General features: G+C 51.8%; 86 protein-coding genes, 1 tRNA gene and 3 rRNA genes (2 of these 90 running past the window's edge). 44 read left to right on the top strand and 46 right to left on the bottom strand.

All coding sequences use genetic code 11. The annotated features are described in order from the left end of the window. A protein-coding gene (locus TREPR_RS11500) for an ATP-binding protein (protein WP_245534726.1) crosses the window boundary here: on the bottom strand, positions 1-448 show its start. Its footprint begins 1,520 nt before the window's first position; the window shows 448 of its 1,968 coding nt (coding positions 1-448); it begins with the start codon at positions 446-448; its stop codon lies beyond the left edge, outside the window. A gap of 75 nt (positions 449-523) precedes the next feature. Between TREPR_RS11500 and TREPR_RS11505 the strand changes: the two genes are divergently transcribed. After that, positions 524-955 (top strand): acyl-CoA thioesterase, encoded by a 432-nt coding sequence (locus TREPR_RS11505; protein ID WP_015708490.1) that lies wholly within the window; start codon positions 524-526, stop codon positions 953-955. Here the strand turns inward: TREPR_RS11505 and TREPR_RS11510 are convergent. Continuing rightward, positions 927-2,102, bottom strand: coding sequence for a PP2C family protein-serine/threonine phosphatase (locus tag TREPR_RS11510; protein WP_015708491.1), 1,176 nt, complete (start codon positions 2,100-2,102; stop codon positions 927-929). The two genes, TREPR_RS11505 and TREPR_RS11510, sit on opposite strands and share 29 nt — an antisense overlap. Positions 2,103-2,114: 12 nt before the next feature. Beyond that, the gene (locus tag TREPR_RS11515; RefSeq protein WP_015708492.1) at positions 2,115-3,287 is read right to left on the bottom strand and encodes a PP2C family protein-serine/threonine phosphatase; all 1,173 of its coding nucleotides are present in this window, start codon (positions 3,285-3,287) and stop codon (positions 2,115-2,117) included. Positions 3,288-3,356: 69 nt separating this feature from the next. On the opposite strand from TREPR_RS11515, the gene TREPR_RS11520 reads away from it, so the two are divergent. The 9 genes from TREPR_RS11520 to TREPR_RS11560 all read left to right on the top strand — a co-directional run bounded on the left by TREPR_RS11520 (position 3,357) and on the right by TREPR_RS11560 (position 12,886). Continuing rightward, positions 3,357-4,646, top strand: coding sequence for a zinc-binding metallopeptidase family protein (locus tag TREPR_RS11520; RefSeq protein ID WP_148257297.1), 1,290 nt, complete (start codon positions 3,357-3,359; stop codon positions 4,644-4,646). Next, positions 4,639-5,622 (top strand): glucosyl-3-phosphoglycerate synthase, encoded by a 984-nt coding sequence (locus TREPR_RS11525; protein WP_015708494.1) that lies wholly within the window; start codon positions 4,639-4,641, stop codon positions 5,620-5,622. The genes TREPR_RS11520 and TREPR_RS11525 overlap by 8 nt, the downstream gene beginning before the upstream one ends. Before the next feature lie 54 nt (positions 5,623-5,676). Continuing rightward, positions 5,677-7,110, top strand: coding sequence for a cysteine--tRNA ligase (gene cysS / locus TREPR_RS11530; RefSeq protein ID WP_015708495.1), 1,434 nt, complete (start codon positions 5,677-5,679; stop codon positions 7,108-7,110). Positions 7,111-7,147: 37 nt separating this feature from the next. Then, complete coding sequence (locus TREPR_RS11535) at positions 7,148-7,702, top strand: RNA polymerase sigma factor (protein ID WP_015708496.1); 555 nt, start codon at positions 7,148-7,150, stop codon at positions 7,700-7,702. After that, positions 7,692-8,270, top strand: coding sequence for an anti-sigma factor family protein (locus tag TREPR_RS11540; RefSeq protein WP_015708497.1), 579 nt, complete (start codon positions 7,692-7,694; stop codon positions 8,268-8,270). The genes TREPR_RS11535 and TREPR_RS11540 overlap by 11 nt, the downstream gene beginning before the upstream one ends. Continuing rightward, a complete protein-coding gene (locus TREPR_RS11545) occupies positions 8,267-8,815 on the top strand; it encodes a hypothetical protein (protein WP_015708498.1) in 549 nt (182 codons plus the stop codon). The genes TREPR_RS11540 and TREPR_RS11545 overlap by 4 nt, the downstream gene beginning before the upstream one ends. After that, entirely contained in the window at positions 8,812-10,446 is a 1,635-nt protein-coding gene (locus TREPR_RS11550; protein WP_245534727.1) for a transglutaminase domain-containing protein, read from the top strand. The genes TREPR_RS11545 and TREPR_RS11550 overlap by 4 nt, the downstream gene beginning before the upstream one ends. 23 nt (positions 10,447-10,469) lie before the next feature. Then, positions 10,470-11,153: a UMP kinase gene (gene pyrH / locus TREPR_RS11555; protein ID WP_015708500.1), complete on the top strand. Its 684-nt coding sequence runs from the start codon at positions 10,470-10,472 to the stop codon at positions 11,151-11,153. Positions 11,154-11,230: 77 nt separating this feature from the next. Continuing rightward, positions 11,231-12,886 (top strand): diphosphate--fructose-6-phosphate 1-phosphotransferase, encoded by a 1,656-nt coding sequence (locus tag TREPR_RS11560; RefSeq protein WP_015708501.1) that lies wholly within the window; start codon positions 11,231-11,233, stop codon positions 12,884-12,886. Positions 12,887-12,970: 84 nt separating this feature from the next. On the opposite strand, the gene recQ is transcribed toward TREPR_RS11560, so the two are convergent. Next, positions 12,971-14,923, bottom strand: coding sequence for a DNA helicase RecQ (gene recQ / locus TREPR_RS11565; protein ID WP_015708502.1), 1,953 nt, complete (start codon positions 14,921-14,923; stop codon positions 12,971-12,973). A 14-nt stretch (positions 14,924-14,937) separates the two neighbouring features. On the opposite strand from recQ, the gene rdgB reads away from it, so the two are divergent. From rdgB to TREPR_RS11580, 3 genes are all read left to right on the top strand, one after another. After that, on the top strand, positions 14,938-15,531 hold the full coding sequence (rdgB, locus tag TREPR_RS11570) for an RdgB/HAM1 family non-canonical purine NTP pyrophosphatase (RefSeq protein WP_015708503.1): 594 nt from the start codon (positions 14,938-14,940) through the stop codon (positions 15,529-15,531). 70 nt (positions 15,532-15,601) lie between these two features. After that, positions 15,602-16,084 carry a COG2426 family protein gene (locus TREPR_RS11575; RefSeq protein ID WP_015708504.1) on the top strand — a complete coding sequence of 161 codons (483 nt, stop codon included), beginning with the start codon at positions 15,602-15,604 and terminating at the stop codon, positions 16,082-16,084. Between the two features lie 5 nt (positions 16,085-16,089). Then, a complete protein-coding gene (locus tag TREPR_RS11580) occupies positions 16,090-18,138 on the top strand; it encodes an ATP-dependent helicase (RefSeq protein ID WP_015708505.1) in 2,049 nt (682 codons plus the stop codon). Positions 18,139-18,244: 106 nt separating this feature from the next. Here the strand turns inward: TREPR_RS11580 and TREPR_RS11585 are convergent, their stop codons facing one another. Together TREPR_RS11585 and TREPR_RS11590 are read right to left on the bottom strand one after the other, a co-directional pair. Beyond that, positions 18,245-19,363, bottom strand: a complete 1,119-nt coding sequence (locus TREPR_RS11585) for a metallophosphoesterase family protein (RefSeq protein WP_015708506.1) — start codon at positions 19,361-19,363, stop codon at positions 18,245-18,247. Continuing rightward, entirely contained in the window at positions 19,363-20,679 is a 1,317-nt protein-coding gene (locus TREPR_RS11590) for a CBS domain-containing protein (protein ID WP_015708507.1), read from the bottom strand. Before TREPR_RS11590 ends, TREPR_RS11585 begins: the two co-directional genes overlap by 1 nt. A 176-nt stretch (positions 20,680-20,855) precedes the next feature. Between TREPR_RS11590 and TREPR_RS11595 the strand changes: the two genes are divergently transcribed. From TREPR_RS11595 to ilvD, 8 genes are all read left to right on the top strand, one after another. Beyond that, on the top strand, positions 20,856-21,551 hold the full coding sequence (locus TREPR_RS11595) for a FadR/GntR family transcriptional regulator (protein WP_015708508.1): 696 nt from the start codon (positions 20,856-20,858) through the stop codon (positions 21,549-21,551). Between the two features lie 204 nt (positions 21,552-21,755). After that, the gene (locus tag TREPR_RS11600; protein ID WP_015708509.1) at positions 21,756-22,757 is read left to right on the top strand and encodes a glycoside hydrolase family 130 protein; all 1,002 of its coding nucleotides are present in this window, start codon (positions 21,756-21,758) and stop codon (positions 22,755-22,757) included. A gap of 36 nt (positions 22,758-22,793) precedes the next feature. Continuing rightward, positions 22,794-24,176, top strand: a complete 1,383-nt coding sequence (locus tag TREPR_RS11605; RefSeq protein ID WP_015708510.1) for a GH1 family beta-glucosidase — start codon at positions 22,794-22,796, stop codon at positions 24,174-24,176. 22 nt (positions 24,177-24,198) lie between these two features. Then, positions 24,199-25,497 (top strand): ABC transporter substrate-binding protein, encoded by a 1,299-nt coding sequence (locus TREPR_RS11610; protein ID WP_015708511.1) that lies wholly within the window; start codon positions 24,199-24,201, stop codon positions 25,495-25,497. Positions 25,498-25,570: 73 nt separating this feature from the next. Beyond that, the gene (locus TREPR_RS11615; protein ID WP_015708512.1) at positions 25,571-26,455 is read left to right on the top strand and encodes a carbohydrate ABC transporter permease; all 885 of its coding nucleotides are present in this window, start codon (positions 25,571-25,573) and stop codon (positions 26,453-26,455) included. Positions 26,456-26,457: 2 nt separating this feature from the next. Then, positions 26,458-27,306, top strand: a complete 849-nt coding sequence (locus TREPR_RS11620) for a carbohydrate ABC transporter permease (RefSeq protein WP_015708513.1) — start codon at positions 26,458-26,460, stop codon at positions 27,304-27,306. A 3-nt stretch (positions 27,307-27,309) separates the two neighbouring features. Further along, entirely contained in the window at positions 27,310-28,227 is a 918-nt protein-coding gene (locus TREPR_RS11625; protein WP_015708514.1) for an aldo/keto reductase, read from the top strand. Continuing rightward, on the top strand, positions 28,190-29,965 hold the full coding sequence (gene ilvD / locus TREPR_RS11630) for a dihydroxy-acid dehydratase (protein ID WP_245534728.1): 1,776 nt from the start codon (positions 28,190-28,192) through the stop codon (positions 29,963-29,965). Before TREPR_RS11625 ends, ilvD begins: the two co-directional genes overlap by 38 nt. A gap of 72 nt (positions 29,966-30,037) precedes the next feature. On the opposite strand, the gene TREPR_RS11635 is transcribed toward ilvD, so the two are convergent. From TREPR_RS11635 to TREPR_RS11655, 5 genes are all read right to left on the bottom strand, one after another. Further along, complete coding sequence (locus TREPR_RS11635; protein ID WP_015708516.1) at positions 30,038-31,387, bottom strand: GH1 family beta-glucosidase; 1,350 nt, start codon at positions 31,385-31,387, stop codon at positions 30,038-30,040. Between the two features lie 17 nt (positions 31,388-31,404). Further along, the gene (locus TREPR_RS11640) at positions 31,405-33,909 is read right to left on the bottom strand and encodes a beta-mannosidase (protein ID WP_015708517.1); all 2,505 of its coding nucleotides are present in this window, start codon (positions 33,907-33,909) and stop codon (positions 31,405-31,407) included. A gap of 3 nt (positions 33,910-33,912) precedes the next feature. Beyond that, positions 33,913-34,752 carry a carbohydrate ABC transporter permease gene (locus TREPR_RS11645; RefSeq protein ID WP_015708518.1) on the bottom strand — a complete coding sequence of 280 codons (840 nt, stop codon included), beginning with the start codon at positions 34,750-34,752 and terminating at the stop codon, positions 33,913-33,915. Between the two features lie 3 nt (positions 34,753-34,755). Continuing rightward, positions 34,756-35,655 (bottom strand): carbohydrate ABC transporter permease, encoded by a 900-nt coding sequence (locus TREPR_RS11650; RefSeq protein ID WP_015708519.1) that lies wholly within the window; start codon positions 35,653-35,655, stop codon positions 34,756-34,758. A 96-nt stretch (positions 35,656-35,751) separates the two neighbouring features. Next, on the bottom strand, positions 35,752-37,101 hold the full coding sequence (locus tag TREPR_RS11655) for an extracellular solute-binding protein (protein ID WP_015708520.1): 1,350 nt from the start codon (positions 37,099-37,101) through the stop codon (positions 35,752-35,754). A gap of 134 nt (positions 37,102-37,235) precedes the next feature. Here TREPR_RS11655 and TREPR_RS11660 point away from each other — a divergent pair, with 134 nt between their 5' ends. Then, on the top strand, positions 37,236-39,800 hold the full coding sequence (locus TREPR_RS11660) for a glycoside hydrolase family 94 protein (RefSeq protein ID WP_015708521.1): 2,565 nt from the start codon (positions 37,236-37,238) through the stop codon (positions 39,798-39,800). Positions 39,801-39,971: 171 nt separating this feature from the next. On the opposite strand, the gene TREPR_RS11665 is transcribed toward TREPR_RS11660, so the two are convergent. From TREPR_RS11665 to TREPR_RS11690, 6 genes are all read right to left on the bottom strand, one after another. Next, on the bottom strand, positions 39,972-41,687 hold the full coding sequence (locus tag TREPR_RS11665) for a carboxylesterase/lipase family protein (protein WP_015708522.1): 1,716 nt from the start codon (positions 41,685-41,687) through the stop codon (positions 39,972-39,974). 388 nt (positions 41,688-42,075) lie between these two features. Next, positions 42,076-42,191, bottom strand: a 5S ribosomal RNA gene (gene rrf, locus TREPR_RS11670). 131 nt (positions 42,192-42,322) lie between these two features. Next, a 23S ribosomal RNA gene (locus tag TREPR_RS11675) occupies positions 42,323-45,284 on the bottom strand. A gap of 198 nt (positions 45,285-45,482) precedes the next feature. Further along, positions 45,483-45,556 (bottom strand) — tRNA-Ala (locus TREPR_RS11680). 198 nt (positions 45,557-45,754) lie between these two features. After that, a 16S ribosomal RNA gene (locus TREPR_RS11685) occupies positions 45,755-47,295 on the bottom strand. Together the 16S, 23S and 5S rRNA genes with 1 tRNA gene alongside form the textbook arrangement of a ribosomal RNA operon. Positions 47,296-47,909: 614 nt before the next feature. Continuing rightward, the gene (locus tag TREPR_RS11690) at positions 47,910-48,293 is read right to left on the bottom strand and encodes a hypothetical protein (protein ID WP_015708525.1); all 384 of its coding nucleotides are present in this window, start codon (positions 48,291-48,293) and stop codon (positions 47,910-47,912) included. 136 nt (positions 48,294-48,429) lie between these two features. On the opposite strand from TREPR_RS11690, the gene TREPR_RS11695 reads away from it, so the two are divergent. Together TREPR_RS11695 and fusA are read left to right on the top strand one after the other, a co-directional pair. Continuing rightward, the gene (locus tag TREPR_RS11695) at positions 48,430-50,511 is read left to right on the top strand and encodes a [Fe-Fe] hydrogenase large subunit C-terminal domain-containing protein (RefSeq protein WP_041611166.1); all 2,082 of its coding nucleotides are present in this window, start codon (positions 48,430-48,432) and stop codon (positions 50,509-50,511) included. Between the two features lie 140 nt (positions 50,512-50,651). Continuing rightward, entirely contained in the window at positions 50,652-52,694 is a 2,043-nt protein-coding gene (gene fusA, locus TREPR_RS11700) for an elongation factor G (protein WP_015708528.1), read from the top strand. A 66-nt stretch (positions 52,695-52,760) separates the two neighbouring features. On the opposite strand, the gene TREPR_RS17920 is transcribed toward fusA, so the two are convergent. The 11 genes from TREPR_RS17920 to TREPR_RS11750 form a co-directional block, all read right to left on the bottom strand. After that, positions 52,761-57,533 (bottom strand): carboxylesterase family protein, encoded by a 4,773-nt coding sequence (locus TREPR_RS17920; RefSeq protein ID WP_015708529.1) that lies wholly within the window; start codon positions 57,531-57,533, stop codon positions 52,761-52,763. 156 nt (positions 57,534-57,689) lie between these two features. Beyond that, complete coding sequence (locus TREPR_RS11710; RefSeq protein ID WP_015708531.1) at positions 57,690-61,448, bottom strand: ATP-binding protein; 3,759 nt, start codon at positions 61,446-61,448, stop codon at positions 57,690-57,692. Between the two features lie 13 nt (positions 61,449-61,461). After that, positions 61,462-61,854, bottom strand: coding sequence for a ParB N-terminal domain-containing protein (locus TREPR_RS11715; protein WP_015708532.1), 393 nt, complete (start codon positions 61,852-61,854; stop codon positions 61,462-61,464). A gap of 94 nt (positions 61,855-61,948) precedes the next feature. Next, positions 61,949-64,669: a PBP1A family penicillin-binding protein gene (locus TREPR_RS11720; protein WP_015708533.1), complete on the bottom strand. Its 2,721-nt coding sequence runs from the start codon at positions 64,667-64,669 to the stop codon at positions 61,949-61,951. 11 nt (positions 64,670-64,680) lie between these two features. After that, a complete protein-coding gene (locus tag TREPR_RS11725; protein WP_015708534.1) occupies positions 64,681-65,304 on the bottom strand; it encodes a flavodoxin family protein in 624 nt (207 codons plus the stop codon). Positions 65,305-66,158: 854 nt separating this feature from the next. Then, the gene (locus tag TREPR_RS11730; RefSeq protein WP_015708535.1) at positions 66,159-67,160 is read right to left on the bottom strand and encodes a hypothetical protein; all 1,002 of its coding nucleotides are present in this window, start codon (positions 67,158-67,160) and stop codon (positions 66,159-66,161) included. Further along, positions 67,157-68,086, bottom strand: coding sequence for a M23 family metallopeptidase (locus tag TREPR_RS11735; protein WP_041611660.1), 930 nt, complete (start codon positions 68,084-68,086; stop codon positions 67,157-67,159). Before TREPR_RS11735 ends, TREPR_RS11730 begins: the two co-directional genes overlap by 4 nt. 87 nt (positions 68,087-68,173) lie before the next feature. Further along, on the bottom strand, positions 68,174-68,344 hold the full coding sequence (locus TREPR_RS18220) for a 4Fe-4S binding protein (protein WP_015708537.1): 171 nt from the start codon (positions 68,342-68,344) through the stop codon (positions 68,174-68,176). Between the two features lie 112 nt (positions 68,345-68,456). Then, positions 68,457-70,037: a 1,4-alpha-glucan branching protein domain-containing protein gene (locus TREPR_RS11740; RefSeq protein WP_015708538.1), complete on the bottom strand. Its 1,581-nt coding sequence runs from the start codon at positions 70,035-70,037 to the stop codon at positions 68,457-68,459. After that, positions 70,038-70,730, bottom strand: a complete 693-nt coding sequence (locus tag TREPR_RS11745; protein WP_015708539.1) for a DUF4912 domain-containing protein — start codon at positions 70,728-70,730, stop codon at positions 70,038-70,040. It lies immediately after the preceding gene. Positions 70,731-70,828: 98 nt separating this feature from the next. After that, on the bottom strand, positions 70,829-71,446 hold the full coding sequence (locus TREPR_RS11750) for a flavodoxin family protein (RefSeq protein ID WP_015708540.1): 618 nt from the start codon (positions 71,444-71,446) through the stop codon (positions 70,829-70,831). 160 nt (positions 71,447-71,606) lie between these two features. Between TREPR_RS11750 and TREPR_RS11755 the strand changes: the two genes are divergently transcribed. Beyond that, entirely contained in the window at positions 71,607-74,147 is a 2,541-nt protein-coding gene (locus TREPR_RS11755; RefSeq protein ID WP_245534729.1) for a SpoIIE family protein phosphatase, read from the top strand. 85 nt (positions 74,148-74,232) lie between these two features. Further along, entirely contained in the window at positions 74,233-75,390 is a 1,158-nt protein-coding gene (locus TREPR_RS11760; RefSeq protein ID WP_015708542.1) for an MFS transporter, read from the top strand. A gap of 49 nt (positions 75,391-75,439) precedes the next feature. Here the strand turns inward: TREPR_RS11760 and TREPR_RS11765 are convergent, their stop codons facing one another. From TREPR_RS11765 to TREPR_RS18985, 5 genes are all read right to left on the bottom strand, one after another. Next, on the bottom strand, positions 75,440-76,285 hold the full coding sequence (locus TREPR_RS11765) for a M15 family metallopeptidase (RefSeq protein WP_015708543.1): 846 nt from the start codon (positions 76,283-76,285) through the stop codon (positions 75,440-75,442). A gap of 26 nt (positions 76,286-76,311) precedes the next feature. After that, the gene (locus TREPR_RS11770) at positions 76,312-76,881 is read right to left on the bottom strand and encodes a hypothetical protein (protein WP_015708544.1); all 570 of its coding nucleotides are present in this window, start codon (positions 76,879-76,881) and stop codon (positions 76,312-76,314) included. Between the two features lie 9 nt (positions 76,882-76,890). Beyond that, entirely contained in the window at positions 76,891-79,581 is a 2,691-nt protein-coding gene (locus TREPR_RS11775) for a valine--tRNA ligase (protein WP_015708545.1), read from the bottom strand. Positions 79,582-79,669: 88 nt separating this feature from the next. After that, positions 79,670-81,043 carry an MATE family efflux transporter gene (locus TREPR_RS11780; protein ID WP_015708546.1) on the bottom strand — a complete coding sequence of 458 codons (1,374 nt, stop codon included), beginning with the start codon at positions 81,041-81,043 and terminating at the stop codon, positions 79,670-79,672. 15 nt (positions 81,044-81,058) lie between these two features. Beyond that, on the bottom strand, positions 81,059-81,286 hold the full coding sequence (locus tag TREPR_RS18985) for a hypothetical protein (RefSeq protein WP_245534730.1): 228 nt from the start codon (positions 81,284-81,286) through the stop codon (positions 81,059-81,061). Between the two features lie 788 nt (positions 81,287-82,074). Between TREPR_RS18985 and TREPR_RS11790 the strand changes: the two genes are divergently transcribed. The 11 genes from TREPR_RS11790 (at position 82,075) to TREPR_RS11840 (ending at position 93,284) form a co-directional block, all read left to right on the top strand. After that, positions 82,075-83,448: an APC family permease gene (locus TREPR_RS11790; protein ID WP_015708548.1), complete on the top strand. Its 1,374-nt coding sequence runs from the start codon at positions 82,075-82,077 to the stop codon at positions 83,446-83,448. Positions 83,449-83,466: 18 nt separating this feature from the next. Continuing rightward, positions 83,467-84,063, top strand: coding sequence for a GTP-binding protein (locus TREPR_RS11795; protein ID WP_041611169.1), 597 nt, complete (start codon positions 83,467-83,469; stop codon positions 84,061-84,063). 11 nt (positions 84,064-84,074) lie between these two features. After that, entirely contained in the window at positions 84,075-84,506 is a 432-nt protein-coding gene (locus tag TREPR_RS18750) for a hypothetical protein (protein WP_041611170.1), read from the top strand. Positions 84,507-84,648: 142 nt separating this feature from the next. After that, entirely contained in the window at positions 84,649-85,557 is a 909-nt protein-coding gene (locus TREPR_RS11805) for a LysR family transcriptional regulator (RefSeq protein WP_015708550.1), read from the top strand. A gap of 128 nt (positions 85,558-85,685) precedes the next feature. Next, the gene (locus TREPR_RS11810) at positions 85,686-86,729 is read left to right on the top strand and encodes a veratrol--corrinoid protein metyltransferase (RefSeq protein WP_015708551.1); all 1,044 of its coding nucleotides are present in this window, start codon (positions 85,686-85,688) and stop codon (positions 86,727-86,729) included. A 69-nt stretch (positions 86,730-86,798) separates the two neighbouring features. Next, entirely contained in the window at positions 86,799-87,980 is a 1,182-nt protein-coding gene (locus TREPR_RS11815; protein WP_015708552.1) for an MFS transporter, read from the top strand. Positions 87,981-88,096: 116 nt separating this feature from the next. Beyond that, entirely contained in the window at positions 88,097-89,107 is a 1,011-nt protein-coding gene (locus TREPR_RS11820) for a veratrol--corrinoid protein metyltransferase (protein WP_015708553.1), read from the top strand. 249 nt (positions 89,108-89,356) lie between these two features. Then, the gene (locus TREPR_RS11825; RefSeq protein WP_015708554.1) at positions 89,357-90,157 is read left to right on the top strand and encodes a methyltetrahydrofolate cobalamin methyltransferase; all 801 of its coding nucleotides are present in this window, start codon (positions 89,357-89,359) and stop codon (positions 90,155-90,157) included. 61 nt (positions 90,158-90,218) lie between these two features. Beyond that, positions 90,219-90,848: a corrinoid protein gene (locus tag TREPR_RS11830; RefSeq protein WP_015708555.1), complete on the top strand. Its 630-nt coding sequence runs from the start codon at positions 90,219-90,221 to the stop codon at positions 90,846-90,848. Positions 90,849-90,923: 75 nt separating this feature from the next. After that, positions 90,924-91,466: a DUF2284 domain-containing protein gene (locus TREPR_RS11835; RefSeq protein ID WP_015708556.1), complete on the top strand. Its 543-nt coding sequence runs from the start codon at positions 90,924-90,926 to the stop codon at positions 91,464-91,466. Positions 91,467-91,469: 3 nt separating this feature from the next. Continuing rightward, a complete protein-coding gene (locus TREPR_RS11840) occupies positions 91,470-93,284 on the top strand; it encodes an ASKHA domain-containing protein (RefSeq protein ID WP_015708557.1) in 1,815 nt (604 codons plus the stop codon). Between the two features lie 105 nt (positions 93,285-93,389). Here the strand turns inward: TREPR_RS11840 and TREPR_RS11845 are convergent, their stop codons facing one another. Next, a complete protein-coding gene (locus TREPR_RS11845) occupies positions 93,390-94,394 on the bottom strand; it encodes a uroporphyrinogen decarboxylase family protein (RefSeq protein WP_015708558.1) in 1,005 nt (334 codons plus the stop codon). A 196-nt stretch (positions 94,395-94,590) separates the two neighbouring features. Here TREPR_RS11845 and TREPR_RS11850 point away from each other — a divergent pair, with 196 nt between their 5' ends. Continuing rightward, positions 94,591-96,108, top strand: coding sequence for a PucR family transcriptional regulator (locus tag TREPR_RS11850; RefSeq protein WP_015708559.1), 1,518 nt, complete (start codon positions 94,591-94,593; stop codon positions 96,106-96,108). 21 nt (positions 96,109-96,129) lie between these two features. Here the strand turns inward: TREPR_RS11850 and TREPR_RS11855 are convergent, their stop codons facing one another. From TREPR_RS11855 to TREPR_RS11910, 12 genes are all read right to left on the bottom strand, one after another. Next, positions 96,130-97,701, bottom strand: coding sequence for a PucR family transcriptional regulator (locus TREPR_RS11855; protein WP_015708560.1), 1,572 nt, complete (start codon positions 97,699-97,701; stop codon positions 96,130-96,132). After that, the gene (gene ispH / locus TREPR_RS11860; RefSeq protein WP_015708561.1) at positions 97,698-98,573 is read right to left on the bottom strand and encodes a 4-hydroxy-3-methylbut-2-enyl diphosphate reductase; all 876 of its coding nucleotides are present in this window, start codon (positions 98,571-98,573) and stop codon (positions 97,698-97,700) included. The genes TREPR_RS11855 and ispH overlap by 4 nt, the downstream gene beginning before the upstream one ends. A 30-nt stretch (positions 98,574-98,603) precedes the next feature. Next, a complete protein-coding gene (gene secF / locus TREPR_RS11865) occupies positions 98,604-99,824 on the bottom strand; it encodes a protein translocase subunit SecF (RefSeq protein WP_015708562.1) in 1,221 nt (406 codons plus the stop codon). Further along, on the bottom strand, positions 99,824-101,566 hold the full coding sequence (gene secD / locus TREPR_RS11870) for a protein translocase subunit SecD (protein ID WP_052299722.1): 1,743 nt from the start codon (positions 101,564-101,566) through the stop codon (positions 99,824-99,826). Before secD ends, secF begins: the two co-directional genes overlap by 1 nt. An 81-nt stretch (positions 101,567-101,647) precedes the next feature. Then, a complete protein-coding gene (gene yajC / locus TREPR_RS11875; protein WP_015708564.1) occupies positions 101,648-102,073 on the bottom strand; it encodes a preprotein translocase subunit YajC in 426 nt (141 codons plus the stop codon). Between the two features lie 97 nt (positions 102,074-102,170). Next, positions 102,171-102,461, bottom strand: a complete 291-nt coding sequence (locus TREPR_RS11880; RefSeq protein ID WP_015708565.1) for a hypothetical protein — start codon at positions 102,459-102,461, stop codon at positions 102,171-102,173. A gap of 95 nt (positions 102,462-102,556) precedes the next feature. Beyond that, positions 102,557-102,718 (bottom strand): rubredoxin, encoded by a 162-nt coding sequence (gene rd / locus TREPR_RS11885; RefSeq protein WP_015708566.1) that lies wholly within the window; start codon positions 102,716-102,718, stop codon positions 102,557-102,559. A 9-nt stretch (positions 102,719-102,727) separates the two neighbouring features. After that, positions 102,728-103,303, bottom strand: a complete 576-nt coding sequence (rbr, locus tag TREPR_RS11890; RefSeq protein ID WP_015708567.1) for a rubrerythrin — start codon at positions 103,301-103,303, stop codon at positions 102,728-102,730. A gap of 291 nt (positions 103,304-103,594) precedes the next feature. Then, positions 103,595-103,807 carry a hypothetical protein gene (locus tag TREPR_RS11895; RefSeq protein ID WP_148257299.1) on the bottom strand — a complete coding sequence of 71 codons (213 nt, stop codon included), beginning with the start codon at positions 103,805-103,807 and terminating at the stop codon, positions 103,595-103,597. Positions 103,808-103,840: 33 nt separating this feature from the next. Beyond that, entirely contained in the window at positions 103,841-105,631 is a 1,791-nt protein-coding gene (locus TREPR_RS11900) for an InlB B-repeat-containing protein (protein WP_015708568.1), read from the bottom strand. A 398-nt stretch (positions 105,632-106,029) separates the two neighbouring features. Continuing rightward, complete coding sequence (locus TREPR_RS11905) at positions 106,030-107,802, bottom strand: tetratricopeptide repeat protein (RefSeq protein WP_015708569.1); 1,773 nt, start codon at positions 107,800-107,802, stop codon at positions 106,030-106,032. Then, positions 107,799-108,437, bottom strand: coding sequence for a LiaI-LiaF-like domain-containing protein (locus TREPR_RS11910; RefSeq protein WP_015708570.1), 639 nt, complete (start codon positions 108,435-108,437; stop codon positions 107,799-107,801). Before TREPR_RS11910 ends, TREPR_RS11905 begins: the two co-directional genes overlap by 4 nt. Before the next feature lie 64 nt (positions 108,438-108,501). Between TREPR_RS11910 and TREPR_RS11915 the strand changes: the two genes are divergently transcribed. The 6 genes in view from TREPR_RS11915 to TREPR_RS11940 are tightly spaced (at most 48 nt apart) and all read left to right on the top strand, a layout consistent with a single transcriptional unit that may run on beyond the window. After that, a complete protein-coding gene (locus TREPR_RS11915) occupies positions 108,502-109,602 on the top strand; it encodes a tetratricopeptide repeat protein (RefSeq protein WP_015708571.1) in 1,101 nt (366 codons plus the stop codon). Further along, positions 109,602-111,065 (top strand): lytic transglycosylase domain-containing protein, encoded by a 1,464-nt coding sequence (locus tag TREPR_RS11920; RefSeq protein WP_245534731.1) that lies wholly within the window; start codon positions 109,602-109,604, stop codon positions 111,063-111,065. Before TREPR_RS11915 ends, TREPR_RS11920 begins: the two co-directional genes overlap by 1 nt. 14 nt (positions 111,066-111,079) lie before the next feature. After that, entirely contained in the window at positions 111,080-111,967 is an 888-nt protein-coding gene (locus TREPR_RS11925; protein WP_015708574.1) for a hypothetical protein, read from the top strand. 48 nt (positions 111,968-112,015) lie between these two features. Next, positions 112,016-113,833, top strand: coding sequence for an ABC transporter substrate-binding protein (locus tag TREPR_RS11930; protein WP_041611173.1), 1,818 nt, complete (start codon positions 112,016-112,018; stop codon positions 113,831-113,833). Positions 113,834-113,840: 7 nt separating this feature from the next. Next, a complete protein-coding gene (locus TREPR_RS11935) occupies positions 113,841-114,941 on the top strand; it encodes an ABC transporter permease (RefSeq protein ID WP_015708576.1) in 1,101 nt (366 codons plus the stop codon). Positions 114,942-114,948: 7 nt separating this feature from the next. After that, positions 114,949-115,343 carry the start of a dipeptide/oligopeptide/nickel ABC transporter permease/ATP-binding protein gene (locus TREPR_RS11940; protein ID WP_015708577.1) on the top strand. It continues 1,921 nt past the right edge of the window, so the window shows 395 of its 2,316 coding nt (coding positions 1-395); the start codon lies at positions 114,949-114,951; its stop codon lies beyond the right edge, outside the window.

The raw sequence follows: 115,343 nt of genomic DNA on the forward strand, positions 1-115,343 counted from the left end.
CCACCTCCGCCCGATTGGAAGCCATCACCCGCCTGCCCGGATGCTCCGGGGGTATGGGACCTCCCACCGACCGGCCGTAGGAGGCCGAGGGCCCGTAGGTCAGGATGGCGTCCAGGTCCCGGGAATAATAGCCCACCCCAAGCCCCGGGTAAGCGGAAGCCATCTCGTCGGTACTATCCCGCAGTTCCCGGTTCAGGACCGCAATTTTTGCCTCCCGGGAAGCCGCAGAGGCCCCGTTTCGCTCTAAAATAGCATCATAGGAATCAGCGCCCAGGCGGCTGTTAAGGATTTCCGTGAGCCCCAGCAACTTACTGCCCTTTTCGTTCAGCACTAAGGTCTGAGTAACATACCGGACCATGTACCAGGTGGTAAGAAAGGTAATGGTCATGATAAAGAGGAGGATAAAGATAATCTTTCCCTGTATTGAATAAAAGAAAGATCTTTTCATTGATATATAGTAAAGGGTAATCGCGGTATTGTCCATCGGCATTCTTTGCTTTATACTGTAAAAGGAGTTTTTAGTATGTTTACAATAACCATAACACCCCGGTTCGGGGAAGCGGACGGGCTGGGCCACATCAACAACACTCATTTTTCGGAATGGTTTGAGCTGGCCAGAAATCCCCTGTTTAAGATATTCTCCCCGGAAATGAGCACCGCCGGGGGGGAGTTTCCCCTCATTCTGGCCTATGCGGATTATAATTTTTTGAAGGAAGTCCATTTCCCCAAGGAGGTAGAGATCCGCAGCTTTATCAGCCGTATAGGAACCAAGTCATTTACGTCTTACCATGAGGCCTGGCAGGACGGAAATCTCTGCGTCTCAGGCAGCGCCGTGGCGGTTTATTTTGACTTTATCAAGCATATCAGTATGCCCATCCCTGATGATATAAAAAAGATCCTGACCCAGCACCTGAAACCGGAAGGGTCTACACAAAGCGCATATCCATCAAGGTAATATCATCGGTCAGGGGCGCCTCGCCCAGCCATTCATTGATCTCTTTGTCCATAAGCGCAGGAATACTGTTCTGATCCAGAGTATGGATCGTTTTGAGCAGATTAAAAGCCTGCTTTTCCCCGTACTTTTCCCCGGAAAAGCCGGTCATGTTGGGCAGGCCGTTGGTGTGGGTGGCTATACGCAGACCCTTCTTGATAGAGACAATCTGCCCCTTATCTACATCCAGTTCCTCATGCTGGCCCAGGGGGGGCATATTCGGTTCCAGGGATTTGTAGGAAAGCTGTTTGTTGTCGGCGCTAACAAAAATGTGGATCCGGGAAAAGCCGCAGCTGTGGATCTTTACGGTCATGGTAGAAAAGTCGATATAAAAAAGCACCGCCCCCACATGGAGCCCCTTGGGGTTCACGTCCCGGACCAGGGTATTGATAAACTCGGTCATACGTTCCGCATACCCGTCAAAGTCCGAGAGCACCAGGGTTTCAAAACAGGCACCCAGGGCCATGGCGGTGATGGAACCTGAAATGTTCTGGGCAGCCACGTCGAAGCAGCCCACCATGTACTGACCCTTCCAGCTCTGGAAGACCTGGTAAAAATCTCCGCCTATTTCATTGGCCATCTTGTTGTAGAACAGGAGCTTGATCCGTTTGTCGTCGATCACCGCCTTTTCCAGAAGGTTTTTCTGAATTTCCCGGGCCTGGGCTAGATCCTGGGCCCGAAGGCTGTTGGTGTGCTTGAGCATATTCCGCAGACTTACTATCCCCAGGTATTGGTGTTTGTATTCCAGGATGAACCAGGCCGCGTTCTTGCCACCCTCCCCTTCAAAGAACCCATCCATCAGGGTGCTGATAAAGGTGGTAGCCGCCACGGTGGCCCGGGCGGGGATGACAAAGAGGTGGAGTTCCCGCTGCCAGGCCCGCATCCGGGCGGAAACCCCGTCAAAGGTTGCCAGCATATCCCGGGCGGGGATAACCCCGATGATCTTCCCCTCTTTTATAACCGGCATAGCCTCCAGGTTCGGGTCTGCCCGGAATATCGTTAGGGCGGCCTCATTGGTTTCCCCTATATCTATCGGGGCAGGGCAGTTAACCAGATACCCTATCTGCAGAGGCGTAAAGCTGATTTCAGGTTTTTCTAAAGTCTCTGCCACAGCCTTTTCTCCCTATATAAACCGTATATCCACCAGGGTAACATCGTCAGCTAAGGACGCTTCCCCTATCCAGGAACCGATTTCCCTGTCTATCAGTTTCCGCAGATTATTTTGAGGCACTATATGAAATTTTTTCAAGAGGGTAAAGGTCTTATCCTCCCCATACCGTTCCCCGTGTATATCCGTCATGTCCGTAAGGCCGTCAGAATAGGCGGTGATCCGCAGCCCCGGACCTAAGGGAACGATCTGGCCGGTGTCAACGTCCAGTTCCTCCTGAATGCCCAGAGGGGGCAGGCTGGGCTGTATGGCCTTAAAGGTGATCCGGTTGTCCGCCTGGGGCACAAAGATCAGCACCGGGGAAAAGCCGCAGTTGTGGATCTTCACGGTCATGGTGGTAAAGTCAACGTAAAACAGCACCGCAGTGACAAAAATTCCCGGAGGATTCACGTCCCGGACCAGGGAATTGATAAACTGGGTGGTTTTTTCGGCGCCGCCTTCGAATTTGAACAGTTCCAGGGCGGAAAAACAGGCCCCCAGGGCCATGGTTGCCAGGGCGCCTGAAATATTCTTCCCCGCCACATCAAAGCAGCCGATGAGGTAACGGTCCTTGCCGCCCCTGAACACCCGGTAAAAATCTCCCCCCAGTTCGTGGGCCATCTTATTGTACAAAAGAACTTCCAGCCGCTTATCAGCCACCTGGGACTTGTCCAGGAGGTTTTGCTGTATCTCCCCCGCCCGGATCAGGTCCCGGACCTGGATGGCATTGGTATACTCGATGATTTTTCGCAGCCCCACCACCCCAAGGTAGCGATCCCGGTGGCGTACCACGAACCAGGAAGCGTCATCCCCCTGGCTGCTCTTGAGAAACTGCTCCATTACCGCATCAATATAGGCGGATGCCTCCACCGTACCCAGGACGGGAATCAAAAGACCTTCCAGATTAAGGTCCGGCGAAGGATTTTCCCCGGGATGAACCAGCTTTTCCAGGGTTTGGCGGAAAACTACCCCTAAAACAGCACCGTCCTTCTCAACAGGAACAACTATTTTATCCGGTTTGCCCTCTAAGGCAGAGATAACTTCTGCTACACCGGTCCCTATATCTACAGGATCAATAGCCTCCGCTATGGATCCTATCTGAAGGGGCGAAAAAGAATGTTCCGCTTTTCCGGTGTTCTTATCTTCCATATATTACAACTCCATAGTAAAAAGTTGGACAAGCCCGGCAAAATATTGTATCATGTGAAAGGGCTCTTAGTGAATATACTAGTACAGATTACCAATAAATTCATCCGTAAGATAAATATCCTTTCCGGGAAAGCATCTGAGGCCATACACCGCTTCCGCTGGTCACCTTCCCCCATGGCAGATAGGCTGCTGGCGGACGCCCTCAGGCTGGCGGAGATACCCTCCCCCACCCATCAGGAGGAACAGCGTACCGCCTTTGTGCTGGAACGGCTTGGCAGCTTGGGCATACAGCCCCAGATGGATGAATACGGCAATATCCTGGTCAAAATCCCCACCCAGTCGCCTCAGGACGGCGCGCCGCTGCTCCTCTTTTCAGACATTGGCTCCACCCGCTGGCACCCCCTGGAAAGCCTCTCCCGGCTGGACTCTGTCTACGCCCGGGGGGCCGGCCTGGCGGATATCCTGGGCTGCGCGGCCCTGCTTTCAGCTGCGGAAAGCTTAACCGGGGGGCAGCTCAAATGCGACCGGGATGTACTCCTCCTCTTTACCGCCCATGCCCTGGATGATCCTGAAGGCAAGGCTTTTTTCCCCATTACCGAAAATCACCGCTACTACCCCTGCGCCGCCATAGGACTCCGGGGCCTGAGCCTGGGCACGGTGATAGCCCACACCCAGGGCATTTACCGCATCCGGATAAACGTTTCCCGGGAGCGGCCGGAAAAAGATCCCGGCAAAGAAGAGGCCGACAGCCCCGCCGAAGCTTCCGCCGGAAGCACCGCCGAGACTGCCAACCAGGTAGTAAACTCCCTCATCGCCACGGCCCGCAAACTTTCGTCAATAACCTGGGATTCCCAGGGGATCACCCGCTTTTATATACGCCGCATTGAAGCAGGCAGCGGATTTGACCGAACCCCTGGGGAGGGGGTTCTGGAGATAGAGCTGGAATCCTCTGACGGCGCCCAACTGGACATGGCCATGAACACCCTCAAGGCCACTGCGGAGCACACCCCGGCAGCCCAGGGATCGCTGCCTGGAACGAAGTCTCCTTTACAAAAGGGCAATCCCGGGGAAATAAAGACCGAAGTGACCATCACCTCCTTCATCCCCGTGGGGGAGCAGAATGTCAATGGAGAACTGCTCAAAACCCTGCGGAGCATCATGAAGGATCTCCGCATCCGGTGCCGGGAAGAAAACGGCGCCGACCCTTCGGCCATACTTTCAAACCGGGGCATCCCCTCCTTTTCCTTAGGTATTGCCCAGGGCTGGGAAGGGCTCAATTCTGACACCATTGATATTGCTTCTATAGAGAGGGGCCGCCAGCTCATCGAAGCGATAATCACAAGGATACACAATGAATGAAGATGCGCTGCTTGAAAAAACCTGGCACCATTCCCGCTTTTCCGACATAGGCCGCTTAGTTTCTCTGAAAGAACAGAAGGGCCTCAAAATTTCCCTGGCCTTCCCCACTCTGAACGAAGAAGCCACCATCGGCAAGGAAATCCTGGTAATGCGCACCGAGCTCATGGACCGCTACCCCCTGCTGGACGAAATCGCGGTGATCGATTCCTCCTCCACGGACAACACCCGCAAGGTTGCGGAGCGTTTCGGGGCCAAGGTCTTCGAGTCCAAGGGCATACTCCCCAACTACGGGACCTTCCGGGGCAAGGGTGAAAACCTCTGGAAAAGCCTCTACGTGCTGGAAGGGGACATCATCGTCTGGGTGGACGCGGACATTTCCAACATCGCCCCGAAATTTGTCTACGGCCTCATCGGCCCCCTGCTGGAGGACGACGAAACCGGTTACGTCAAAGCCTTCTACGAACGGCCCATCCGCTCCTCCGGGGGCATCTCCTCCACCGGCGGCGGCAGGGTCACAGAAATACTGGTGCGCCCCCTCTTTTCCCTCTTCTACCCCGAACTGGCCCGGCTCATCCAGCCCCTGTCCGGTGAATACTCAGGCCGCCGCAGCCTCCTGGAACAGCTTTCCTTCTCCGTAGGCTACGGGGTAGAGCTGGGCCACCTGATCGACATCCTGGAAATTGCCGGCATCAACGCCCTGGCCCAGGTAGACCTGGACCTCCGGATCCACCGTAATCAAACTACCGCCGCCCTGGGCAAAATGGCCTACGGCATCATCAACACCTTCCTGGCCCGGACAAAAAAATACGGCGCCGCAGAAATTATGCAAAAACTGGGAGACCGGCATATTGCCCTGGAGATGGACGATGCCGGGGGCCCCTCAGGGCACCGGGTTTTAAAGAGCGAAATCCCCTCGGTGGAACGACCGCCGATTATCGAGATACCCGAGTACCGGGAGAAGTTTAAGAAGGTGTAGGAGCCTTGCATTCCAAACCCTTGCCTTTTTCCCGGTTTTTCCCTACAGTAAGTCATGGCGCTAACCCTCTACAATACCCTGGGACGGAAACTACAGGTTTTCGAGCCTATTAAAGAGAACGAAGTCGGCTTTTACGGCTGCGGCCCTACGGTTTATAACTATGCCCATATCGGGAACCTGCGGGCTTATTTGACCCACGATGTACTGGCCCGGACCCTGCGGCGCCGGGGCTATAAGGTAACCCATGTGATGAATATCACCGATGTAGGGCACCTCACCGGGGATGACGACAGCGGGGACGACAAGATGGTAAAGAGCGCCGAAGAACGGGGAAAATCGGTGCTGGAAGTCGCGGATTTCTATACCAAGGCGTTTTTTAACGACACTGAACGGATGAATATCCTGCGCCCCACGGTGGTCTGCAAGGCCACTGAGCATGTGGGAGAAATGATAGAGCTGATCAAGCGCATTGAGGCCAGGGGGTTCACCTACCAGGCCGGGGGGAACCTTTACTTTGACATCACCAAATTTCCTAGCTATGGGGATTTGGCCCTGATCAAAGCAGAAGAACTCAAGGCCGGGGCCCGGGTCGAGGTAGACGAAAACAAGCGGAACCCCCATGATTTTGTGCTCTGGTTTACCCGGAGCAAATTTGAAAACCAGGCCCTGGTCTGGGACAGCCCCTGGGGCCGGGGCTATCCGGGCTGGCACATCGAGTGTTCCGCCATGAGCATCAAGTACCTGGGGGAGCAGTTCGATATCCACGCCGGGGGCATCGACCACATCACCATCCACCATACCAATGAAATTGCCCAGAGCGAGGCAGCCACGGCAAAACACCCTTGGGTGAATTACTGGGTCCACAATGAATTTCTCATCCTGGATAAGGGCAAAATGTCCAAGTCCGCCGGGACCTTTCTCACCCTCCCAACCCTGGTTGATGAGGGCTATGATCCCCTGGATTACCGGTACTTCCTCCTGGGGGGGCACTACCGCAGCCAGATCCAGTTTTCCTATCCCGCAATGGACGGGGCCCGGAATGCCCGGAAATCCCTGCGGGACCGGGTACGGCTTTTGGCTGAGAAAGCCGGCGCCTTGCCGGAAACAGGCGGGGCCACGACACTTGGGGACAGGGCCGCCGCCTATCTTGGAGCCTTTGACAAGGCCCTGGACGACGATCTGAACACCCCCCGTGCCCTGGCGGAGCTTTGGGGGCTGCTCCGGGATACTGCTCTGGAACCGGCCGAGGCCTTGGCGGCGGCCCTTGAGATGGACCAAATCCTGGGACTGAAAATAGCAGAGGCAGCCTCTGATGCCGGCGGGGGAAACCCGGAAGAGGACGCAGAAATTGAAGCGCTCATAGCAGAACGGGCTGCAGCAAAAAAAGCCAAGGACTTTGCCGCCGCAGACCGGATACGGAACACCCTGAAGGAACGGGGAATAGCCCTGGAAGACGGCCCGGCAGGGGTCAAGTGGCGTCATATCTAAATAGATAGTGTAATTATGTAACGATTGAGGGGAAAAATTGTTTTCAGGATTAGATGGCACTGGGTCCATGGCGGAATTTCGCCGGCTCTACGATACAATATTCCCGGTTATATACCGGGTTGCGTATCGTATAACCACCAACGAAGAAGCTGCGGAGGATCTGTGCCAGGAGGCTTTTTTTCGTTTATACGAAAAAAAAATGGTTTTCCCCAGCCCCGATGAGGCCAAATATTGGCTTATCAGGGTGGTAAAAAATGCTTCCCTGAATTACGCTAAACGTAAGGACCGGGAGCGGAAGGCGTATCAGCGGGCATTCCGGGAGGATACCAGGAGTCCTGAAACAGGGGAAAGCGCCCTCCTAAAAAAGGAATCAAAGTCAGAAGTTCAGGAAGCATTGCAAAAATTACCGGAAAATTTAAGAATAGTGTTAATACTAAAAGAATATGGCGAATTGAATTATAAGGAAATTGGTCGGGCCCTCGGTATAAGCGAAGGCAATGTCAAAGTCCGTGTATTCCGGGCCCGGGAACATCTGACCGGGCTTTTAAAAGCGGAAGATTCCTTCCGCAAGGATGGTTTATATGTGCCCTGATCCTCAGATGCTTTCTCTTTACTTTGATGGAGAACTTCCCTCTCCCTGGAAGGAAAAAATGGAAGCCCATCTTGGGGAATGTCCGGTCTGTGAAAAAAGCCTAACCCGGTACCGAGATATGTCCAAGGTTCTCAGAGACGGGCCCCTCCAAAGTGAGGAGACTGAAACAGGCGCCTCGCTTGCCGAAGTTTCCCACATTAAGGAACGGGTCTGGCTGCGCCTGAATACGCCGGGCCTTACAGAACGGATTCCTTTGCATACCTGGAACCGTTCGGTTTCGGTGCCCCTGCCCCTGATTATCACCGCTGCCGCAGCCCTCATCATGGCCTTCGGCTTTTTCTTTGTCAGCAGCGCTCCCCGGGGAACGCCCCCGGATCAGGCGGTGGCGGCAGTGGATATGACAACCATTGTACCCATATCGGATCTGAGCGGGGTCTTAAAGCTCCTGGGGGATGAATCCCCGGATATTGTGATTATCCGTCTGCCGGAAAGCAGGAGTTTTATGAGTTCCGGACAGCCGGCCATTATCAGGGCGGCGGACTATAGCGGGAGCAAGAGGCCTAGATGAACCGCCACCCCTCCATACAGCGCTTGACCCTTCTTGGGGGCATTTTATTCCTGACCGCAAATGCGGTCAGCTCCCAGGAATTTTCCCCGGAAAACCTTATCCCGGGCCTTAAAGAACGGGCGGTGGTGCTAAATATCGTAGCCCGGATTGTGGAACAAGACCAGGAAGAGATCTGGAATTCCATCAATTCCAAGGTAACCATACCCGGAAGGCCGGTAAGCCTTAAATTGATCGGGGAAAATATCGTAGTTTACGCCCAATTCACCCCGTATCAGCAGGTAAATGGCAGGAGCATCCTGGTTGCCCAGGGACAGATATGGATAAATATCCCCAATCAGGGGGTTCACTACCAGACAACCATGCAGACCATTCCCATGGAATACGGGGAACAGATCTACTTCTTCCCCCTGGGTAAGGTCAGTTCCGGTAATGAAGCCCAAATAGAGATACAGCTGGAAATGCAGCCCTATGCGGAAAGCGCCGGGGCCCCGGCGGATACGGCAACAGAGGATCCAATCCTGAAGGGGAACGAAATTCCCCAATGAGAATGTCCCGGGTCCAGCTTTTTCTCTTACTTCCATGGATAGCCTTTTTTTTCTCCTGTACCGAGAGTAATCCCCTGATCAGTTCCATTAATCCCCGTATCGGCCTGATGGGGGAGATCCTCACCATCCTGGGGGAACACTTCGGGGATGAACGGGATGAATCCTACGTCACTATCGCGGGGATTTCCCCCACCAGCTCTTCTTATATCGAATGGACCGATACCCGTATCCTGGTACGGATCCCCGAATTCGGCGATTCCGGACTGGTCTATGTGTACCGGGACAATATAAAGAGTAATGCCGCCCTTTTTTCCAACCGGGCGACCATGCCCCAGACCATCCAGGGGGAACACATCACCATAGGCCCCAATATAAGCTCAGTGGACCCCCAATCCGGAGCGGTGGGCGCCTCGGTGATCATCCAGGGAAGCGGCTTCGGTACTTCCCGGGAAGGGGGCGGGGTATTTTTCGCCTGGGACGCCGAATCTTCCTCCTCGACACCGGCAGAGGTAAGCGGTCCGGAGTCGGTGGAGGTGGCGGAAACCGAATTTGGGTACGAACTCTGGACCGAGCGGGAGATACGGGTCCGTATACCCGATGGGGCTATCAGCGGGAACCTGTCGGTGCATACCCCCCGGGGCAACGCCCGGCCGGTGTTTTTCGACATCACCGGTAAGCCCGGGTCCACGACATACAAGGACAAACGAAGCTACGCCATCTCCTATTCGGTGGATATACAAGTTCATGAAGCATCGGAACCGAACAGTCTCTACCTTTGGTTACCCCGGCCTGTGAGCTCCGCTTCCCAACGGAACGTCCAGTCCTTCTCCCGTACCATGGAACCTTTTGTGGAAAATTACCGGGGCGCCAGCCTTTTTCAGATGCAGAATGTCCAAGCCGGGGCCAATACCGGGATTACCCTGTCCTACCTGGTAGAGGTGTATGGGGTGGAAACCGATGTCCGGCCCCAGTCTATCCGGCTAAGCGGAACCGGAAGTTCCCCGGTACATGCAGCTTATACAGTACCCACCCCCCTGATACCTTCGGATGATCCCCAGATAAAGGAAAAAAGCGCCACCCTCACGGGCCGGGAACAGAACCCCTATATACGGGCCCAGCGTATCTACCGATACCTCCTGGACGAAGGGGGCATACAGTGGGATATGCTGGAAGGAGGCGCCCTGGAAGCCCTGGAAACCAAACAGGCGGATCCCTACATGACGGCCCTGCTCTTCTGCGCCCTGGCCCGTGCATCGGGGATCCCCGCCATCCCCGTGGCTGGTGTGCTTTTGGACCGGAGCCGCCAATTCAGCCGCCACTTTTGGGCGGAATTCTGGGTTGAAGGCTTTGGCTGGGTTCCGGTTGATCCCGTCCTGGGCTCCGGGGCGGCGCCGGATAGCTTCATACTCCGGGCGGATCGGGCTAACTATTACTTCGGCAACCTGGACAACCAGCGGATCATCTTTTCCCGGGGCTTTACCACCCTTTCCCAGATGGACCCCCGGGGCCGGGTAGCCATACGGAACCGGGACTACGCCCTGCAAAACCTTTGGGAAGAAGCGGTGGGCGGCCTTGAGTCCTATTCATCCCTCTGGAGTGATGTTACAATTAACGGTGTTTATTTTCAGTAAGAAAAAACGATGAGGAGCTTACTATGGTAACGGTCATTTCTTTAGGCGGTTCTATTGTCGCCCCCGAGGGCGTAGACCAGGCTTTTTTGAAGGACTTTGTTTCCCTCATCCGGGAACTCCTGGAAAAAGAAGCGGACCGGCGCTTTATCTTCGTGGTCGGCGGCGGCGGCCCCGCCCGGATCTGGCAAAGGGCCTACCGGGAAATCAGCGGCGGGGGAACCGACGGCGAAGCGGACTGGATCGGGGTTATGGCCACCAGGCTCAACGCCCAGCTGATCCGGGCCCTCATGGGACAATGGTGTTCCCAGGATGTGGTTACCGACCCCACCAAGGCGGAGGCCATGACCGGCAAAGTCCTGGTAGCCGCAGGCTGGAAGCCCGGCTTTTCCTCGGATTACGATGCGGTACTCCTAGCGGAACGCTTCCACGCGGACAGTGTGCTCAACCTTTCCAATATTGAACAAGTTTACACCGATGATCCCAAGAAAAACCCCCAGGCCAAGCCCATAAACACCATCTCCTGGCCGGATTTCCGGGCTCTGGTAGGGGAAGAGTGGGTCCCGGGCAAAAACGTACCCTTTGACCCCATAGCAAGCCGGGAAGCCGCCAAAATCGGCCTCAAGGTAATCTGCGCCGCCGGGCGGGACCTGGAAAACCTGAAAAAAATCCTCCGGGGTGAGGCGTTTCTGGGAACTACCATAGGGTAGGTAGTAAGCTTGCTATAAACTCTCTTTTTTGATATAATATTTAATGTTTCTGTTTCTCAATTCCCAAGGAGTTTTTCATGGATATATCCGCCTTACAGAAGGCCCGTTACAGCTACAAGCCAAAACTTCCCGCAAGTTTATCCCTGCCGGTGAATGAAATTGCCGTCAAATTAGGGGAGCCCACAGAAGCCATCGCCGACGGGGATGCCCTGAAAGCCTTTTTTAACAGAACCTACGGGAAACCCATTGCTACCTTTGTAAAAGGCGCCAACGATAGCATAACCCGAAAGCTCACCGTGGGGGTTATCCTCTCAGGCGGACAGGCCCCGGGCGGCCATAATGTGATTGCCGGGCTCTACGATGGCCTGAAAAAAGGCAATGCCGCTTCCCGGCTATTAGGCTTACTGGGAGGCCCCAGCGGCCTTATTGATAACAAGTCCGTAGAAATTACCGGCCCCATGATGGACATCTACCGGAATACCGGGGGCTTCGACATGATCGGCTCCGGGCGCACTAAAATTGAGACCCCGGAGCAATTCGCCGCATCCCTGGAAAACGCCAAAAAACTGGGCCTTGATGCGGTGGTGATCATAGGGGGGGACGATTCAAACACCAATGCTGCGCTCCTGGCGGAGTACTTCCTGGACCGGGGCTCGGGAATCCAGGTCATTGGCTGTCCCAAAACTATCGATGGGGACCTTAAAAACGAACATATCGAAATCTCCTTTGGATTTGATACTGCAGTAAAGACCTACAGCGAGCTTATCGGAAATATTGAGCGGGACGCAAACAGCGCAAAAAAGTACTGGCACTTTATCAAACTCATGGGCCGCTCGGCCAGCCATATCGCCCTGGAGTGCGCCCTCCAGACCCAGCCCAATATCACCCTGGTCTCTGAAGAAGTGGAGGCAAAGAAACTTTCCCTGGGCCAGGTAGTAGATCAGATCTGCGATGCCGTGGTGAAACGGGCGGACAACAAGGAAAATTTCGGGGTAGTGCTTGTCCCGGAAGGATTGGTTGAATTTATTCCCGAAATGAAAAAGCTGATAGAAGAACTGAACGACATCATGGCAGAAAATGAAAAGGATTTTTCAGGGCTGAAAAATTTCAGCGAACAAAGCGACTGGCTCGTGACCCAACTTTCCGACCCTTCAGCCTATCTTTTCAGAAGCCTTCCCGAAGAAATTGCCAAGGAACTCCTCATGGACCGGGACCCCCACGGCAATGTCCAGGTATCCCGGATTGAAACAGAAAAACTGCTCATGAACATGGCGGAAAGCAAACTGGAGGATCTGAAAAAAGAAGGAAAATACAAGGGCACATTCAGTACCCAGGACCACTTCTTCGGCTACGAAGGCCGCTGCGCCTTCCCCTCCAACTTCGACGCCGACTACTGTTACAGCCTGGGGTTCAGCGCCTTTGTGCTCATCGCCTCGGGCCTTACAGGCTACATTTCCAGCATAAAAAACCTGGTAGCCCCGGCTGATAAATGGATCGCCGGCGGGGTCCCCCTGACCATGATGATGAACATGGAACACCGCCATGGCGCCCAGAAACCGGTGATCAAAAAAGCCCTGGTAGAACTGGACAGCAAACCCTTCAAAGCCTTCGCGGCGGAACGGGACACCTGGGCAGTAAAGACCAGCTTCGTTTTTCCCGGGGCGGTCCAGTACTACGGGCCTCCTGAGGTCTGCGATCAGCCTACTATTACGCTGAAACTGGAGAAGAGTTAAGCTCACAGAGGAATTACGCAGAGGACACGGAGAACTCATTCCGCTTTCTTCCTCTGCGTTCTCTGTGCTCTCTGTGGTTTATCTTCAATCTCGTTCCCTATCAGCAAGATACTCCCGAATTAAAGCCGTAAACACATCCCCGTACTTTTTCTGCTTCACCTCCCCTACCCCGGACACGGCCAGAAAGGCGTCCCTGTTTTCAGGCAGCTTGACGCACATATCCCGAAGTGCAGCGTCTGAAAAGACCACGTAGGAAGGCACCCCCCCTTTCCGGGCCAAGTCCCGGCGCAGGGCCTTCAGTTTTTCTAACAGATCTTCATCCACAGGCCGGGCATCCTGAGCTTCGATAATTTTTGTAACAGAAAAAGCACCCCCCTGTCCGTCGGCGCTGCCCAGCCCAATGGGCAAACCCGCCCCTGATCCGGAACGTGCCGAAACTTTCTCAGGCTTCTCCGCCTGGGGACGGGGCAGCTTTACCACAAAGGACTTTTTCTCCGTGAGTATTTCCCCGGATCGGGGCGCCAGGTGGACCACGGGATATTCCCCCTCATCCATCACTAGATACCCCTGATCGAGCAGCCGATCCAGGATGGCCCTGATGCGCTGGGCTGTGGTATCCGCCATGATCCCCCAGGTACTCAGGGTGTCAAAGCCCTGGGATCGGATCTTTTCACTTTTACTGCCCCGCAGTATATCTATGATCATGGTTTTGCCGAAAGCCCGGTTCCGTTCCTTCAGCCGGTATACGCATGAAAGTATCTTCCGGGCCTCCACTGTGGCGTCGATTTCTTCGTAGAGGGTATTGCAGGCGGAACAGTTGCCGCAGTAATGAGGCGAGGACTCTCCAAAATAAGCCAGGAGTCGGGAGCGCAGACATTCGGAGCCTGTGGCATAGAAGGTCATCTGTTTCAGGAGTTCCAGGTTATGCTGAACCAGCTCATCGTCCCGTTCCTCAGCATCCGCACCGTTGGTGATAAGAAAGGTGTTGATCCGCACATCCTGGCCTGAATAGTAGAGTATGCACTCCGCTTTTTCCCCATCCCGGCCTGCCCTGCCCGCCTCCTGATAGTAGCTTTCGATATTCTTAGGCATATTGTAGTGGATCACAAAGGAAACATTGGACTTATCAATACCCATGCCAAAGGCGTTGGTGGCGACCATGATAGTTTTTCTGTCATAGATAAAATCATCCTGGTTCCCATGGCGTTCCCGGTCTTCCAAGCCCGCATGGTACCGGGCAGCGGCAAAGCCATGGCTGCACAAAAGTTCCGCCACTTCCTCCACCCGCTTCCGGGTGGAACAGTAAACGATGCCACTTTGCCCCCGGTGCTTTGCCAGGTATTCCAGAAGGGCTTCGGATTTATGGCTGGGCCGCTCCACCCCAAAGTAGAGGTTCTGCCGATCAAAGCCTGTGGTCAGGGAAAGGGGCTCTTTCAGATCAAGAAGCCTGAGTATGTCCTCCTTTACCTTTGTGGTGGCGGTGGCGGTACAGGCCGCCACCCGGGGGCGGTCGTGGAGGCTCCGGATAAAGGCGGCGATCTGGAGATAGCTTGGGCGGAAATCGTGACCCCACTGGGAAACGCAGTGAGCCTCGTCCACCACCACCAGGGGTATGGGAATATCCCCAATCTGGGCCAAAAGGTCGTCCCGCAAAAGCCGCTCCGGGGCAATATAGAGGAGCCGATACTGCCCCTGGGCCAGGCCGCGCAGTGTTTCTGCGTAAGCGGCACCGTCCAGGGAACTGTTCAGGTACGCCGCCTCTATCCCCGCTTCCACCAGGGCGTTCACCTGATCCTTCATCAGGGAAATCAGGGGGGATATCACCACGGTAATCCCCTCCATAAGCACTGCGGGGATTTGGTAGCACAGGGACTTCCCCGCTCCGGTGGGCATCACCGCCATCACGTCCCGGCCCTCAAGGATGGCGTCGATAAGCTCCTCCTGCCCGGGCCGGAAAGCCGTAAATCCGAAGTATTCCTTGAGTACCCTCTTTGCATCCTGCTCTCTGTTCATCCTTCCCTCATCCACGCCGTTCATGCTAGTATACCCCTATGACGATTTGGTTTGCCACTGGTAATGCCCATAAAAAGGGAGAACTTTCCGCCATACTCCCCGGCCATACCATACGTATTCCCGCCGATCTGGGTATCCCCTTCGACCCCGACGAAACCGGCAGCACCTTCGCAGAAAACGCCCTGATCAAGGCTACTGCGCTCTACACCCTGGTTTCCGCCCGTTTCCCCGGCGAACCGGTGTTAGCCGACGACTCGGGCCTCTGCGTAGATGCCCTGGACGGCCGCCCGGGCATCTATTCGGCACGATATGGCAGCACCGGCGATAAAAAACTCGAAGCCCACGAGCGTAACGCCCTGCTTTTACAAGAACTGGGGGATAATCCCCGACGGACCGCCCGCTTTGTCTGCTCCATGGCCCTGATATTGGGTCCGGACCGCTTCTTCATCGCCCAGGAAACCCTGGAAGGAGAGCTCATCCGCGAAGGCCGGGGCTCCGCAGGCTTCGGCTACGACCCCATCCTCTATATCCCCAGCTATTCCCGTACCGTGGCAGAACTCTCCGAGGAGGAGAAGAACCTCATCAGCCACCGGGGAAAGGCAGGAAGGGCCATCGCAAAATTCCTCAATTAGCCGCTATACTTAGGGGCCCACCCCAACAAAACACTTTAATATATCCCGATTTTTTGCTAAACTATTCCCAATGAACACCCCGGGCATACTCCTCTGGACTGCACTATTCTCCTTCCTCCCCATTTCCGAACTTCGCGGGGGCATCCCCTTTGCCATCCAAAACGGCATCCCCTGGTATTGGGCCTATCTGTATTGTGCGGGCCTCAATGCCCTGGTAGCCCCGGCCTGCTGGGTCTTCCTCTCCACCCTGCACAAGCTTTTCCTCAAAATGGCCTGGTACCGGAAATTCTTTGACCGCTTCGTGGAACGGGCCCGGGTCAAACTCCATAGCAAGGTGGAAAAATGGGGCTGGCTGGGCATTGCGGTTTTCGTGGCCATCCCCCTTCCCATAACCGGGGCCTGGACCGGGACCCTGGGCTCCTGGGTGCTGGGCCTGAGCAAGCGAAAAACCATGATCGCCGTGATCATCGGGGTGTTGGTTTCCGGGGCCATCGTTAGCGCCGTGTGGATCCTGGGGATTCAGGCTTTTCATCTCTTCATAAAAAAGGTATAGGCCCCATGCCAAAACTCGACATAGAAGCGAAATTAAACAAAGAGCAGCTCCGGGCGGTAAAAACCATTGACGGGCCGGTGCTGATCATTGCCGGCGCAGGATCCGGGAAGACCCGGGTCATCACCTACCGCATCGCCCACATGCTGGACCAGGGCATACCCCAGTCGGCGATCCTGGCCCTGACCTTTACCAATAAAGCTGCCCGGGAAATGGAAGAGCGGGTAAAGGAACTGACGGGCAAAAAACTCCAGAACCTTACGGTAAGCACCTTTCATGCCTTTGGGGTAAGGATACTGCGGGACGAAATTGAACGCCTGGGGTACCGGAAGAATTTTTCTATCTACGATGAAACAGACCGGACCCAGGCCATCAAGGAAAGCCTCAGGGAATGCAGGATTTCTACCGAGGGCACTGATCTCTACGCAGTGGGGCAGCTTTTTTCCAACATCAAGACAGGCCGCTTCAAGTGGGGAGACGCCTCAGGCGGCATTACCGGAAACCTGGCCAACGATGCCTGGGAGCCAGTGTACAAGGACTACCAGCACAGCCTCAAGGTCTACAATGCCCTGGACTTTGACGATCTCCTGGCCCTGCCGATTCAACTCTTTGAACAGTTTCCCGAAGCATTGGAAAAGTACCGCAGCCGTTACCGGTATATCATGGTGGACGAATTCCAGGACACCAGTTTTATCCAGTACCGTATCATGCATCTCCTTGCGGATCGCAACGTTTGTGTGGTCGGGGACGATGATCAGTCCATCTATTCCTGGCGTGGAGCCAGCTATGAAAACATCCTCACCTTTGAAAAGGACTTCCCCGGAGTAACCGAGATCAAGTTGGAACAAAACTACCGTTCCACCAGCACCATCCTAGAAGCCGCCAACGGGGTCATCTCCAACAATACTAACCGCAAGGAAAAGCAGCTCTGGTCCGGGAACAAGGGGGGCAAGCCGGTGGAGCTTTTCTACCCCCAAAATGAAAGCGAGGAGGCGGACTTTATCGCCACCCGGATACGGGACCTCATGATGCGGGACCGTCTCAAGTACGATGACTTTGGTGTTCTCCTGCGGACCAATTCCATGACCCGCAGCATTGAGGAAGCCTTTCTGGCGGAAAATATCCCCTACCGGGTTTCCGGGGGAACCAGTTTCTTCCAGCGTAAGGAAATTAAGGACGTGCTCTCCTACCTCCGGGTCATCGCCAACACCAACGATGATGTGAACCTCCTGCGCATCATCAATACACCCCGGCGGGGCATAGGCAAAACGACCATAACCATGTTAAACGATCTGGCCCGGAAAAATCACTCCAACATCTGGGACTCCATGGGGAGGATCCGCTATACCCCGGATGTCCTCTTCCAGGAAGCCGCCAAAGGAAAAGTTGAGCTTGACGAATTTATGCAGCTCATCGAAACCTATAAGGAAGAATTGCTGGGAAAACGGGGGATCTCACAAAAAGTGCGGGCCCTGGTTGACAGCATTGATTACTGGTCGTACCTGGTGACCGAGTACAGTAAAAATGAAAAGGTCGCCAAGTGGAAATTCCTCAACATAGAAAGCCTAATCCAGTCCATGGAAACCTGGGAAAAGGACCCTGACAACTTTGACCCCAGCCTCTACGCCTACCTTAACCGGGTAAGCCTTATTACCCGGGACGACGGGGACGATGAGGCGGGCAAGGGAAAGGTGAACCTCATGACCATCCACGCTTCCAAGGGCCTGGAATTCCCGGTGGTCTTTATCGCAGGCGCCGAAGACGGGATCATCCCCCATGAACGCGCCATGGAAGACGGGGAAGGCAATTCCGAATTCAGCCCCCTGGAAGAGGAACGCCGCCTGTTCTACGTGGCCATCACCCGGGCCCGGGACAAACTCTTCATCACCAGCTGCCTGCACCGCCGCCGCCTGCAAAGCAGCACAGATTGTGTCCCCTCGCCTTTTCTGGCGGAAATCCCACCCCACCTGGTAGAATACCACGAGCCGGACAAACCTGTAGAAACCCCGGAAGAAGCCGAATCCTACTTCTCCCTCATTAAAAGCAAATTTATCTAATAGGAATTTCTAAAAACTGAAGTTTTTAGAAATTTACCGCTTAAAAAGCATTTGCTCAATGCAAATGCAAGGGCTCTCAAAAACTAACCGAGTTTTTGAGAGCCCCCTAGTCCCAACCACCATCCCCGCTCATCCCGTCAAAGGAAGCGGCGTTTATCTCCGGGGAATTTCCCAACAGTTCTATCCGCGCCTTCACAAACTCGAACCGGTCCTGGTTCAGCACAGTACGGCAGTATTTGGTACCCGGCAGTATATATACAGGATAACGGCCCCGGTTGACAAATTTTCTTCCCTCTCCCTGGACAAACCAGTAAACCAGGGAGATCTGATCCATATCCAGTTCAATAGCATTAATGCCCCGTCTGCCTATGGCGCTGCCTGAATTAAAGAGGCAGGGCACAGGCAATTCATCCCCGTAGAGACTCTGTCTCAGCCCGGACCGTTTTTCCGAGCGTTTCAGCTTCCCCAGCTCCAGGCGCAATGCCCGCACCTCTGAAGCAATACGCTCCCGGTCCTCCCCCCGTGAAGCAGGATAATCCCGGCAAAGCCGCTCAATTTCAAATTTGATAAATTCAAAACGTCCCAGGGATTCAAAGAGGGCCCGATGGGTGTGGCCGATGATGGATATACAGTTATTCTTCAGGGAAAAATCGTAGGCCTTTTTTTCCACAGAAAAACGCCGCAAGGGGCTGCGGGCGGAACTAATATTGCGGATCCCGAAGGGTTTGAGAAAATAGCGCAGCCCCAGGCGGATAAAGGTATTGTAATCCCTATAGACTTTGGAAGACTGGTGCCCGTGGTACACAAAAATGGGAAGAACCCCCGTATCAATGCGTATCGCATTAAACAGGGGATAGGGATACTCCCGCTCAAAGATAAGATCCTCATCGTGGTTCCCCAGGGCCTTGTAGAGCCTGCCCTCAGCGGCCAGTTTATCAAAGACCCGGTACAAGCCGGGCCACTGTTTCTGTATGTCTCCCAGGGAAAAACGCTGCAGTTCCTCAATATCGCCATTTAAAATGACCTGCCATCCATCCTGATAGTAATACTGTTCCAGCAATTCTGTAAGGAGGGCCCCGTTCCTGGCAAGATCATCCCGGCGGCCCGCTCCCATATGAAAATCGCTGATCACCAGGGCCTTGCCTCCCTGTGAAATATCCAGGGACGCCACGGAGTTAAACCGGGGGTTGATTATCTCGGAGAAAAAAGTACCCGCTCCAGCCATCACGCTTCTTCCGCTGGGCTTGTCTGACGTTTTTTATATTGAAGATAATCCCAGCGGGTAACGATCCCAACCAGTTTTTTATCCTCCACAATGGGAAGATGCCCGATATGGTGTTTGTAAAAAATCCGCTCAATTTCCCGCATAGTAACGTTACTGTCCGCAGTCGCCGCAGGTTTGGACATATAGGCCCGCACCGGGGCATTCATCACAGCAGCCTTGCGCCCCTTCATAATATCCCTGAGGCTGATAAACCCCGACACCTCATCTTCGGCATTCAGTACCGGAGCGCCGGTAAGGTCCGTCTTTTCAAAAAAGATAGACGCCTCCATGAGGCTCATATCCTCTTTCAGGGCCTGAACATTTTTGGTCATAACATCCGCTGCCCTGGTTGCCGGCGTCAGGGATTGTTCCAGGTAGCTGATAAATTCCTCGTAAAAAGCCGGCCCCTCCCTCCCGCTGATCTTCGCCGAAGCCGCCAACTGATGCCCCCCGCCGCCATACACATGGAGCAGTTCGTGAAGGTCTATCTTCAGTTTTTGGCTGCGGGCAATGAGGAGTATGGTTTTGCTTTTTGGAATAGAAAAAACCGCAAAACAGGCATCCGGGTTATGGATGTCCATGACCTTTTCAACCACCGCCGCCAGGCCGGGGGTATTTTCACTCAGCTCAAGGTACCCCAAAAGGATCTCGTGCCCCTGAATGGTTTGGGTCTTCATAGCCTGGAGGATCTGGTTAAGGATCTGGATTTGCTCATCCTCCCTGATAGTCTCCAGAAAGGACTTAACCAGTTTTAAAGAAGCCCCCATATCCATAAGCCAGGCGGAAACCTCAAAATCCACCCTGCCGACATTTTCAAAGATGAGCCGCCCCGTATCGGCATAGATCCCCGTCAGGGCAATGGTCGCCTCCTCGGGCAGGAGCCGTATCCCCCGTTCCATGGCCATTTTCCCCAACAATGAGGTATTCGCCCCAAATTTCCCCCCCTCAAGGACGGCGCCCAGGATATTGCACTGTTCAGTATGGTGGTGATCATAGATCCGTATCTGGGGCTCCGAATTCCGTATACAGGCAAAATATTCGCTCACCCGCTCCGCTTTACAGGTATCCACTATGATGATATTTTCAATGGTTTCCCCCTTGATATCCTTAGGGGTCAAAAAGTCAAAATATTGGGTATAGAAGGTATACAGGTTCTGGGCCGCCGGATGGATCAGGCCACTCCGCACCAGCCTGAAATCGGGAAACAGTTTTTTTATAAGAATTAGGGATCCCAGGCAATCTAAGTCCATGTTGGTATGGCCAAAGGCTATGTTCATTATATATCCTTCAGGGCTTACGTTTTTCTTATCATCCGATCACTTTCAGATAAGTAAGCATATCATCTGCGGCCCTCTATTACAAGAAATTACAATGCAAATTTCATTATTCTGATGATTTGAGGTTTTTCCGAAACCTGATTGATATCATACCCATATACGAATAATATGAATGTATGAAAAAAAATACGGAAATCGGTAAATCCCTGGGGGAACAGGTCTCAGAAGATCTGATTCGGTATATCATCGATAACAATCTTCCCAGAGGGGCAAAACTCCCCAATGAATTAGAATTAACCCGCCTCCTGGGGGTCGGCCGCAGTACCATCCGTGAAGCGGTCCGGTCTCTGGTGAGCCGCAATGTACTGGAGGTACGCCAGGGGGCGGGCACCTTTGTGGCGGAGCACCGGCTTGGGGTGCCCGATGATCCCCTGGGCTTTACCTTTATCCGGGACAAAGAAAAGCTCACCATGGACCTTGTGGAGGTGCGCCTGTCCATAGAACCCCGCATTGCCGCCATGGCTGCCCGGGCTGCATCCGACGAAGACATCAGGGAGCTTAAAGCCCTGGCCCGGGAAGTGGAGGATCTGATCCATGCCGGAGAGGATCATAGTCATAAGGATGTTGAATTCCATACCCGGATCGCCCAGAGCAGCCGGAATCTGGTGGTGCCTAACCTTATGCCAATCATTCAGCAGTCTATTATCCTGTTCGTTAATACCACCCACCGGGTATTGGTAAAGGAAACCATCGACACCCACCGGCTCATTGTAGACGCCATTGAGGAACACGATTCCATCGGCGCATCGGATGCCATGACCCTGCACATTATTCACAACCGGAATTATCTAAAAACACTTTTTCGGGAATAAGTCCCTGTAAATCATCAGATGATTTTTTGGCTTCATCCAGGATGCAAGGTTATTTCTGCAGTTTTTTCCCGTATTTACCCTATATTTTACTTGACTGATTTAATATTTGCCTTTATCATTACAAAATACATCTGATGATTTTAACTGCCCAGCGCAGTCAATGAAAAGCGAATATATGAAATATGGAATACAAGGAGTAATAAAATGCTGGTAACCCGTTGTCCGGAAAACCCGATTGTAACGCCCGGGATATATCCCTGGCGCCAATCAAATGTGTTTAATCCTGCTGTTATTTTTGAGGACGGCGCCTTCTATATGATTGAACGCGCAGCCGGCGGCTTGCGGCCCTTCCACTGCTTTTTTGGCCTGCTCAAAAGCACCGACGGTGTGCATTTTACCCATGTGCAGGACACACCAATTGTTACACCCGCAGATTTAGGATGCCCCTTTGGCTCAATACAGGACCCCCGGATCGTTAAAATCGACGGTATCTTTTACCTCACCTATGCCCTACGCCCCTCCTCCTATGGGTATGCCCCTACGGGAGTTGGAAAACCGGATGAAATCCGTTATACCTTCCCCGGCGAGCATGGCAAACCGGAAAGCTGTATGACCCGCAGCGGTATTATGCAGAGTACCGACCTTATTCATTGGAAACAGGTATGCTATACAACGCCGAAGGAAATCAACGACCGGGACAATATTCTGTTCCCGGAAAAGATCAACGGCCGTTTTGCGCTCCTCCGCCGGCCAGAAGAGTACATTGGCCCCCAATACGGGGTCGATAAAGCCGGTATCTGGATCTGCTACTCCGATGATCTGCTTAGCTGGACTGAGCCGGAACTGATCGCTGCAGCCCAGGAAGATTGGGAATACAAGAAAATAGGCGGCTCTACGCCCCCACTAAAGACCGAACTGGGATGGCTTACCCTGTACCACGGGGTTGATGCGGACAATGTATACCGGTGCGGAGTTATGCTGCTGGATCTGAAAAACCCGGCTAAGGTAATTGCCCGGGCTAAAAATTTTATACTTGAACCCCAGGAATACTACGAAAAATTCGGGCTCTATATACCAAACGTGGTGTTCCCCACAGGGGCAGTGCTCAAGGACGGCCTTGTGTATATTTATTACGGCGTTACCGACACAGCCATTTGCCTGGCCACAGTGCCGCTTAAGGATCTGCTTGATTTTGTACGCAAGTAATAGTAGTGGATTCTATTTTTTCAAAGGAGCAATAAAGTGAAGCGGATTGATTTTCCAAAAGATTTTCTATGGGGAACCGCAACAGCCTCTTTTCAGGTTGAAGGCAGCCCGGATGGTGACGGCAGGGGAAAAAGTATCTGGGATACCTTTTGTGAAACCCCCGGAAAGGTAGAAAATGGCGATACAGGAAAAGTCGCCTGTGATCATTACAATCGCTACAAAGAAGATGTGGCTCTCATGTCGGAGCTTGGGGTCAATGCTTACCGCTTTTCCATCTCATGGCCCCGGCTTTTACCGGATGGTGCGGGACAGATCAACCAGAAGGGCATTGATTTTTACAATAAGCTGATTGATTCTCTGCTGGAAAAAAATATTACCCCCGCAGCTACCCTTTACCACTGGGATTTACCCCAGGCCCTGTTCGATAAAGGCGGGTGGGTCAACCGTGATACTGTGGAACGTTTCCGCGATTATGCTGAATTGGCCTATAGCCATTACGGTGACCGTGTTAAAAACTGGTTCACCCATAATGAGCCTTGGGTTACCGCTTTTGTAGGAAACCTGCAAGGACGCCATGCTCCCGGTTATAAAGACTTAAAAACCGCAGTGGCGGTGAGTTTTCACATGGTCTTGTCCCACGCCATGGCGGTTGAAGCTTACAGAAAGAGTCCCGGCGGAAAAGACGGAAAAATCGGTATTGTCCTGAACCTGTACCCTGCTGTTCCCGCTTCCGACAGTACTGAGGATAAAAATGCCGCCGAACTTTGCGACGCATATCAAAACCGCTGGTTTTTAGACCCCCTCTACAAAGGAAGCTATCCTGAACCGCTTCGCAGTATTTTTGAAAAAGCCGGAGCGCCTATTCCTGAAAAATCCGGGGATTTATCCTTTATTTCCGGACAGAAAACCGACTTTTTAGGGCTTAACTATTACCTTAGAAAGGTGGTACGCGCCGCTACGGATTCTGAAAAATTGGAAGCTAAGACCCCCCACCCCACGCTGCCCTATGTTGAAATTATTCCCCAGGGTGCACAGGTGACAGCCATGCCCTGGGAAGTGCACCCCGAAAGTTTATACGATGTGCTCAAACGGCTTGATGTTGATTATGGCAGCCCTAATATACTGGTAACCGAAAACGGGGCGGCATTTCAGGACGATAAACTTGCTGCGGGGGCAAATTACCTTATAGACGATGAAGACCGCCGGAGTTTCCTGGAGACCCATTTTGTTGCGGCCCTCAAGGCGATTAAAGCAGGTGTCAACCTGAAAGGCTTTTTTGTGTGGAGTATGATGGATAACTTTGAATGGGCCCGGGGATATTCCAAACGGTTTGGAATTTTTCACGTTGATTATGCCACTAAAAAACGGAGTTGGAAAAAGAGCGGGCGTTGGTATCAGTCTTTTTTAAAAAAAGATTAGCATATAGTAATTTGGAGGAAACATGAAAAACAGTGTAAAAGTGAGCGTTGTTTTTGTAGTAGCGGTTTTGGCGGTCCTTTCAGGCTGTCAGAAGAATCAGAATGCCGGTAATAACGGCAAGGTCCAGATCACGGTTTGGCATTCCTACGTAGGTTCAGACCAACGTGCACAATATATGGAAAACCGCATGGCCCAATTCCGTGTGGAAAATCCTGATGTGGTGATTGACGAACAAAAAATGCCCCGGGATCAATATCAAACACGGCTTAAGACTCAGGCCGCAGCCAACAGCCTTCCTGATGGCTTTATCCTTTGGCCGAACGCAATGACCATTGAATTTGCAAACGCCGGCTTGATTGCCCCCATCAATGATTACCTTGATCAGAACCCCGAATGGAGGGATGGGCTGGTTTCATCTGCCTTGGATCAGTTTAATGTTAATGGTAAAATCTATAGTGTTGCCCAGGGAATTTCTTTAACATCAATTTTCTTTTATAACAAAGCATTGTTTGATAAATACAATGTTAAAGTACCCACAACCTATCCCGAATTGAAAACTGCCGTTGATGTCTTTAAGAAAAATGGCATTATTCCAATAGCCCATGGTGATAAAAACCAATGGCCCACCCAGTCATCGGTGTTTAGCATTGTTGCAAACCGTTCAACCGGCTCTCAATGGCTTACGGACGCTTTGACAAAGCAAAATGGGGCTAAATTTACCGACAAGGTATTTACCGATGCCCTGGATATTATGAAGGATCTTGCTACATCCGGGGCGCTTAACAGCGATTGGAGTACCATTGATAACGTGCAGAGCCATGCCTATTTCTACCGTGAAGAAGCGGCGATGATGATTGAAGGTTCATGGCTGCTGCCGGAACTGGTTTCCCAGGCGCCTGAAAAGATAAAACCCTTCATTGAAATGTCCGTGTTTCCCGCCCTTCCCGGCGGAAAGGGTGATCCCTCCACAATTTCAGGAGTTGCCAGTACGGGTTTTGTTATAAACTCAAAGGCGTCTCCGGAACAAAAAGCAGTGCTTTTAAAACTTATCAAATTCCTGACCGACGATGCTTCTCAGAAAATTTTCATGGAGTATGATATTCCTGTATCGTCAGTCAATGTCACCCCGGATTTGAATAAAGTTACTCCGTTTTATGCAAAGTTAGTAACCCTCATCAAAGAGCATCCCCTGGTAACTGTTTATGACTCTGCCCTTAATTCTGAGCAGACAGAAATTGTCAACAATGGGCTGCAATCTGTCATGCTGGGAATTCAGACTCCCGCTGCCATTGCAGCTGAGCTGGACAAAACAGTTAAATAAGTTTTTGGTTAAAACCAAGGCGCCCGTATAAAGGGGCCTTGGTTTTAATTATCCCAATTGTCAGGGGGTATATATGACCACAATTTTAAGAAAAAATAATAAATTTATTATTGCGGGGCTTGCTCCCGCATTATTGCTTTATACTGTTTTTGTATTATATCCGATAATCCGTTCATTTTTTTATGGATTTTATAATTGGAACGGACTTTCAGCGCCCAGATTCATCGGCATTGAAAATTTTATCACAATTTTGACTGACCCTATATTCTGGCTATCTTTTAAAAACAATATCCTTGTGGTAGTTATTTCTGTTTTAGGCCAAATACCATTTGGCATTCTTGCCGCAGTTGCATTGAGCGGCAAACTAAAAGGGGCGCCATTCTTCCGTACCGCCTTTTTTATCCCTATGATTCTTTCAACCGTTGTTGTCGGTTTGCTGTGGTCTACTATTTTAAACCCCCAAGTGGGAATTCTTAAAAATTTTCTGTTGATGCTGGGTTTTTCAAAGGCCCCTAATCTGCTGGGTACCCCTGGCATAGCTATTTATACCCTCTGTGGGGTTATTTTTTGGCAATTTGTCGGCTTATATATGATTATTTTCCTTGCGGCACTGCAAAATATCCCTCCCGACATTATAGAAGCAGCGGATATTGACGGCGCCAGCGAGGTCACCAAGTTTTTCAGAATCCGGCTCCCCTTATTGTGGGGCACCATTGCCTCCGCCGTGGTTCTTTGTATTTCCGGCAGTATGCGTACATTTGATCTTATCTATGTTATGACAGGTGGCGGCCCGGCACACTCCACAGAAGTGATGGCAACCTATATGTTTAATAAAACCTTTGCCACCTATCAATACGGATATGGAAGCGCCGTATCCCTGGTTATTGCGGTGTTCAGTTTTGTATTTATTTCTGCCAGCCGCGTATTGCTATTAAAGCAAGCTGAGAAAGGAGAATAAAAATGAAGATTAGCCTATCCGCTTTTATTAAACGCCTGATTACTAATATTTTCCGTTATATCCTGCTTATCGCACTTGCCTTTATTACGATTTTTCCCTTGATCTGGATGGTATACAGTTCCTTCAAAACCAACCAACAGTTCACCCTTTCCGCTCTTTCTCTTCCATCAGAACTGCATCTTGAAAACTATGTGAATGCCTGGAAAACCGCAAATATCGGAACCTATTTTTTTAACAGCGTTTTTGTATGTGTTTTTTCGATTATTCTTACCGTAGTTGTGGGTGCATTAGGGGCGTTTGTTCTTGCTAAATTCACCTTTCCCGGGCAAAAGATTGTATCATCATTATTTGTGATTGGGATGTTAATACCCCTACAGGCTGTACTTGTACCGCTTTTTTCCCTGATGAAAAATATCCATCTGCTTGATACCCCATGGTCTCTTATTTTGGTTTATACAGCCTTTGGCCTTCCTATAACGATATTCCTGATGGAAAGTTTTATTTCGTCCTTCCCTGATTCCATCCTGGAAGCGGCGATTATTGACGGCGCCACAATGCTGCGCATCTTTTTCACGGTAATACTTCCCATGACCCGCCCGGTTATCGCTACTGTGGCCATCCTTAACTTCTTGAACAATTGGAAAGAATTCAGCTTTGCCCTGGTATTTATAAACTCGGAAAGTAAAAAAACACTGCCCCTGGGATTGTATAACTTCCTGGGCGCCTATACTGCCGATTATGTAGGGCTTATGGCTGCCCTGGTTATCGCTACCTTACCGGTATTCATTACATATCTGTTATTGCAGGAACAAATTATCAATGGCATGACGGCTGGCGCCGTAAAAGGATGATCTATGAAAACTATTAACTTGGGAAATTCCGGCTTTATAACACCGGCAATTGCAGTTGGCTGTATGCGGATTAATAAAATTGAAAAAAAAGAAGCCGAGTCTTTTATAAAGACCGCTCTTGATTTGGGTGCCAATTTTTTTGACCATGCGGATCGCTACGGCAATGGTGCCTGTGAATCGATTTTTGCGGATGCCATAGGCATGAGCTCTTCGGTTCGCGAAAATATTCTACTTCAGTCAAAATGCGGTATCCGGCAGGGTTATTTTGATTTTTCAAAGGAACACATTCTTAAATCCGTGGACGAAAGCCTGAAAAAACTTAAAACAAGCTACCTTGATGTGCTGCTCCTGCACAGGCCGGATGCACTTATGGAATGCGAAGAGGTGGCCGAAGCGTTTAGCGAGCTCCACACAAAAGGAAAGGTGCGGCATTTCGGCGTGTCAAACCAGAATCCCTCACAGATCCAGCTCCTGCAAAAATTTGTAAAACAGCCCCTCATTATTAATCAGCTCCAATTAAGCATTACCAATGCTACGATGATTTCGGAAGGCCTTCATGTAAATATGAATGACGATGCAGCGGTAAACCGGAACGGCGGAGTATTGGATTTCTGCCGCTTGCATGATATTACCATACAGGCCTGGTCGCCCTTTCAATATGGCACCTTTGAGGGAGTGTTTTTAGGCAATGAAAAATTTCCCACCCTTAACGCAGAAATTGACAAACTTGCCGAAAAATACGGTGTATCAAACACCAGCATTGCCTTAGCCTGGATATTTCGCCATCCGGCGAAAATTCAGCCCATCACCGGTACGATGAACAGCGGACGCCTGCGGGACTGTATCGCCGGGTCAGAGATAACGCTTACCCGGGAAGAATGGTATGGCATCTACAAAGCGGCAGGAAATACGTTGCCCTGATGATTTTGGAGTAGCAGATATGTTGAACAGCCAGAAAATACGGGCCCTTGCCCCCGAAATGGACCCCCTGCGTTTAGGAATGGGATGGACAGCGGAGGACCTTGAAAAGCCGCAAATCATCGTAGAAAGTACCTTCGGGGACAGCCATCCCGGCAGCGCCCATCTCTTTGAACTGGTTGAAGAAGCCAGCCGGTCGGTTTCCGCGTCCGGGGGCAAGGCCGCCCGCTATTTTGCCACAGATATCTGTGACGGCATGGCCCAAGGGCATGACGGGATCAACTATTCCCTGGCCAGCCGGTCCATTATAGCGGACATGATAGAAATCCATGCCAATGCTACTAGCTTTGACGCCGGTGTCTTTATCGCCAGTTGCGACAAGGGTATGCCCGCTCACCTGATGGCCATAGGCCGCATTAATATTCCCAGCATCGTTATTACCGGTGGGGTTATGGACGCCGGCCCTGAGCTTTTGACCCTGGAACAGATAGGGAAGTACAGCGCCATGGAAAAACGGGGGGAAATAAGCAGCGAACAGCTTAACTATTATAAACACCACGCCTGTCCTTCCTGCGGGGCCTGCAGCTTCATGGGCACCGCTTCTACCATGCAGGTTATGGCGGAAGCCCTGGGCTTAATGCTCCCGGGAACCGCCCTGATGCCCGCCACCAGTGCTGATCTGAAGGAAGCGGCGCACCGGGCCGGCGCCCAGGCAGTAAAGCTGGCGGAGATGGGGCTTAAAGCCCGGGATATAGTTACCATGAAAAGTTTTGAAAACGCCATTCTGGTTCATGCAGCTATTTCCGGAAGCACCAATAGCCTCCTGCACATCCCCGCCATTGCCCATGAATTCGCCCTGAATGTGGACGGGGACCTCTTTGACCGCCTGCACCGGGACGCCCATTATCTTCTGGATATACGCCCAACCGGACGCTGGCCTGCGCAATTTTTCTACTACGCTGGTGGGGTTCCTGCAATCATGGAAGAAATAAAGGAGCACCTTCACTTGGATGTCCTTACGGTAACCGGCAAAACCTTGGGTGAAAACCTTGAGGATATTAAGAAAGAAGGTTTTTTTGAAAAATGCGAAACCTACCTTGTCCCCTGGAATATAAAACGGACCGATATCATACGGCCCTATGACAAAGCCATTGATACCAATGGGGCCATAGGGATACTGAAGGGAAACCTTGCCCCAGGCGGCGCGGTGGTAAAACATTCCGCAGTTCCCAAAGAGATGTTCACCGCCCTGCTCCACGCCCGCCCCTTTGACAGCGAAGAAGAAGCCCTGGCCGCAGTATTGGCCCATGACATAAAGCCCGGGGATGCGGTATTTATCCGCTACGAAGGCCCCAAAGGCAGCGGAATGCCCGAAATGTTTTACACCACTGAGGCTATAAGCTCCGACGCAGAATTGGGCAAGACCATTGCCCTGATCACCGATGGCCGTTTTTCCGGGGCCAGCAAAGGTCCTGCTATCGGCCATGTCTCCCCCGAAGCAGCCGAGGGCGGGCCAATTGCCCTGGTGGAAGAAGGGGACCTGATTCAGATCGATATCCCAAACCGCATTCTGGCAATTGTGGGGATCAAGGGAGAGCGGAAGACCCCAGAAGAAATAGATGCAGTGCTGAGGGAACGGAAAACCCGATGGCACCCGCACTCCCCACGGTATTCCGGCGGGGTATTGAAATTATTTTCTGAACGCGCGGTGGAGCCCATGAAGGGCGGATATATGGAATAACAAGTGCCGACAGGATAACTATCTCCTGGGATGAGGATGGAGCTGCCCTGGTTATTGAATCAGCTTAGGGTTTCAGAGATCCTTCCCGTTAGACCGAATTATATCCCGGTACCAGTATGCAGAATCCTTGAGTATCCGTTCCTGGGTTTCAAAATCGCAGTATACCATGCCGAAACGATCGGTATAACCTTTTGCCCATTCAAAGTTATCCGTAACGCACCAATGGAAGTAACCCCGTATATCAACGCCATCCTCACTAGCCCTGCGCAGTTCTCTGAGGTAGCGGCGGAGAAAGTCGATGCGGGCCGGATCGTGGACCTTACCGTCCACAGAAACCGTGTCCTGGCAGGAAAGACCGTTTTCGGTGATGTAGAGGGGCATTCCGTACCGTTCCTGTAGGAATTTCGGGCCCCAGTACAGGGCTTCGGGGGTGACCGGCCACTTGGCTGCTGTAAAGGCATATCCGGTTTTTCGCTTGGGGTACTCATAGCCGCCCTTTCCATCGGAGCGCACCGGGGAGCCGTTATAAATATTCTGGCCCAGAAAATCTAATTTTTCACTGATGATCTTCATATCGTCCTGCCCTATGGGGGGCATGTACTGTCCGTACTTTTTCAGAAGCTCCTCCGGGTAGCGGCCCAGAAAAATCGGATCACTCCACACCGATACTGACCAGAAAGGCCGTTCCTCCACAGCGAAGTAAGCTTTCCGCGCCGCCTCCCTATCCGCAGCGCTATCCGTGGCGGGATAGTGGGCGCTTCCCGTAGGGGCGTAGCCAATCTGCGTTTTGGGAGCAATACTGCGCAAAGCCTGAACCGCAAGGCCGTGCCCCAAAAGGGCATGGTGCAGCATGTGCAGGGTATCCCAGATGGGAAAGTGTATCCCCGGGGCATGTTCGGTGTTATCGTAAGAAAGGCCGATAAAACACTGGGGCTCATTGTAGGTGAAGATATAGGGAAGCCGATCCCCCAGCCGTTTTGCTACCACCGAAACATAATCGGCAAACCATTTGGGACTGTCAGGGTTGAGCCAGCCGCCCCTGCGAAAAAGGGCATAGGGATAATCCCAATGGAAGAGCGTAGCATAGGGGGTGATATCCGCCGCAGCAAGACTGTCCAGGAGGCGGTCATAAAAATCAAGCCCCTTTTCATTAAGCTTCCCGTCTCCCCCGGGTATGATCCGGGGCCAGGCAATGGAGAACCGGTAAGCTTTGTAATCTATCTCTTTCATAAGATTTACATCTTTCTGATAAAGATGATAGTGATCGCAGGCGGTATCCCCGCTGGATCCGTCAAGAATGCGGCCCGGCTCCCTGCAAAACATATCCCATACCGAAGGGCCGCGCCCGTCTTCAGCGGCGGCCCCCTCTACCTGATACGAGGCGGACGCGCCGCCCCACACAAAATCATCCCGAAATCCCATATATCCTTCCTTACCGTTCAGTACGTGTCGCCCACACTGAGAATTTCCACCTTGCCCTTGAGGGTTTCCGCAGTATAACTATCCTTCAGATCCGATTTTAGAACCAGAATCTCCCGCCCTTCACTATTTACAATATCGAAGTAGTTATCCTGAAAGACCACATCCTCACCCGAAATTTTAAGCTGCACAAACCGGCAGAAAGTATCGGCCTTTAACCTTATAACAAAGGCATCCCCGGTTTCGATCAGGTCCAGGGTATACCGGGGCCGCTTGAAAGAAAAAGCTTTGGGAGCAGCAAAAAAGGCGGTCTGCCGGGAAACAACCCTGCGATCAATCAGTAATTCTGCTTCAACAAAAACACTCCGCTCCAGCTCCGCCGTATTGACCAGTTCCGCATAGTCCCTGGCAAACACCTCAGCGGCGCTGAGGGCAGGAATCCCAACCTGTACTTCGTCGGATGCCAAAGCCCGGAAATCCCGATCCCGCAGGGTAAGCCGCACCAGGCCGTTTACAGCCTCCGGGGTTTCGTTGTGGGTAAAGAGGCGTATATTTTTCACTTCGTTAAAGATACTCACCATCAGGGGGGCAAAAAAACGCCGCGCGCCATAATGAAGGGCTTTCCAGCGGCCGTAATAATCAATACTGGCCCAGGAGATCACCGGCCAGCAATCGTTGAGCTGCCAGTAGATAGCGCCCATGCAGCGGCCCCGGTAACGCCGCCAATGTTCCACCCCGTACTGGATACTTTCCATCTGTAATATCTGGGAAATATACACCAGGGAAGCAAAGTCCTTAGGATACCGGTAGGTCTCGGAGATATAGTAAAGAATTTTGCCATTACCACTGGGGCATTTTTGGTGGGCTTCCATTACCGGAGAAAAGAGGTTGTGGTCTTCGGGGGCAGAAAAAGAAGCGATAGTATCCAGCTCGGGAAGGGCCTCAAAACCGAATTCCGAACAGTACCGGAAGTAATGCTTGCGGTACTCGGCAAAGGACTTAAGGCCGTGCCATACTTCCCAGTAGTGCACATCACCCCGGTCATCGGCATTGGGTTCATCAAAGCTGCCCCCCGAAGAGGGAGAAGCCAGCCAGTAGAATGTGTTTGGGTCCGTCTCCCGGGCCAATTGAGGCAGCAGTACTTCAAACAATTTGATGTAATCCGCCTTAACTGCCTTGGGATGATCCCTTACCGTTTCCCAGTCAACCCAGGCTACTTCCATTTCGTTATTACCGCACCAGAGGCCCAGGGAGGCATGGTGACGGATACGCCTGATATTCTGCCGTACCTCTTCCGCTACATTGGCGGTAAAATCTTCGGTGAACACATAAATATTACATGCAAACATCAGATCCTGCCAGACCACAAGGCCCAGCTCATCGCAAAGATCATAGAAAAAATCATCCGGATAGTATCCGCCGCCCCACACACGGATAGTGTTGAAATTCGCCTTAACGCAGTCTTCCAGAAGCTTTCGGGTACGGTCCGCATTTACCCGCGGAATAATACTGTCTTCGGGGATATAGTCTGCCCCCATGGAGAAGACCTTTAGCCCATTCACCATAAGGGCAAATTCTCTGCCCCACTGGTCCGCTTCGGTACTGATAGTCATGGTCCGCAATCCTATTTTGCAGCGGTATATATCAAGAGGGGAACCAGGGTCTTCCGATCCGGGGCTTAAGAGTTCCAGTTCCACCCCATAGAGGGGATGGGCGCCCAAACCGTTGGGCCACCAAAGCTGAGGATTTTCTATGGTAATGCTAAAAGTGTTTTCATCAAGATCAAGATCCACCTGCTGCTCTATCAGCGATCCTGAGGGCGGACTTATCCTAATCCTTCCGCAGAGGCGGCGATCTTCCGCCCAGAAATGCCGGCGATCCGGGGTATCGATCCGTACCTTAAGCCGAAGATCGACCCTTCCCTTCTCATGTTTCTGGGTAATGTACACATCACCAATCCGCGCAGTACCGGAGGCTTCCAAAAAAATACTCCGCCAGATTCCGACGTCCGGCAGCTGGGGACCCCAGTCCCAGCCAAACTGGCTGTGGGCTTTACGGAGATATCCCGAACCGGCCATATTCCCAAGATTAACATAGGTAATATTCCCGTTTTCAAACGCCTGCCTGATAAAAGCATTGGGAGAATGAAAACGGATCATAATTTCGTTTTCCCCTTTTTTAAGCAGAGACTTTACGCCGAAACGCCAGGCACGGTGCATATTGTTCACCGAAGCTATTTTCTGCCCATTCAGGATTATATCCCCCAGGGTGTCCAGGCCGAGGCATACCAGATCCACCGTATCTTCCGCAAGCAATTCTTCAGCAACCGTAAAACTACGGCGATATTCAAATTCCTTCTCAAATAGAGAAGTTATGTTTTTTTCGTTCTCCCCATAATAGGGATCCGGCAGCAATCCTGCCTTAGTATACGCCTCCAGCACACTCCCGGGGATCATGACAGAAAGTTCTTTATCTGTCCCCGCCTCCCGTAAATGCCATTCGCCATCCAATAAATATTTTTGCACAAGCTATCCTTTTACCGCACCTGCCGCGACACCCTTGGTTATCTGTCTACGGAAGATAAGATAGAACAGGAGCATGGGGATCAAGCCGATAACCAGAGCGGAAAACTGCTTGCCGTAATCCGAAGCCAGGGCGCCGGAGAAACGCCCAACCCCCACAGGAATTGATTTAATAGTATCGCTGGCAGCAAGGATATTGATCAGCATAAATTCGTTCCAGGTTCCGGTAAAGGTCAGAATCCCCACGGTCATTGCCACCGGGGCAGACATGGGAAAAATGATAAAGAAAAAAGTTTTGAGATACCCGGTACCGTCCAGCCGAGCCGATTCAATAAGCGCTTCTGGAATATGGCGGATATACTCAGTACTCAGGTATACCCCCATGGGAAGACCTATGCCGATATAGGGAATAAGTATTCCCAGCCTGGTATCGTAGAGATGCACCGTATTTACCATAAGGAAGAGGGGCACCATAATAGACTGGAGGGTGATAAGGATACCAACGATAAACATTCCGTGGAGCAATGGAGTTGCCTTGTTTTTGATTTTTGCAAAGGCAAAACCCGCCATAAACCCAAAAACAACTACCCCCATAACAGTAACGATGGTATAAAATAAACTGTTTAGCAACAACATGCCGAATTTACCAAGCTTCCAGGCATAGGGGTAATTACCAGGAAACCACAACTTGGGAAGGGCAAGCTTACTGGTAGTAAGATATTCCTGAGTGGTCTTAAAGGATTGTATTACCAGCCACAGAATGGGATATATCGCCAACACGGTAAAAATAAACATTACCAGATAGATCAAAATCTTGACGCCCCAGGGGCTTTTTCGTACATCCATGACCTACTCCTTTCCGCCGAAGCGTTTTTCCATACCCTGGGTAAGGCCTATCAGAATAAAACTGATAATCACCATTACTGTTGAGATGGCATTTGCCAGAGGATAATTCGGTGCGCCCACAAAAGCTTTACTGTACATATAGAGGGAAAGCACACTGGTTTGCTTTGCCGGCCCACCGCCGGTCATAACAAACAAAAGATCAAAGGATTTCAGGGAACCGGAAATCGCCAGGATAGCGCAGGTAACAATAACCCCTGAAAGAGCCGGCAGCAGGATATACCACAGAGTCTGGGCTTCGCTGGCGCCGTCGATCTTGGCCGCCTCAATGACGGATGTATCAATCCGCTGCAGGTTTGCCAGGAAGATGATCACATACATTCCGGTATACATCCAAAGCATCACCACCAACACGGGAATCATGGGGTGATTACTCAGGGTGAATTCCGCTGCAGGGTTTAGCTTTCTCAGAAGTTCCATGTATACGCTGTCCTGGTTCAGATAAAAGCTCTTAAACAAAATACCGATGATAACCGGAGAAATAACATTGGGCAGGTAAATCATGGTTTGAAAAAAATCAACACCCTTTACCAGGCGGCGGGATAAAATATAAGCCAGGCCAAAACCCAGGGGAATCTGCCCGAACACGGATATGAGCACAATAAAAAGATTATTCTTCAGGGCAAGGTAAAAATCAGGGTCCTGAAATATTCTGAGGTAACTGGAAAATCCCGTAAAGACAAGCTTGGGGTTGCCGAAGATCTTACCGCCATTATAGTTGGTCAGGCTTAACCCTATGGAAAATATGGTCGGAAAGGCCATAACAGAAAAATATATTAGCGCTGCAGGCACAACCAGAATAAGATAAGCCTTCCACTGTTCTCTTTTGGCGCTTATTTTGTACATCAGCTTTCTCCTTACAAAAAGAGGCTGTTCGTACTCTGCCGCAGACCTGCGGCGAAAACACGGACAGCCCCTCCTCTTCGATCTATGCAACCCTCGCTATTGGCTTGCCTTCCAGGTATCAAAGGCCCGCTGAGCTGCCTCGGCAACCTGCCGGGGTGTCCTGGTTCCCGCACCGATCTGCTGTAAGCCATCGTTGATAGGAGTATAGACATCGCTGTGGAAAGCGCCGTCAATAACCACCGTACCGGTGGTATACTGGGTACCCAGAGCGCCGCCGCCCTTCTGCATGGGTTCCAGGGCGAGGGATCCGGTATCAATGTCCGTCCGGGTCGGGGTAACGGTACCGCCGGTCTCAAGAAGCCAGGACTGGACTTCTTTGCCCGAAAGCCACTTTATCAGCCGCCATGCCGCATCTTCCTTAGCAGAGCCCGCAGGAATATTGGCGTTCATGCCCCAGCCGGTGCCAAGGATGGTGGAGGTAGATTTATTAAGCTTTGCGCCGGAAATATCGGGGAATACGGTTATATCAATACTGTTCTGCCGCGCGGGGCTAATCAGGGCCTGCCCGGTGGATTTATCGGTGATAAAGGCGGCAATACGCCAGTCGCCATCGATAAGATAGGCGCCCTTGTTGGTGGAAAACTGCCCAATAACACTACCGTAGTCAGTAGTAAGGGTCGCCTTGGTAAGGACCCCGTCATCATACATGGTCTTGATAAACTCCAGGGCTGACACAAAATCACTGTCCGTGAATTTCGCCTGCCCCGAAAGTATCTTCTTTTCCCAGCCCTCGCCGCCGAAACGGCCCGCCACCAGGGAGAAGAAACAGGACTGCATAACCCAAGTATCCTGCTGGGCTATTAAAACAGTATCATAGCCCTTGGCCCGGAGCACAGGGACCTGTGCCTTGAGTTCCGCATAGGTCTTGGCCGGGCTAAGACCCGCATCCTTCAGAACTTCGTTATTGACATAGAAGGTATGGCTTGAGGTGATAGCCCGGGGAAGGATACCAATGTACCCTGCTCCCTGAGCAGTGGGATCAAGAGATGCCGGCACATAGATTGAGGCAAGCCCATCTCTCTGAATAAGGGGGGCCAGATCCTTCAATAAATGCTGGGTATGGAGGGTTGAGGACCTTCCCGATGGCCATGCATATACCACATCCGGCAGCTGTCCCGCCGCCGCATAGGCCTCGACCTTGTTATGGAAGGGTTCGTTAAACAGATCTTCCCGGATTAGTTTGATATCCGGATTCGCCTTCTCAAAGGCCTCCCATACCGTAGGGATCTCATCGGCAGCGCTGGCGGCGGTCATATCATAATAATTTAATACCCGTAGCTCAACCTGGCCCCCGTTTTGACTATCCTTTTTACCCGTACAGGCAACACAGAGTATTACCAATACCGAGGCAAAAGAAATTAATAAAAAACGTTTTAGATTTTTCACTCATCCTCCTAAAAAATAAGCATTTTATAAAAGTATATTCTGAATTTCTGTCTTGTCAATATACACTAATAATTCGATAATTATATTTACCTCTTTTAAATGAAACACTGTACGATAAGGGTAAGGAGCCTGGCATGCGATATGGACATTTTGACGAACAACATCGGGAATATGTGATTGATCGGGTGGATGTACCTGTCTCCTGGACCAATTATATCGGCCTGCGGGACCTCTGCGGTGTGTTTAACCATACCGCCGGGGGCTATCTTTTCTATAAAACCCCGGAATATCACCGGATTACCCGGTTCAGGCCCAATGGTGTGCCTATGGACCGCCCCGGCCACTATATTTATGTCCGGGATGACGATACTGGGGAATACTGGACCCTCTCCTGGCAGCCGGTGGGTAAAAAATTCGCCCTCCCCTTAGGAGATCCTTCAGGGGACCCCTCCGAGGCCCCTTCTACCGCCGCAGTACCCGGCCCTGACGAGGCGGTATACACCTGCCGGCACGGCCTCTCCTACAGCACCTACCAGTGCCAATACCAGGGTATCTCCGGGGAGCAGACCCTTTTTATTCCCCTGGACGACCCGGCTGAACTCTGGGATCTACGGCTAACCAACAATTCCCCCCGGAAACGGAAGCTCAGTATCTTCGGCTATGCGGAATTTTCCTTCCACCACATCGAATTTGATAACCAGAATTTTCAGATGAGCCTCTATTCATCGGGCTCTTCATACCAGGATGGAATCATCGAAGTAGAGCTCTTCTACGAGGACGGGGGGTTCCAGTTTTTCACCCTGGCTGATAATGCAGCAGGGTCCGATGAGGCAGACTCCTACGACTGTCTCCGGGACCGCTTCATTGGCCCCTACCGCAGCGAGTCAAATCCCCTGGCGGTGGAGCGGGGTTACTGTTCCGGTTCCAGCGAACTTGGGGGAAACCACTGCGGAGCCCTACAACGAAAGATCACCCTGGAACCGGGGGAAGCCTATCGGACGATTTTCATTTTGGGCGAAGGCAGCCGGAAGACAGGGGCAGCGATCCGGAAAAAATACCGGGACTTTAAGGCTGTGGACGCCGCCTTTGCCGCTATAGGAAAGTTCTGGACAGAAAAACTGGAAAAGCTCCAGGTTTCCACCCCCAATGCGGGGATGAACGCCATGCTCAATACCTGGAATCTCTACCAGGCGGAAATTAATGTTATGTTCTCCCGCTTCGCTTCCTTTATCGAAGTGGGCGGCCGTACCGGCCTTGGGTACCGGGACACCGCTCAGGATTCCATGTGCGTCCCCCACTCCAACCCGGAAAAATGCCGGGAGCGGATCATCCAACTCCTCCGGGGTTTGACTTCCCAAGGTTACGGCCTCCACCTTTTCAGGCCCGAATGGTTTGATGAACAGCCAAAGCCCGCTTTCAAGTCCCCCACGGTGGTACCGACCCCGGACAAGAATAGCATAGTCCACGGCCTAAAGGATGCCTGCGCCGATGATGCCCTCTGGCTCATACCCTCTATTACGGAATACATCAAGGAAACCGGGGACTTTGGCTTTACCGATGAAGTCTATACCTACGCCGACGGATCATCCGTGCCCAGCGGCGGGCCCGCAGATCCCGGGAGTGTGTATGAACACATGAAACGTATCCTTGACTTCTCTGCGAAACAGGTGGGGGAACATGGAATCTGCCTGGGCCTCCGGGCAGACTGGAACGACTGCCTTAACCTGGGAGGCGGCGAGAGCGCCATGGTTTCCTTCCTCCATCATTGGGCTCTCAGCAATTTTATTGATCTGGCCCAACGACTCGGTAGAAAAGCTGATGTGGAGAAATATTCCGCCATGAAGGAGCAGGTCAGGGCGGTATGCGAAAGGGAACTGTGGAACGGGTCCTGGTACACCCGGGGCATTACCGCCACAGGCAGAAAAATCGGCGTAAGCGAAAATACCGAAGGCCGGGTATTTATGGAGTCCAACACCTGGGCGGTCCTCTCGGGCGCCGCGGACCTCAAAAGGGGACAGGCAGCCATGGACGCAGTGGATCAGTATCTCTACACTCCCTACGGCCTCAAGCTCTGTGATCCAGCATATTCAGCGCCGGATGATGAAATTGGTTTTATAACCCGGGTTTATAAGGGAGTCAAGGAAAACGCCGCCATCTTCAGCCATCCCAATCCCTGGGCCTGGGCTGCGGAGGCAATCCTCGGCCGGGGGGATCGGGCCGTCAAATTTTACAACGCCCTCTGTCCCTATTTTCAGAATGACAAAATTGAAATCCGGGAAGCGGAACCCTACTCATATTGCCAATTTATCATGGGCCCGGATCACAGCGGCTATGGCCGGGCCCGGCACCCCTTCATGACCGGTTCTGCCGGCTGGAGCTACTTCGCCGCCACCCGGTACATTCTGGGCATACAGCCCGGTTTCGACACCCTGGCAATCGATCCCTGCATCCCCCCGGACTGGAAGGGCTTTACGGCCCACCGGATCTGGCGCAACGCAAGCTACGAAATTACCGTGGAGAACCCCCATGGGGTGAGCAAGGGCATAAAGGAATGCTGGCATAACGGAACCCTGCTGCCCGGAACAGGCGCAACTTGCAACGCCGACTTTAGTCGAACAGTTCCCCGCGCAGGAAGCGCAATGGCGATCCCCGTCCAGCCCCAGGGCAGCGTGAACCGCATACGGGCAGTAATGGGCTGAGGGCGGGGCCCAAAGAACCCGCTTTCGCGGGGGAAATGGCGCATATATCCGTTAACACGCTCATCGAATCGTGGACAATTTTATGATTATTTAGATACTGTCTATGTTTGAAAGAAGGGAGGCTGTCCTTTCGTTTGGGACAGCCCCCTTTTTTGGGATTAAGCCAAATGGCTATTTATTCAGCTTAATATTCCATTTTGTAAGTACCGCATCACGCATCAACTGGTCGATTTTTTCCATCTCGTTACGGCTTGCAACCGTGTCGCCGATTTCCAGGTATTGGTATCCTGCGTCCGCTTCGGGCCATACGGTCAGCCCCGGGCCGTTCGGATTACCGGTCTTAATAAAGTTCACCCAATAATTGCTCACGGTTTCCGCAAGCTCAAAGTCGTAAGCGGTCCAGGGACGTGCGGGGGGTACACCCTGCCTGAGGGTATCAAAGGCATACCACATTTCGCTTGAATGCCAGGCCCAAAAGTTCTTGACGTCACGAATGGTACCCGCTTCTTCGGGTCTGGAGGGGGTAAAGTGGCTGAATAAATAGCTGTAATAGGTTCCGGCGCTGGTTCCGTACACCTGTTTCATGTATGCGCCAAAGACCCTATTTACCATCAGACAGCGGCTGTAGGAACCGCCGATATTGACGTTGAGCCCATAGGTCGCAAAGGTCCGAAAGGTATCAGCCGCATTCGCATCGGTTACCTTTACCAGGTTTTGGAAGTCGTATTGGTCGTACAGGGGTCCAAGACCTTTTTTGTAGGCGTCGTAGAATTCGGCGGAGGTCATCTTTAGAGCATCAATCGCTTCGCCAAGATTGGTACCGGAAAGGATATTGATACCCTTCCATTCGCCCGCATCAACTGCATCGGCCATGATAGAATATTTGAGAGAATAGCCGTCATTTATCATATTCGTGGGAGTGTTGCTAACATAGTCGTCAGTATCCTTGCCCAGGAAAACCTTGAAGTCCATTGCGCGGAGCGATTCCAAGCTTGCATTCGTGTCGATACCGAGATGGGTAAGGTATTTCTGTCCGTCCGCTTCTCCCCCCGCCTGGTCCTTGAATACATCAAACCATTTTACACCGCTTTCAAGGATCATGTTTTTGATTCCATGCTGAGGCCCTGTGGCAAGTGGCGAACTGACAATCCCCGCAGCTTTGGTTGTACCGCCGGATTGACCGCCCAGGGTGATATTATTCGGGTCACCGCCAAAGGCCGCGATATTCGCTTTAACCCACGCCACGGCTTTGATCGTATCCATTAAGCCGTAGTTTCCGCTATGCCCCTGTTCTTTTGTCAACTGCGGCAGGGACATATAACCGAAAACGCCCAGACGCTGACCGACGGAGACCACTATAACGCCTTTTTTTGCCAGGGTATCACCATCAAATTCGGGTTCATAGGACCAGCCATGACGTAGGCCGCCCCCATGAAACCATATGTACACCGGGCGTTTTTCATTTGAGGATTTCGCACCGGTGGTGATATTCACATACAGGCAGTCCTCACTAACCGGCGGAAATTCTCCCCAATTATAGAAATCCGTCTTCCAGGGCTCGGAACCGGCACCCTGATCCGCATACTGTGGAGAAATTGCCGCATAGGTATCACAGGCTCGTACCCCAGTCCAGGGTTTGGGATCCTGCGGAGCCTGCCACCGCAAATCCCCTACAGGAGGCGCCGCATAGGGAACGCCCTTGAATATGGTTACATCAGGATACAAAGCGCTTACCACGCCGCTAACACTGCCATAGGCAGTCTTGACTATACCAATACCGGTTCCCGCCGCCGTTCCGGTATCACTCGGCTCTGAGTTGCCCTTGGCAAACGCAAAGGTACCCACCGCTACGAGAATTACACATGCGGTTAGCAATTTTTTCATCATTATACCATCCTCCTCTAGAATATATGTTACCATTTTCTCATCGTTTTTCAATTTCTGATACAGTAAAATATTTACTAAAAAGGGGAATAATCTATTCTGCGGGCATTATGTTCCCAAAAAGAGGAATATTTTGATATTCTTATTTTCCTCTAATATGGCTAGGGAATTACCTTTTAATCTCCCTATTCCGTCAGAGCCCCTACGGCGGCGCCGAAAAGGCTGGCCTGTTCCACCGGAAATATCACATAGGACCTGGGCTTTCCGGCATTCAGCATGACATGTGGGTACACACCCTGCGGGTGCTGCTACGGGGCGCCTACTTTCCCACGAAACATCATTCCAAAGCTGAGGGGTGGAAAAGTAGGCATGGGGTCTAAAATAAAAAAAAGCCTGGCAACGACCTACTTTCCCACCCCTCAGGGGGGCAGTATCATCGGCGTGAGAGGGCTTAACTTCCGTGTTCGAAATGGGAACGGGTGTAACACCTCCACTATAGTCACCAAGCAATTAATTACATCGCTATGCGGGAACAGGGTATGTGGACAAACACCCCTAGCGGGCTGTTTGCCGTGGAGTTTCCGGAACGGAAACTCCTTAAGGAAAACGCTGTAAGCGTTTTCCTCAGGAACAATAATATGGTCAAGCCTCACGGTAGATTAGTAGTGGTCGGCTGAACACGTTACCGTGCGTAGACCGCCACCCTATCAACCAGGTAGTCTTCCTGGTACCTTCAGGGGGGTTAAACCCCCAGGGAAAGTTAATCTTGAGGTGGGCTTCCCACTTAGATGCCTTCAGCGGTTATCCCTTCCGAACGTAGCTACTCTGCACGTGCCCTTGGCAGGACAACAGATACACCAGAGGTTCGTCCATTTCGGTCCTCTCGTACTAAAAACAGCTCCTCTCAACTTTCCAACGCCCATGGCAGATAGGGACCGAACTGTCTCGCGACGTTCTGAACCCAGCTCACGTACCGCTTTAATTGGCGAACAGCCAAACCCTTGGGACCTGCTTCAGCCCCAGGATGCGATGAGCCGACATCGAGGTGCCAAACCTTCCCGTCGATGTGAACTCTTGGGGAAGATCAGCCTGTTATCCCCGGAGTACCTTTTATCCGTTAAGTGACGGCGCTTCCACTCGCTACCGCCAGATCACTAAGACCTACTTTCGTACCTGCTCGACCTGTCAGTCTCGCAGTCAAGCCTCCTTGTGCCTTTACACTCATACCTTGATTTCCAACCAAGGCGAGGAGACCTTCGCGCACCTCCGTTACTCTTTGGGAGGCGACCGCCCCAGTCAAACTGCCCGCCTATCATTGTCCCTTCCCCAGATTCATGGGAAAGGTTAGAAACCTAATCCGACAAGGGTGGTATTTCACCGGTGACTCCACACAAGCTAACGCCCATGCTTCATAGTCTCCCACCTATCCTACACATGCCGCACCAAGTCCCCATGATAAGTTACAGTGAAGGTTCACGGGGTCTTTCCGTCTAACCACGGGTAACCGGCTTCTTTACCGGTACATAAATTTCACCGAGTCTCGCGTTGAGACAGCTCCCAGATCGTTACACCTTTCGTGCGGGTCGGAACTTACCCGACAAGGAATTTCGCTACCTTAGGACCGTTATAGTTACGGCCGCCGTTTACCGGGGCTTCAGTTCACAGCTTCGACTTGCGTCTAACCGCTCCCCTTAACCTTCCGGCACCGGGCAGGTGTCAGCCCCTATACGTCTCATTGCTGATTCGCAGAGGCCTGTGTTTTTGGTAAACAGTCGCCTGGGACTGCTTTGTGTCACCACCAACAACTTATTGCTAAACTGTCAATGGCCATACTTCTCCCGAAGTTACGTATGCATTTTGCCGAGTTCCTTAACGCGAGTTCTCTCGAGCGCCTTAGATTTCTCATCCCGCCTACCTGTGTCGGTTTACGGTACGGTCTTCCTCAGCCTAGCTTTAGGGATTATTTCTTGGCACCCTGATTACACCCGCTTCGCTCCCCCGTAGGTTCACTCGCTGTCATGGCTCATCTAAGATGGCGGATTTGCCTACCACCCTAATAACTTACCACTTCGACCGGGACAACCGTCGCCCGGCCGGGTTTCACCTCATGCGTCATCCCTTCAAAACTAAGGAAGGTACTGGAATCTGAACCAGTTTCCCATCGGCTACGACTTTCGTCCTCGTCTTAGGGGCCGACTTACCCTGGGCAGATGACCTTTACCCAGGAATCCTTAGGCTTTCGGCGGAGGGGGATCTCACCCCTCTTTTCGTATACTTATACCTGCATTCTCTCTTCCACCCCCTCCAGCACACTTCCCAGTGTACCTTCATCGGTCCGTGGAATGCTCCCCTACCGTCCAATAATTGCTTACTGAACCCGTAGCTTCGGTATACCGCTTAGCCCCGGTACATTATCTGCGCATCATGACTCGACCAGTGAGCTATTACGCACTCTTTTAAGGAATGGCTGCTTCTAAGCCAACCTCCTGGCTGTCTTCGCCATCACACATCATTTTACACTTAGCGGTATTTAGGGACCTTAGCTAACGGTCTGGGCTGTTTCCCTCTCGACTACGAACCTTGTCGCCCGCAGTCTCACTCCCATCCGTTGAATACTGACATTCGGAGTTTGATTGGGTTTGGTAGGCGGTGAAGCCCCCTAGTCCATCCAGTGCTCTACCTTCAGTATTTTTGGATGAGGCTGTCCCTCAAGGCATTTCGGGGAGAGCCAGCTATTTCCAAGTTTGTTTAGTCTTTCGCTCCGAGTCACGGGTCATCCCTGCCTTTTTTAACAGACTAGGGTTCGGTCCTCCACTCAGTTTTACCTGACTTTCAACCTGCCCGTAACTAGATCACTTGGCTTCGGGTCTACGACATACAACTCACTCGCCCTATTCAGACTCGGTTTCCCTCCGGCTCCGGCGTTCCATCGCCTTAACCTCGCTATATATCGTAACTCGCAGGCTCATTCTACAAAAGGCACGCCATCACCCCATTGCTGAGGCTCTGACCTGTTGTGGGTTTACGGTTTCAGGTTCTCTTTCACTCCCCTCACCGGGGTTCTTTTCACCTTTCCCTCACGGTACTTCTGCTCTATCGGTAGTCACGTAGTATTTAGCCTTGGATCGTGGTCGACCCGGATTCCGGCAAGGTTTCTCGTGCCTCGCCGTACTCAGGTACCGTCTCACGGAGGCTTCAGTATGTCGCGTACGGGGATTTCACCCTCTCTGTCCGGCTTTCCCAAAACCGTTCCGCTATACTGAAACTTGTCAACTCCGCCGCGTTTGAACGCGTCGACGGCCCTACAACCCCCGTCTAATGACGGGTTTAGGCTCTTCCGATTTCGCTCGCCGCTACTTTCGGAATCTCATATTGATTTCTATTCCCAGGGTACTTAGATGGTTCAGTTCCCCTAGTATCGCTTCCGGCGCCTATTGATTCAGCGCTCGGATAACAGGATCGCTCCTGCTGGGTTACCCCATTCGGCAGTCCTGGGCTCAATGGATGTGTGCTCCTCCCCCAGGCTTTTCGCAGCTTACCACGGCCTTCTTCGCCTCGTGACTCCAAGGCATTCACCGTAAACCCTAATTTCGCTTGACCATATTATTGTTCCCGGGAACATATGCTTCCGCATATGTTCCTTTGAGTTTGGGCTCCGCCCAAACTCATTAATTAAAAATCCCTCAGGATTTTTAATCCATACCCCTTCCCTATGTTGAGACCCTAAGGCCTCTTTCAAAGAACCTGCCGTTTTACAACGACTTTTCAGATAAAGATAACTTCTTATCCCTTATCTTTTGGAGATAAGGGGAATTGAACCCCTGACCTACGGCTTGCAAAGCCGCCGCTCTAGCCAGCTGAGCTATATCCCCTTATCTGTATCCATATATGTTTCGTTCGATATAGGAACGTTACATTCAAAAAAAAGGGAAAGGGAGGAGGAAGAACGAAGAGGGATTGTGGGCCATACGGCCCGATTTGGGACAAGCGGCGGTTAGGCCGTCTGCCCCGCCGGAGCGCTCGCACTCCGACTGTGCGGGATTCTCAGAACCCCGCGCCCTTTCAGTGTGAAAGGAGGTGATCCAGCCGCACTTTCCAGTACGGCTACCTTGTTACGACTTCACCCTCCTCACTAAACGTACCTTCGACAGCGCGCTCCTTGCGGTTACGCTACCGGCTTCGGGTACCTCCAACTCGGATGGTGTGACGGGCGGTGTGTACAAGGCCCGGGAACGTATTCACCGCGCCATGCTGATGCGCGATTACTAGCGATTCCAACTTCATGAAGTCGGGTTTCAGACTTCAATCCGAACTACGGGCGGCTTTTTGCGCTTCGCTTTGACCTCGCGGTTTCGCGTCGCTTTGTACCGCCCATTGTAGCACGTGTGTAGCCCTGGACATAAGGGCCATGATGACTTGACGTCATCCCCACCTTCCTCCGGTTTGTCACCGGCAGTTCCGCCAGAGTCCTCAGCGTTACCTGTTAGTAACTGGCAGTAGGGGTTGCGCTCGTTGCGGGACTTAACCCAACACCTCACGGCACGAGCTGACGACAGCCATGCAGCACCTGTGATAGCGCGTATTGCTACGCTGATACATCTCTGCATCATTCACTACCATGTCAAACCCAGGTAAGGTTCCTCGCGTATCATCGAATTAAACCACATGCTCCACCGCTTGTGCGGGCCCCCGTCAATTCCTTTGAGTTTCACCCTTGCGGGCATACTCCCCAGGCGGTGCACTTATCACGTTCGCTTCGGCACTGAGCCGCTTGGCCCAACACCTAGTGCACATCGTTTATAGTGCGGACTACCAGGGTATCTAATCCTGTTTGCTCCCCGCACTTTCGCGCCTCAGCGTCAGTCATTGGCTAGTAGTTCGCCTTCGCCACCGGTGTTCTTCCGCATATCTACAGATTTCACCCCTACACGCGGAATTCCAACTACCCCTCCATGACTCTAGTTATACAGTTCCCAACGCAGTCCACCGGTTAAGCCGATGGATTTCACGCCAGGCTTACATAACCGCCTACGCGCCCTTTACGCCCAATAATTCCGAACAACGCTTGCCCCTTACGTGTTACCGCGGCTGCTGGCACGTAATTAGCCGGGGCTTATTCGTCACCTAACGTCATCACGAGGGCATTCCCTCCCCCGCTTATTCTTCAGTGACAAAAGGATTTTACAACCTTTCGGCCTTCGTCATCCACGCGGCGTCGCTCCGTCAGACTTTCGTCCATTGCGGAATATTCTTAGCTGCTGCCTCCCGTAGGAGTCTGGGCCGTATCTCAGTCCCAGTGTGGCCGTTCACCCTCTCAGGCCGGCTACCCATCATCGCCTTGGTAGGCTTTTACCTCACCAACTAGCTAATGGGACGCGGGCCCATCTTGAGGCGGGGCCGAAGCCCCTTTCTTTGCAGAGTCATAACCCCGCAACCATATCCGGTATTACCCACTATTTCTAATGGCTATCCCCAACCTCTAGGTAGGTCACCCACGCGTTACTCACCAGTCCGCCGCTCTAGGGGGGATTGCTCCCCCTTGCCGCTCGACTTGCATGCTTAAGACGCGCCGCCAGCGTTCGTTCTGAGCCAGGATCAAACTCTCCATGATATATTTTCCAACGACCCGAAGGCCGCAAGAAATATCACTTTGAACCATGGCACACGGGCTCCCGTTTACCATGGCTGACAACGCCCTTCCGGACATTGTCGGTCCCTCTCTTATACGCTCACTTCTGCACCGCGGTTCCCCGCGATGCTTCTGCTGGCTGGGCAAGACTTCCGTCCTGCCCCGTTCTTCCCAACGGCAGGCTTCCGCCTACCGTCTTCTCCCCTTCCCTATATTGCCAAAGAACATGGGCCAAAAACGCCTTCCGGCAGTTTCACACCCTTACACCGCTCTGATGCCGCAAAAACGGCGGTCTTTTATGGCGGTGAAGCAGACAGTACTACACTTGCCCGCTTTTCGTCAAGACCCTCAGGCCGATTTATTACGCACAAAATATTAATTTTGTGAAAATCCACGTTATGTTGTTTTTTTAAGCATCTCTCAAAACTCACCGAATAACCGGTGAACAATCTGCGGTAAAAAACTCTAAAAATCACCCAGATATGCTATCTTACAAAGAACAACCCTTTTTTAAGGGGCGAGGAACACAATACCACCCTTTTAAAATAAGTGCAAGCCCTTTTTTGATTTTTTTCGTGTTTTTTTGAAAATATTCCTCAGCCCTTCCGGTTCTGAATCTCATTCTCCCGCTTCTCAATGGCCGCCTTGACCGAGGCTATTTCGGCCAGTATGGCCTTGATCGCCGTGTCTTCCCGGGAAAGGGTTTCGGCGTCCTCTTCGGAAAGGCGCTTATAGGCTTCGGTCCCAAGCCGCCCGATGAGCTTCTGGGCCTGCCACTCGTATTGTTTGATTTCAAACTTGAGGACCCCGATCTCCCCCATTTCCTGGGCCTTGGCCCCCGCCTTGGAGGCAAATTCCTTGGAAGCCTGCAATCCCTTGCCACCCAGATCCTGGGCCACTTCCCCGGCTTTCAGGGCAAAATCCTTGGACGCATGGGCGCCCTGCTCAAACAGCTCCTTCATTCTATCGCCAAAAGTCATCGGTTCCTCCATATAATGGTCTTTACTTTAAGGATACTACAATTAGGGCCCAGCGGGAAAGCTATTTTTGCTTGGTTGCATTTTTTTGTACTATCTTCTAGTTTTAAGGCCTATTCTTATAAATTTGCGGGGATTTATGGAAAACGTCACTATGCGGCCTATTATCAAAGTTCTGGAAGACAAATGTATCAACTGCCACCGTTGTATCATGGTGTGCCCGGTCAAGATGTGCAACAACGGGTCCGGAGCCATTGTAGACCACCACAGCGACCTCTGCATAGGCTGCGGGGAATGTATCACCGTCTGTTCCCATGGGGCGCGGATAGGGATCGATGACTTTGATGCATTTATGGCGGATCTGAAAAAGGGCGTCAAAATCGTCGCCATCGTGGCCCCGGCGGCGGCGGCCAGTTTTGAGGGCAAGTACCTGGAACTGAACGGGCTCCTGAAATCCCTGGGGGTCAAGGCGGTTTTTGACGTCAGTTTTGGGGCGGAACTCACGGTCAAGTCCTATCTGGACTATATGAAAAAGAAAAACCCCCTCACGGTTATTTCCCAGCCCTGCCCTACCCTGGTTTCCTTCATTGAAATGTACCGCCCCGAGCTCATCCCCTACCTGGCTCCGGCGGACAGCCCCATGATGCACATGATGAAGGCTATCAAGAAATATTATCCTCAATACGCGGACTGTAAGATCGCCGCCATAAGCCCCTGCTATTCCAAGCGGCGGGAATTTGACGCCTGCGGCATCGGGGACTACAACGTCACCTTCAACTCCCTCCAAGATTGGCTGGACCGCACTAGGGATACCATCACCCATTACAAGGCGGAGGATTACGATAATCCTCCGGCGGAACGGGCGGTGCTGTTTTCATCCCCCGGGGGGCTCATGCGGACGGTCCAGCGCTATGACAAGGACATCAACAGCAAAACCCGGAAGATCGAAGGGTCCCCGGAGGTCTACCATTACATGGCCTACCTTTCGGAGGCCATCAGAAAGTCCAACGGCCCGGTGTTCAAGCTCATCGACTGCCTGAACTGCGCCATGGGCTGCAACGGCGGGCCCGGCACGGGGAACCGGGGGAAGCACCTGGACGACGTGGAATACCTCATAGAACAGCGCCAGATGGAGACCCGGAAAAAATACCAGCCCAAAAACATCTTTCAGAAACTCTTTGCCCGGAACAAACTGGAAAAGCTACTGGACAAATACTGGGAGGAGGGCCTGTACAGCCGGTCCTACACCGACCGGTCAGCAATCTTCAAACAGATGGTCATCGACCCCGCCCCCCAGCAAATCCAGGCAGTCTTTACCAGGATGCACAAAACCGGCGACAGCGACATCCTCAACTGCGGCGCCTGCGGGTACCGGAACTGCGAGCAGATGGCGGTGGCCATCATCAACGGGTTGAATAAGATGGAAAACTGCCGGCACTATGTGGAGATTGAAAAAAGCCTGCAGAACGAAGAAGCGGTCAAAAAACAGCTCAACACGGTCTACGATCACACCCTGGAGGAAATGAACAAAAACCTGGGAGGCATCAGCGCCTTGTCGGAAAACATCGGCGAAACCGCGAACCACGTGCTTTCCTCCTCCACCGCCATCGAGCAGATGGTGGAGAACACCCGGTCCATCCACGAAACCCTGGAACAGAACGCCCAGACCGTTCTTCAGCTCAACGAGTCCTCCACGGAGGGGAAGAACCGGCTGCACCACATCGCCGAACTGATAGCGGACGTCTCCGCCCAGTCCGACACCCTCATCGAAGCCTGCAGCGTCATTGGTGACATAGCGGAGCAGACCAGCATCCTGGGGATGAACGCCGCCATTGAGGCGGCCCACGCCGGGGAAGCGGTAGGCAGAGGCTTTGCAGTAGTCGCCTCGGAAATCCGCAAACTCGCGGACATTTCCAACAAACAGGCCGCAGAAATCGCCGGCAGCCTGAAAAACATCAAGATACTCATCGACAATTCCAAAGAATCCTCCGGCCATGCGGAACAGCAATTTGACACCATGGTAAGCCTCATCAACACCGTGAAGAACGAGGAGCTGCACATCAACAACGCCATGGAGGTGCAGAGCAACGGGGGGAACCAGGTTATCCAGTCCCTGAACGAAATCAATAGCCTGATCCGCAAGGTTAAGGAAGAATCCGCCTCCCTCCTGTCCAGCAGCGAACTAATAATAGAAGATATCCGCGGCCTGAAGGCTATGTAGGGCAAGTTCCCGTAGGGAACTTGCTTGGAGTTTCGGCAGCGCCAAAACTCCAAGGCGAAGGCTTGCGGAAGATATGGCGCCAAGCACGGGAATTGCCCCGGCGACCTTCTTTCGGGTACAATCGGTACAGGAGTCCCCCTATGCTTAAATTTATGCGCAATATCGGCATCATGGCCCATATCGACGCCGGAAAGACCACTACCACCGAACGGATCCTCTACTACACCGGCAAAAGCCATAAAATTGGCGAGGTGGACGATGGCGAAGCTATCATGGACTGGATGGAACAGGAGCAGGAGCGGGGTATCACCATCCAGAGCGCCGCCACTACCACCTACTGGCAGCGGAACGGGACCCAGTTTCAGATAAATATCATCGATACCCCGGGGCACGTGGACTTTACCGCCGAGGTGGAGCGGTCCCTGCGGGTGCTGGACGGGGCGGTGGCGATTTTTGACGCGGTCCGGGGGGTGGAGCCCCAGACCGAGACGGTGTGGCGACAGGCGGAGCATTACAAGGTGCCCTGCATCGGCTATGTGAACAAGATGGACCGGGTGGGGGCGGATTTTTTCCGGGTCCTGGAGGATGTAGCGGCCAAGCTGGGGGCCAAAACCGTGGCGGTCCAAATCCCCATTGGCACGGAAAGCAGCTTTGAGGGGGTTATCGACCTCCTGGAGATGCGGGAAATCCGCTGGGACGCCGGCACCGAGGGGGAAACCCTGGTCCCCTCCCCTATCGCGGCGGAGCGGCAGGCCCTGGCGGCGGAATGGCGGGAAAAGCTCATCGATGCCCTGTCTGCGGTTTCGGACCCTATCACGGAAAAGTACCTTGCCGGGGAGGAGATTCCCGCGGAGCTTATCCGGGGGGAACTGCGCCGGGCGACATTGGACCGAACCCTGCTCCCCATACTTGCCGGGGCTTCCCGGCGCAATATGGGGGTCCAGCCGCTGATCGACGCGGTGGTGGATTACCTGCCCGCGCCGGACGAGGTGAAGCCTGCTTTGGGGCACCACCTGAAAAAGGAAGAGGATATCCAGGTCCCCTGCGATCCCGCAGGGCTGCCCCTGGGGCTGGTTTTTAAGATACAGAACGATAAGGAGGCCGGGGGCCTCTGTTATGTGCGCATGTACTCCGGGTCCCTCAAGCCTGGGGCCGCGGTGTTCAATGTGGGCAAAAAGAAGCGGGAACGGGCAAACCGGATCCTCAGGATGCACTCCAACAAGTCGGAGCCCATAGACGAATTGAGCGCCGGGGACATCGGGGTGATCATCGGGATGAAGCTGGCCCAGACCGGGGATACCGTGGGCAGCGAGGGCTGGCCGGTGGTGCTGGAGAAGATGCAGTTTCCTGAACCGGTCATCTCGGTTTCCATTGAGCCCCGAACCATGTCGGAGCTGGACAAGCTGCGGGAAATCCTGGCCCTGCTTTCCCGGGAGGACCCCACCTTTACCACCCGGGACAACCCGGAGACCGGGCAGCTCATCATTTCCGGCATGGGGGAACTTCACCTGGACGTGCTGGTCACCCGAATCACCAAGGAATACAAACTCGTCGCCCATATCGGGAACCCCCAGGTTACCTACCGGGAGTCCATCACAAAAACTGTGGAACGGGAAGAGAGGTTCTCCAAACTGATAGCGGGCAAAGAAAACGCAGCAATACTGCGCTTTAAGGTAGAGCCCCTGCCATCAGGCTCCGGCAACCGCTACACCAATGCTGCAAAAAAACGGGATGCCCCGGACAGTATCTTTGACGCAGTGGACCGGGGGGTTAACGGGGCTTTTTCGTCGGGGCTGGTCCTGGGCTATCCCTGCACCGATGTGGGGGTTACCCTGCAGGAAATGGAATACTCGGAGCTCACCGCCTCAGAATTCGCCTTTGAGGCCTGCGCCAACCACGGGGTCTACGAGGCTTGCCTGGAAGGGAACCCCATACTGCTAGAGCCTATCATGGCGGTGGATTTGGTGTCCCCGAAAGAATTTGTGGGGGAAGTGATGAGCCTGGTTACCCAGCGGGGAGGCCAGGTGTTAAGCATGGATTCCAAGCTTTCAGGGGACGAGGTGAAGGCCCTGGCCCCCATGGCGAAGATGTTCGGCTTCATGACCGCCCTCCGCTCGGTGAGCCAAGGAAGGGCTTCATTCACCATGCTGTTTTCACATTTCGAGAAGAAGTCGGAGCGGTAAATAAACACTGCGACTGAAGAAGAAAAGGGCTGCCGGGTTATTTCCGACAGCCCTTTTCAGGTCAGCCTACCTGCCTCCGAGAATCCCTTCAAGACCATATTCAGTGATGACCTTTTCCCGCAGGAGTGCGTCCCGGTTTGCCAGGGTTCCGGTATACAGGGAAGTCTTTGCCTCCACCTTATACTCCAGCCCCTTACCCAGCTCCATAAAGGTTTTGGAGCTTGCGCTGAAACTAGGCCAGTTGGGCAGCCCGGCTCCGTTTGGATTACCGGTTTTAATGAAGTTTGCCCAGTAGGAGGATAGGGTTTCGGCCATCTGCCTGTCCGCGGGGGTCCATGCTCTCTGCTGCGGGATGTTCCTCATGGAATTGAACACATACCAGAGTTCGCTGGAATGCCAGGACTTGTCCCGCGCGGGATCCCGTCCTGGGCGGCTGCTGTTGCTCGGCCAGTGGTCAAAGTAGTACACATAGGTATTCTTCCCGTTGATGGCAAACAGCTCCGCGGCAATACGGCTCCTCATAAAGGTCAGTTCAGCGCTGGCATAATCGTTTGAATCATTAGCAGTATTGATGTCCGTCAGGGGGTATAGGGATTCAAAATTGTACTTGCCATAGAGATCCCCATAGGTCCGCTGGAGAGAAGTTCTGATTGTATCAATAGGCCGCGGTGTTCCATAACCCCAGGCGCTGCTTTCCCCGTCGTTTGAACCGTACAGCAGATCAATTCCATCCAGTACGCCGGGTTGCAGGAAAAAGTCTTTTGGCTGCTGTACCAGAGCATATCCGTCAATACATTGCGCCAAACCCTGGTAATATTCGTCCTTTGTGGTTGTGCTGTTGATAAAGAATTCAGGGGGAATCGCCCGGAGTTCCGCAAGGGATTTACCTTCCAGCCCTTTCAGCTTGAGGTAATTAGCGGATCGGGTCTTCACATCATCCAGGGTAACTAACGTGGCGAAAGCACTGATGCTGCTTTCCATGATAGCCCGTTTGAAAAGCCCTTTTGCAAGGGGGGATGTTATCAGGTTCCGCGATGCCTGAGCGCCTGCGGACTGCCCACCTATGGTGACCTGATCAGGGTCCCCCCCAAAGGCCGCGATATTTTCCTTTACCCATTTAAGCGCCGCAATCTGGTCCAGCAGACCGTAGTTGCCCGAGGCATGGTAGGAAGTTTCGGCGTCCAGCTGGTCATTCGCATAGTATCCGAAAAATCCCACCCGGTAGGCTGCTGTTACAACAATTATACCTTTGGCGGCCAGTGCGGCGGGGTTCATTTCAGCTTCATAGCTGAACCCGTGATAGGAAGCGCCGCCGTGGAAGAACACGTACACAGGCCGCTTGTCAGTTCTGACCGAAGTATCCGTCGAGGCGGTGGTAACATTGAGGTACAGGCAATCTTCGCTCATAAGCGGGGCATCCCCGGTGTTGATATAATCGTAATAGAATTCCCCGCCCCAACTGTCGTCCACGCTAAGTATCTGCCAGGCCATGGGGGCGTATGTATCGCAGGCCCGTACGCCGGACCATCTGGCGGGGGGCTGCGGCGCTTTCCACCGGTTCACCCCAACCGGCGGGGCGGCGAAGGGAATGCCCTTAAAGGTGGTGACCGTATCGTTATCCGCCATCACCCCTGTCACCAGTCCTCCTTGGGTCGTAAGCTGCCCCGAAAGCGCAGGGCGTGTTAAATTAACAGTATAGGTGCGTTCCCCGGCCCCCTTCTTGACAGTAATGGCGATCGCACTCAAACCTGTTACATCAATCTCCCGGACAATTTCTGTGGATGGATGATTGATGGACGGCAGTATAGCCCGGTTACCTGATCCAGCAACTGTGCCATTGACACTAATACTGTCGGGAATCCCGTGCAGGTTGTACAGCCGCATGGTCAATTTGAGGGTATTTTCATTATCCGCGAGCCTGGCGGTATAACTTGTGTTGTAGGGGGCAAAATTACCTCTCACCAGGCTGCGATTCTGGGTATTTGAATAAATTTCCAGATTTTCAAGGGCTGGATTTTCTTCGATGGCCGCCCAGCCGTTGTACCAGAACCCTGCCGCCCGCATTTTAAGCTGCCTGAGTTCTTCAACATTACTGCCCATAGCCCTGGTGGTAAGCTTGCCCCGCATGGCGCCGGAGAGAACACTTTCAGCCGCAAAGCGCATATCGGAGATCATCTGCTTTCCGGCCAGCCCCTGGAGCGGCACAGGCTGCTCCTGCCAGGAATGGCCGCTCAGGACATACAGGCTATCGATGTCCTTTATAGCGTTTTCCAGCTTGACCAGATCCCTGTAGAACACTTCAACCGGTTCCTTCCCGTTACCAAAGTTGAATACATAGCTCCCGGACCCGACGGCATCACCCACCGCCAGGTAGCGGTTGGCCGCGTCAAGATAGGTCATGGCGCCGATGGTGTGACAGGAAACCTCAATACACCGGAAGTTGAAGGCCTTCCCATGGATAGTCGGACCGGCGATCAGGTCCCCGTCGGAGATGGCGGCATACCGGCTGGTAGTATAGGTAACCGGAATGGCGGACCAATCTTTTTTCGGCCAGTACACTTTGGCATCCCGGAACTGTTCGACTTTTCCGTAATGATCGCCGTGGGCATGGGTGATGGCGATCTCGATTGGAAGCGTATCACTGCCCCCTTCCAGCTTGATTAAGCGCTTGATCTCCGCGCGAAGATCCCCTTCGCCCATGCCGGTGTCAAACATCAATGCCTTGTCGGAACCGACAAAGAGATAGATGTCGTCATTGGTGGTAAAGCCGCTTGCGTCCTGGACACGCCAAATGCCGTCATCGATCTTCACTGAGTTGTAGCCGGCCCAAAGGGGCTTGGCATCAATGATAAGAGTATAAATCATAACCGACTGCCCGTTTCCCGATTGTACTTCTATTGAATATTTGTTCTCCCCCTCCTTGATCCGCACAGGATAAGGCTGGTTAAAGTCGCAGGGCACACCGTCTATTTTATAGGTACTCCGTTCCGAATAGGTCACCGGCTGGATGTACATGGTGGTACTGGTTCGGGAACCCCAGTCAACGGTTACCCGGTACTGGGTCTGTTGGGGATCAAAATCCCTGTCCTTGAAATCATCAAGCCCGATGTTGTACGGTTCCAGACGGCCGCCCTTGAAGGAACTCACCTTGATGTCAATGAGCGAGGGGTTTGTGAGGTTGTCTTTCCTGTTGGCCGGCCATGGCGTTGCTTCAGGGAGCGTTCCCCCCTCACCTCTTTTCACCGCGATCTGGTATACCTTGACCGCATCCCGGTTTGTTACCTCCACAGAATAATTCGTCACCGCGTTCAGGGGAGGCGACACTTTCAGCGACCCGCCGTTTGCCACGCTGAGGCCGTTGATTTTTACGGTACTGCCGGGGTACTGCACAACCGGGGTAAACTCAATACTGTCCACCGATGCGTCGATTGTTGCGGTATACTGGGTCACGTAGGCATTGAAGGATGGCCGGATGACATCACGGCGGAGGGATTCCGCAAAGCCGCCGAGGAACTCAAGAGCCGCCGCATCCGGATAGACATTCAGATGGTCATACCAATATCCTGCCAGACCGTACTGAAACTGACGAAGCACGCTGAGGGTTTCGTTTCCCGTACTGCGGGTGGTGAAATACCCGGCGCTTGGTTTTTCAAGCACCGTGTCGGTGGCGATCCTCATATCCGTGATAAGCTGGTTCACCGGGTATCCCCGAAGCGGGAATACGCTTTCCTGCCACGCATGTCCCGGCAGCATATAGATGTCGGTGAAGGGTTTTACCTTTTCTTCCAGTTTTTTTAATTCTTTATTGTAAGTGACCACGGTCGGCGTATTGGGCAGCATGTCCCAAACATAACTGCACGAGCTAATCGCATCGCCTGTAATCAGATACTTGCCGCTTGTATCCAAGTATACCATGGAACCCGCAGTATGGCTGATCACAGAAACACACTCAAAGATACGGCCATCCGGGCCGTTGATAAAATCCCCATCCCTGGTGAATACAAATTTACTCAGGGCATCCTGGGTGTAGGTGGCCGGGATCGCATGGGCATCCTTCAGGGGCCAATACACCGTACTATCGGCAAACAGGGGGGCACGCCCGAAGTGGTCTCCATGACCGTGGGTAATTACCACCTCAATGGGCAGGTCCGCGCTCCGGCCTTCCAGGGCGATTATCCGATTTACTTCGGCGCGAAGATCCCCTTCACCCATACCGGCATCGAACAACATGGCCTTATCCTTGCCCACAAAAAGGTACATGCTGTCGTTGGTGACAAATCCGCTGGCATCCCCGATATGCCATAACCCTGTGGCAATCTGGTCCGATTTGTACCCGGACCAGAGGTTTTTGGCGTCAATGGTGAGGGTATACCTTTTCCTGACCGCCCCGTCCGGCGCCGTCACTTCAATGGATAGGGTATTTTTCCCTTCTACAATGTTTTTCCTGAAGGGAACATTGAACTCGCTTGGGGCGCCGTCTATGACAAAGGTACTGTTCGGCGAATAGGCAACGGGCTTTACATACATAACCGTGCTGGTCCTGGAGCTGTAGTCAACCGTGACCGTATAATCCGTTTTGGTTCTGTCAAATTCCCCGCCCGGAAGCTGAGACAGGCCGTCCAGGGGGATCCGGTAGGGCTCCAGCCTGCCGCCCTTGAAGGAGCTTACCTCTATGTCGATAAGCGTCGCGTCTTTGCTGCCATCCACAAGTACATACTCAGGGTCCCATCTGGGCCCTTCGGCAGAACCACCGGCCATGACCGCAAATGCGGGAAGTATCAAAAACATCAAACATAATACCTGGACAATACCAGCCCGTATAACCCTTGTTACCTTCATCTTTTCGCCTCCTCCGTAAAACGGTTATTCAGTATAAACCCTGTTTTTACTATGGCGCAATGTTAAAAGTGCACAAAATTCCCCTATGCCTATTGTGCAATATGCACAATAGGCATAGTAAGGAAGGTGATGATAATGATGAAAATCCTGAAAACCTTAGCCTCTAATCCCCAGCAGCTTAAAACTCACTTCGGTAAACTTGTCCAGTTCCAGGGGCTTTGCCAGGTGGGCGTTCATGCCGCTGGCTATGGCACGGTCGATGTCGTCCTTGAAGGCATTGGCGGTCAGTGCCACAATGGGGACGGTTTTGGCATCAGCACGGTCCAGGGCGCGGATGGCGGTGGTAGCTTCGTAGCCGTCCATGTTGGGCATCTGCACATCCATGTAGATGATGTCGTAGAAATGCTCCGCAGATTCATTGAATTTTTTTACCGCCATAATGCCGTCCTCAGCTTCGTCAAATTCAATGCCGGTAAATTCCAACAGATTTACTGCGATGAGACGGTTGATTTCCACATCATCCACCAGGAGGGCCTTCTTACCCGCCAGACGGTTCTCGGTATTTTGCGGGCTTAGTTCCTCTACCTGTTCGGCGGCTTCATCACTAAACCAAAGGCTGAAACTGAAGGCGCTGCCCTTGCCCTCCTCGCTTTCCAGGGCGATGTCCCCGCCGAAAAGCTGGACAATGTTTTTACTGATCGCCAGCCCCAGGCCGGTGCCGCCGTAGGTTTTTGCGGTCTGGGCCGAGGCTTGCTCAAAGGGCTTAAAGAGAAATTCCTGGGCGCCTTTGGGAATGCCTATCCCGTTATCCCGCACCAAAAAACCTACCAAGGTTTTTCCATCCCGCTTCTCCTGCTCAGTAATACTGAACTCTATCCTGCCGCATTCGGGGGTGAATTTAACCGCATTGCCCAGGAGGTTGATCAGCACCTGGCGTAAGCGCAGGGGATCCAGTTTGAAGGATCCGGGCGGGGAAATTTCCAGGTTCATATCAAAGATAATATTTTTTTCATCACACCGGGGCTTGATGATGGTTTCCACGGTGCGGGCAAGTTTTTTCATGTCCACGGTTTCGTCGGAGAGCTCTATTTTACCGGCCTCTATTTTTGAAATATCCAGGATGTCATTGAGAAGCCCCAGGAGGTGCTGGGAGGAAGTCTCTATCTGCCGTAGATTAGCCTGCATGTCTTCCATGTCTGCATCGCCTGAGGCAAGTTTCTTCTTTACAATCCCTGTCATGCCGATGATGGCGTTCATGGGGGTGCGGATCTCGTGGCTCATCCGGGCCAGGAAATCCCCCTTATGACGGTTAGCGTTGTTCGCGTCGGTCACGGCTTTTTCCAGATCTATTTGGGTTTTGCGCAGTTCATTTTCCATGTTCACCCGGACAGAAACATCCCGGGCAAAACCCAGGACACCCACAGGGTTATTATCACTGTCAAAGATGGGAGTACGCACCATGTCGAGCACTTCCTCATGGCCGTCCGCAAAGACCAGCCGTTCTTCGGAATACAGGGGCTTGCGTGATTCGATAACCCCCAGGTCCCGCTGCATGGAGAGGTTTGTGTTTTCAGGCGAGAAGACATCCTCCGCAAGGGACCCCACTATTTCGTCGGCCTCCCTGCCCGCAGCCGAAGCAAACCGGGGATTTACCGTGAGGTAGCGCCCTGCAATATCCTTGTACCAAATAAGATCCGGGGATGCGGAGAAGATCGTGTCCAGCAGGGTTTTCTGTTCCTCGATTTTTTTCTGTTCCTCCACAATCTCCGTAAGATCCGTGGTGGTGACAATATAACCGATATTTTTTCCTTCCTTGTCGGTCAGATACGCTGCACTGCCCCGGACATAACGCTTGGTATCAGAGAGGTACAGTACATCTGCTTCCCGGCCTTCGTGGAGGGCGGTGAGGGGATCAAAGTTTGAGTCCTCAGGATAGATGCTGATCTCCCCATAGGGTTTCCCCTGGATCTCAGAGAATTCTTTTTTTATCGCCACCAGGGCCTCATGGTTCGCATAGATGATGGCGCCGTCCATGCGGGTAATAACCAGGGCATCCTTTTCAACTGCCACCAGGCTATCTGCCATTTCGTCAAAGGAATCCATCAGGGTACCGATTTCATCCTTAACCGGGGCGTTAAAACGGAACTGCCGTTCACCGGAACGGAAGTGGGATATGCCGCTTATAATATTAGTAATACTGCCGGTAAAGGCCGAGGCTATCCAGATGGCGATAAATACTACCAGGATGATCATGAGCCCCGCGGAGACCACGAGTTTTATGGTGGTCTCCAGAAGGTTCGCCTTGATGGCACTGCTGGTCTCAAATGCGGCGTTGGTCAGGTTCCGGTCAGCATCACCGATAAGCCCGTCCAGCACTTCTTTGGTTTCCAGGGCGGGGTGCTGAAAATCCTCAAACCCTGCGCCTATGGCTACGAAACCGAATCCCCGTTTGGATTCGCCGTAGTGGCCTGTATAATAGGGGATGGTGGCAGCAGTGGTGAGTTTCCAGAGACCGCTCCAAAGTATCAGGAAGGAACCGGAACCGCCTTCACTGGTCAGGTCGAACCAGCCTGTACATTGGGGAGCGTTGTTCAGGTAACGGCCGTCCAGCCCCACCAGTCCCGCTGCGGTTAGTTCCGCTGAGGGCTTCTTGAGCCGGGACTGTTCGACAAAGGTAGCCTGGCCCTTGATAAATTCCGTATAGGGTTTGCCGCTGGCCTGCCAAGACTGGTAGATACTTTCCTCAAGCCAGGGCACCTCCGCCTCCCCGGTTTCCGGGTTGAAGCCTACGATGGAGTGGTGCCGGGGGTGGGCGATGCTGCGGCATTTGTAGTCCCAGATAAAGGCGTAGTTCCCCTCAAAGGCGCTGGGCAGTTCCATGTACCGCTCGCTCATGGGGGTGGTGTGGTCCGTAAATTCCATGATGTGATCGTGGTCCAGGGCCAGGGTTACATACCCGGTAATGCGGCCGTTCTGTACCACCGGGGTAGCCCAGCGTATGAGCCCCTGGAAGCGTTTGCCCCAGGGGTTTTCTTTCCCCGCGTAGGCCTCTTCTTCGGGCCGGTATTCCAGGCCCCGGGCGGCGGTGTTTTCCGGGGTATACATGCCGATCAGATGAGAGGGGACATAGGCGCCTATCACATCGGAAACGTAGATTTCCCCGGGCTTAAGGTTTTTCAGTTCCCCAAAATAAGTTTCCGCCTTTACATAGGTGTTCCGGCGATCCGCCACATTTTTCAGGGCCCTATCCATCCGGGGGGAACCGGTGACTTTGATAAGCTCATTGCCCTGGAGATCCACATAGGTCATTTCCAGGTACAGGGGGCGGTTTTCGTAAGCAAAATTGTCCGGCGGCCGGTAGCGGAAACTGTAGTCATTTTCCCGGTTTGAGGAACCCACCGGATTTGTTTCCGATTCCACTACTTGCAACGCAGTTCCCCGGGGTACCCAGGACCTGCCATCTGCGGCCAGTTCCCATTCCCCGCTTTTGATCAGGGTCCCCAGTTTGTTTTCAACGAAGCGGCGGTAGGCGCCCTGGCCGGGTTCCAGGGCGGCAACGTAGAGAATATCCCGGTCCCGCTCATAGAGAAAGTCCGCCACCCGGCGGGCCATATCGGTACTGGTCCGTTCTATATCTTCTGTAGCCAGATTGTTCAGAGCGGTCACCGAATCGCTCACCGCCATATCCCCGGTTTTTATCAGCGCCTCATTGGCCTGGACGGTTAATTCCTGGGTGCGCCGGTTCAGTTCCTTCCCTAAATTTACCGACTGCCCCCATGCCATAATGGTGAGCAGAACCAGGGGAATTACCTTGATAACGACAAAGAGAAGGATCAGCTTTGCCCGCATTCCCAAGCCAAGCCTGGAAAAAACATTACCGATGACTATACTAAGACGGTCAAATAGTTTTTTCACCTCTTGCCCTTTTTCAATCTTCAATCTTAAACAGGCGCTTGAAAAACTTTACCACCGCATTCCAGATGCGGCGGAAAAACTTGGGGTTGCGGAGTCTGTTGATCCGCTCGCTGGCCAGGGCAATTTCATCGGGGGTAAAATCCCGGCGCTGAAGGTTTTCCTCAACCTCGTACTCCAGCTTTGAAAGCTTATCGTTGATGTCCATCACCACGGCATTGATGGTACGCCAGCCCAGATACCGGGCTGCCTCAAGCCGCCGGCCCCCGGCAATGAGTACGTTCTTATTGTTTAAGACGATGGGGCTCATCTGACCGAAGCGTTTCATGCTTTCCGCCAGGGCGGCAATATCCCCCAGATCCTTGCGGATCCGCTTTTTTACAATAATATCATCCAATGGTATCTGCACTTTGCGCCTTATCTCTAAAAAAGTTTTTGGGACTCCCTATGTTATTAATATACCATTTTTACAGAGAATTCAATATTAAGCCCTGTTTTGTCTCTTAATCAAGCAGGGGGTTATAAGACGGAAGTTCCAGGGCAAATTCATCGTCGGGAATTACCGGGTTACCCCGGGTGTTTCTGGACGGAGTCTGGGAAGCTGCTGGTGAAGTTCCGGTGGAGCGCCCTGGGCTTGGTGCTTCTTGCGACGAAGTTCCCCGCGCTGTCCGGGTGGTGGTGGAATTTGCGGTACCCTGAGAAGTATTGCCGGAAGTACGGGTTCCCGGGCGGGGGGCGTTCCGATTCGGCGCTGCCGGACGCTGGAGTTCCGGGGGCAAAAGGTCCATCCGCAGTTCGGGCATCTTTATTTCCCCTAACAGACTATTGCTGTCTATGAGCATGGTGTCAAAGCGCATTTCCTGGTAAAGGGGGGAAGAATTATTCCCGGCGCCGTTATGCATATCGCAGTACCGGGTGGGCTGGGTGCCTTCCAGGAAGGGCATGGTGACATCGGCGGGGCAATTCGGCGTTTTCAGCAGCCCCGATTTGGTACAGACCGTTACATCCACAATGCCCGTGGAGGGTTTAACAAAGTCCTTAAAGGGCAGGCCCTGGTGGATTTCCCGCATAAAATCAGCCCAGACCGGGCCGGCCAGGGTGGAACCCGTAAGATTGACCCCCAGGGAATTGCCGGGCTTGTCAAAGCCGAACCAGATGGCGGTGGTGTAATAAGGGGAATAGCCCACGGTCCAGGCGTCGGACCAGTTCTGAGGGGTGCCGGTTTTCCCCGCCATGGGCATACGGAAACGATTGCCCTGTTCGTCCCGGAAGGTAAACTTTGCCCCCCATTCAGAGGGGTTGTAGAGGGTGCCCATTTCCACGGTTTTTTTCAGCATACTGGTCATCACATAGGCGTTCTGGGGGCTGATAACCTGTATGTCGCTGCCCAGGCGCCGCTGCCGGAGCCGCACTTCCCGCTCTGTATCCAGCACCACCCGGCCATTCCGGTCCTCCACGGCCCGTATGGCGATGGGGCTCACATCCCGCCCCTGGTTGGCGAAGACCGCAAAGGCCCGGGCCATTTGCAAAGGCGCAGCAGAGATAATGCCCAGCCCCAGGGGATAGACCCGGGGGAAGGTCCGCCGTATGGTCGCAGGATCCGTGATCCCCAGGAGGGTTGCGGCCCGGTCAATGGCGGCATCAAAGCCTATAGCATCCAGTACTTTAAGGGAAGGAACGTTCATGGAGTTTGCCAGGGCATCGTAGAGCAGCACCGTGCCCTTCCATTCGCCCCGGAAATTCAGGGGTATATAGGGGGTTCCATCCTCGTTATGGAACACGATGGGCAGATCGTAGATCATTGAGGTGGGGGTAAAAATCCGGGAATCAATAGCTGCCGAATAGTACAGGGGCTTAAAGGAACTGCCCGGCTGGATATTGCCCTGGGTTGCCCGGATGAGCTGATTGGACTCATCGTACTTGGACCCCCCGATCAGGGCAGTGATATATCCGGTTTCATTTTCAATGGAGACCAGGGCCCCCTCGACCACGTTCTTTTCGGTGCTAGTCTTGAGATCCGCAAAAGCGCTGCCGGTTATGACCTTGAGGTCCTGGATGCCGAAGATCAGGGAGGCCATATCCACCACGGGGTTGATGGTCTTGGTATACCGGGAAAAAGCCTTCTGCTTGCCCTGGGCTTCAGAAGAGGCGTGGATGTCCGACAGATCGAAAAACAGGGAAAGCATATCGATCACCGGCACATAGGTACGCTCCGCTTCGGTAAGCCGGTTCCCGCTGGACCGGGTATATTCCTTATTGGCCTTATCCAGCCCCTGTTCCATAAATTTCGCCGCCGCCTGCTGGTGGTTCAGATCCAGGGTGGTGAGCACCGTAAAGCCGTCCCGGTAGTAGTCCATGGTCCCGTACATCATGGAATCCAATTCCCGGCGCACATACTCGCTGAACCAGGGGGCGGCGTCCTCCCGATTGTAGTAGGCCGAGGTCGAAGCCCGGGTATAGTCGTAATTATCCCAATATGCGGCAAAAGAGGCCTCTGCTTCCGCCGGGGTGGTATAGCCGAACTCGATCATCCGGTCCAGCACTGAGCGCTGCCGGTCCCGGGCGATATTGGGGTTATCCAGGGGGTTGTACCGGGAAGGGCTGGACAGCTGGACCGCCAGGATCGCCGCCTCAGCCAGGGTGATCTCCCGGGCGGAATGGCCGAAAAAGTATTTGCTTGCCGCTTCCACTCCGTAGGTTCCAGGGCCCATATACATATAATTCAGGTAGATTTCCAGGATTTCGTTTTTCGTGTAACGCCGTTCCATCTGGAAGGACCACCAAAGTTCCCGGATTTTCCGGGAATAGGAATATTCGGTACGGTCCGTATAGAGGGTCCCTGCCACCTGCTGAGTAATGGTGGAGCCCCCGCCCAGGGACTTGCCGATGAGCTTCCCCAGGGCTGCCCGGGAAATACCCCGGATACTGAAGCCCTTATGGTTGTAAAAGTCCGGGTCTTCCCGGGCCAGGACCGCGTAAATCAGGTGCCGAGGCAGTTCGTTCAAGGAGACCATTTCCCGCTTTTCATCCGCAGAAAATTCGGTGATCAGGGTACCGTTAATATCCACGATTTTTGTGGGCAAGGCCGGAGCGAACTCGATAAAATTTTCCTGGTTTTTGATATTATTTGTTTCCGCCAGGGACAGGCCAAGCCCAACGCCAATAATCACCGCCACAAGAACGGTGATAGCTGCAAATATACGGATTAAAACAGAACCTTTCATCAGTGTTAAGCCTATGGAAGCGGGGGCGTTTTGTCAATGCCGCAGATTGATTGGTCCAAAAGCAGGGCCAGGGCTTTTTTTATCTCTTCCCCCAGGCTGTTAAAATCAACATCTCCACTATCCGTGTTATGGGCTGCTATGGTCCCTTTAAGCTCAGCGTTAAAAACCTTAAAAACAAGTTTAAGCTGCTCCTCCATATAGTGAACGCCCCGGGCATCAGCGGACCCATAGGCGCTTAAGAAAAGAGCGCTTTTAGGTTTTTTGATTGGAATGATCCCCAAAGAAGCCCGCGCTTCAAAATACTGTTGGCTCCTGTCCAAAAGGGCTTTCAAGGGCGCAGGAAACCCCAGCACATACACGGGGCTTGCGATAACCAACAAATCCGCCCTTTGCAGGGCTGCGTCCACAGGAAGAAAGTCGCTTTGCACACAGCCCGATTTTTTTTGACAATACCCGCAGTGGGTACAGGGCTTTAAGCCCAGAGCATAGGAATCAATAATTGTACTCTGTATGTTTTTATCCAAAAGCGCCGCTTCCCGGAGGAGCATATCCGCAAGGGCAGCAGTAACGCCCTTTTTTCTGGGGGACCCTTTGATCAGCAGCAATTCTCTTCCGCCGGATTTCTGTTCGTCCATGACACTCCCGGTAACACTAGGTATAAAAAAAGGGTCCGCCCAAAACAAGCACGCGATACATTGAGCGTGTCCCTCGTACCCCGGCTACACGGTACGCCTCAGTAAAGGCGTGCGCCAGCACGCCTATGGAAACAGGCGACACGGCGAGAGGCCCAACAAAGTTCTGCCCCCGAGCAAAAGCAACAGGCCGAGGCCCCAATGAAGGTAACACCCTCTAATAAAGTAAAAGGGCCCGCCCAAAACAAGCACGCGAAATATTGAGCGTGTCCCTCGTATCCAAGTAACATGGCGTAGGCCCCAATGAAGGTAACACCCTCTACTAAAGTAAAAGGGCCGGCGGAAACCGCCGACCCCTGCCCTTGAGGCATGTCGGAAATATAGTGATTTGGGAGGGGAACTATAGGTCCGACATCTTTAATATCGGTCCTTTCTCCCAAGACTTAACAGCTTGCTACAAAAAACCGGGAAACAGCTCTTAGTTTAACCAACGACGGCGTCTATTCTCCCTGGAAAAAAAGTATCCCCCACCGTTGTGTATATCAGCTATTTTAAGGTAACTATATGGGATAAAGGCAGGGGTGGGCGGGCAAGGCCCCCCGGCCCGTCTCTGGACGCCTGGAAATGCAACCGCCAGGTTGTTAAATAACAAAGGCCGCATGGCGTGGGGCTCAATAAAGGCCGCTACTTGGGATAAGGCATCAAGCCCCCTTCTCTGCTGGAGGAGACCGCGTAAAAGAATGTTGCGGGCTCCGTAAGCAGGCTCTACAGGTTAGGGCCGGGAGGCCTTGCCCGCCCACCCCGGTCACTACCCAGTATAATCACCTTAAACAGAGTATAGCTGATATACAAAACCCTCAATCACTTTCCGAAACATTCACATCCACTGCCAGGACAACCCGGTAGGTTTTTCCCCTTTGGACGGTCAGGGGCTTTACCAGGGAGTAGTCACTCATTTGGAACCGGACCTCGTGGAGACCCGGTTCCGTTGCCAGGGGTAGACGGCTGTTTTCCACGACCTCGTTGTCAAAGAAGACAAGGGCGTTTTCCGGGGCCTCGAAGATAACCAAGGGGGTAGTGTCCTGGAGGGTGATGTCCAGATCCAGGATCTTGCCCCGTTCAATGAGGAAACGGCGGCTTTCATTCCGGTAATCATTGGAGAGGATCATCAGATGGTGTTCCCCCTCCTTCAAAAGCCGCGCTTCCTGGGGCCGTTCCACCACCTCATCGTCGATGAGCACCGTAAAGGGTCTGCCGACAGGTTGTTCCGGGTAGTGGGTGGAGATGCGGACCGCCCCCTCGTCGGAGAGTATGGGCCGCACAATGAGCTGGAAATTCATGGTTTCCACCTCTTCGCTTAAGCCCTTTATAACCGGCATGATCCTGAAGAGGATCGGGAAAGAGGAAGGGGGTATTAGCCTTGTCGGAATCGATACATAGGGGGTGGGCCGCAGGCCATGCCCGGAACGAATAGGTATCTGATAGATGGTCTGAATTTTATTGGGGATGGGCTCGATGCTAAGCTGCAGGGCTTCCAAATCCGCTACTCCCGGCTCGGGAAGGTGGTCAAGGTCCGCGTAAATGACCAGGGCCAGGCTGCCCCGGTGAGGAAGGTAGCTTTGGGGGGCGGTAAATTCCAGCTCAATGCCCTTGAAAAAACGGGTTTCCTGATCCAGGACTATCACCGTTGAGTCTATATAGGAAAGGGTTATGCTTGCTCCCCCAGGGTTGTTCAGAGATACCAAAATATTGCCGGCATTCATCACCCGCAGGGGTTCCGCTTCCAGGGGAAGGGTAAGCAAAACCAGGAAAAAAAACACCCAATAGGGACTGCCGGGCAGTTTGACCGCCCTTTTCATTTTGTAAATAAAAGTCTCCCGGGATCCTGAGCTCTCCCATTCTGCCGCAATTCAAAGTGCAGGTGAGGTCCTGTTGACTGACCGGTTGATCCAACTCGTCCTATAAGACTACCGGATCTGACATTGTTTCGCAAGGCCGTTTCGAATTTAGACAGGTGGCCGTAGAGGCTGGCCCAGTTTTCCCCATGCCGGATGATGATGTAGTTGCCGTATACCGGATCGGTGCCAAGCTCGACCACGGTCCCCTCCCGGACGGCGAATACCTCGGTTCCCTCAGGGGCGGCCAGATCCAGACCCTGGTGGACGGCGAAGTTTCCGGTCACCGGGTTTACTCTGGGGCCGAAGGGGCTGGTCAGACGATAATTCCGCAGGGGATAGCGGAAACCCGTGTTGAGGAAGAAGGCCCGCTCGGTAGGGGAAAAATCATCCCCCGGGATAAAAAGAAAACGTTCCCTCTTTCCGGCTCGGTTTATGGTAACCGGAACCCCATCCAGGCTTGCCCTGCCGGTAAAGATCAGGAGTTCCAGGTCTGATTCGGGGTTTTCGGGGATAAAAACACCCGGCATGGAGGGGAGGATCAACTGGGGCGCCCCGGCAAACCCATCCTTATGAGCCAGCCGGTTCAGGGTGGCCAGGGCCGCATAGGGAATGTTGCACCGCGCTGCCAGGGTAAACACATCCTCACCCGCCCCGAGTTGGTAGGCATATATAGTCAAATCCCCCGCCAGGAGTTCCGCCGTGTCCCCGGTACGGTCCCGGTTAAAGATACGCCGCCGGGCAGCCTCCACATCGGCGATATACTGCCGGAACACCATATCCCCCGGATCCAACCGGGAAATCACCGGAAGGTTGGGCAGACTTTCTTGGGCAGACAGGGAAAGGGCAAAAAAAATCCCGAATACCATCCGGAGGACCCTTTTTTTCATTTTTCGCCCAGGTTCCCGGGCCTGTCCGGGTTTAGACCTAAAAAAAGGCAAGGGTTACCCCTTGCCTTTTTTGCAGTTTCCTGCCGATTAAGCCTCGGAGATTGCATCGGAAGGACAGGCATCAACACAGGTGCCGCAGTCCGCGCATTTGGCGGGGTCGATCCAGCGGAAATTGTCCTTTTCGGAAATAGCTTCCGAAGGGCACTCACTTTCGCAGGATCCGCAATTGATACACTCTTCACTGATCTTGTACGCCATAAAAACCTCTCTCAATAGTATGGTAATTATAAAATAGCATAAAGATTCCAAATATTCAAGATAAACTTTTACCGATTTTGTGCTACCAAGGGACTTTACGGATCCCTGGGGCTCAGTGTTTGCGACGGAAAACCCGGTAATTAATGGTGGGGAAGATATTGTGCCGCCGTTCCAGGGTGGTTAGCCATTCGGTGCTGATATAGCTGCTGCCTAAGGCTTCGTAGATAGTGGTAAAATTCCGCAGCGCCGTTTCAATCTGGTTCCGGGCATAGGCGGAATTTTTCTGTTCATAGAGCATTTTAGGCCAGTCCGAGCTCTGAACCAGGAGTATTTCCCGGGCAGCCTGGTTCAGGGCCCGCTCTTTTAGCCCCGAGTCATCGGGAAACCGTTCCGCCAGCTCAATCATCCGATCCAGGGAACGGATGGCATGGCGGTACAGCCAATCATTGGAGGCGTCCAACCACATTTCGGCATAGCCGTTGGTTCCCCAGGATGAAAATTCCGGCATCATGGTTTCGAAACCTAGGGCATCCTGCTTGTAGAGGTATTCCACAGGGGTCATAAATTGAAGCCCCTCCTGCTTTGCGCCTTCCCTGAACAGGGCTTCAAGGAAATCCGGCCCTTCGTACCAGAAACGACCGAAGCTATCCCCGTCATAGGCGCAGAGGCTCAGGGGTATCCCATCCTGATGTTCCCCGGCGGCTGTGAGCCGGGACATGCGGGAGTCCAGGAAGCTCCGGGCATGCTCCCTAGCCCGTTCCCGGGCTAGTGCAGGATCGTAGAGCTGTTTATTTTTGGATTTGTCCCCCACGGCCCAATATTTATACCCCGTCGCTTTCCGGGCGCCCGAGGGTTCCAGAAAAGATTTTACTGATTCGGCGGGAAGATCGTATCCCGCATCCCGGTAATAATCCCGGTAAAGGGGATCCTGAAGCCCTTCCAACTCCCGGCGGGCATAAAAATCCCTGGCCAGGGCAAATACCCCGGTAGGGGTACTTACGGGGTAAAAACTTCCCCGGGATGCCCCGGGTTCCCCAAGCAGGAGGCTGTGGGAATCAACAATGGTATAGCTGAAATTATAAGAGCGCAGGTATCGGTCTATTTCCGGAGACCAGCCCAGTTCGGGCAGCCAGAATCCGTGGGGAGTACGGCCAAATAGTATGCGGTGGGAGGCTATGGCCACCTCCATCTGGGCTTGGATAGCCTCGGGGTAGCCCGTATAGAGGGGCAAAAAGGCGTAGGTAGCGGCGGTGGTAAGCAGCTCCAAGCGGCCTTTCCGCTGGTAATAATCAAAAATCTTAAGGATATTCCCCTCATAGCGCTCAGTAAAAAGAACCCGTTTATCCACCGCCCTATCGTAAAATTCCAAGGCCAGCCGGTGCAATTCAGGATCAGAGGAGCTGCGATCCAGTTCCTGAACCCCAAATTCGATCTGCCGGTCCACGAATTGCAGGTACCGTTCCAGGAGCAGCTCGTCCCGCAGGAGATGACAGAGGGTGGGGGACAAGGCTAAGGCCATTCTAAAGGGAATATGTTCAGCATCCAAACGGTCAAAGAGTTCCAACAGGGGCAGACAGGTATCCGAGAGGGTTTCAAAAAACCACTGTTCCTCCAGGGCTTGACTGGCTTCGGGATGCCGCACAAAGGGTTTATGAAGGTTCAGAAGGATTGAAATGACCCGGGGCTTACTCAATTACTGCCCCTTGGCATTGGAATGTTTTGGCAGACGGGATAATCGCTGGGTATTGCGGAGTATGGGAAAGTCATCAATACCTGAAAGACGCTGCAAGGGCAGGGGCGCCGGGGATTCACGGTACCGGATTTCCGGCAGCTTCGGCAGCCGGAACAGCCGGGAGACCGCTAAAACATAGGATCCGCTCCCCCGCATAACGCAGAGTTCCACCGTAAAGGACCCACCCTCGGGGGGGAAGCCCAGGTACCAGGCTGAATCTCCGGGGCCTACCGGAATGGTAAAAGAACTTTCTGAGGGAAGCGTAGACGGAACTTTTCCGGCGGCTGTTACCGGAACCACCCTGAGGCAATACCCCCCGAAATCCGGGGCTTTTTCATTGATTTCCTTATCGTGGGCATTAATTTCCCAAAAGGCGAAAGCCCACAGGGGATCCCGAAGTAACACTTCGATAAAAGTTATGTTGTACTGCCTGGGAAGAGGCGCCGAAGCCATTTGACGCCTTTCCACCAGGGGAACCGGGGCTTTTGTATTTTCCCCGCCCTCGGTTTCGGAGAGGGCCTCCAGTAATTCCTCAATGATTATGGCCCGATCCAGGCCAGGGGGAATTTCAATCCCGTGGGTATCCGCAAGCTTGATCAATTCATTAGTTGTTAAACTTTCTAGAGAAGAGCGGTCAGCGTACAGTTCATCCATATCAAGTGATCATGAGAAAAAGACGGCCATGTGTCAATAGATGCACAAATGCTTACGAGTCTCAGTTCCCGGTCAGTAAGCTAGCATAAACCAAGTTGCTAATGTATAAAATTAGTCATAATCCGTTTTTCCGGCTCCGGGGGACTTACGGCTTTTTTTCCTGCTTCCAGGGCTTTGAGGAGCCAGGCCATGTTTCTTCCGGTTACCCGCATGATCTGCATCCCCTCCCCATCCTGCTCCAGTTCTTCCGGGCTGTTCCCGTGGATTACATCCCAGTAAAAGGTGGGGGTGATGATCATCTGGGCCAGGTTCAGGTAGTTGTTGAGCTGGTGAAACACCGCTATGCCCCCGCTGCGCCTGAGGGAAACCACGGTTGCCCCGACCTTATAGCGTAGATCCGCGTGGGGGAAGAAAAGCCGGTCCAGAAAGGACTTAAAGGTCCCGGCCACCCCGCCGTAGTAAACCGGGGAACCCAGGATGAGCCCGTCGGCCTGGATCAGCTTATCCCGGCATTGGTTTACCAGGTCATTGTCAAAGGCGCATCTCCCGGTCTCCCGGCACTTCTTACAGTCTATGCAGCCCCTTATTTCCTTGTTCCCCACATGGATATGCTCTATGGAGATCCCTTCTTTCTCCAGTTCCCCGGTGAGAATCTCCAGGCCCCGGTATATGGTCCCCCCGGAATGGGGGCTTCCATTTAACGCGATTACTTTCATTGTGTACCTCTCTTTACCATACTAATAGTTACAGTTTCTTATCTATATTGTATAGTGTGATTATCGGCCTTCCGATATATTGAAGATAGGTATCGCAATGAATTTTACAAGCCACCATAGGTGGCACCATCCTTTGGTTTTGTGGGTGATTTTCTCTTTATTGGTAGCGGCTTTACCTGTCTATGGTGACGGCGATCCTGGGGCGGACAGGCTGAATCCTGCCACAGCCAGGATTTTCGAAAACCCCCAGCCCGACCAATCCGCCCGGATACTGACGGAGCTTGAGCAGGCCGGGACCGGCAAAATCGGGAATTTCCCCCGGCCCTGGAAACCATCCTGGACCGGACAGGGTAATTGGCACTACCCTTTTGATATGACCCTCTGGATTGTTATTGGAATAGCGATACTGTGCGGAATAGGCATGGTGGCCTCCATACGGGGCATAGCCTCGGTGTTGGCGGACGAGGCAGCGATACGGCTTGAGACCATGGCCCTTATTACAGGAGACCTTATGCCCGGAGAAAAAAACAAACGGCTGAAAAAAATCAAAAGAAAGGGCATGGGCCTGCGGCTTAAGCTGGCTTCCTTTACCATAGCCCTGGTGCTTGCGGTGGTGGTCATTGTGGCGAACCCGTTGTATGTGCTCATGACCAGAACCCAGGAAGAAACCCTTCTCCAGGGCCTCTGGGACCGTTCCACCGTACTAATGGAAGGCCTCGCTTCCAATGCCCGGGCCCATCTTTCCTCCAGGAATATCCTGGAAATGGCGCTGCTCCCGGACCAAATCTCCTCAGTTCCCGAAACCAACTATGTGACCATCTCAGGCTTCAGTCCCGGGGGAACCATTTTTGATGACCATATCTGGGCGACCAATGATCCTGACATTAAGAGCAAGATCAACACCGCCGATTTCCAGCCCGGAGTTTCCCTTATCACCGATGTCCTTACCCCCAAACTGGCGGCATTTACCAGTGAAATGGACGATTCAGCCCTGAAAGCGGTGGGGAATATTCATTACAGTATAACCAGTCTGATCGAGGAAGAGCGCTTTCTGGCCCCCCGTACCGACACCGCAAGCCTCCGCCATATCCAGGACATTCAGGTCAGCGTCAGGGAACTGGAAATCCGCCTGGCCGAACGGCTCACCGAAGTTGCCCGGGATATCCGCTCGGAACCCCATTTCTCCACCAAACACGTTGACCGGTCAAAGGGGACCACCTTTATCTTCTACAGGGCAATCCTGTTCCGCCAGGGTGCGGAAAACGTGTATTTCCGGGGCCTCATCCGGCTGGAAGTTTCCATTGATTCCATCATCGCCCAGATCGCAGAGGGCAAGCGCTCCCTGCTCAGGATCATCCAGGTGGTCGCCCTTACGGCGATCCTCATCGGCATCCTGGGGGCCTTCACCCTGGCAACCCTGATCATCCGGCCCATCAAAAAACTGCTCGCCCATGTGGAGCGGATCAGGGATACAGATGACAAGGCCAAACTCGCCGGGGTTGATATAGACATAAAAACCCATGACGAAATCGCCGTTTTGGGAAACACCATCAATGACATGACCCACGGCCTGGTCAATGCCGCCCTGGCCTCCCAGGACCTGACCATCGGTAAGGAAGTGCAGAAAAAGTTCATCCCCCTGGAAATTGACCATGAGGGGAACAAACTCAGCTCGGGCTTTAAGGATACCAGAAATGTTCAGTTCTTCGGTTACTACGAAGGGGCCCAGGGAGTGTCCGGGGACTATTTTGATTACCAGGATCTGGACGGCCGCTATTTTGCCATCATCAAATGCGATGTGGCCGGCAAGGGAATCCCCGCAGCGCTGATCATGATCCAGGTAGCCACCATGTTCCTCAATTACTGTAAGCAATGGAAACCCACTGAAAAGGGTTTCCACATAGAGGAAGTAGTGTACCAGATCAACGGCTTTATCGAAACCTTGGCCTTTAAGGGCCGTTTTGCCGCCTTTACCCTGGCCCTGTTCGATTCCGAAACCGGAATCATCCGCTTCTGCAATGCCGGGGACAATATCATTCACATCTACGATGCGTCGGCAAAGAAAATGAAAACTATTACCCTTCCCCAGACCCCCGCCACCGGGGTACTTCCCAACTTCGTTGTGGAATCCAAGGGTGGTTATACGGTACAAACCCTGACAATAGGCCGGGGTGATATGCTCCTGCTCTACACCGATGGTATTGAGGAGGCTAAACGCAAATTCCGGGACGCAAGCTTCAAGGAAATACTCTGCACCGAAGGACCCAATGACAGCCCCCACACAAACCATGTCTCAGGCCAGGGCAACGAAGCGCTGGGCGCCGACCGTGTGGAAGCCATCATCAATGCGGTGATGAACAGGGAGCTCTACACCCTCTCCAAATACCACACTGGCGAGGGTGAAGGGGTACTACAGTTCGACTTCTCCAGCTGCAAAGGTACGGTTGAAGAAACCATCATGGCCCTGGTCTCGGTAGAAAAAATGTTCCGCCTGTACAAGTCCCCCCAGGCTGATGAAAATTCCCGAATCCCGGTGGATAAAAAGGTAGACAGTTTTCTGAAACTTCACTTCCGCCAGTACCGTAACTACTGCTCCCAGACCAGGGAAAACCCGGGCAATGATGCGTACATGTACTATACCCATGTCCAGGAGGATGAGCAGTACGATGATCTGACCATTGTTGGTATATACCGGAAATAACCAGCCGTAGTTAATCCTAATTCAGAACCGGACGCACACTGGATTACTTCCATTGTTCCCATTAAACTTGATCTCGGAGGGTGCCATGCATCTGGTTTTTCCCTATTTTACCACCTTCGTTGTCTACGCAGTTATTACCCCCTATCTGCCCATCTTGATACGGGGCCAGGGGTACAGCCCCACCATGGTAGGCATTTTGCTGGGCATCTTTGAAGGCGCCGGAATTGCGGGGCCCTTTTTCTTCGGATACTTCGCCGATAAGATGGGGCAGTACAAGCCGGGCCTCATCCTGGTCTATGTCCTTTTGATAGCAGCGGGAATACCCCTGGCCCTGGTTCATCAGCCCTTGATCAGCGCCCTCCTGATCGCGGTCCTGGGCATGGGGTTCCGTTCAACCACCCCCCTTTTGGACGCCGTGGCTACCATCAATCTGGGAAAAACGGGGAACTATGGCAAAATCAGGGCCGTGGGCTCCCTAAGTTTTATTGTGATGGTCCTTTTTCTCCAGCTGAGCCTCTTTCTTCCGGTGGATACTCCGGTCAATATCGGAATATGGATAGTCCTTTCCTCGGTCTTGGCCCTGTTTTCCATGATCATCATCCCCGGAAAGTACACCGGGGCCAGCAAGTCCGGAACGCCTACTCCGCAGGGGACCGCCTTAGGCCGCAAAACCGGCTTACCCCTGCTTGCGGCAGGGTTGCTCATCATTGCCCTGAACCGCCTGGCCATGGCCCCGGTAAACGGGTTTTTGTCCCTCTATGTGACAGAATCCCTGCACTGGAATGCCGTGGGCCTGGTGTGGGCCCTGGCAACCCTGGCGGAGCTTCCTTTTATGTTCATTTCCAACCGCTTTATCCGCCGTTTCGGCGCCCTTCCCCTGCTGGCAGTCACCACCGCCGCAGTGGGGATCCGGCTGGGTATCTATGTCCTGTTCCCGACCAAGGGGGGCATCATTGTTGCCCAGTTGCTTCACTCTTTCTGCTATGGTATTTTTCATCCTGCGGCGGTGGCCTTTATCGCAAGCTGCGTGCCCCCGGAACGCCGGGCCCTGGGGATGTCCCTGTACCTTTCCCTGGGAACCGGACTCCCCACCCTGGTGGGCAATATCTTAGGCGGTATAATCGTGGAACACCTGGGGTACCGGGCTCTGTTCGGGTCATTTATTTCCTTTGCAGTGCTGGCCCTGATTCTGTATTGCTTTATTCACCTTAAGATCCGGCGCTCCGTGGCCGGCAATTCTTAAGTAACCCTGATAGTTAGTTACCATAAACAGAATTACTACATTACGGATGCTACTGGCTATTCTCCCACTCATGGATAAACTGCAATGCGTACTGCTGTATCCCGTCAAAATAGGTGTCGATAAAAAAAGCCAGTTCCGGCCCCACATAGCGGTAGTGCCAGCTTTCCCAAACATAGCCTGTGACCGCCTCGTAGCCCTGGGGGAAGGACAGGGACCAGCCATAACGGCTGCCGTTTGTCAGGATCCAGCGACCAGAGCGGGTTTCAGCAAAACTGTCGTCGATGGAGCCAAAGTCTACCACCAGGCCGGTCTGGTGCTGGCTGTAGCCAGGCCGGGCGGAAAAGCGGTCTGCCGCCTCCTGACCGTCTTCCCGGACATACCGGGCATATAACTCTTCCTGGTAATCGTAGGACCGGTAGCTTGAGGAAGCCAGGAGTATCGCTCCATCGACCTGGGCAGCGGCGGCCATGGTTTCCAGGGCCCGGGCGGCTTCCCGGCGGAGCATGAGGCTCCGGCGGTTTATCTGGTAGGCGCCCCCCCTAAGCTCCTCAAGGTCCGCAGGCTCATAGTGGTCCGGCAGGGGGTGGGTCTTGTCCACCAGGCGGCGGAGAAAGGGGTCCCCTTCCATACAGGCTAAAAGGTCCAGGATAAAATCCGGGCCCTCCGTTGCGGCGGCCAGGACACGCCGGGAAAGATCCCCGGGAATCAATGCATCCGACAGGGCTCGCTGGAGTTTGTCAAAAAAAACCAGTTCCTCCTCCCCGCCAGCCTGACCGGTTCCGGCAGTATCCCCGCCAAGGGCGGCACTGTTTCTGCCGGCAGAGCCCGCCGTGTTTTCAGCGGATGCCTGTGAAGCAGCCCGAGAACAGGAACACAGCATTACTAACAGGAACACCGGCAATATCCTGGAGGGTATACTCGTCATAAGACCGATGGCTCTTGGGTTGAAAAAATGGACACATATTTACGCCGGGATTCTACCAGGGAATGGAGCTCATTCAACATAGCCTTATCCACCTCTTCGGCGATGGGGATGATATATTTGACCGTCTCTTCGGTGTAACGGCTGATAAATTCACAGTTGATCACAAAGCCCAGGGATATCATGTTGGAAATACGATCCGCCACCTTGAGTATCTTAGCCTGCCGGGAGCCGCTTTCCCTGATCCGGGTGAGAAATTCCGGCTTGGTCTCATTGGGAAAGCGGGTTACCTCCATCACCAGATCGTACACCTGGGGGCCCTCAAAGTCGATGGACAGCAGAAGGTTGTGATTGAAGTCGGGAACGTCCTCGATCAGATCGTGGACTATGGATGCCTTCAGGAGCACCGAGTCGATGTACCCATAATCAATCAGGGTCGCCATGGTATCAAGCTGATGCCGGAACATATTGCCCCCCCCATCCCTCACCTTTCCAATAAGAGCGGTGGCAAGCTGCATATAGGGGGCGAGAAAGGTTCCTTTTAGGCGAAGCATCTCCTCGGTGGTCATGGTTGTTCCTTACGCCATATCACGAATATAGACTTCCAGTTTGCCCATACGCTGCTGGGCCTCCCGGAGCTTGAGTTTTTCCCCAGCCACCAGTTCAGGCGGCGCGTTCTTCAAAAAATTTTCATTACCCAGCTTCGATTCCAGGGAAGCAATAAACTTGCGATCCTTTTCGATATCTCTGGTAAATTTCTGTTTAAGCTGGGCCAGGTCGGCTGCTTCTGCGATAAACACAAAGGCCTCAAATCCGACACCCACAACGGCTATGGAACCCCGGGGCCTCTCGGTACCGTGGGAAGTACCGGGATCATCCCCTTCCGCCACGGCTATTTCCAGGTTTCCTATTCCCCCCAGAAGCTTTACCAGATCGGTGTTTTCCCCAAGAATTTTTCCCTTAGCGCCCCCCAGCCGTACTAGGACCCGCACTTTTTTCTCCGGGCTAATCGTACATTCGCTGCGGAGGGTCCTGACCAGGGTGACTAATTCCTGAAGGAAAGCAAAATCCTCCTCAGCCTTGGGGTCATTCCGCTTTTCAGAAAAAGCAGGATAGGAAGCGGTAGTTAGAAGTTCTGTATTGCTCCCGGTGGAAACACCATCACCTTTTGCAGCATTGAGTTTGCCGTAGATTTCCTCGGTAACAAAGGGCAGCAGGGGGTGGAGCAGCTTGATCGACTCCCCCAGCACATCCAGGAGCACCGTAGTAGCCCGGTCCTTTTCATGGTCATCTTCGCTTTTAAGGGAAAGCTTGGTGGCTTCCACATACCAGTCGCAGAAATCGTTCCAGAAGAATTCGTAGGCTTTCTGTGCGGCATCGTTATAGCGGTAGGAGAGGAAGGCCTCCCGCATGGCTGCCGCAGCCCCGTTAAGCCGGGAGTAGATCCATTTGTCCACCGGCCGGAGCATTGGGTCTGTAACCAGGTTCCGGCCTTCCAGATTCATCAGTATGTAACGGCAGGCATTCCAGATCTTGTTGGCAAATTTGGAACCCAGTTTGAAGGACTCCTTATCCACCAGCAGGTCCTGACCCTGGGCGCACATAAAGGCCAGGGTAAATTTGAAAGCATCCGCACCGTATTCGTCCACCAATTCCAGGGGGTCCAGGCCGTTCCCCAGGCTCTTGCTCATCTTCCGGCCCTGTTTGTCCCGGACCAGTCCGTGGATATAGATATCCCGGAAAGGGGCCTTCCCGGTAAACTCAAGCCCCGCCATGATCATCCGGGCAACCCAGAAAAAGATAATATCGTAGGCGGTTACCAATGCGGTTGTTGGATAAAAGTTTTTCAGATCAGCAGTGTCCTCAGGCCATCCTAAGGTGCTGAAGGGCCAGAGCCAGCTGGAGAACCAGGTATCCAGCACATCCGGGTCCTGCTCAATATTGGTGCTCCCGCAATGGGGACAGGACGATAAATCGGTCCGGGAAACCGCGGTTTTTCCACAGTCAGCGCAGTGCCAGGCGGGTATACGGTGCCCCCACCAAAGTTGACGGCTCACGCACCAGTCCCGAATATTTTCCAGCCAGTGCTGGTAGGTGTTTTCCCATTTCCGGGGATAAAAAACGACCTCCCCCCGGCGCCAGCTTGCTAGGGCCTTTTCCGCCAGGGGCTTCATCCGCACAAACCACTGTTCCGAAAGGAAAGGCTCGATCACCGTATGGCAGCGGTAACAGTGTCCCACCGCATGGGTGATATCTTCTTCCTTAATATAGAAGCCTCCGGCCTTAAGGTCCTCCAAGACTGCTTCCCGGGCTTGCTTTACGGTCATACCCCGGTACTTGGGCGGAACATCGTCGTTGAGTTTCCCATCCGGGGTAAGGATGTTGATCACCGGAAGCCCGTGCCTTTTGGAAAGCTCCCAGTCATTGGGATCATGGGCGGGGGTGATCTTCACCACCCCGGTACCAAATTCCTTGTCCACATAGGTATCCGCCACCACCGGGAGTTCCCGGTCAGTCAGGGGGAGAGCGACCTTCTGCCCCACCAGGTCCTTGTACCGGTCATCTTCCGGGTGGACTGCAACAGCAGTATCCCCCAGCAAAGTCTCCGGCCTGGTGGTGGCCAGCTCCACAAAGCCCTTGCCGTCAATCCGGGGGTAGCGCAGGTGGTACATTTTTCCCGGGGTATCCTCGTGATCCACCTCGTCGTCAGAAAGGGCGGTCCCGCAGGAGGGACACCAGTTCACCAGGTAATTGCCCTTATAGAGCAGATCCCGCTCATAGAGGGTGACGAAGACCTCCCGGACCGCCTTGGAAAGCCCCTCATCCAGGGTAAAGCGTTCCCGGGACCAATCCACACTGGCCCCTATACGCTCAAGCTGCCGAGAGATGATGGCATGGTGTTCCTGCTTAACCTTCCAGGTTTCCTCAACAAATTTTTCCCGTCCCAGGTCATGCCGGCTCAGCCCTTTCGCTTTGAGCCGCCTTTCTACGACATTCTGGGTGGCAATCCCCGCATGATCCGTGCCCGGCACCCACAGGGTAGCCTCCCCCAGCATACGGTGAAAACGAACTACGATATCCTGGAGGGAATTGTTCAGCCCATGCCCCAGATGAAGGACCCCGGTGACATTGGGAGGCGGGATAACCACCGTAAAATACCCCTGCCCCCCTAACTTGGGCTTAAAGGAGCCTTCCTCCTGCCACTTTGCATAGATCCGATCTTCAAAGGTTTTAGGATCATAGGCTTTTGCCAGTTCAACTGCCTTCATCAACTCTCCTCATGGCATTTACATTATCATGGTATAAAAATAGTCCAAAGTATTCAACGGGGCGTAGCTGTCATGCCCGATTATCCCTTCAGCCGATGTTTTTTATCTTTCGGGAATAAATACGGGCCATAAATATCAAGCTAAGGACCAGAGAGCCAATTTCCGATATGGGAAAGGCCCACCAGACGGCAGCGAGGGAACCGGTCCTGGATAAGAGCCATGCCGCCGGGAGCAGGATGACAAGCTGGCGGGCAAAAGACACGATGAGGCTTTCCGTACCGTGCCCCAGGGCTTGAAATACCGAATTAAGCACAACGCATAGCCCGGCAAATATAAAGATAAGGCTTATAATTCTGAGAACAGGAATTCCGATGGCCAGCATTTCCTCCGTAGCGTTAAACATCCTGAGCAGGGGTCCCGGTATAAGCTGAAAAAGTACGAGCCCTACCAACATAATACCCGTCGCATAGATTACACTCATCCGTATGGTTTTAATAATACGGATCTTTTTCTTCGCCCCATAATTGTAGGCAATAATCGGCACCATGGCATTACTAAGGCCAAAGATAGGCATAAATACAAAACTTTGCAGTTTGAAGTAAACCCCGAACACCGCTGCCGCAGTCGCGGTAAAGGGGAGTACAATCTTGTTTATACCGTAGGTCATGATTGACCCGATGGCTGTCATGAGTATGGCGGGAATACCCACCCCGTAAATAGCCTTTATGATCCTCCCATTTGGCCTGAATTTCCGGAAAGACAGTTTGATATCATGATTTACCCTGAGGTTAAAAAACAGGGCGATGAGGGCGCCCAGGGACTGGCCAATGACCGTGGCAATGGCCGCTCCCCGTACCCCCATTTTAGGGAAACCCAGGAGCCCGAATATCATGATGGGGTCCAATATGATGTTGATCACCGCTCCGGCGGCTTGGGAGCACATGGCATAAAAGGTTTTCCCCGTGGAGCTTAAGAGCCGTTCCAAGGTAACCTGGTTGAAAATCCCCAAAGAAAAAACACAGACTATAAACATATAGTCCTGTCCGTATTCTATAATTTCCTGAATATCCGTCTGGGCGCGAAAATAAGCTTGCGAAAAAAAAATGCCGGCGATTATAAATACTGCGCTGCTTAGCCAAATGACAAAAAGCCCATTTACCGCAGAACCGTTTGCTGCATCAGAATTTTTTTCCCCCAGGCTCCTGGAAAGAAAAGCGTTTATACCGACCCCGGTTCCGACACTTACCGCTATCATTAAATTCTGTACCGGGAAAGCCAGGGAAACCGCCGTTAAAGCGTTCTCATTGATCTGTGCCACAAAGATGCTGTCCACTATGTTGTACAAGGCCTGTACGGTCATTGATATAACCATTGGGATGGACAGGGTAAGGAGAAGCCTATTTTCTGTCATAACGCCCATTATATTTTCTGTTAGGGTGCCGGAAGTTTTTTTATTGCTCATAAATGGTTACTCAAATTAGTGTCCAAAATTAATATTGTTGATAAATATCTTATTAAAATACATATCCTCGGGCAAACTGTATTCGGAAGAAATGCGTACAATGCCGTTCAGGGCTTCATCGCTATCCGGATTCAGTAGGTACTTGACGGTTCCGCCCAGGGCACTGCCGGTTCCCAATTGTATATGGCCCCCCTCAAAGGCGGGCCATACGGCGGTGGCGGCGCAGAGCAGCAGCCCCCTCAAAAAGTTCGGCAAAGGCACAGGAGACAAAGTCCAGGGTGACCGGGGTAAAGGGAAACTGCCCCAGAGTCTTACAACTGAGGCCCTATAAAAGATGGAGCATGGTGGTATTTCCCGCAATGGCGACCTTGGATACGTCCCGGGCTTCAATACCCCCGTTACGGCACAATGCCCTATGCCTGCGAAAATTTGCCGCCCTATGCTTTGGGTAAGCAGGGGCAAATCCCCTTTATTGGCCCGCTGCATACGGCTTATCACATCGGCGCCGAATTCCCGCTATTTATTTACCATAAATAGTCCTATCTGTCAAGAAAAAAATTAAATTTCCTTAATATCTGTCTGGGCATCGGGGCCGCCTATGCCTTTACGCCACCAAGAACCCTTCCAACATTTTATAGTCAAATTTTTTGATAATACCTCATATTTATAAATTTGTATAGAAGAATTCACTGAATTTATGGAAAATATTTTAAAATTAAAAAATGTTATTTGACATAACTTATAAAGTATAATATCATAATAAATATTCTTTACAAAGGAGGTGATTTTGCGAAAAACCTATAATCCAGTTTTACCACCCCCGATAGATTTACTAGGATATAGCCATCCTTGCTTTTTCGGACAGTCCGCCTCCTACAAATATCTAATTGATTTTTCATATTTTCCAAATAGCCTTCCCATACTCTGTATGGTTTTTCCTAACCTATCCCATGTAGTACTAAAGCGAGATAGATTCAGTAAAGGCAGTCAGATTGACAGCTTAAATCAAAAACAGGAAAGAGTAACACCCCATGAAAAATGAATATAAACTGTCTTTTTTTGCAACATTGACAATGGCCACCGGTTTTACAATAGGTTCCGGTATTATTACGCAGACAGGAATAGGTATAGCAATGACCGGTAGGAGCATATTCCTTGCTTTCCCGGTCGCTGCTATACTCTACCTCATTTGTTTCAGGCCTATTATCATTTTAAGCAGCGTTTTACCAAGTACAAGCGCTTCTTATGTTTATACAAAAACGCTTCTTTCGCCAGAAGCCGGCGGGCTGTATGTTTATATTTTCTTTCTGGGACGCATAACAATTGCTATTTTTGGAATCTCCTTTGTACAGTATCTATCAAGTATCGTTCCGATTTTCGGCGATCCAATATTGTCAAAAATAACGGCGATTGGCGTCTTAAGCTTGTTTTTTATCATCAATCTCTTCGGTGTAAAAATGGCATCCATTATACAAAATACTATGTTCTTTATTCTTTTAGCCGGTTTGGTTACTTTTGTTTTTTTTGGCATCGGTAAGATAAGCCCGAATTTTTTTTCTACTGCGACATTATTCACAAACGGGTTCAAAGGTTTCTATTCGGCAGTGTCGTTGCTCTTTTTTGCAGTCGGCGGTTCATATATCATTACTGACTTTGCCCCGGGTATAAAAAACTCAAAAACAGTAATTCCAAAGATAATTGGTTTTGTAACCATCGGTGTGTGTATTCTTTATATGCTCCTCGGCATAGTAGGGAGTGGAATCATACCTGTCGAGGAAGCTGCTGGTAAACCACTGACTCTTGCTGCTCGAAGTGTTTTTTCTTCACATGAAGCCCTGTTTATTTTCTTCGTAGTGGGAGGCTGCCTTGGAGCGCTCGTTACAACCCTAAATTCGAGCTTTGTCTGGTATTCACACTCTCTGATCAACGCCTGCCGTGAAGGTTGGCTGCCTGCCAGTTGGGCAAAGCTTAATAAAAGAGGTGTGCCCTATAGGCTCATGAGTATATTTTATCTGTTTGGTTTTATTCCGACATTATTCGGTGTTGATTTAACCGTGCTTTCCAAAATGGCTATAGGGCTAACGATTATGTCCGCATATTTACCCATGTTAAGCATCATAAACCTGCCAAAGATATATCCTAAGGAATGGGCGGATTCAAAATATGCCAAACAATATCCAACCTGGCGTATCAGAATCATGGTTTGTATAAGCAGTATAATTATGCTCACACAGGTTGTGGCGTTATTTGCCAGTAATCCAGTGGCATCTAACATTATTATAATCGTTTATATTATGTCAGTAAGTTTATACCTCATATTGCGTTACCAAATGCAGAAAAAAAAACGGCTTCAAGCAGAATTAAATAGGGAATTACAGGTAAATATTCAGCAGGAAATAAAATAAGGAGTTGTTTTAATTAAAATGAAAGTTATCATTGTCGGAGGTTTTTTAGGTTCTGGAAAGACAAGCATTGTGCTGCAAATGGCGCAGTTTTTTGCGGATAAATATCGCTCTGATAAAAAAAATTCCGTTGTGATTATCGAAAATGAAATCGGAGAAGTTGGTATAGACGATAAGGTACTGAAAAATGCGGGGTATCAGGTCCAGGACATGTTTTCCGGATGTGTATGCTGTACAATGTCAGGTGAACTTTTGATAAATATAAACCGCGTTATTAAAGATTTACACCCTGAAATTATTATAATGGAGGCAACCGGCGTTGCCTATCCAAAAAATATCCAAGATACCCTGACATCGGACCTTCATCTTGATTGTAAAATTTGCTGTATTGCTGATGCAAAACGCTGGCAACGCCTACAAAAACCCCTGGGGGAAATGATAAAAAACCAATTGGATGGAGCGGACGAAATACTTATTAACAAAATCGATTTAGTGGACAAAGAATCCCTGAAATTAACTGAGAAATCAATAAGGGATTTTAACGAAACAGCGGATGTTTTTTTGGTAACGGCAATGGAAAAAGTTGATAATGCAGTTTGGAATAAACTTATTGATTAAGGAGGTATGGGATGAGCGAAAAACCGAGTAATCATCATGAGCACGACCACCATGACCATGACCATGAGCACAACCACGACCACCATGAGCACGACCACCATGAGCACGAGCACGACAATATCACCATTTCCAGGCATGAAGAATCACTTATTGGAGTGTTAAAAGGCAATATAAGTGATAATTTTACAGAAGCCGTTGCCATCGTGGATAGTAAAATGAAAACCGTAGCCCAGGCTATTATTAATTGCGGCGGGATAATTGGCCATATAAAATCCATTATAACTTCAGAAAATGAAAAATGTATGATTTCAATAACCGATATGGAAATAGGTTCTCAAAAAAGATTCATGGATGAAAAAACAGCCAGATTTGAAATGGTTGTCATTGTTTTTTGCATTGGTGAAGATAAGCTATGCGAAATCATTCATTCTGTTGAGGACTAAATAATATCTGAATTGAAATACTGGAAAATTGACAATTTTATCCGGGCAATAGTTTTAAAATTACCTGGGTTCTAGCTTGTATGTTTTGCTCCTTGTTTTTTCACTCCTGTTTTGAAAACTTAAAAGGAGGTTCCAGAGATACATGACGGATTTACAAATTGACTACTTTATGGCTGTTGCAAGGGAGAGCAGCTTTGTTAAAGCCTCAGAACGGCTATATGTTTCTCAACCTGCGATAAGTCGGCAAATTTCTAACATGGAAAAAGAATTGGAGTGCCTGCTCTTTGATCGGACTAAGAGAAACACAAGATTGACAGCTGCAGGAGAGATGTTTTATAAGTTTTTTAAAGACTATAAAAACGGCTTGTCAATAACAAAGTATCACGCAAAAATTATAACTGAAAAAATGGAAGGGACTTTCCGTATAGGATATCTGGAAGGCTGGTCGTTGCCGGATTTTTTCCCCTCGCTTTTAAACAGTTTCTCCCGGGATTACCCGTCGATAAATATCACTCTATATGCCTGGAACCTGCGGGAACTTATGGAGGAGTTAGAAGATAATAATCTTGATATCATCATATTTCTCAATATGATTTATCCTATTTCGCCGTTATTCTCCGTTCGGCAGATAACTAAAATTCCCAATATTCTACTCTATTCAAGGTATTCGCCCCAAGCAAAACTGGAAAACCCTCAAGTGGAAAATTTTAACAATTGTTCATTTTATGTTATCAACACTTTCGATAGTATTATTGATTATATACACGATCTCTTTCAGTTATACACGATTGATGAAAGAAACATAATACCTGTTCCCAACATTGAGACCGCAATAGGCAGGGTTAGTAATAATCTTGGAGTTGTTATTTTGAATACATGGAACAGAGAACAATACAATCAGCAGTTCCGGTACATTGTTCTCAATAACTTTCAGGAAACAGCCTTCGCATGGCTTAAAAACGATACCAATCCATTTCTTGATATTTTCATGGATAAGTTTATGAAACATTTTACCAAAAAGGAGGTACTAAAAAAATTCATCCCTAGTTAGGGTGAATGTATAACCAGATGGTTATACCCTTTTTTTAAAAAGGTATTGGACGACTTGAAATTTATGCCTATATAATGATTCCAATATGTGCTTGTACAGCATATAACCAAGTAAACCCGGAGGAAACTATGTCGAAATTAACACCAAGAGAAAATTACCTGAAAATGATGAAAGGAGAAGTACCCGAGTCGGTGCCAATATACAGCTTGGGGCCTGCCTTAAAGGGCGCCCCGCCCACAGTACGGGTTGGCCCAACGGTTTTGTCCGGAGCCCAGGCATTCTTGCCGGGAATTCCCGATCCTAATGGCCGTGTTGACTGTTGGGGAATTAAATATATAGCTACTAAGGAAACTGGTAATCAGGCTATTCCGGAACCCGGAGTTTTCCTTCTTGAGGATATCCGTAAGTATAGGGATGTTCTGAAACTACCTCAGCTTCCCGATGGCTTCAGCTGGGAAGAACAGGCAAAAAAAGATATCGCCGCATCCAGAATTGATCGAACCCAGTCCTGTGCTATGGCCTTAGCAATGTTTAGCCCCTTCCAGCAAACGATGGCTTTAATGGGCTTCACCGAAGGGCTTTGCGCCTTTTTTGAAGAGCCGGAACTTGTTAAAGAGATGCTAAATTGGATGGTTGATTTTTTTGTACCCCATATTGTCAATGTAATGGATTATTATAAACCCGACGTAATGTTTTTTGCCGATGATACTGCAACGAAAAGCAATCCCTTTATTTCGCTTGAAATGTTTAAGGATATTCTTAAACCCATTTACATGAAAATGGCAAAGCCCGTCATGGAACGGGGTATCCCTATCCAGTTTCACAACTGTGGCCGCTGCGAAGATTTTTTAGCAGATAAAATTGATTTTGGCGTTAAGGTCTGGGATCCCGCACAGGTCGATAATAATCTGGATGAAGTAAAAAGGAAGTTCGGTAACAAAATGTGCATCGCCGGCGGATTCGAATACAAAGTACCCCCGGAATCAAAGGTTGATGAAGGACAAATACGCCAGATGGTCCGGGATACCGTCGATAGATATGCTCCGGGTGGCGGCTATGCTTACTCTGGCAGCGCATTTCTTAATCCCACAAATGACAATGATAAACAGGTAAACGCCTGGATCGCGGAAGAATCCTATGACTACTGTGACGGCTGGTACACCCGGCATTAAATCGGCAATTCCGGACTTAGTCCGGTAATATTCCTGTTAAAGCCAGGAGTAAATATTTAGGAGAAAAGTATGCAGGAAAAAGGCAAACTTACTAAGGTTTCGTTGTTATTCAGCGGATGTACTTACAACATCAACGTGGTTTCTTTTGCAGTAGCCCTCGGCGCGATTGCAGGGAATTTCCACGCCACACCGACTCAGCTTTCTCAACTTACAAACCTACCGGCTCTCTTCATGATCCCTGCCGTTTTAATCAGTGCAAAACTGGCAGAGCGGATCAGCAAAAAGGATATACTCCTTGTTGCATGGATATTGTTTATGCTTGGCGGTCTAATAACAACCCTGGCGCCTTCGATTATGGTTCTCTATGTTGCGAGGGCATTAACCGGTTTTGCCATTGGGTTAATTTCTTCGATTCCCAGAGCCATGATTGCTCAACTTTATCCTACGGAAATAGGAAAGCTCACAGGATTTCAAACATCTTGTACTGCTGCAGTTAGCGTCACCTGTTCTTTACTCGCAGGCTTTCTAGCGACCATAAGCTGGAGACACCCGATTTATTTGTTCTACCTTGGCATAATTGTATTCCTATTGATTCTATTCTTTATTCCCCGGGTACCCGCAGAAAAAAAGGAATTTGCGGAAGAAAAGAAAGAAAGGAAACCCTATGGCGCGCGGATTTTGTTTACCGTTTTATCCGGCACCCTTGCATTTATGCTCTTTGTTCCCATTCAAACTAAATTAACCTTGATCATCATGCAGGGTGGATTTGGGGGCAGTGTAGAAGCAGGGTACGCCAGGGCGATTCTTACGGTTGGTTCTGTAACCGGCGGTCTGGTTTTTGCAGCATTGGCTAAGAAAAACAAAAAAGCCGTATTGATTCTGGCATTGGGATTGGCAGCTATAGGGTATTACTTCGTATCTACCACAAACAGCCTGTATGTCCTTTTTGTTTCAATCTTCTTTGCCGGTTTGGGTTCCTTAGGGATGACCCTTCCATGGTTCGGCTCTACCATTGCCCAGTCGGTAGATCGGTCAAGGGTTACCATGCTTCTCTCGATTTTTACCATCTGTAATTACCTGTCACAATTTTTGACCACCTATTTAGTCGCAGGTATGGAAATGATCGCCGGTAACTCTAAACCGACCACGGCTATTTTTGGAACCTTTATACTAATCGTAATTTTCCTTGTTGGTGCGACAATTGTTCTCTTTATTGTACCCAAAAAACCAGCTCCAGCAGCAACAGCCTAATACTTAAGAAGACTGATGCGATTGCCCCTAAAAACGGTTGTTTTTAGGGGTTTGTTTTAATACACCATATGTAATTTACGCGAAGGGTTTAATATTGGTTCGTTAGGAGGATTGCTATGCTTACTGAGAAAGAAAATTATCTAATGTGTCTGAGGGGCGAGCAGCCGGAATGGGTCCCCAGATATACCATGTTTCAAATTCCCGGACAAGCACCGGTTGCTAGTATCATACTTGCACCGGGTTTACTCAGCCAGTATCGCCGTGTCGGTGGTAAAGATGTTTGGGGGGTAAACTACGTTCGAACCTATGAGGCTGGCAATGCTCAAATACCTGAACCGAATAACTTTATTCTAAAAGATATCAGAAAATGGCGGGATGTTATCAAGGCGCCTTCCCTGGAAGGGATCGATTGGGAAGACATGGTAAAAAAAGACCTTGAATACTACAAGGTTGATCGAAGCCAAACAGCAGTAGCCCTGAACATGCAGGTAGGTTTTTTCCAGAACCTTATGGCCTTTATGGGATTTACCGAGGGTCTTATGGCTTTCCATGAGGAACCCGAGGAAGTTAAAGCCCTACTGAATTACCTCTGCGATTTTTATGTGGCTGTTCAGTCCAAGTATGTGGATATTTTAAAACCCGATGTGATCGCTACCATGGACGATACCGCCACTTGGGCGGCCCCCTTTATCTCCCCGGAAATGTACCGGGAGTTTATCCTGCCTTTCCATGATCGACAGGTCAAGGTTGGTAGAGACCGAGGACTACCTATAAGTATGCATAACTGCGGAAAATCCGAGGCTTTTTTTGATGATCTGGTCAAGATTGGTGTATGTGTTTGGGATCCCTGTCAGACAAGCAACGATGTTGTGGGTATTAAAAAGAAGTATGGCAACAAACTGATAATCGCCGGCGGCTGGGATGCCAGAGGCCGACTCCTGGAACCGGATACAACTGAGGAAGAAATTTATGAATCAGTCCGTTCTACCATGAATTTGCTGGCGACTGGAGGGGGATATGCCTTTTCCGGCCAATTCCTGGGGCCTATGGACGATCCGGTGACGCGAAGGAAGAACGGCATTCTTTCTAAAGCGATTAAAGAACTGGGACATGCATTTTACAACTAAGCATGCGCCGTACTCTCCGCAAAGTATCTTGCGGAGAGTATTATTTTTACAATATTCTCAATATTTCCTGCTTATCCTCTCTCTCCTGCAGCGAGAGTTGAGAATTCTTTTCCATCCATATTTTACGGTAATCCAAAGTATTCCTGCATTTTGTAGGAATACTTTTTTTAAATTCCGTCAAAGTATAGAATTGCATATATATCACAGTCATGTAATAATAAATAAAATTAACATAAGGTGGAGTTTCTAATGATTATTATCGGTGAAAAAATCAACGGTTCGATTCCTTCTATGGCGAAGGCAATCGCAGAAAAGAATGAGGATTACATTCGGGATCTGGCAAAAAAGCAGTCTGAAGCAGGAGCAACCTTCATCGACGTGTGCGCGTCTGTTTCGGAAGACATTGAACTTGAAACCCTTAAATGGTTGATTAATCTGGTGCAGGACGTTACGGATACCCCTATTTCCGTTGACAGCCCCAGCGCTACGATCTGTGCCAAGGCTATTGAGTTTTGTAAGAAACCTGGCCTGGTAAACTCGGTATCCATGGAAGGGGACAAGGTTGACCAGGTATTCCCCCTTATTGCCAATACAGGGTGGGAATGTGTGGCCCTGTTAAGCGACGATACGGGGATCCCTAAAAGCGCGGAAAAGCGGCTCCAGGTTTTTGATGCCCTGATGAAAAAGGCGGATCAATACAAAATTGCCCCAAAACGCCTCCATATCGATCCCCTGGTGGAAATGCTCTGTACCTCCGAAGACGGTATTGCCAAAATTGTGGAGACCATGACCAAAATAAAGGCCCAGTACCCGGACATCCATTTAACTGGCGGCGCCAGCAATATCTCTTTCAACCTGCCGGCCCGGAAGTTTGTGAACCGCGCCTTTATCATCCTGTCCATGAGCGCAGGACTGGACAGCGCCATCCTGGACCCCCTTAATACGGAAATGATCGGATTGATCTACGCCACAGAAGCCCTGCTGGGTAAGGATGATTTCTGTATTGAATACATTAATGCCTTCAGGGCGGGGCTTTTCGATAAGAAGTAGAGATTATTTTTTGAGATCAGGGTTTGTAAAACCCATCTAATATTTTTTCAAGGAGCAAATAATGTCAAAGATTGATGAGATTAAGCAGACCGTAGAAACCGGAAAGTCAAAACTTATTGAAGGCCTGGTAGCGGATGCTTTAGCGGAAGGTCTTGATCCTACCAAGATCCTTAATAGCATGATTGATGCCATGGCGGTCATTGGTGAAAAGTTCCAGAAAGCGGAAGTCTTCGTTCCTGAAATGCTGGTAGCTGCCAGGACCATGAAGAAGGGCGTTGAGGTGCTTAAGCCCAAATTGGCCGCCGGCGCCAGCACAAGCCTTGGCAAGTGTATCATCGGCACCGTACATGGGGACCTGCACGATATCGGCAAGAACCTGGTGGCTCTGATGATTGAAAGCGCCGGGTTTGAAGTGATCGACTTGGGTGTCGATGTAACCGCCGAAACTTTCCTGAACTCCATCAAAGCCAATCCGGATGTGAAAGTCGTGGCCCTGTCCTGTCTGCTAACCACCACCATGCCTTCCCTGAAGGAAATTGCCGCAGCCGTAAAGGGCAGCCCGGTGAAGAGCTTCAAGCTCATCATCGGCGGTGCGCCTATTACCCAGGATTTTGCGAACCAGGTTGGCGCCGATGGCTTTACCACCGATGCAGCCGGCGCCGCACAGCTCGCTAAAAAACTGGCCAGCTAATTCTACACAAGTAAGGAAATAGTCTTTGGGGCTCCGGTATTGCCGGAGCCCTTGTCTAAAGCAAGAGGTATAGTAATGCCGGATCAATTGGAAAAAATTAAAGAGATAGCCCTGGATTGCGGATTTTCCCATACCGGGATTTTAAATGTGGATACCATAAAGGTTAGGACAGAGGTCCGTGACGCCTGTGCGGTGAATAAATGCGGCATCTACAACAAAAAATGGTCCTGTCCCCCGGGCTGCGGCACCCTGGATGAATGTGAAGCCAGAATCCGAAAATTTAAATGGGGGATCCTGGTTCAAACTACGGGTATACTGGAGGACTCCCTGGATTATGAGACCATGGAACAAACCGGCAAAGACCATGGGCAGCATATGCAAGCTTTTGCTGAAAAAATACGAAAATTATACCCTTCATCAATGGTGATGGGTTCAGGCGGGTGCAGGATATGCGAAACCTGCGCCTTTCCGGATGAACCTTGCCGTTTCCCCCAAGAGATGAATTCCTCCATGGAAGCCTACGGCCTCCTGGTAAGTGATGTTTGCCAGGATAACAAGCTTCCCTATTATTATGGAAATGGCACCCTAACCTATACGGGCTGTGTGTTACTGGAGTAACTCATGAATACTAATAATTCTGTAGCGCCGCTTATAACCGTGGTTTCCGGCGATACGGAACAAACCATACGTTTCGATATCCAAAAGGATGATAATCTGCTGAAATCCCTGCAAGTCGGGGGCCTGTATGTGCCGGCGATCTGCGGCGGAAGAGGTACCTGTGGTAAATGCAAGGTCAAGGTAACCCGGGGAAACCTTGAGCCATCCCAGGCGGACAGGGATTATTTTTCTGAAAGTGATATTAATGATGGATGGCGGCTTGGCTGCAATGCGCGCCCAGGGGAGGATCTGCGGATCATCATCCCCAAATCTGATGAACAGTCTTTTGAATCGGTGATCAGCTTCGGGACCGGAGAAACTGAAGAGTCCGCTACAGGTCCGGCGGCGCAGACTGAAAAGATAGCCCTGCAACGAAGCGCCACCAGTTTTGCCCACCAGCTAGCGGGTAACCAGGATAAATACCTTTCCCTGCACTCCCTTACCCAAATTGCCCTCTGCGCCGATATGGCGGCGGCCAAGGATGCGGCGCCGGTGGGGTCCGAGGAAGCCATCAGGGAGCCCGCAGTATACCTGTACCGGGACAAAGGCGCCATTGTTTCGGTACAGAGCGGACCTGAGCCGGTCTACGGCATAGGTATAGACATAGGCACCACCACCATTGCCATAGCTCTGGTCGACCTCGTGACCGGCCGGATTCGGGACCGCTTTTCCACGGTAAACAAACAGCGGGCATTCGGCGCCGATGTGATCAGTCGCATGCAGCGGGCCAGTAAGGGTGATCTGTCCCTGCTCACCGGAAGTGTGCGGAAACAAATCTCTGTGGGCATAGAAACCCTGTTGGCCACTAATACGATCAGGGCAAGGGATGTGTGCAAGGTTGCTGTGGCGGGCAATACCACCATGATGCACCTGCTTTTAGGCCTGAGCTGCGCCACCCTGGGGCAGTTTCCCTTTACCCCGGTTACCTTGAATTTTGTATTCTGCTCCTTCCCTGAACTTTTTGAGGGGGATCTGAGCTGCCAAGTAGCTATACTGCCCGGCATTTCCACCTATGTGGGGGCGGATATCACTGCGGGGATATACTTCTCCAATATGTACAAAAGCCGGGAGCCGGAACTCCTCATGGACATCGGGACCAACGGGGAAATGGCCCTCATGGTTTCAGGAAAACTGCTCTGTACCGCCACTGCGGCGGGGCCCGCATTTGAAGGGGGCAATATACAGTGGGGGACCGGCAGCGTACCCGGGGCTATTTCTTCGGTAGTATGGCAGAATGGACAGTTTGAGCTTAAGACCATCGGGAATCGTCCCCCTGGGGGGATCTGCGGTTCCGGGGTGGTGGACTTGGTCAATGAGGGCTTGAAAAGCTCTCTTATAGAACCCAGCGGCAGATTCGATAAATCAGTCCCGAAAACCGGAATTTTCCTGGCCAAGACCGTCGATGGGCAGGATATCAATTTTTGCCAGAAGGATGTCCGGGAGCTGCAGCTTGCAAAAAGCGCCGTCCGGTCCGGGGTGGATGCCCTGATTCGCCATGCCGGCCTTTCCTACGGGGATATAAAAAATCTGTTTGTTGCCGGCGGGTTCGGGTATAACCTCAATTTTTCCAGCGGCGCCGGGATAGGGCTCATTCCCCCGGAACTCCAGCCAAAGGTCCGCCTTATTGGAAACAGCGCCCTGGGCGGAACCGTACGGTACCTACTGGAAGGGGACAGCGAGGAAACCCTGAACGCCATTGTAGGCCTTTCCGAGGAATACAGTTTGCCTGAAGATTCCTATTTTAATGAAATGTTTATTGAAAATATCAATTTTGAATAGCAGGGGCATTCCAAATTAGGAATAACCACGGAGTACACGAACTAAAACAAAGCGGCTGTCCCGGAAGCTTATAGGTTTGGAACAGCCGCTTTAGAAAAAATGGAACTAGAACAGCTCCTTACTCATACGATCGATTTCTTCATTGACCGCTTCATATACGCCGGGGAAGGTGCTGCCTGGGCCGCCCATGGTAAGGCAGGGAATATAGTAGAGTTTGCCGTTATTCCGGCAGGCCCGTTCGACTTCCGAGCGTACCAGCTCTTTTGTCCAGTCCCCTTTGTCCAATACCCCATTGTTGAGATCACCCATAAAGGATATTTTTCCGCCGTACTTTTTCACCAGGTCGGGAACATTGTTTTGGGTCGTACAGCCCTGGAAGACATCAACCCCCATTTCGATCATCTGGGGTACCAGGGTCGCGGCATAGGAATCGCTGTGGTGCACAATAATTTCTACTCCGTGACTCTTGTAATAAGCGTAGACCTTCTTGTACGAGTCCAGGTAAAACTCGTCAAACATGGCAGGGGACATGAAGGTTGAAATCTGGGTTCCCCAGTCATCGTGGTGGAACAGGGCATCCGGCTTGAGGTACTTGCAAACCCCTTCGGCATATTTAAGCTCGTATTCGGTTATAAACTCCACCAGTTCATGCATCGCCTCAGGCTCTTCGTAAAAAGCTGCCAGACAGTCATCGATCCCCATAAGGTAATGAGTCTGTTCAAAAAGCCCGCAAAAGTAACCTACAGTGCAAAAAACATTTTCCCTGTCCACTGCTCCCGCAATTTTTACATACTGCTCCCAGTCCGAGGCGGGATAGTCGGTTCTCGGCATCTTAACCACGCTCTTCCACTTGGTAATATCCTTGACCACCTTGTGCGCATCGTCATGCAAGGGGAAGGGGCCGGGATGGCCTTCCACAAACTTAATGGTAACCCCCCAGGAATTGACCGCTTCGCCTCCAGGCGCCGGTCCCCGGGAATTCACGCCTATCGGGTTTTGCGCCTGATACGCCGGGGTCATGAGAAGATGCAAAGCCTCATACTGCTTAACAAACCGGTCGGGCTTGCCTCCGTGGATGGTTTCCAGAAAGTTTTGTCTTTTAGTAAGCATAATTTCTCCTTATGAATGTATTGATATTGAGGTTAAACAAACCACAGGCCGAAACCCTGACCTTTTTATAGCATGTTTTTCTTTACTTTGACAGTTTCATAAAGTTGCAACTTTAAAAAATATACGCTACACTTAGTAGCGTGACCTTGGGCTGGGTCATTAAAAAGGGAGAGATGCCATTCAAATCACTTCATCCATGCTTTTTTACCTATTTGAAAAAAAACAGAGACTTAGCTATCTGAGCGGAGGTTCCGGGAGTTTTGTTTCTTCGGTCCGGGTCCTTGATACGGATAGCCCGGAGCCGGATTTTTTGTATATATGCGGCAGCCTGGAAGATCTGGACCGTATTACAAAACCGGTTTCCTGTTCTTTCCTGCTTACCGGCCCGGTGGAGAAACAGAGCATACCGGAGCAGCTGCGCGGCCTGGACATAGCCTGCGTTACCGAGTCTACGCCGGTGGTCAAGGTTCTACAGGATGTTTTTGCCTTGATCCTGAGCCTGGTGAATTGGGACATCCGCCTTAATAACGCCAGCTTTGAAGGAACCGAGTATGCCAATTTATTTAAAATTATCCGGGAACAGTTTACCATGCCCTTTCTCCTCCATGACCGGAATTTTGGAATTATTGCCTATTCTCAGGATAGTTTAGCGGATCCAAAAAGGGAACTTGTCCCCATAGAGAGGGTTAATGAAATAATTATGGAAGAGGGGACGGTTCACAAAATTTTTGAACATCGGGAGCCCTATATTTACCCCCCCTTTCCCTGTGAAGAACGGTGGCTCTGTAGTAATTTTTTCAGCGGAAACCACTTTGAATGCCGTTTTATCGCCGCTTACGATCAAAGTTCCCCCAATATAAACGGGCAGTTGGAATTGCTGAAGATTTGCTGCGCTTACACAGGCAAAATTTTTATCAATAAATCGGGGAAGCTGATCGACAAAAGACAGAATGAAGAACTCCATGAATTGATACGGAGTTATATCCAACAGTCAAGCGATCTTACCGGTCAGGATATTATCCCCATTATCAAAAGGACAGACTGGCAAATACAGGATCAATATAGGGTAGTGATTTTTCGTATGCCCGATGCCATGGAGTTTAAAAACAGCTCATCCTATCTGTGCAGATACCTGGAAACCGATGTTATACATTCCTGCGCACTGATTATGGAGCCCCTGATTATATGGATAATGAATTACCGGTTTCAGGGAAAGACGAAATATCAATTTGGGGATTACCGTAAAGTAGTTCCCTATCTGGTTCGGGAATTTAACTGTAAGGCGGGAATGTCAAACAAGATGGGTTCTTTTATGGGCCTGCGGGACGCTTACACCCAGGCCAATGCGGCGCTGCGATTGGGGGAAAAAAAGGATCCCCATCTTTGGTGTTATAATTTTGCTGACTATACCATGGAATATATTACCGATCGCCTTACCAGCGAGTTATCCCCGGAAAACATGCTCCACCCCGGGGTTATCGCCCTTACGGAATACGATAAACAAAACGGCACTGAATATCTGAAGACTATCCAATATTTTTCTGATGCGCGGTATAATATGACGACTGCAGCTGCAAGGCTGCCGGTTCACCGCTTAACTTTTCTGCGCCGCTTGGAAAAGATAAAGGAGATATCCAGGATAGATTTTGAAAACTCCGATGAACTGCTCCTTATCCAGCTTTCATTAAATATTTTGGGCGCCTCTAAAAACTAACCGGATTTTTGGGGATTCCCATCATTCCTGCCCGGTATCCAGTTCCAGCAATTTAAATGACAACAGCAAATACCACTGATTGCTGCTGTCTTCGATATTCAAACCGCTTATTTCCCTGATCCGTTCCAGCCGATATGTAAGGGTACTACGGTGTATGGATAATTCTATAGCCGTCCCGGTGATATTCAAATGATTTTCCAGATATTTTAAAAGGGTTCGGAATAAATCGGCTTTATGCTTACGATCATAATCACGCAGTTTTATTAATTCAGGTGAACAGATCATGGAGGGAGGAAATTCGCCGGCACAAAAGTCAAGGATCAGGGATTTAACAATATTTTTAAAATAATACAAATGAGCCAGAGGGCTGCTGCGATTGCCTGCCTTTAACGCCAATTCCGCCTGTCGGTAATACAGTTTTAATGTATCAAAACCCGAAAATTTATCGCTGATACCGGCTTTAAGATTATTATTAATGAGGAATGTGCCCATGATAACCGAAAACCGGTCGACTTTTTCCCCCGAAAAGCCGTCAAAGCTGTCAATTTTCGCGTCCGGGATGTTCTCACCCATATCATTCATATTGATAAATACCGCTACTGCAGCATCGTACTCAAAAACACAGGCTTCGGGAATAATTTCTTTTATACCTGCCTCTATAAAAGAAAGGGCGGGATGTTCATCATAACTTGAGTCAAAGAAAACTTTCATACATACATACTGATAATCATCGATCCAGTTGAATGTGCCAAGCAGCTCTTTAATAGAAACTGCATCGGTAAATTCTCCAATCAGAATATTCCTGATAATGTTTGGTAAAACCATCTGCCTGGCAGCATCTGCGGATGACCCTGTTATAATCGGCTGAACCCTCTCCGCCAAATGTTCTAGAAGGGCGCTGTCACTGGGGTTAAATTTTCGGGAATATTCCAGAACCAACAGCCGGTATTGCAAACGGTTTTTTTGAAAAATGTTCACATAAAGGCTGCGGACGCCGGTTATACTGGTGGGGAACAGTACTGCCCGCTGCATGGAATAAATATCGTACTCTGAAAGATCAATATGATCAGCGTCTTTTTCCTGTAGTATATAGGGCATCCGGGGAAATGCATCGGTATATTTTTTTGAAAAACTGATAACCTTGTAATAATTATCATGGAGAATCAGTGGGTTATTGAATATGTTATCACTGGCATCAAGCATGGCCTGGATATCCCTGTTATGGTTCAGAGCTTCCAGAAGATCTGCATCCCATTTATCGAAACGGGAATAGATATTCTGCACTATATCATAAATATCCAGGGGCAAAACATCACGGAAGGTAAAAATAGCTTCGAATAATCCAAAATATTTTTCCACGGTCCCCAAATTTGTATTTGGCTGCATATATAAAAGGATGGAACGGGTTTTTTTATCCGGCACGGCGCTTACCGTATTTGCATCGCATATATAGATCTGATCATCCTTTACAACCGTACCATCCCGTAAAAACTGCGGCCGCTCAAGGGTAAGTTCACCGTTCAGGTTACCAAAAAACGCAACTGTAAACCTGCCGCTTAATTCCATGAACAGTATATCTGCGCTAATCCTCATGGTTCAGGCCCCTCTTTCAACAGCGCCTTTTCTATAGCGCCAATCAGGCTTTCTGGGGTTGAAGCCCCGGCGCAAAGCCCCAGGGTTTTAAATGTCCTTGTCTCCGGAGGAATTTCAGCGGGGGATTCAACCAACCATGCGGGTTTTCCCTCCTGACGGGCTATGGCAAGGAGCCGCCGGGTATTGGCGGAGGAGCGGCCCCCGGCGACGACTATGGCATCCGCCTCAGCGCAGAGGGAACGGAGGCTGTCCTGCCGCGCTTCGGTGGCCCCGCAGATGGTATCCAATAGCTCCAGGGCGGGAAAAAATGAGCGGATGCGCTCTTCGATCGCCCTATACTCAGCGGGGCTTATGGTGGTCTGCCCGATGAGAGCGGTCCTGGCCTCAGGATCTTCCCGTAAAAGTTTTTTTGCAGCTTCCGCCGCTTCGGTGCTATTTGCGGCCAGGATGCAATGGGGGGCATAACCCTGAATGCCGATAATCTCCCCATGATCCCGGTCGCCGGCGAGGAATATCCGGTATCCCTCTTCGTGGAGGGCACGAGCTTTTAACTGACTGGCTTTAACTTTGGGACAGGTGGCGTCTACGAGATGAGCCTTCCGGTTTACCAGGGTCAGCTCCAACTGGGGGGTGATCCCATGGGCACGTATAATTACGGTGGAGGCGCTAAGGTCTAGAGGAAGTTCATCCCCATCCAGAACCTCAAGACCCTGCCCTTTCAGGGCGTCCATAGCCTGGGGGTTGTGGATCAGGGGACCCATGGCAAACACCCGGCCCGGGCCGGATCTTTGCTTCAGGGTTTTTTCCGCCATATCCATGGCCCGACGGACCCCCATGCAATACCCCAGAATACGGGCGCGGATTACCTTCACTGAAGTGAATTGCACCGCCCTACTTTGTACTTACACACTTACTTTTACCACGGCGGACCTTTTCTTAGCCCGTTTTTTTGCCTGGACGTCCCAGAAATTGACAAACCCGGAGGCGATAAAGATAGTAGAATACACCCCGGAAAGCATACCTACCAACAGGGCCTGGGCAAAATCCTTCATGGACCCGGTGGTAAATATAAAGAGGGATAAAACCGCCAGCATAGTGGTAAGGGTGGTAATAATGGTACGGCTCAGGGTTTCTGTCATGGCCCGATCCAGAACGTCTACAAAGGCGGCATCGGGATAGATACGCCGGGTTTCCCGGATACGGTCGAAGATAACGATAGTATCGTTGATGGAATACCCTAAGATGGTGAGGATCGCCGCAATGGTGGTGGTGTTAAATTCCATACGGGTCCAGGTTACAAAGGCCACGATGATAAGGGCATCATGGGCAATGGCCAGAACCGCGCCTATGGCGAATTGGGGCTTAAACCGTATGGAAGCATAGATCAGGATTAAGAGCAGGGTAAGGGCCATGAGGATACCCGCCTGATCCGAGAGCTGCTTGGAAAACCGGGAACCTACATAGTCCGACCGGGTTACCGCTACCCCGCCTGTTCCAAAGACCTCTTCCAGGACAGAGATAATTTTTTCCGCAGGAATTCCCTGGCCACCATCAATTTCACTATCCTCCATACGGATCATAAAATTACGATCCGCGTCCTGTCCCAGAACCTGGACCGAAACAGTTCCCAGGGGTGTTAAGGCGGAGCGGACATCCTCAATGGGGATCACCGGTAAGTTGTCGGGGAGGTAGTGGATCCTATAGGGATCCGAACCAAGCTGGGGATTACCCTGGGCGCTCTGGACCAGGGATAGTGATACTGCGCTGCCCGGAGCCGAGGTATTTACCTGTATTCCATCCACCGTGGAAGACAGGGCAGCGGTTAAAGTACCGATGCTTGGGTAGGCGGTGAAAGGAAAGTTATGGGTTACCCCTTCTACACCGGAACCGGATATAACAATATAGAAACCATTACGGTCCATAGAAACAGAGGCGTTTCCCCGGCCATTGTAGGTCAGGGAAAAAGCCGTGGGGGCAAACTGCACTTCCTGGATGAGCCCTGCCTGGAAATCGACCCCCAGGTTAAAGCCCTTTAAGGAATAGCTGATAAGCCCCCCAATAATCAAGACCGTCGAAACAATCGCCGTAGGAACAAACAAGCGCGAAAAACGAATAATCTTCATTATTTGATCCCCCGTGAGACTTCACCGATTTTTGGGGAGAACCAGCTGACTGAAAGCTTTTTACTGCCCAACACGTCGGTGCCGAAGTCAAAGATAAGCCGCGATACAAAAAGGGCGGTAAAGACCGAGGAAAACACCCCGATGGCCAAGCTGACCGCAAAGCCCTGAATGGGGCCGGAGCCGAGCTGGGAAAGGAACAGGGCGGCAATAAAGGTAGTGATATTGGAGTCCATGATGGCCCAGAAGGCCTTGTTGAACCCCGCATCTATGGCGGCTTTCCGGGACTTGCCCAGCCGCAGTTCCTCCTTCATCCGCTCAAAGATGATAACATTGGCGTCCACCGCCATGCCTATGGTCAGGATGAAGCCGGCGATACTGGGCAGGGTCAGGGTAAAGTTAAAGGCTGAAAGTATGCTGCCCATGAGGTAAATATTCAGGACTTGGGCGACAACCGCATTTACCCCGGACCCTTTATAGTAAGCAAGCATGAAGATCATCACCACTGCCAGGCCGCCGAGCAAGGCATAAAGCCCCTGGCGTATGGTATCCGACCCCATGGAGGCGCCGATGGCCTGCTGGTTGACTACCTCAAGCTCCACGGGCAATGCCGCGGTTCGCAGGGTAAGGGCAATATTATTGGCTTCTTCCAGGCCGAACCCGGTGAGCCGCACTTGGTCCCGTATGGGGGACTGGATGGTGGCCTGGGACTTAACCCGGTCATCCAGCACTATGGCCAAGGGTATACCCACGTTGTTGGAGGTAAGCTCATAGAAAATATCCCCCCCCTCGGCATCCAGCCCGAAGGTAACCTCAGGCTGGCCGTTCAGGGAATTCCGTTCCACCAGGGCGCTCTGTATATGGTTGCCGTCCAGGCCGATTTCACGTTTGATCGCCGTATACCCGGTAAATTCGTCCAAGCCGTAGCGGTCCTTGGTATAGACCCCCCGGATAATCACGTCCGCAGGCACGATGGAAGGATCGATAAGTTCTCCGGCGCTGTTAAAGGTTGATGTGGGATGGGTGGCGTAATACTGGTTGAAGGTACTGAGGGCGTCCCGATCCACAATATGGAAGTTCAGCCCCCCCTTGCCCATGATGATGGAACCGATCCGTTCCGGGTCCGCAGCTCCGGGTATTTCCACATAGATCTGGTCCGCCCCCTGGCGGCGTATCACCGGCTCGGTAAGGCCGAACTTGTCGATACGACTGTTCAGCACTTCCAGGGCCCGATTTACCGCATCGGTCCGATCTTCTTCGGTAAGTTCCCTGCCCAGCCGGTCCCGAAGAGCGTCCATGTCGGCCTGCAACACGATACTTAAGCCCCCGGAAAGATCCAGACCCAACTGGACTGCATTTTTCTGAAGGTCCTTTAGCTTGAAGATATTTTCACGATACCGAGTTTCAATGGTTTCCTGGGCTTCCTGGCGGCTTATAAAGCTGGAAAGCACCGTCTGGGCATTCCACACCGCATTTTTAAGATCCCGGTTGTTCTTTTTGGCAATAGTTGTGAGGAAGGAAAGCCGTTCCGGCACATCAGCGCCGGAACGGGCCGCATCTATCAAGGATTGAAGATCCGCCTGGGCTGTCTGGGAAGCATATATTTTAATCTGCTCCCGGGATCCCAAAGCCAAAACCTGATCTTCCTTGGGAACCATAAAATACCAACGTATAGTTGGAAACAGGAAGACAAAACACACCCCAATCGTCAGAAGGACGATTAAGAACCGATATCGTTTACTCATGTATCCGCTCCACGAAGCGGATGCTTGATGTTTGAAACATAACGCTCCAAGCGCCCTGTTTCATGCATCCGCTTCAAAAAATTAGTTCTTAGAATCTTCCGCACCACCCTCCTGGGCAGGCTTGTCATCCGAGGTTTCCGTTTTCTTATCTTCGATCTTTTCAACCTTTTCGGCTTTTCCGCCACCATCCGCCACCACCGTGGCTATGGCACTGCGGCTGAATTCGACCTTGACGCTTTCGTCTATTTTAACTACCACCGTGGATTCCTTCACGGTCTGGATAACCCCGTGGATACCGCCGATAGTGACGATTTTATCGCCCTTTTTTATGGCATTCAGCATTTTCTGGGTTTCTTTCTGTTTTTTGTTCTGGGGCCGGATGATAAGAAAGTAGAAGATACCAATGATCAGGATAAAGGGAACAAAGGTGCTGATAATGGAACCGGAACCCCCACCCTCGGCCCCTCCCTGGGCGCCCAAAAGAAGAGAAAAAATAAGTGAATTCATAGTTTAACATCCTTACGTAAATAGAGCTTTTTGTACGCTAGCATGGGAGGGCGGGGAGGGTCAAGGGGAGGAAAAGAAATTCAGTTTATGATGGCTGTTACAGAACGATCGCCCGTTTGACATCTACCAGGAAAACCCCGAAGAGGCGGTCCAGGGGAGAATCAACCGTAAGAGAGGCGCCGGCTGCCTTGTTATAGAGTTCCACCACGGTTTCCAGCTCGGTCTTTTCCTTAGAGTAGATTGCCGAGGAATAGGCCGCCCGGAACAGGCCTTTTTCGGCCAGTTCCCGGGTGGACAAGCTGCGATACCGGTTTCTGGCTTGGCCATCCACCACTGCGGAAGGTCCGTCATAGCCAATGGTGAAGACAAAATCTTCCCTTTTGAGCATAAAAACCCCTTTCTTCGAGAGTCCGGTCTAACACCCTCCGCACAAGGCCCGAGGCTTTGTGTTTATTCGAGGGTGTACTTCATTCGTAAGCGACTTCACTGAGGATCGAAACTATCCTTCCCAACCCCGCAGGTAGGGCACGCCCAATCGCTGGGGAGGTCCGCAAAGGCGGTTCCGGGCTTAATATCCCCCCCTTTATCGCCTACTGCGGGATCGTAGATATAACCGCACACATTACACACGTATTTCTGACCCATCTTGTCCTCCTACCAATTTTCGCCTAATACTTCAAAATAGTCCTGGGGGTGGGCGCAGGCCGGGCAGGCTTTGGGCGCTTCGGTCCCCTCAAAAATATATCCGCAGTTCAGGCAGCGCCAGATGACGCTTTTGTCCTTTTTAAAGACCTTCCCGGCATCCAGGTTGGCCTTGAGTTCGTGGAACCGTTTGGCGTGCTGTTTTTCCGCCACCGCAATATTCGTAAAAATCACCGCAATGGCGGAAAAACCCTCTTCTTGGGCGATTTTGGCAAAGTCAGGGTACATTTCCTTCCATTCGTGATCCTCCCCGGCGGCGGCATCCGCCAGGTTTTGAGAGGTCTTGCCAATGACCCCCGCAGGGAAAGAGGCCTGGATGGTCAAATCCCCGCCCTCAAGAAACTTAAAGAGCCGTTCGGCATGTTCCTTTTCCTGGGCGGCGGTTTCGGTGAAAATATTGGAAATCTGTACTAAACCGTCTTTTTTGGCAGCGCTGGCATAAAAAGTATACCGGTTCCGGGCCTGGGATTCCCCGGCAAAGGCGATCAGCAGGTTTTTTTCTGTCTTAGTTCCCTTTAAATTAGGCATATTTTGCTCCTTCAAATGAAAGTATATCACGTAAGTATTCACCTTTCCATGAGGATTTTCAAGTGATATTTTTTGAAAAACAGGCTGTTTTCAGTTTATAGCTGTGCTGGGTTACTGACCGGGGAGGGAGGGCAAGGCCCCGACGGCGATTATGCCATTGCCCAAACGACGACGGTATACCCAGAATCCTCATTCCTGAATGTTATATTGGAAACAACGCCGACAATCTCCATTCCCCCATTTTAACATAAAAAAATGTGCCAACCGACACATTTTTTTATTCATTGTTTTTTACACAATCTTTTCGTCTTTTTTATTCAATGGCGTAAAATTACCCGTGTATTCACTGCCGTATGCACCCTTGATTGCCCCCGTCGGGAATGAGGTGCCAACACTTGCCAATTTTACGGATTGTTGTTCCAATGGTTCCGCCTGTGCCAAAGTGCCTGTTGTATATGTTAATATCCCAGTTAAAGTTGAGTCAAATGCTGCCTCTTTTTCCAAATCGGTTCTGAATGCCCGCAATTCTTCCTGGTCCTAGCCCAATTGAATAATCAACGCCTCCGCCATTTTCTCTGCGTCTGCACCGGAAATACCCAATGCCCCGGTAATTTGTGTCACCATGTTGTTTTTCAGTATAGTAAGCTGATTACCTATAATGGAGCTATTCCCAATTGGAATACTCGTTCCACGTGTAGAATATCCATCAGTATCAGTGGCATTGTTCACCCCAGCAGTTGTGCGGGCATTGATAAACGCAGTAACCGCGCTGTTAAGTTCAACATGCTCTGATTGTGCATCCGGTTCCGTCTGCCAATCTCTGCTTATCAAATAGTGACCTGCCTTGTATGCGTTAAAATTCTTATCAAATGCCGTGGTATCGTCACTAAAAACTGTGTTAATTATAACAGTCCTTTGTGCATCCATAGTCGCAAGGAATGTCGTAATTGACGGTTTGGTGCCTGCACCCCTTATTATCGTTTCGGCATCTTTCAACGCGGTAAGTTTGGCGGAGGGGTTACCAATAGTGCCAATGTATTGTTCCAATATCCTGGCCTGATTGGACAGTTCTGGCAATACAGCGTCTATAACATTCGCAGCCTCAGACCCTGAAAGTAGACCGTGGATAATGGGCGACGCAGGATTTGAATTTGCGTAAATATGACTTCCTGTGTCCACATTTTTTGGTGTGCCAAAAGGTGTTGCGGGTAAAGAATTCTGCTCCCCGGTCGGGATGCCGCCGCCAGCTGGTGCGGTATTAGATGTGTTGAACGTTATCTGGAAGGTACCGGTAGCGGTAGCGATGCCGCTGTAACTTAACGGCGTTATCTCCAAATAATATGTACCTCCATTATAACCACCGCCGCTCTGGTACACCGGCATATAAATGAAGGTGACATCATCGTCGTAATAGATGGTTTGCTCGCCTCCAATCCTGCCATCCATGCTAACGTACCACACTTGTATCTTTAGGACTTTTAGTGTGCCGAATTTGACATGGATACGGTGTTGATTTGAGGTTACATTCAAAGAAAACCACTGTTTACCGGATGTCACAAAGTTTCCGTTTGTCCAGGTACCGGCAGTCAAACTTATAGCGGTGTCCCGGCTGGAGCCGGGAACTTTTTCTTTCCAGGATGCAGTTATTATTATATCACCGCTTACATTTGTGTAATCACCCTCCCAGCCATCGAAATCGTAACCGGTTTTTGTTGGGGCAGAGGGTGGCACAGCACTATCACCCTGAGCTACACTTCGGACACCTATTGTACGTTCACCATCCATAAATGTTACTGTATAATGCGGAAGCTCCGGAACCTCCTGAAGATGAGCATAACCCTCTGAATCCATCGTATAGCCTGGTTGAATAGTATATGTGGCAAGTTTCAGGCTTGAGTCGGTAGTATAGTCTATCGTCTGAACCTGAACCTCGTCACAGTCAGGGTATGTGCACGATTGCCTGCCCACCTTATCATGCACAGCATACACTGTGCCCGTCTGTCCAGAGCCGAGTGGTCCAGCAGGAACCACAGTTACAAAACGAGAGTTCTCCAAGGTCCACACCGTTTCCCCGTATGTATGCTCGTGTGCGGGCGTTGTTGGTGTTGTTGGTGTTGTTGGTGTTGTTGGTGTTGTTGGTGTTGTTGGTGTTGTTGGCGTTTGTGAGCCCCCTTTTTCATCACCATTATTACCACCACCCCCTGGCATCTCACATCCCGTAACCACGACCGACGTCACCGCCAATCCAGCCGCCAAAATCATCACTAGTAAATTTAATTTACTCCTCCGTGACTTTGGTTGTCCATTTTCTTGTTTCTGTTCTTCCATTTTGTTTTCTCCTTTTTTAAGGTATCATCGGAGTAATGCTACGCAACACTCCATGCCTGAATGGGGTGTTAGGGTTTCCGAATGAGGCGTTAGGTATCTTGACAAGTTGTGTTTTAGCTAAAGTATAACGGGAGCCGGGAGCCGGGAGAGGTGAGGTCTGCTTTATGAGACACAACCCTACTTGGAGTTTTAGTGTCGCCGTTGCCTGAAACATGGGAATATCCTAGTCAATACGGAAGATTTATTCAATAACTTCTCCAAAAATGAAAATCAGACAATTTTTGCCCGCTATTAAAACTTGTAGGCACAATGGCACATAACCCCACCGTAAAACGGTTACTATGCACAACGGTATCCCTCACGGCGGATATGAGCCACCCTTGGTTGCACTGAGAATTTCAGTTCTTCATAACGTTTTCATACTCCGCCTCGTAACCCTTGAGCTGGGGGTTATCCGGGGCCAGGGCTAGGGCTTGCTTGAGGTAGTATACTGCCCGGCGTTCGTCCTTCCGGCGGTGGTATATTTCAAACATGCTTATCAGGGAGTTCAGATTGCGGGGGTCCTCAAAAAGGCTGGACCGGAGCTCGGTCATCACCGCTTCTGGGTTGGTCCGGAGGCGGCTGCGGAGATAGTAGTAACGGCTTTTCAGGGTGCCTCCGGGCAGGGTGTTAAGGCGGCTTTCCAGCAGCCTTCCCGCTTCAGCTTGCCGGCTTGAGTCGATCAGGGCGGCAATGTAGGCCAAGGCCCCTTCCTCAAAGGAGGGATCCTTTTCGTAGAGTTCCAGGGCATAGGATAGGGCAGCTGCATGGTTTCCCAGGCCCCGCTCCACGGTATAGGCAGAAAGCAGGTCCTGGTAGGAGCGGCGCTCGGTCAAAAGCCGGTTTAAATACTGCGAGGCCTCCTCCCAGGCCTGGCGGTGTATTGCATCCTGAAGCGCCAGGGCTAATACTTCCAGAGAGGGCTCCCGGACACTTCCACCGGAATTTTCCGGGGCACCCAAGAGGCGGCTCAGGATTTCCCGGCCTTCATCATGGTCCTCCTGGCGGTTCGATTCCATCAGAAGTTGTGCGGCATATACTGACACTTCTTCATCCCCGGGATCGGAGCGGAGTATAGCCCGGAGGTAATTCAGGGCGCCATCCCGGTTCCGGTACCCTTCGGCCTGGAGGCGGGCGCGAAGGAAAAGGTATAGCCGGTTATTGGGATTGATGGATGCATAGAGATCCAGGGGAATCTGAGCCTGGAGGAACTGGCCCCGCTCCACTAGTATATGGGCTTGCATGAGGATAAACCGCCCGTCCCGGTTGTTTCGTTGCAGTATCTCGGATATGGCAGGCTCGGCCCGGGACCAGTCCCGGCTGTTGTAATAAGCCAATGCAAGCTGCCGCTTTACCGTGTCGTTGTCGGGATACTGGATAACCAGGTCGGAAAGCAGGCGTATCCCCTCCTGATCCTGGCCTTCCCGAATCAGGAGCCGGGATAATTCCAGGGCAGCGGGATAACATTCCCGGGATATGGTATAGACCTTGGTAAATTCCCCCTTGGCCTCTTCGATGCGCCCGGCCCGTTCATAGGTGATACCGATAAAATAGATGGCCAGGACACCCCGGGGGTTTAATTCCCGGGCGCGGTTCAGATCCGGCAGGGCATTTAAAACCTGAGATTCCCGGGATTCCCCCAGAAAAACCAGGAAAGGAAGGACATGCTCAAGGTAATCCTGGGAATTTGCCGGGGGAGGGGTATAGATGCCCAAATCGGCCTCCCGGAGTATCCTGGTATACGGGTGGGTCAAGGGGGGAGTCACAATGGGCATCTCGGCCTGCACATCCGGGTAAAGCCTTTTCAGCAGGGTCACCGCCACGGCGGACATGGCCCTGCCAAAATCTCCCTGTTCCAGGCCCCGGGTTTTTATTATATCCAGGGCTCTGATCAGGGAAGAAGGGACCCCGGATTCCACTAGTGCGCGAATCTCATCCGCCGTGCCCCCGGAATTTTTTGGGAAGAAAGGCGTCTCCTGAACCGGGCTTGTAGGAATGGTAAGAAGAGTTTCCACCGGTTCGGGGCCGCTAACACAGGAAAAAACCGGGAAGCAAAAAAGAAAAACAACCGGAGGAATACTCCAAAAAGCGATTCTCCGGGGATTATTCCGGGGATCGCCGCACACTGTCACGGTTTGGAGTCCTCCGGGAAACTTCGACCCCCAGGGGTTTCGGCGACGGGTTCCGAAGGGGGAATCCGGTCCGAAGCGCCGCCATTTGAAGAGCTTTCTGATTTTTTTTTCGTTCCCAGGGACAGCAAAACCAGAAGCAACCCTGCTAAAACTACAAAAAGGAACCACCAGTCCACTACGAACTGTTTAAAGGAAAAGGGAACCACCCGAAAGGAAAAAATCATCAGCATACAGCCCAGGAAAACAAAGGCGATGGCGGGGACCACATAACGGATGCGGACAGCCCCAAAATGGTGCCAGCCCGCAGGCAAAAGGGCAAGACCTGAGAATACCGACAGCAGGGGCCAACTCTGGGAGAAGGAAAAGGGGATAATCTGTAGGGCGGAAAGGAAAAGAAACAACCCGACCAACAGGAAGAAGGTGGCAAAAAACAAATAAAGTGAGCGTTTGTTCAATTTAATTGCAAAAAAGGCAAATAATACGCCGATAATTACAAAGAAAAAGGCCCTTAGTACGGAAAATGGGGTAGTTCCCCCACGGGTTCCCAGTAAAAAGGCGCTTCCGATAAACATCAGCAGGAGACCGAAGAAAAATACAATGCGTGCGGTGATCTTGTAGCTTGTTTGTAGGGCCATATGGTAAGTATAACAAGACTTGGCTTTGCTGCCAATGGGAAAACCTTATGTTAGGATCAAGGTTGTGAAAAAAAAATTGACTTCTTTGTTTGTTCTGCCCCGCCTGTGGCGGTTTTTTCTTGCCCTTTTGTTACTGGGTATCCTGGCGGTATGCGCCACCGGGGATTCCCAAAATATCAACGATGGGATAGATCCTTACTATCTAATTGGTTCCAAGGAGCAACAGCGGGTATTTCGGGATCTCTTCAGCCTGCTGTCCAAGGAAGCCCAAAGCGGGGAGGAGCAATTTTCGGTGGTCAGGGAAATTGCCAATGAGTATGCCAAAATGAAAGAATACAGCCGTTTAATCAACTTCCTCAGTTCCTGGACCTATACCCATCCGGATGATCCCTATATTGCCTATTACTTACTCATGACCGCCTACGGTTACGGCCAGCAGGATGCGTTTACCATGGCGGGGCTGTACTTTGATCTGATCGTCAAAAACTACCCGGACCTGACTATCCGGGGAGAATCAATACACCTGACCTGCCTGAATCAGCTGATCAACCTTTCGGACAACCCGGAGCAGCGGGTCTGGTACTACCAGGAGCTGATCTCCCGGTTTTCTGACAAGATCGACCTGGGGGTTACCTATTTTATGCTGGGCCAGGCCTATGAGCATATTGGCGAATGGAACGGCGCCATCCAGGCCTATACCCAGTTTCTGCCCTATTACGGGGCAGTCATCCCAGGGTTCCCCGAAGCGGACAGTTACGCCAAACAGTTGGTAGACTTCAATAACTCCCGCAAGGACTGGACCTTTGAGACCCTGGGTTCCCTTTTGACGGCGGTCCGTTCCGCTCTGGATAATGGGAGCAGTTGGCAGTTGCGGCGTTATCAGGCCAAGGTCAACTTCTTTGCCCGGTCCTGGGGGCAGGAAGACCGTGATGGTTCGGGGATGGCGGAATTCAACCTTTCGGATTTTATGATGAGCAACCATATCCGCTACGCCGCCGAACTGGACGCCACATCCAACGCCAACGAAGCCTACCTCCGTACCTGGGGCTGGTCCCAGTATATTTCCACCTGGTATCTCTACTTCCGAAAGATCAACTTCCCCTCGGACCCGGAGATTCATGGCCGTTGGGAATGGGCGGGGATCTATTATGGAGAAAAATTTTAATGAACCGGTATTTCCCCCGAAAATGGATTCCACGGCCCCGGTCATGCGGGGCCCTTTTTTTATTGTCTCTGCTCCTGACCTTCCCACTTCCCTCCCCTGTCTCCGGGGCTGAACCCCTGGATCCCCCGGTGCAAAATCCGTTACCGGCGCTCCCCCCCACGCAAACGCCGGTAACGGCCCTGAGTCCGGCGCCTCCCCCGGCAAGCCCGGAAAATCAGGCGGCCCCAGAGCCGGCTTTCCCCCGGCCCCTGCGGCAGGTTTATGCCACCCCGCCGGCGCGGCTTATGCGTCGGAACGGCTCGCTTCCTGAAAACACCCTTTCCCCGGCCCTGCCAGGACTGAACAAGCCTCTGACCCGGCATTATATCCAGCAATACTCCGGGAAAGGCGGGCTTGTCTGGCTTGCTGCGGTGATGGAGCGCGCAGGACCTTATATTTTCTTTGTACGTCAGGAAATACGCGCCCGGAATCTTCCGGAAGAACTGGCCTACCTGCCGGTGATTGAGTCTGGGTACCTTTCAAGCGCCCTGAGCCGTTCCGGTGCTGCCGGGCTCTGGCAGTTCATGCGGAACAGCATAGGCGGCTACGATATGAGGATCACCGATTATGCGGACGAGCGTATGGATTTCTGGAAATCCACCCAAGGAGCCCTGCGCAAGCTGGAGGACAATTACAAGCAACTGGGTGACTGGCCCCTGGCCCTGGCGGCCTACAATGCCGGCCTGGGAGGGGTGACCAGGCTGATCCGGGAAACCGGCATCCGGGACTACTGGCAGCTTGCGGAGAAGGGGAAGCTGAAAACCGAAACCGCCCACTATGTGCCCAAACTGCTGGCGGTTTCCTATATTTTGTCCAACCCCCGGCAGTTCGGCTTTAGCCCATCCTGGCCCGAGGACCCCCGGTGGACCCGGATCACCCTGGATCGTCCGGTGGACCTGGTTCTTCTGGCGGAATATTCCGGGGTGAACGTGGAAACCCTTAAAAAGGGAAACCCAGAACTCCGCTATACCATAACGCCCCCGGAACGGGGCTACCAGCTCAAGGTGCGGGACGCCGATGCCCCGGCAGTGCTAGCGGCCCTGGAACGGGAGGACCTTTCCCTGATACGCTACTACTTCCACACCGTAGGCTATGGGGACACCCTTTCCGCCCTGGCCCAGCATTACCGGCTTACGGTGGACCGTCTCTTAGCGGATAACCCCGGGGTCAACCCCCGGACCCTCCAAATCGGCAGCAAGCTGCGCATCCCCGCCATTACCGACGCAGGCCCCTATCAGCGGCAAACCGCAAGCGGGGCCGGCCTTGCCTTTGAGGGGACCCATCTGGTAAAACGGGGGGAGACCCTGTGGTCCATTGCCCTGGCCTACGAGGTGGACCCGGAAGTTCTGGCAGAATTCAACGGTATGGGCTTAAACGACACCCTGCGTGAGGGAAGGGTGTTGAAAACGCCGATAATAAAATAGCGAGGGTTTGAGGGTTGAGGAAAGCCGCTTTCTTTTTTATAGCAATTTTTCTTGTCATAGAAGTGTCCGGGCAGGAGATTGGCATCACCGGGTCCGTGGAATGGGAAGGGATGGATATCCACACATCCGTGGCCCTGCGCCTGGCTTCCGTGGGGATACGCTTGCCCACCGGCCGGGCCCAGGCGGAAGAGCTGATCAGCACCGAATACCCCCGGCTGGTGCGGCCCTCCCTGCTTTCTATACCGGTGGATTCCTCCAACACCGTGGAGGACCTGATTAATTCCGGAGAATTCTCCCTGCGCACCGTGGGGAGCATTGCCCTATCCGCCAAGCGCATCCCCCCGGCCCTGTCCACGGACCTGGCCTTCCTCACCGCCAACTACACCATCGACCTTACCCGCATAGGGGCGGCCCTCATCCGGCACAGTGCCCCCATGGAAGTGGCCCGGCCCCTGCGGCCCATCCCTGCGGCGGCATATACGGGAATCATCATCATCGCCAATGAGGCTCTGCCGATCCACGGCCGGAACGCGGGCGCCAGGGTTCTCCCCTGCCTGTTCCCCAAGGTCTGGGATACGGAAATGAACCTAATCTACGAACGAAATATGCTGTACAACGAAACCGCCCAAAACGCTGGTATGGTCCGCTATGTATCCGAAGAGAGTATCTTCCGCCCCACCCCTTCAGGGCTGAGCCCGGAACTGAGCGCCCTGGTGGGAAATAACCCCCTGCGCATCATAGCCCGAGCTGTCTACGGCATACGGCCCACGGACCCTATCATCGACCGGCAGGATGCCCTGACCATCCTGTCCTCGGATGCAAATATCCGGCTCCTCAGGGAAGGCCGGGTCGCCCTGGTATTGCACCGGGATGTGCTGAGAAACCCTATTACCAGCGAATAATTTTTTTGTCGCGTTGACAGCCCCACTCTGCCCGGCTAAGATAAAATCATGAAAAAGTTGGCGATGATTGTGGTCCTGGCCGTTCTGGCCCTTTCCTGCTCCAGAAATGACGAGCTTTCCATGGAAGATATTAGCGCCCTCACCGGGGCGGGGGTTACGGAAATCCTGGCAAAGACCAGTGCAAAGCCCTGGCGGGGAGAGGAATTCACCCCCGGAAAACTGGGCGGAACCTGGAACAGTGTGATGGATCAGGACCCGAAAACGTTTAATATCCTTATCGCCCAGCAGGACAATATAAGTGCAGGGATAGTAAATTCCATGCTGGACTATCTGGTGGATTACGATCCCCTCACCAAAGAATGGAAACCCCACTGCGCGTCCTTTGAGATCATCCCGGATGAAAAAACTGATACTCTGGATCTGATCTATACCCTCCGGGATGATATGTACTGGAGTTTTTACAATTCGAATAGAAAAATTAAAGTTACCAGCGATGATGTAATCTTCTGGTACAATGAAATTGACGGTGACCCCGCGTTCCAGAGTTCTGGCTATTACCAGCAGTTCCTCACCATGGAGGACGGCACTGAGGCGCACATTGATATTGAAAAAATTGATGATCGGCGTTTTGTGTTTCACTTCCCCCGGATAGTGGCGGAACCCCTGCTGGCGACCAATACTGACATAGCGCCCCGGCTTGACTACGAGCAGGCCAAACGGGAAAAGGGCGTCCAGGGGGTACAGGACCTGTTCAGCGTGAACACCGACCCGAAAAACATACCTTCCATGGGGAAGTGGTTTCTGGCGGAATACACCCCCGGGCAGCGGCTGGTGTTCAAGCGCAATGGCGATTACTGGGACAGGGATAGCAAGGGTACCGCCATTCCCTACTACGAAGAACAAATTGTGCGGATCATCCCGGATGAGAACACACAATTCCTGCTCTTCAAGGAAGGGCAGATCGAAACCTATACCGCCCGCCCGGAAGACCTGGATGAACTGGTAACCAAGGCAAACAGCGATTATACGGTATTCAACAACGAAGGCGCCCTGAGCGCGAGTTTCTGGACCTTTAACCAGAACCCGGCCAACAACGAAACTCCTCAGTACGAATGGTTCACCAAAAAAGAATTCCGCCAGGCCATGAGCTGCCTCCTGAACCGGGACCGGATCATCTACCAGGTGTACCGGGGGCTCGCGGCGCCGAAACTCAGCTTCTTCCCCGAGCCGAACCGCTTCTACGATCCGGAAATAGTCCTGCAATATACCTACAGTCCGGAACAGGCGGAAAAACTCCTAGCCGGTATAGGCATCAAAAAGGACAGCGCAGGGATAATGCGGGACAGCCAAAACCGCCCCATTGAATTCAATTTAACTATCCGTTCCGAAAGTGCGGTGATGAACGATATTGCCTCTATTATCAGTGATGAATGCGGTAAGCTGGGCATCAAAATAAATATACGGGTCCTGGATTTCCAGAAACTGGTGGAACAGATATTCAATACCTTTGACTGGGAGTCGATCATCATGGGGCTTTCGGGCTCCCAGATATTCCCCAGCCAGGGAAGCAATGTCTGGGCCTCAGGCGGCAACCTCCACCTCTGGTATCCCCAGCAAAAAAGCCCGGCCACGGACTGGGAAGCCCGGGTGGACTACCTCTACAACGAGGGGGCCTTTACAGTGGATCCCCAAAAGGCAAAGGCCTATTGGGATGAATTCCAGGGGATACTCCTGGAACAGTGCCCGGTAATTTACCTGGTACGGCCCAGGAGCTTTGAAGCCCTGCTGAACCGCTGGAATCAGTCGAATGTCTACTTTGACAATCTCAACGGCTTCGAAATAACCCATATCTTCCTGAATCAGTGAGAGTTCCGTGAATCGTGTCGCAGCCGCAGCCCGAAGAATCGCAGCATTACTATTCCGGCCCTTTTACCTTTTTAAACAAAAGGCGCCGCTAACTGCGTATATTCTGAACAGGCTTGTTACCATGGCGGTGATGCTCTTTCTCCTGGGCTTCGCCGTATTCGGCCTCATGGAGCTTGCCCCGGGGGATATTGTGGATCAGATCATGATGCAGCAGCTTTTCTCGGAAGGGGATTCCCAGAGAGGGGCAGTGAGGAACCAGCAGGCCATGTCCATGGATCAGCTTGAAGCCCGCCGGGCAAGCCTGGGCCTGGACCAGCCCTTTTACATACAGTACCTCCGCTGGCTTGAACGGGTTATCCTCCACCATGACCTGGGGACGAGCCTCATATCCCGGGCGCCGGTTTCCTTCCTCATCGCCTCCCGCCTGGCAAATTCAGTGTTACTGAACATCATCTCCCTGGTGCTGATAACCTTCTTCTCGTTTTTTCTGGGGGTATACTTTTCCACCAAGGCGGGGACCCATGCGGATCTGGCGGTTACCTTCTTTGCCCTGGTACTCCACGCCTTTCCGGGGATGCTCCTACTGATACTGTTGCAGCTTTTCGCTTCGGTTAGCGGGCTCTTTCCGGTCACCGCTTATCCCCCCTTCCCCTTTGCCTCAAACCCCCCAGGGTTTGTGTTTTCCTACGCACATCATATCTTTCTGCCACTGCTGGCCTCCTTTCTGGGAGGCATTGGGGGAACCCTCAGGATGATCCGGGCCACCATGCTGGACCAGCTGGGGCAGCCCTACATTACCAGCATACGGGCACGGGGCATAGGCGAATGGCGGGTCTACTTCCACCACGCATTCCGGAACACCCTGAACCCCTACATCACCGGGAGCGCCAACCTCCTGGCAAGCCTCTTTTCAGGCTCATTGATTTTAGAAATCATCTTCGCCTATCCCGGCATAGGCCGGCTCATGTACGAGGCGGTACTCCAGGAGGACATCAACCTGGTGCTGGCCAATATCATGTTCGTATCCTTCCTGGTTCTCTTAGGCATGGTCCTGGCGGACATACTCCTGGCCCTGGTGGATCCCCGTATCCGCTACGGAAAGGATTAGTGTTGCCATGAAACGCTTTTTAAACTACCTGAAGGCCCGTCCCCTGGGCCTGGTTTCCCTGATAGTAATACTGTTCCTCTACCTGGTTATGATCTTCGCAGAATTTGTGGCCCCCTATAAGCCCACCACCACTTTTGGAAGCATGACCTACCACCCGCCCAACCTGCACATAGGCTCTGAAGGCCCTGCAGCCCAGGAAGCCCGGGTGATCAATTCGGTAAACTGGAAGTACGCCCGGGTCAGGGGCGCCTACCACGGGGTGCGTTTTCTTGCCCGGGGCGAACCCTACAAACTCTGGGGCCTCATCCCTGCAGAGCGGCATCTCTTCACCACTGGCCCCGCAGCGGGTTTATCCGGAACCTACCCGATCTTCATCCTGGGAGCGGATCACCTGGGAAGGGA

This window comes from Treponema primitia ZAS-2 (assembly GCF_000214375.1).
GTDB lineage: Bacteria > Spirochaetota > Spirochaetia > Treponematales > Breznakiellaceae > Termitinema > Termitinema primitia.

What these genes read in the sequence shown, in the direction of transcription:
- rbr (WP_015708567.1), bottom strand. Translation starts at nt 103,303, where the DNA reads ATGCCTAATTTAAAGGGAACTAAGACAGAAAAAAACCTGCTGATCGCC.
- TREPR_RS11845 (WP_015708558.1), bottom strand. Translation starts at nt 94,394, where the DNA reads ATGCTTACTAAAAGACAAAACTTTCTGGAAACCATCCACGGAGGCAAG.
- TREPR_RS11810 (WP_015708551.1), top strand. Translation starts at nt 85,686, where the DNA reads ATGTCGAAATTAACACCAAGAGAAAATTACCTGAAAATGATGAAAGGA.
- recQ (WP_015708502.1), bottom strand. Translation starts at nt 14,923, where the DNA reads ATGAACGGCGTGGATGAGGGAAGGATGAACAGAGAGCAGGATGCAAAG.
- TREPR_RS11610 (WP_015708511.1), top strand. Translation starts at nt 24,199, where the DNA reads ATGAAAAACAGTGTAAAAGTGAGCGTTGTTTTTGTAGTAGCGGTTTTG.
- TREPR_RS11760 (WP_015708542.1), top strand. Translation starts at nt 74,233, where the DNA reads ATGCATCTGGTTTTTCCCTATTTTACCACCTTCGTTGTCTACGCAGTT.
- TREPR_RS11515 (WP_015708492.1), bottom strand. Translation starts at nt 3,287, where the DNA reads ATGGAAGATAAGAACACCGGAAAAGCGGAACATTCTTTTTCGCCCCTT.
- TREPR_RS11775 (WP_015708545.1), bottom strand. Translation starts at nt 79,581, where the DNA reads ATGAAGGCAGTTGAACTGGCAAAAGCCTATGATCCTAAAACCTTTGAA.
- TREPR_RS11830 (WP_015708555.1), top strand. Translation starts at nt 90,219, where the DNA reads ATGTCAAAGATTGATGAGATTAAGCAGACCGTAGAAACCGGAAAGTCA.
- TREPR_RS11505 (WP_015708490.1), top strand. Translation starts at nt 524, where the DNA reads ATGTTTACAATAACCATAACACCCCGGTTCGGGGAAGCGGACGGGCTG.
- TREPR_RS11825 (WP_015708554.1), top strand. Translation starts at nt 89,357, where the DNA reads ATGATTATTATCGGTGAAAAAATCAACGGTTCGATTCCTTCTATGGCG.
- TREPR_RS11770 (WP_015708544.1), bottom strand. Translation starts at nt 76,881, where the DNA reads ATGACCACCGAGGAGATGCTTCGCCTAAAAGGAACCTTTCTCGCCCCC.
- cysS (WP_015708495.1), top strand. Translation starts at nt 5,677, where the DNA reads ATGGCGCTAACCCTCTACAATACCCTGGGACGGAAACTACAGGTTTTC.
- TREPR_RS11665 (WP_015708522.1), bottom strand. Translation starts at nt 41,687, where the DNA reads ATGATGAAAAAATTGCTAACCGCATGTGTAATTCTCGTAGCGGTGGGT.
- TREPR_RS11560 (WP_015708501.1), top strand. Translation starts at nt 11,231, where the DNA reads ATGGATATATCCGCCTTACAGAAGGCCCGTTACAGCTACAAGCCAAAA.
- TREPR_RS11575 (WP_015708504.1), top strand. Translation starts at nt 15,602, where the DNA reads ATGAACACCCCGGGCATACTCCTCTGGACTGCACTATTCTCCTTCCTC.
- TREPR_RS11625 (WP_015708514.1), top strand. Translation starts at nt 27,310, where the DNA reads ATGAAAACTATTAACTTGGGAAATTCCGGCTTTATAACACCGGCAATT.
- yajC (WP_015708564.1), bottom strand. Translation starts at nt 102,073, where the DNA reads ATGAATTCACTTATTTTTTCTCTTCTTTTGGGCGCCCAGGGAGGGGCC.
- TREPR_RS11650 (WP_015708519.1), bottom strand. Translation starts at nt 35,655, where the DNA reads ATGTACAAAATAAGCGCCAAAAGAGAACAGTGGAAGGCTTATCTTATT.
- TREPR_RS11660 (WP_015708521.1), top strand. Translation starts at nt 37,236, where the DNA reads ATGCGATATGGACATTTTGACGAACAACATCGGGAATATGTGATTGAT.
- TREPR_RS11795 (WP_041611169.1), top strand. Translation starts at nt 83,467, where the DNA reads ATGAAAGTTATCATTGTCGGAGGTTTTTTAGGTTCTGGAAAGACAAGC.
- TREPR_RS11815 (WP_015708552.1), top strand. Translation starts at nt 86,799, where the DNA reads ATGCAGGAAAAAGGCAAACTTACTAAGGTTTCGTTGTTATTCAGCGGA.
- TREPR_RS11780 (WP_015708546.1), bottom strand. Translation starts at nt 81,043, where the DNA reads ATGAGCAATAAAAAAACTTCCGGCACCCTAACAGAAAATATAATGGGC.
- TREPR_RS11750 (WP_015708540.1), bottom strand. Translation starts at nt 71,446, where the DNA reads ATGAAAGTAATCGCGTTAAATGGAAGCCCCCATTCCGGGGGGACCATA.
- TREPR_RS11930 (WP_041611173.1), top strand. Translation starts at nt 112,016, where the DNA reads ATGAAAAAGTTGGCGATGATTGTGGTCCTGGCCGTTCTGGCCCTTTCC.
- TREPR_RS11725 (WP_015708534.1), bottom strand. Translation starts at nt 65,304, where the DNA reads ATGGACGAACAGAAATCCGGCGGAAGAGAATTGCTGCTGATCAAAGGG.
- rd (WP_015708566.1), bottom strand. Translation starts at nt 102,718, where the DNA reads ATGGGTCAGAAATACGTGTGTAATGTGTGCGGTTATATCTACGATCCC.
- TREPR_RS11580 (WP_015708505.1), top strand. Translation starts at nt 16,090, where the DNA reads ATGCCAAAACTCGACATAGAAGCGAAATTAAACAAAGAGCAGCTCCGG.
- TREPR_RS11855 (WP_015708560.1), bottom strand. Translation starts at nt 97,701, where the DNA reads ATGAGGATTAGCGCAGATATACTGTTCATGGAATTAAGCGGCAGGTTT.
- fusA (WP_015708528.1), top strand. Translation starts at nt 50,652, where the DNA reads ATGCTTAAATTTATGCGCAATATCGGCATCATGGCCCATATCGACGCC.
- TREPR_RS11525 (WP_015708494.1), top strand. Translation starts at nt 4,639, where the DNA reads ATGAATGAAGATGCGCTGCTTGAAAAAACCTGGCACCATTCCCGCTTT.
- TREPR_RS11730 (WP_015708535.1), bottom strand. Translation starts at nt 67,160, where the DNA reads ATGAAAAGGGCGGTCAAACTGCCCGGCAGTCCCTATTGGGTGTTTTTT.
- TREPR_RS11920 (WP_245534731.1), top strand. Translation starts at nt 109,602, where the DNA reads ATGAACCGGTATTTCCCCCGAAAATGGATTCCACGGCCCCGGTCATGC.
- TREPR_RS11695 (WP_041611166.1), top strand. Translation starts at nt 48,430, where the DNA reads ATGGAAAACGTCACTATGCGGCCTATTATCAAAGTTCTGGAAGACAAA.
- TREPR_RS11805 (WP_015708550.1), top strand. Translation starts at nt 84,649, where the DNA reads ATGACGGATTTACAAATTGACTACTTTATGGCTGTTGCAAGGGAGAGC.
- TREPR_RS18750 (WP_041611170.1), top strand. Translation starts at nt 84,075, where the DNA reads ATGAGCGAAAAACCGAGTAATCATCATGAGCACGACCACCATGACCAT.
- TREPR_RS11600 (WP_015708509.1), top strand. Translation starts at nt 21,756, where the DNA reads ATGCTGGTAACCCGTTGTCCGGAAAACCCGATTGTAACGCCCGGGATA.
- TREPR_RS11880 (WP_015708565.1), bottom strand. Translation starts at nt 102,461, where the DNA reads ATGCTCAAAAGGGAAGATTTTGTCTTCACCATTGGCTATGACGGACCT.
- TREPR_RS11585 (WP_015708506.1), bottom strand. Translation starts at nt 19,363, where the DNA reads ATGGCTGGAGCGGGTACTTTTTTCTCCGAGATAATCAACCCCCGGTTT.
- pyrH (WP_015708500.1), top strand. Translation starts at nt 10,470, where the DNA reads ATGGTAACGGTCATTTCTTTAGGCGGTTCTATTGTCGCCCCCGAGGGC.
- TREPR_RS11820 (WP_015708553.1), top strand. Translation starts at nt 88,097, where the DNA reads ATGCTTACTGAGAAAGAAAATTATCTAATGTGTCTGAGGGGCGAGCAG.
- TREPR_RS11835 (WP_015708556.1), top strand. Translation starts at nt 90,924, where the DNA reads ATGCCGGATCAATTGGAAAAAATTAAAGAGATAGCCCTGGATTGCGGA.
- TREPR_RS11900 (WP_015708568.1), bottom strand. Translation starts at nt 105,631, where the DNA reads ATGGAAGAACAGAAACAAGAAAATGGACAACCAAAGTCACGGAGGAGT.
- TREPR_RS11840 (WP_015708557.1), top strand. Translation starts at nt 91,470, where the DNA reads ATGAATACTAATAATTCTGTAGCGCCGCTTATAACCGTGGTTTCCGGC.
- TREPR_RS18220 (WP_015708537.1), bottom strand. Translation starts at nt 68,344, where the DNA reads ATGGCGTACAAGATCAGTGAAGAGTGTATCAATTGCGGATCCTGCGAA.
- TREPR_RS11645 (WP_015708518.1), bottom strand. Translation starts at nt 34,752, where the DNA reads ATGGATGTACGAAAAAGCCCCTGGGGCGTCAAGATTTTGATCTATCTG.
- TREPR_RS11910 (WP_015708570.1), bottom strand. Translation starts at nt 108,437, where the DNA reads ATGGCCCTACAAACAAGCTACAAGATCACCGCACGCATTGTATTTTTC.
- rdgB (WP_015708503.1), top strand. Translation starts at nt 14,938, where the DNA reads ATGACGATTTGGTTTGCCACTGGTAATGCCCATAAAAAGGGAGAACTT.
- TREPR_RS11595 (WP_015708508.1), top strand. Translation starts at nt 20,856, where the DNA reads ATGAAAAAAAATACGGAAATCGGTAAATCCCTGGGGGAACAGGTCTCA.
- TREPR_RS11590 (WP_015708507.1), bottom strand. Translation starts at nt 20,679, where the DNA reads ATGAACATAGCCTTTGGCCATACCAACATGGACTTAGATTGCCTGGGA.
- TREPR_RS11615 (WP_015708512.1), top strand. Translation starts at nt 25,571, where the DNA reads ATGACCACAATTTTAAGAAAAAATAATAAATTTATTATTGCGGGGCTT.
- TREPR_RS11690 (WP_015708525.1), bottom strand. Translation starts at nt 48,293, where the DNA reads ATGACTTTTGGCGATAGAATGAAGGAGCTGTTTGAGCAGGGCGCCCAT.
- TREPR_RS11720 (WP_015708533.1), bottom strand. Translation starts at nt 64,669, where the DNA reads ATGAAAGGTTCTGTTTTAATCCGTATATTTGCAGCTATCACCGTTCTT.
- ilvD (WP_245534728.1), top strand. Translation starts at nt 28,190, where the DNA reads ATGGCATCTACAAAGCGGCAGGAAATACGTTGCCCTGATGATTTTGGA.
- TREPR_RS11550 (WP_245534727.1), top strand. Translation starts at nt 8,812, where the DNA reads ATGAGAATGTCCCGGGTCCAGCTTTTTCTCTTACTTCCATGGATAGCC.
- TREPR_RS11850 (WP_015708559.1), top strand. Translation starts at nt 94,591, where the DNA reads ATGCTTTTTTACCTATTTGAAAAAAAACAGAGACTTAGCTATCTGAGC.
- secF (WP_015708562.1), bottom strand. Translation starts at nt 99,824, where the DNA reads ATGAAGATTATTCGTTTTTCGCGCTTGTTTGTTCCTACGGCGATTGTT.
- TREPR_RS11790 (WP_015708548.1), top strand. Translation starts at nt 82,075, where the DNA reads ATGAAAAATGAATATAAACTGTCTTTTTTTGCAACATTGACAATGGCC.
- TREPR_RS11735 (WP_041611660.1), bottom strand. Translation starts at nt 68,086, where the DNA reads ATGAAAAAAAGGGTCCTCCGGATGGTATTCGGGATTTTTTTTGCCCTT.
- TREPR_RS11635 (WP_015708516.1), bottom strand. Translation starts at nt 31,387, where the DNA reads ATGGGATTTCGGGATGATTTTGTGTGGGGCGGCGCGTCCGCCTCGTAT.
- TREPR_RS11545 (WP_015708498.1), top strand. Translation starts at nt 8,267, where the DNA reads ATGAACCGCCACCCCTCCATACAGCGCTTGACCCTTCTTGGGGGCATT.
- TREPR_RS11745 (WP_015708539.1), bottom strand. Translation starts at nt 70,730, where the DNA reads ATGGATGAACTGTACGCTGACCGCTCTTCTCTAGAAAGTTTAACAACT.
- TREPR_RS11620 (WP_015708513.1), top strand. Translation starts at nt 26,458, where the DNA reads ATGAAGATTAGCCTATCCGCTTTTATTAAACGCCTGATTACTAATATT.
- TREPR_RS11540 (WP_015708497.1), top strand. Translation starts at nt 7,692, where the DNA reads ATGTGCCCTGATCCTCAGATGCTTTCTCTTTACTTTGATGGAGAACTT.
- TREPR_RS17920 (WP_015708529.1), bottom strand. Translation starts at nt 57,533, where the DNA reads ATGAAGGTAACAAGGGTTATACGGGCTGGTATTGTCCAGGTATTATGT.
- secD (WP_052299722.1), bottom strand. Translation starts at nt 101,566, where the DNA reads ATGAGTAAACGATATCGGTTCTTAATCGTCCTTCTGACGATTGGGGTG.